Origin of the sequence: Pseudomonas sp. VD-NE ins, assembly GCF_031882575.1 — a bacterium.
In the GTDB taxonomy this organism is placed as follows: domain Bacteria; phylum Pseudomonadota; class Gammaproteobacteria; order Pseudomonadales; family Pseudomonadaceae; genus Aquipseudomonas; species Aquipseudomonas fluorescens_BZ.
On the sequence record NZ_CP134772.1, the window covers coordinates 882,672 to 998,014 of the forward strand.

Consider the following 115,343-nt stretch of genomic DNA (forward strand, 5'->3'; position numbering starts at 1 on the left):
GCCAGCAGGTTGGTCTGTTCGGCCACGGCCTTGATCACGTCCATGACGCTGCCGATCTTGTCGCTTTCCTGTTGCAGCACGCTCATGGCTTCGGTCGAACGCACCACTTCGCTGGCCAGACGCTCGATCTGCGCGATGGCTTCGTTGACCACTTTGTCGCCTTCACGGGCCTCACCGTCAGCGGCGGCAGCAGCTTGCGAGGCTTCTTCGGCGTTGCGCGCGACTTCCTGCACGGTGGCGGTCATCTCGTGCATGGCGGTGGCGACCTGATCGGTCTCGATTTTCTGGCTGTTTACACCGGCGCTGGTCTGCTCGGTAACGGCCGACAGTTCTTCGGCGGCGCTGGCGATCTGGGTGACGCCGTCGCGGATGCCGCTGATCAAGTCACGCAGGGTCACGCCCATGCGCGCAATGCCTTGTTGCAGCACGCCAAGTTCGTCACGGCGGGTGACGGTGACGTTCTGGGTCAGGTCGCCGCTGGCGATGCGCTCGACGACGGCGAGGGTTTCTTGCAGCGGACGGGTGATCTGACGGGTGATGATCACCGCAGCAATCACGCCGACCAACAGTGCCAGCAGCGTGCTGATCAACTGGAAGGTGCGTGCCTGGGCGCTTTCGATGTCGCGACGGTCGAGCTGAATCTGATACAGCTGCTCGCTGGTGTTGACGATCGCGGTGCCTTGATCGGTCATTTCCTTACGGGCCTGCACGGCGTCGGTGTTGGCGTTTTTATAGGCCATCAACGCGCTGCGGTAGTTAACCAGTGCGGTTTCCAGCTGACGCAGGGCGTCTTGCTGAGAATCGGCGAAATGCACGTTCAGTTGCTTGAGGCTGGCGATTGCGACATCCAGTTGGCCGACGGCTTTCTGTTCGGTTTCGGCGTTGGTGGTGGCGGTGTAACCGCGAACTTCGTAGCGCGCGAGGATGAACGCTTCCTTGGCGGCGGTGATCGCCTGGAACTGTTCGAAACGCTGTTCGCTCATGTCCATCTGCTGCACGCGTTTGCTGATCGATTCGATCTGGTTGTACGCGGTCTCGGCACTCACGCTCATGCTGTCGCGGGCGCTGTTGCCGGTGCGATAAGCGTTGCGCATTTTGTTCAGCGAGGTCTGGTATTCAGCGATGGTCGCGGCCTGCTCCTTGAGCAGTTTGACGTTTTCCGGGCTCTTGAAGCTGTTGATCAGCTTCTGTTGCTGCGCAGCAAAACTTTCAAGGGTGGTCTGCACATTCTGTGCGGCGGTTTCATCGCCATTGGTCAGCATGTATTGCAGACGCACCACGCGCAGTTTGGTCAGACCGGCATTGAGCTGGGTGATATCGCTCATCCAGTTGCTGCGGTCGATCAGGCCACCGAGGCTGGTCCAGCCCGTCAGGGCCAGCACGCAGGTCAGGGCCAGTACCAGGCCGAAGCCCAGGCCCAGTTTCATGTTCACGCTGATGTTGCCGAACCAGCTATTCATCAAAAATCCTCCAGAAACGTTGGGTTTCTTGTCGTCGGTTAGGCTGGAAGATTGTTGTTTTTTTGAGCCAGCAAGGGTGTTAGCAGGTTTGTATCGGCCGCATTTCCCAGAGCTGAAAGGATTTTGTCCTACGGAATTTGTAACATCGGATCCCAAGACTTTTTTCACATGGGTTTCACTGGCTGCCCACGCGCGCCTCTGTACCTTCGCCGCATCGAATGAACCCGTGATGCAGAGTGGCGAGGCGGTTTTTGTGGAATTGAGACTGAGTCTGTTCGGCGTCAAACGCTCGATCGATCTGAGCTTTTTGGCGCGTTTTCGCAACACTTGGGTGGTGTTGGCGGCATCGGTATTGGTGATCCCGCTGACCCTGTGGCTGCTGGCACCGGCGGCGGTGCCGGACCTGGCCCACGGCAATGTGGCGGGTGCGCAAGCGCTTGCAGCAGGTTGGGCCAAGGGCGAGATGATCGTGCTGGTGCGTCACGTCGAGCGCTGCGATCACTCCAAAGCTGCCTGCCTGAGTGGCAACGACGGCATCACCGATCGCTCACGCAGTGTCGCGGTGGCGGTCGGTGCAAGGTTTGAACAACTGGGCCTGAACAACGCCGACATCTACAACAGCCCGTCGATGCGCACGGTGCAGACGGCCGGTTACATGTTCAACCATGCCGCCAGCGGTGACGACTGGCTGATCAACTGCCGGGGCCGCATGTTGCAGGACGCCTTGGCCCACAAGGTTCCCGGTCGCAACCTGGTACTGGTGACCCACAGCGAATGCATGGCGCAAATCGAGAAAGACCTCAAAGTTTCGGCCTCGGACATGGGTTACGGCTCGTCATTGTTTGTTTCCGCTGCCAGCCCGGCGGCTCCCAAGATGCTCGGCTTTATTGAAGCCTCCGACTGGCGCACGGTGACCACCCGATGAAATCCCGTTTCTACGCTTACAATTTTGGTATTCCGCTCGCCTGTGCGGCGCTGGTGTTCCTGATGTTCGACATGACCAAAATCGACATCGCTTTCAGCAACCTGCTGTTCGATCCGCTGACCCAGACCTTCCCGCTCGACAAAATCCACTTTTTTGAAAAGCTCACCCACAAATGGGCGCGGATCATTCCCAACTGGACGGCGGAAATCGCCCTGATCGGCGCGCTGCTGTCGGTGATCTGGCCATTGGTCAATCCGCAGAAACGTCCGCGCCTCGGCGCAATGCTGGAGCGCAGCAAAGTCGCGCCAGTGCTGCGATTTGCCGCTGATCATCGTAGGGATTTTCTGTTTGTGGTGGTCGCATTCGCGGTATGCACCGGGGTGATTCACTTCCTCAAGTCCCACACCAGCGTTTACTGCCCGATCGAGACCACGCTGTACGGCGGGAAAATGGCCCACATCGAGTGGTACAGCAATTTTCAACTGTTCCATGAAGCGGGTAGTGGCCGGTGCTGGCCGGGTGGCCATGCGTCGGGCGGCTTCACCATGCTGGCGCTGTATTTCGTGGCGCGGCGCTATCAATGGCGTTTTTCCAGTGCAATCTTGTGGGGCTCGCTGTTGCTGGGGTTCGTTTATGGCACTACTCGCGTCCTGCAAGGCTGGCACTACATGTCCCACACGTTCTGGGCCGGAATCTTCGTCTGGCTGGCGTGTTTGCTGACAGCGTTGGCCTTCTACGGGCGGGCGCGGCTGGATGTGCCGGTGCGGGGCAAGCGTGAGCAGAAAGCTTTCAGTGCTCAGCCAGAGGTTTCTCTCTGAACCCGTTCGGATGAAATGAAAAACCCGCCAACCACCGGCGGGTTTTTTTATGCGGCTGCGCAGGCCTCAATAGCCGACGAAGTAATACGCCTGGCGCCCGACCATCATGGTTTTGAGCACTTTCAGTGGGGCGGCGGGTTCGCTGTCACCAGCCATCACCACGACATGCGAGGGCGAGGCCGTGAGGAAATCTCGCAACTGCGCTTCGGTATCCAGCCCTTTGAGTACTTGCTGGGTATAGAAGACCGTCGCGCCACCGACCCGCTCGTTGGCCTGAAACAGCGCGACTTGATGCCCAGCGGTTTGCAGCGTCTGAATCTCTGCACTCAACGGCAGGAACGAAAGCTTTTTGTCGGCATGAGGCAGCGCCCACTGCGCGGCGGCGAGGTAACTGCCGATCACCAGCGTGAGTAAACCCATTGCCAATGTCTGACGGTGACGGGCGATTCGGCCTACGAATCCATTGCCGGATTCGTACTGCTTCAAGCGATCGAACAGCACGCCCGCATACTCCGCTGCGATCACCGCTGCGGCCGGTGTCATCGACATCAGGTACACCGTGCGTTTGCTCGACGCCAACGTGAGCATGATGAACTGCGCCACGATCCACAGGCTGAAAAACAGCAGGTAACGGTTGGCTTTCAGTTGTTTGCGGAAATGCCAGAGCCCCAGGTACACCAGAATGTTCCACGGCAGAAAGGCTTCCGGCAGTTTGGCGAGGTAGTAATAGAACGGTTCGTAGTGCCCGGCCTCGACGAACGAACCGCTGAAGCGTCCGACGCTGTTGGTCAGCAGCACTTCTTTGACGGCTTGTGCGCCGCCGTGCTGGAAGAGGATGACGAGCCAGATCAGCAGCGGAATCAAACCGACCAGGGTCAATAAGCCCGGCCGCAGCCAATCGGTGATTTTCAGGCGCTTGTCCATCAGGTTGTCAGCCAGCAGATAAGCAAAAATCACCACCCCCGGCATCGCCAGCCCCAGCACACCCTTGCTCAATGTAGCGATGGCGATCCCGACGACAAACAACAGCGAGTTGCCCGCGGTCGACGCCCGTTGCGCCTGGAAAAAGGCCAGCAGCGCCGTGGTCACGCCGAGGGCGAGCAAAGCATCCTCCCCGACCCCGCGCACATTGCTCCAGTAACTGGCCATGGTCGCGAGCAGAATGCCCGCCGTCCAGGCGACCATTTTCGGTCGTTCGAAACGCCGCAACATGCCGTACAGCAGCATCACGCTGAGCAAGCCAGCCACCGCCGACGCCAGCCGCACGGCCCACGGTGAAACACCGAACACGCGCATCGCGCCAGCATCCAGCCACAGGCTCAGTGGTGGTTTTTCCAGAAACGGTTCACCGAACAGGCGTGGCGTCACCCAGTCGTCGTCCAGATGCATCTCCATGGCGATGCCGGCGACGCGGGCCTCGGTGGAGCCTTGCAATTGGTGGTTACCCAGTGCGAAAAAAAACAGCAGGGCGGCAAGCAGAAACAGCGAAGTGACGGCACGCGACATAGGGTTCAGGCAACCGAAAGGGGCGGGAGGCCTGAGCATACGACGGCAATCCTTAACGAATTGTGAAACTCACGCCAAAGGTTTCGACCAGCGCTTTTCCGGTGTCTCGAACCTTGAATTGACCAGCGCCGTCAGCACGTGATCCTGCCAGCGCCCGGCAATGTTCAGATACGCCTTGGCGTAACCCTCACGTTCGAAGCCCAGGCGCTCCAGCAAGCGTGCACTGCGTTCGTTGCCGGGAATGTAGTTGGCCATGATCCGGTGCAGGTTCTGGGTATCGAACATGTAAGCGATGCCAGCCTCCAGCGCTTCCTGCATCAAACCTTGACCCTGTTGGGCCTCGTCGATGTGATAACCCAGATAACACGCCTGAAAGGCACCACGAATGATGCCGCTGAAGTTGCAGGCGCCGATCATCTCCTGGCCGTCCGGGGTCAGCAGCGCGAAATGCATGGCCAGCCCGGCCTCGAATGCGCTGGCCTGTATTTCAAGGCGTCGGCGAATCTGCTCGGTGGAAAAATATTCAGTGGTGCGGATGGGCGACCATGGTGCGAGGTGGCGCTGGTTGCGCCGGTAGAACTCGCTTTCGAGCTCGGCCTGCTCTGGAGCGAGTATTGCGAGCGTCAGGCGTTGGCAGGGCAGGGTCAACAGCGGCATCGGGCGCTCCGGCTTGTGGGATCTGCAGGCAGAGTCGCGCAATCACCGGGGTTACGGCAAGTCGTGGCGAAGAAGGGACTTTGTTTCAGGCAAAAAAAAGCCCGCAGGAGCGCGGGCGAACCGTAGTTTCTTGAATGAGCGAGCGGACTGTACAAGGCTTGGCCGCGCAGCTGCAGTGAAGAAAAATTCATCTCGATGGGCGGCCCCCAATCCAGTCCGATGCGCAACCGAACGCCGGGTTTTCGCCGGTCAATGACGGGTTTCAGGCCCGGAGGTTTGCGGTCCCTGCGGGTCGAGATTGTCCCGCGCCCGACAGACCAGAATCTCGGCCAGTGCGCTCAATTGCTTCATGGCCACCGCCACATGGCGCTTGGAACCGTCGAACTCTTCGGCAAGGTTTGCGCTGATGGCGACGAGGGAGTCGAGGATCTCGCTGGCGTGGGTGAGCAGGGTCAGTGTGTCGACATCGTCGCGCACCCTGATGAGCTGATTGAGCGGGACGCTACGCCGCCGCTTCGAGGTATCGCTGCGTGCGGTGCTATTCGATTGGGGTTGGATGCTGGACGTTGGCGCATCGGACGGTGCCGAGCCAACCAGCGAAAGGCGGGTAATTTTCTTCATGACGTAGCTCCGTGGAGTGAATATTCACTGCAATTGCGGCTGCCAAGTCGTCCATTGGATGGCAGTGGTCGTGGAGGGTAACGCCACGGGGAACGGTTCACCAGTTCATCAAAGTCGACGCGAGTTGCGGGAAATTTCCTAGGACGTTCGGTGTGGGAATGAAGAGCCGGTCCGGCTCAAGGCATGTGGTCAGCCGCAAAATCAGCTTCTGACCGGGCGCGCAAACGGCCCTTGCGACAAGCCATCTGGAAGCGCTCGAAGTCGCGTTCGTTTTGTGCGGTGTAACTTTGCGCGTACTTCAGCAGCGAATCGGCCAGCGCATCGCCTTTGCCAATGTAACCGCTGATTTGCGCCGCGAGACCGGATGCCTTGGCATGTGCCCGGGCGAGGGCTCGGCCGCAAACACGTCCATAGGCGGCGAAGGTTTCGGCGTCGAAGGTCTCAAGCTCGGCGGAGATCTTCATGTCGCGCAGTTGCCGCACATAGAAGTGCCGACCGCTGGGGCCGGTGGTCCAGCCGAGAAACAGATCGCTGGCGGCCTGCATCAACCGCTGCCCCTCGACCACACGTTGGCCTTCGTGGCGCGTGCGCGATTTGACTTTGACGTAATCGGCGAGCACCGAACGTCGCGCTTCCTTGAACTGCAGGAACAACGGAAATTCCTGATCGTCGGTCAGCAGCGCCACCAGACAGCGAGTTCCGACACTGCCGACGCCGACCACTTTAAAGGCCAGGTCCTGGGCGTGAAAGCGTGAGAGCAGCTCGCGACGGTCAGGTTGCAGCGTGTTTCGATAATCACGCATGAACGCGTCGTAGAGCGGGCGCCAGTCCGACAACCGCAGCCAGTCATCGTCGGCGTCCAGCAGCGTCGTGTTTTTGTGCAGGTGGAAAATTTCCGGCAGGTCATCGCGAATAATCAGGCGACCACTGGCATCACGCTCACTGATTTTGGGCAGCAGCTCGGCGTGGGTGCGCCGCTCAGCCTTTTCGATGGCGCGCTCCACATGTTCGAGGGTACTTTTGCGCGCCTGAGCGAGCAGATCGTTGTAGCTGATGGATTCGTACCAGTTTTCCAGCGAACTCTGTTCTGCGCATTCCAGCAGCGTCGTCTGATAGGCGCCAACCATTTCACGGCACACCTGTTCCTCGACCGATTCGCCGTGGCGCAAGTCGCGGGCGGCTACCACGAAACTTGCCGCGAGACGCTTGAGATCCCACTCCCACGGTCCGGGATGCGCTTCGTCGAAATCGTTTACGCTGAACAGCAGATTGCGCTCAGGCGTGGCGAAACCGCCAAAATTCATCAGATGGCAGTCACCACAGATGGGCAAGTTCAGGCCCATGTTCGCCGTGCCCGACAAGTCGTGCGCCTGCAACAAGGCATTGCCGCGAAAGAACGTGAACGGCGACACCAACATGCGCCCGTAACGCAGTTCGACCAGTGACTCGACGCGGCCCTGGCTGGAGGCCTTGATCAACGGAATCGGGTCACGGTTCATCTTGCCGGTGGATGCCTGAGCGCTGCGAGAGCACTGCTTGCGGGCGTCTTTGCCTTGTTGCATGCGATCTTTGAGTGCGGTCATGGGGGCTCGGTCTGACGCTAGGACGCTGTGAGTGTAGAAGCGCTTCCGGGGTTTATCCGCTGGCTTGAGTCCGGTGACAATCCCCATCTCGATGTTCGCAACATAGAGGCTGTGTCGCCCCAGCGCCCTGGATTGCGCAGATCAAATGTTGCTGGAGGGGAGTGTGTGCTTGAAGGGGAGGGGATCCTTCAGGTAACGGTTCACATAATTCTCACCTGAGTTTTGCCATGATCGTTGCCAATATTTCATCGGCCCGAGCGAGTGATCCCTTCATGAATGTGAGCGTGCTCTACGCGTTGGTTGCAGCAGCGTTGTTTGGCGCCAGTACGCCACTCGCCAAGCTGTTGGGCGTACAGATTTCACCGATTCTATTGGCCGGGTTGCTCTATCTGGGCAGCGGGCTGGGTTTGACCGTCCTGCGTTTTGCCCGCGATCGAGGCTGGCAGCGTTCCGGACTCGGAGCCGGCGAATGGCCGTGGCTGGTCGGAGCCATCGGCTTTGGCGGCGTGCTGGCGCCGGTAGCATTGATGTTCGGTTTGACCAGAACGTCCGGCGCGAGCGCCTCACTGATGCTCAATCTGGAATCAGTGCTCACGGCGCTGTTGGCTTGGGTCGTGTTCAAGGAAAATGCCGATCGGCGAATCGTGATCGGCATGCTCGCCATCGTGGCCGGCGGTGTCGTGTTGTCATGGCCGCAAGAGGCCGTGTCGGCGCAGGACTGGACAGGCCCGCTGGCCGTCGCCTTCGCCTGCTTTTGCTGGGCCATCGACAACAACCTGACGCGTAAGGTGTCTGCCTCGGATGCGCTGTTTATCGCGGGCAGCAAAGGTCTTGTGGCGGGAGTGGTCAATTGCGGCCTGGCCTTGTTCATCGGCAAACAACTGCCCGCAGCCGCCTCGCTGGTGCCGATCCTGCTGGTCGGGTTTCTCGGGTACGGCGTCAGCCTGGTGATGTTCGTCCTCGCCCTGCGCGGGCTGGGCAGTGCGCGCACCGGCGCGTACTTTTCCACCGCGCCGTTTCTGGGCGCCGGTATCTCGATTCTGTTGCTGGGCGAGTCGGTATCGCTGATGTTCCTGCTTGCTGCTGCGTTGATGGCTGTGGGGGTGTGGATTCATCTGACGGAAAACCATGTTCATGAGCATCAGCACGAACAGCTCGAGCATGATCATCGCCATACACACGATGAGCATCACCAGCATACGCACGGGTTTGAATGGGATGGAGCGGAGCCGCACAGTCATCCGCATGTGCATACGCCGATGCGTCACCGGCATGCGCATTTTCCGGATGTGCATCATCGGCATGAGCATTGAGGTGTGTGGGGAGGGATTGGTTTTTGGCGGTAGGGGCTGGGAGGGACGGCCAGATGCGACAAAGCCCGCACTTGGCGGGCTTTGTCGTTGAGAGTTGGTGGGCCGGGGTCGTTTGAACCCGTGTTGTAAGTAATTGTATTTAAAGAAGTATTTAAATTGAATTGTTGAGTGGGATACATATTGGGATACACCGCACTCGCTGCTAGGTGGTTTTCGACCGTTTTCCCCTTTCTTTAAAAAGGTGCCCGAAAGTGACCAACGAGTGCGTCGGCCTCCCCGACGAACGGCATTACACCAGTGGCTTTGGACTGAGTTGCGGCCCTTTGCCCAGAAACGGTCTGCGGCTCGGTCTTGATCGGAGTCTATTTGCTTGATTGGTCGTCGATGGTTTGCCCATCTCTACCCAAGCTTGGTAGCCATCCACGTCGACCAGCACCCGCCCGTCAGGCGCCTTTCGCCAGACGTAATCTTTCCTCCAGGTGCCGTCAGCAATCTTTGATCGGATAGCTGCCTCTGTGTATCCCGACTCGCTGGAAAATTTCCTGACGGTTAAGTAGCGCATTTCTTCACCGTGCTTTCGAACAGTCTATCTTCTGGCGAGTTGTTTGGTTCACTGAACTTTTCGGCCTTATTTTTGCTTCAAACCACCACTTTAAGGGATTCTTACCATCCCCATCTGAGCGCTGAGTATTATCGCTTCGACTCAGGGTGAGGAAATCTATTCCCCCTCACCCTCACCCTCATCTTCTTCGGCCAAGCTTAGCCAGTCGCTTGAGTTGTAATGTGTGAAGTCCTCCGCGTCCAGCATCGTGAAATCTTGCAACGGAGTTATTAAACATTCATCAATGTCGAGGCCTTCGATCTCACTAGCGGCTAAATTCGTTACCTCTTGGAGCTTGGCGTTTAGCTCGTTTAGTTGATCGGCATGTTTAGGCTTTATTAGTAGTCTAAAAGAGACGCTGTAGGGTGTGGCGTCGAGTAATTCTTCTTTTGGGTAGAATGATATCCATGCGCCCTTTAGCAGATGGGCGTTCTCGCTAAGAAAGCTGTCTATAGCAACTCCCAGTCCGATATAGATGTTTTCGCCATTCCTAAATTTTAGACGTTCGACAAGTTTATCTGGTATCGCAATTCTGTTGTAGCTGTGGGAGAGCCAGTAGCTTAACGTTTGAATCATTTCGCTATCGAGTTTTTGGTCCTCATTCCTCTTTAAACTCTGCAGCACTGATCTTGGTGTCCAAATTCGTCTCTCGATTTTAGCCTCGAAAATCAATTTTTCGTCGAGTTGTAACTGAAGAATTCTTGGGTTGTTGGAATTTAAATAAGCGCCCAGAGGCTTCTTCTTCATCATTTTCAGAGCTATCCACTCGACCATGGGAGCTTGGTCGTATGCTCGAGCGTGAATAGAACATGAATGGGAGATTAGAACCCAGTGGGAAGGCAGCTTGCCTCCCAGAACACCATCCACGGCCGCTTGGGGGATGTGATCCGCGAGGTCAGCTCCGCTAACTATATCTCCTTGTAACCAGCCCATTCCCCTGATCGTTGTGACAGCAGCTTCTTTTTCATCCTGAGCATTCGCCGTCATTCTTCTAACCTACCTGGGACGGATTGAATTTCTCCAAGCGAGAGATGGTTTTTCTGTCTCGTGACCTAAGTTGTGCAGCTTTTTCTGCCAGTTCCAGAGTTACTCTACGAACATCCTGGGGGCCAAGGTTTTTCCAGTTTGATTCGCTCAAGACGTCCTGCATTAGTAGGCCGTCATTAGTTGGGTAGAATAGCGAGCGTTTCAGGTAGGGCACATCCTCAGCATTAACCTCTGCTAAGACATTCGCCAAAGCTTTGATTCTTTCTGGTGCGTCGGCGACGGTTTTTTTAGTGCGCCAGTTGTAAACCGTCTGACGAGAAACTCCAAAAAGCTCAGAGATTGAGTTGTCAGACAGGCCGAAATTTTTTCGAAAGCTCTCGATGAGTGCAGGCACTACGTCAACTTCTTCAGCTTCTTCTGAGACGGCAACCCACAAAGACCGGGTGGGATTTACGAGGTGCTGGGTTGTCGAGCTGATGGGCAAGACATCTGCTTGTCTCAGCTCTAAAGCGCCGTTTGGGATGATGGCCACTAGAGCGGTCGCAAGATGAGGTAGCCATGTGCTCACACTGGAAGTCGCATTTCTCGAATTGCGCTCAGGCCGCTCCCATTGCCCCATAAATGTGGCGCTCGTTTCCCTCTGCTCTGATGGATAAAGACTTAAAGCTCCAATGCTCATGATTTCATGCTCCATGCCTGAAAAGCATAATCGGTAGCCACACTTCTAAAAGCAGTATTGGCCATAGTGTGCAGACCTTCAAGTCGCTCAACGACGTCACTCGTTTGCAATCGCTCTGTGGGTGCGAATGGTAAATACGCATCTGTGTCCAAGAGCGCGCCGGAAGCGCTTGTTGGCTGAAATACCGAGGTGATTGACTGGCCCATTCTTTGAGAGGTGTGCGTATGTCGAGTCTGTCGAGCTATCTCAAAGACCATTGCAAGTTCCATCACATCTTCTGGCACCCACATGCCCTGCTGGCGCCAGCATCTGATATGGAGAAATTCGGGATCAAAGTGGTAGGTCGTGGTAGAGACTCCCGCTGGTTTGGTGACCTTTCCTGCTTTCATGATCGGTATTTGAGCATTCTCAAGGGGGAGAAGCTCAACGGGCAGATATTGTGATAGGCATTCGCCTTCTAATGGCTCAATTCTGTCGACGTAACGCATGCCTATGCCTAGTACATCGAGATTTCCCGCGAATTCGACTACAGCGTTCAGACACCTCTTAAAAAGCTCGCGGTGTTCGTCGAAATGCAGGTATGAAATGCTCTGCAGTACTAAATGGTCTTGGCTCAAAACACAGGCGTACTTCAGCTCTCGATCAAGAAACGCCCAAGAGTTTGGCTCCATGTTCGGGCTAGGCGAAATTGACCGGGCCATCTGGAAATACTCAGGAAGGCAGTCTCTCAGCTTGTGCTGAATTTCTGGAATCATTTTCGAAAGCAGGAGCAAGGGCGAGAATCTGACAACGCTCAAGGTGTAGATCAGGGGCGCATTAGCTAGCACGCCAGCACGATCAGCCATTAGTCTCTCCTTAGAGGGGTAGGTGAGGACGCGCACTCTATCCCATTTGACAATTCGTTTGACAGGTTCTGTATAGCATAAATTCGGGAAACCGAAGCTTTCTCGACCGTCGGTAAGTAGATATGCCGAAAGATTTCGCCCTTGTATTGGGGCTGAGGGAGACGGGTGCATGGTCTAGGCTCTTCGCACTTCGGAATGGCACCATCGCCAGACTGTGGCATTCCCCCCCCCCCACTCAGCCACTAGGACTTCCGTAGTTATCGAGAGTCAATCACTCTGGCTCAGATCGAACATCCATTTAGCGATTGCTGACTGCCGCCAGGCCACCGAGTTGGGGCCTATCCTGATCTGTTTTGGGAAGGTGCCTTCCTTCATCCGACGATAAACTGTGGCGCAACTGAGCCCGGTAATATGAAGCACCTCATCGAGGCGTAGAAAACGATCGATGCCCTCTGTCATCTTCTGATATCTCTCAGCGTTGGCGGTGTCTGCCGTGGTCTACCGACCCTTGACGCCTTGTTCTCGCCATCACGGCATTTTCGCAGGAACTCCCGCACGTCCTCCTTCAGCCAGCAGTGTCTGGTGCCCATCCTGAAGCTCTTGGGCAGCCAGTCGACCCCACGGCTCATGCCTTGGCGGACCGCAGCCTCTGTGCGGCCGAGCATCTTGCTCAGACCCGCTACGAACACAACTTCGCACTCATCGTTCATATGCGCTCCTGACTCGGGCTCGGTCACTGCGCGCCTTGTGCTTTTAGTCGGGCGAGACCTTGATTGATGTGCCCGGCGTTCTCGCCGATCGTCTCCAGCGTGGTCCGAATGTTGTCACCAACGTCGGCGTGCCCTTGGGTTTCGACAAGTAAGGTCAGCTCCATTAGAGCGGCTTCCAAGGCGAGCTGGTTGTGATACATGCGTTCCAGGATATCTGGGAGAGAGTATTCGGGGGTGGGCATTGCTTCGACTCCATTCGAGAAAAATGAAAGCGTAGCAGCGCTCATTTGATCGAGGCGGGAAACAAACTGCTCACTGCTCACTGCTCACTGCTCACTGCTCACTGCTCACTCGCCGACGAGCGCTCGGAGTCACTGGAAATGCTCGATGCCTGGGGGGTTGTGTATAGCCGGCGCAGAAACCAAAGAGAGCCTGGGTGACTCATTTCATTTGGATGCGAGTGCGGTCCCAATGCCGCAGTGTGGCGCTCCTACCACACCGATTTGGGTGGTAACCAGAATCGAGTTGGCGCTTTAGATGCGCTGTGTTGATTCCTACACAGAGTGTCGTTTTCTACACCAAAACCTGTTCGCTTTGCTGGTGCCCGTGATTGATGTGGCGTTCTCCATCGGCCCTAGCAATCAATTCGGATGTGGCGACGACGCGTAAATTCAGAACCCGAACTACAGTTGCCGCGTGGATAATCACTTTTAGGCAAAGGAAGCGGTATGAGCTCAACTCCCCAAGTGAAATGCAGATGTGGCTCAACAAATTTTGAAAGCACAAAACCTATTCGCTCTCTCGACGATTTCGTCGGAGCTAAATGCGGAAAGTGTGGAAGAGCTATCTCCCGCAGGGAGATCGATGATCAGGCTAGAGCCCTGGCGGAGGCAGTGATTAAACAGTCGCTCAAGAACCTCAAGCTTTGAGCACAAACGTAATCTGCGCTGCTGGTTTTGTTGGAAACTTCTCATTTGGCAACAGGTGGAAAATTGCGGTTTCGGCTGAAACCTTGAGTGTAACCATGCCTTGGTTGCCAGTCTGGAATGGTAACCAACCGTGGCAACCGTAATGGCAACCACCGATCAGGTTCGCGGCGCAGACTGCGAACCATTACTGCGAACCTCGGTGCGAACCGTCTGCGGGTACGCTACGGCGAGTGCGTACCTATGGTGCGTACCAGCCTGCGTGCTTTGCGGTTTTTACGTAGTTCTGGTGCGCGAAATCTGTGCGAGGAGCGTTACGTGAAACAGCGTATTTTGCTGTAACAGGGTGTGTAACAGCCTGCCTAGTTACACGTCGCCGGCATGGGGGTCTGTTCCCTTTTTAGGGCGTCCGAAAACTCTCCACTGGGTCGCTGGCGGGGGCGATTAATCAGGCTGGTCATCGGCGGGAGCTGGCTGCGTAGCGAGTTGTTCTCGAATGAGCTTGGACAACAGTTCATGCAGTGGGCTTAGATCCCGCGCTCCTTGGGTGACAGACTCATCCACGAGGCGCAATGCATCAACGTATTCAGCCCGGTCGCGCCGAATCAGCTCTGGAAGTATCGTGGCGCCAGGTAGCCATCCCCCTGCTTTCACACACAATACGAAATAGCAGGCAGCCCTAGCAGTGCGGCCGTTGCCATTGATGAACGGATGAATGTGGTTCAGTCGCCATAGTACGAGCGCTGCCAGCGCAACTGGGTCGGACTGCTCCCAGTCCCTATTCACCATATTCACAAAATCGTCCATTAGCGCCTCGACACGATAGTGTTCTGGAGGCCTATGGTTGCCTACGACGACTTGGCAAGGGCGATACTCACCGGCATTCGTATGCAGGCAAGTGATAGCCTGAAAGTTCAATGCCTTGATGATGTGGTTTGATAGGAATGCGCGGTCTACAGCCAGTGCAGCGCCGACTATAGACCGCAAAAAATCATATTGCCGGTTGCCATTAGAGACTTCCAGCTCGCGATAGATTGGGTTTTGCTCAGTGTTCCCGCAGAGCTCGAAGAGGATCAACGTGTTTCCCCTTCGACTCCTTCCTGCTCCAGAATCAACTTGCGAACTTGCTCACGCGTGACGCCGTTATTAGAGCTCACCGAGCCGTATACGAACGAAACACGCTGTTCCAGCATCTCGGCAGCAGTCTGCTTGTGCTGGGAGGCCCCTTGGAGCGCACACAACAGACTTGGATCGGTCTTCAAATCCAAAAAATTCTTAGCCATGGTTACCTCCGTAAATTCTGGTTGGCCTATAAATTCGACACCGGCCCATGCCATGTGTCCTTTTTATTTCTCGATCATGCTCACGGAGATCACGAGAAACGATGATTGCGTAAGGCGTTTACGAGGCGAGCGGGTGCCTCGTGCTGGTGATTGTAGCGTGTTCTCAAAATTTCTCACTTCGCGTTCAGTACCGACCGTCGAATCTGTTGATCGGACGGAAACGACTAGTTTTGGGGGCCCGTCGTGTCTGGTCAGAATCTCCAGTATCCAGGTTGAAGTGGCCTGAACCGTGGATACCAGAGCGGATACCGGGTGACGGAAAGTAACCAAGCGAGGTGGTTACCTTTACTGGTTACCGAACGCGACTAACCCGACTAACGGTCAATCTAGTTGACCTTCTTTGCCCTGCGGAGCTACTAGACTCATGGCGACCCGAGTACCGCTCGGATTGCCCGTGACGTTATAGTTTCCTCAGTAAAAAGCCCGCGTCTGCGGGCTTGGAGGTCTTGGTGGATTTCTCGAACTTTACGATGATCGACTTCATGATCTGGAAAGGCATCGCCATCGTCTGCGCTGCGGCGGTGTACGGTTTCTGGCTTGGCCTTACTGGTCGTTGACCAACTGCGGTGCCAAAAGAGGAAACACTCTGTTTGCCTTTTCCGCGCCGTGAGACAGTAGACCGCCTCCTTGGCTTGGCGCTCTCATTAGCAAGCCGCGCAACGCATTACTGTTCAGGGCAGCATTGGCTCCCCGGCCTGCCACCATGGCTCCACCGAACAGCAGCGGCGGGACGAAGCCAGAGCCGGCGCCAGCAGCCCCAAGGCTGCCAAGCATCAAGCGCTGCATAGCACCATGAGGGCTTTCCCGTGACCGTAGGAACTGCGCGCTGATATCAGCCAGATCTTGAAGTTCTGGATTGCCGATGTTCTTCATGTTGGCCAGCCGGGCTATTGAGATGTTCCCCTCTGCGCCGTTCTGCGCCATCTTCTCCAGATCGAGCATCGTGCCGTATTGTTGGCGGACCTTGGCGAAGTCAGCGGCATCTGCCGGCGGCAATGAGCGGTTGAGAGCGCCCATCAGGGACTTCCTCAGATCGCTGGCATAGTAGGCTTCGGGGCTGTTGCGCTGGCCGATCCGGTCTAGCGTCTTCTTGATGTTGTACGCTGCCTGCCCGTCGATCTCGCCATTGTTCGCTTTGCCGAGGATCTCATCAATCTGCTTCTGAATGATGCTCGCCTGCCCGGTTTCTAGCTCTCCAGCGGCGCGCTGCCCTTGCTCGGCCAAATCTTGCAGAAATTGGTCATCAACCTTGACCTTGTTGCTCTGCAGCACTGTTTCGAACTTCGATCCAAGTTCTTTCCTAGCATCGCGAAGCGCCATATTTACATCTGGCGAATCTTGGCCGACCGTTCGGCTAACGGCGCGATTGAGCTGGTTTTGCATGTTCGAGAGCGTCGCAGATCGACCACTGAGCGGCATATATTCCAGCGATGCAGCCAGGGCGTTCAATGGCTTGCTGTTGACGATCCGATCGCTTGGGATGTTGATGCCAAGGTCTTCAGCCCTTTTTGCGAGTGCGCTCACGGCGGGATTAACCTCTCCGCCTCGCAGGGCCCGGCCAAGTCCGCGCGTAGTAGAACCGACAGCCGCCGTTGCACCTGGGATTGCGCCACCAACTAGTGCACCAAGCCCAGCATCTTCCGGATTGACCAATCCTGCCGCCGCGCCACCAGTAATTGCACCGCCTGCGCCGCGCGCCGCCAGTCCAGTCAAGCCTTGCAGGCCACCGTTGCGGAATCCGCCAGAGCCGATGGATTCGATCAGCGGGGCGATCTTTGCCACGCCCGGCAGCATTGCCGCGCCTCTGGCCAGCGCGCCGCCCATTCCCGCAGTCCCAGCGATTTCAGTGCCCAGCTTGCCACTCTTGAACGCCATGGAATCAGGCTGAGCGCCAAGATCCTGAAGTGCCCAATCCATATCCGCCCGGCGCTGACGGTTCGATTCCAGCGACAGTCCTTTGCCCGCGCGCAGATCCTGAACGATGTCATACGGCGCGACGATGGTTGCGCCGATCGAGCCAGCACCGCGCAGAGCGCCGCCGAGGATGTTGCCAGCGTCTTGCATCAGCTGCTTGCCGGCGTTGTCTGGGAGTGCCGGGAGATTGCCGAAGCGGCCCGCCTGACGGGATGGACCGGGCATTTGCGCGGCAGGTTCTGGCACGGTTTGCTCCGGCATTACCTGATCAGGTGCGTCATCCCACGTGATGCCGGCCGGATCAATCTGCGGTTCGTCATCCCACTGAATCGAGCTTGGATCAATTGCCATACTGGATTCCCTCTTCGGGATACTGGAACGGATTTCATTCATGCGACTAAATCCTCCATAGGTAGCAGAGGACGGCGTTCTGCCAAGGCAATCAGTGCGGCATTCGCCTGTACGCTTCCAGAATTCGCTGCGATACGCAGGCGCTCATATGCGGCGGTGATCTCTGCGCGGGTTGGCTTGGTTTGGTGGCCTCGGGTCTTGTTGGTCATAAATCATCCTCCGATGCAAGGTTATAACCTAATATTAGCAGATTTTGCTTTATCTGTATATTTGAACAGTGGTTTTGAAGGCCGGTCGTCCTGTCCTATAGGTCGAATCCTGAGTGTGCAATCGGAGCTGGCGAGCACCCCAGCTCCGGGGTTTTGCTCCTCCTTTTCAGGTCTGGTTAACGAATACCAGTATTGAGTTGCTCATCAGTTGCCCGTCAGAAAGCGCTTTTGAACCCATGTTCCTGGCGTGCCCGAGACGACACAAACCCAACCCTCGATCACGTATTTGGAGCCGGCGGTGCCTAACTCCGACGGCGCCGAGTTCTTCACTGAGTCTCCCTGCATCCAAGGTCCGCTGGTAGGCGCAGCGGTAGGCGCAGCGGTAAGCGCAGAGTAGAAGGCAGTTATGCGACCCTCTGCGAGCTGATTGATCTGGTTGACGTGCTCACGCAGCACGCGCAGTAGCAGTGGGTCGGTGATGCCGAGTGGAATCGAAAGGTGATTGGTCGTTGATGGGATAGTCATATGTGTTTCCTACAGGGCGCCTGCTTGCGGCGGGCTTTGGCTGAGTAGGGGCGGTTTGCCCCGGTGGCATTGCTCGTTGTAGCGCGCACCTAGACGTGCGCCTCCATCGGTGTGTTCTCGTAGTCGGAGCGCAGATGAGCGCCCTCTGTGCAATGGCGCCCGGTAGGCGCGTAGCAAGCTCGACACACCATGATGTGGTTCAGGTATAGATCACGGGCGTGACGCCACTCAGGCGTAGCGGTGGCGGCGTTTGCGTGTGGGCCGGTGATGAACTGAGCAGGGCGTTCGACCCGAGTGGCCAGCACCAGGCGCGGGCGAGGTCGACTATCCATTTTTGGCGAATCAGTGCCGGTAACGGCTGGTGGCATGTGATCGAGCAGGCCGGAGAGGAGGCTCATGTCGTCATCTCGGCCTGATTGCTCCATTGCCCATATGTGTCTCTAGAAAAAAATTGGGGGAACGGGGGAACAGTGGGAACAGCCAATGTTTCTGGGGCTTCCAGAGGGGGATTCTGTTCCCCACGTTTTTTTGGGGGGAACAGTGATAACCAAATGCTCAGAAACGGGGAAACGCTTATATTCAAAAACATGTTTGTGTTCCCCCTGTTCCCCATACATTCAATAAGGGGGAACGGCTACAAGCCACGGTTTTACTGGCTGTTCCCCCGTTCCCCCTGTTCCCCACGTTTGTAGGTTCCTGAGAACTCGGGCATTCGTACTTGTTGGATATGGTGGTCATGCGCCGCCCCCTTCGCTGTCCATTTCTTCGGGATCAATGACGTACAGGCGCGCCGACCCGCCGGCGGGGATGCGGTACTTTTTGGTTTTGCGGCTATCGCGATCGGTGTCGCGCTTGGCCAGGGCTCCGCCAACTTCCAGTGCCTTGATCACGCGGGTGAGGCCGAATCCGTGGGCTGCCTCGACGAGTGCGGACTTGTTGAACAGGTAGAGTCGTTTGCCGGCCACCAGCTCCCAATAGCCGGCGCGGTTGAACACCTTGGTGTCGACTTCCGTGGCGTCGACATCGGAGAACCGGCTGCTGCCGTGTTTGTCGATGAAGTCGAGGATGCCGGCCAGGATCTGGCGATCCTCTGCGTTACCGCCACCTACACGTGAGAGCCATTCCCCATAAAGCAGGCGGCAGTCGGCGAGGGCGGTTCCTTGTTCCCAAGGCAGCAAGCCGAAAGCGATGGCCATCTCTCCCGCAAGCGCGATCACAGCGAATCGGTCAGCCACTCGCCCAGCTTGGGCATTGTCCTCGACGAACTGGGCGCGGATGCCGTCAAAGTCGCTGAGCAAGCCTGGCTTATCGTCGGCGGCGACCAGGCGCTCCACAAAGGCTGGCCCAAGGTGGCCATGGTGTGCGCCGACAGCCACGGTGAGCTGCCGGTGAAAGTCCGCTCCCTCAAGGCCATGCAACTCATCAAAGGCCCGGTGCGTGCGGGTGCCGGCGTTCACGTCGACCATGCGCAATTCAGCGCCAGCATGGGCAGCATTCCCGGAAATGGCGGCGTGCTCAGAGAGCGAGCGCTCTCCACTGGAAAGCGTGAGCAGGCGCCAGCTCAGTTTGCCCCTGGCTTCGCGCTCACGGGTCATGGTTCCCTTACCCTGGCCGTTGGCGAGGGAGTAGGCCATTTCCTGCACCCGCTTTGGATCGGCGCGCTTGATCTCATCCAGCGGCAGGATGGTGTCGTTGCGGCTTGACGCCTCGATCTCAAGGCCGCCCTTGGTCATGTCCCAACTGGCGGCGAACACGCCCGGGTCACCCCACACCGACGAACCGATCAGTTGGGCCAGAGATTTGCCGCTCGAGCTGTCGCCCACCAGGTGAACACCGCCACCCAGCACGCCGACCAAACTCAGCAACGGACCAGCCAGCGAGCAGCCGATCGCCAGAGTAAGTACCGGGTTGCCCGCGCACTTGGCGGCGACGGCCGATTGCCACAGCGCCAGCTCACCACGCTGACTGAACAGCACCTGAGCCTTGTTGCTCGCTTGGTATCGCACGTTTGCGGCGCCGATCGTTCGCCCGGGCAGAACGAACGCGCCCGACTCGTGCCAGCCCGGCCGGCTGGTTGTGGCGAATACTTCGGCGGGGTGCTGGTCGAGCAGGTATTCCATGAACGTGCCGCGCTTCTTCAAAGCGATGATGACCCCCATACCGAACAACGCGCGCCGGGCGTCCTCTCCGCTGCCGCCGAATACTTCCATGGCAATGATCCACTCCTTGATCCCGCCCTCTGTAACCAGACGCAGGAGCCGGCCCTCGCTGCCGTCGTCACTGTTGGTGGTCCGGGCCACGACCGTGACCGGGCTTGAGATCCACTCATCGCTGATCGGCCTGTCGGCGGCGTCGTTCTCGGCGTCGGCCTGATCCGCAGCAGTGCGCTTGAAACTGTGCCAGTAAACTCCCGGACGCAACTTGCGGCCGTTCTCGTTGGTCACCCAGTGCTCGTACACCGCCCAGCAAGGACGAGCCGGCGCGATGGTTGCGGCTTCTGGCCGAAGGTTGATCACGTTGGTATCAGGCTTGGCCATTGGCGAGCTTCCAGTTTGCGAGGTCGTTGAAATCGGTAAGGTCATCGGGCGAACCTTCTGGCCATTCGGGGAAAGCCACTTGAGCGCCCACTGCCGCCGCTGCTGCGTTCGCTGCTGTGCGTCCCGGGTTGCCGTCGGTGAGTCGGTCGTCGTCGCCAGCAATAACAAATGGCTGGTCTGGGTAGCGCGAACGAAGCCCCATCGCCGCCGGTAACAGATTTCCCGCGTTCATGGCAGCGGCAACGGCATAGCCACCGTGTTGGTGAAGGCTGGCGCCCGTCGCCCATCCTTCGCAGATGCAGAGCAAGGCGCCGAGCTCGATGATGCCTAGAGGCGAGTACGTGCCTTTCACGCGCCCACCGGGCAAGAAACGCTTGGCGCCGTCTGGGGCGATTCGTTGCAGATTGACTAGGAGGCCGTCGAGGTACAGCGGTACAAGCAGATCCGCGCCGCGCTGGCGCAGACCGTGGGAGCGAACTCCTTTGGCTGTGAGGTATGGGTGATCAGGCGATGCGCGCCGAGCATTGCGCCACCAGTGATTAGCCTTCTCTGCGGCTTGCTGCTGGCGTCGTTGTTGTTCGGCCTCGCGCTGGCGCCGAGCCTGATCAATTCGCTCGCGGATCTGCGCGGCCTCGCGAGCGTCTACCGGTTCGCGGCTACACCAAGTGCTGGCAGCTCCGGACTTCCAACTGCCAAAAGCACCAGAGGCGATACCATCCAAATACAGGACATACCAACCATTGAGAGTGCCGGACTTGTCGTCAGGAACGCGGAACCGGTGAATGCTGCCATCGGGCACAGGGAGCCAATCAAGCTGTCCATAAGTCGCTTGGAGCGCATCACGGAACAGGATCGCTGCGTCATCCATGACTGACGCTCCCAGCGAATACCCGGCAAACCCGTCCATTGTTCACGGCGTGCCAGTGCGTGATGTCGTCGATTGACTCCACTAGGCAGGCGGTCACTTGAGCGTCGGCGCTGCGCATGACTACGCGCCCGCACTCGGCGTCAGACTTCGTCAGGAACGGGCCAAGCAATGCCTTCAGCGCTTTCGGATGGGTCACGTAGAACAGCTCTGTGGCTTTTTTCAGGCAAGCCGATCCCGTGGGCGCAGGCGCGCCATTTTGAATTTTCATGTGCTTAAGCCTTTATCTAATCAGCAATTCACGGGAGTCAGCGATGCCGCGCGCTGCCGAGAACCGGGCCGTGGCCCCTCAGGCAACCGAAGCTGCGTCGCCAAGTGGCGAACGCGTGATTGTCCAAACAGCATCTGGTTGACCTGTGCCGATTTGTCAGACCACCGCTCATGATCCGGGCCGTTACCAATGCGATTAGTCACAACCCAATCCGGTAGCTGTCTACGTGCACGCATTTCGCTGAGCATCGTCCACCACGTGAGGTAGCGCGTACGCTCCAACTCCATCAGATCAATGAGCCGCTGACATTCGTAGGTGCGGGGTTCTAGGTCGCCTGACGGCTGGATCTCGTCGACGCCAAACAGAGCCTGATTGACGTCGCTTCTCGCGATCAGTGCCTTCTGATATTCGGTATCGCTACCAATGTCCTTGGCGCGAACCCAGTCCGGCAACTGGTTGGAAAGGCGCAACTGATTGAGGACACTCCACCACTGAGATGCGTGTTCTCGTTCGGCGTTGATCGCAGTTGAAAGTAGGCTGCTCATTGGGCACCCCCTTGCGCAGCGATCAAGTCGTCGAGAAGTTCCGCCCAGGCCATAGCGGTGTGCTGAGCGAAAACGGCAGTAACTCGTGCCACGAGTATGTTGATCGAAGGTGAGGCGATCAGGGCAAAGGAAAGCGCTAGCAGCTTCAGAATTTCCTGAACGTCCCGCATGTCCTCGACGCTGATTTCGGTTGAGATATCTGGGTTTTTCATTTGGCACCGCCTTGGCGATTGCCGAACTGGATAGGAGCGGTGGAAGAGTCAACCAAGGCCTTGGCTGCGGCCATCAAAAGCCTGATTCCAAATACCTCATCGACACAAAGGCCGCTATCCATGGATTTCGTCAGCATTGCATCGGCCGCCGCGAGTAAGCAGCTCGCTTCGTGCAGCGCATCGGCGACAGGAATGCCGGCTGAGACGGAAAAGAATGATCGCGTGCCTACGTTGTGAAACTCCGAGAAGTTCGTAAGCATCGAAGTAACCTCCAGCTCTGTAGGAGTGTTCATTGCACACCCCCTTTGGCTTCTAGGGTGCGGGCGATGGCCATATTGGCGTTGTAGCGGGCGAGTCGATTGGACAGGGAGGAGTTTGCGCGGAGAGCGCTCAGGGCTATGCAGCGATGAGCAAAAGCGCGAATTGCGGACGGAGTGATGGCGTGTTTCATTGGTGTAGCTCCTAACGTTGAGGAGCTGCCACTTTTCGCGGCCAAGCGAAGATGGGTGGCAGCTGTACGCGGGTTGGCCGACCGGGACGTTAGGAACCCGGCACACCCGAAGGTGTCCCACGCACAGCCGCCATAACACGATTGTGCGGACGCAAAAAAAGCGCCAGCAATCGGATGGTGGGCGCTTGTGCGCCTAACGATACTCGACCGGCCAAGGTCGGTCACGGGATTTACCGCGACCCTTGAACCATAGCGCTGACGCCCCATCCGAGCAAGCGAAGTTTGCGACCGACTATCGCTTGGCATGAGCATAGCCATCATACGGACACCCCGGCAGGCGGATTGGTGCTCAGGTAGTAAAGAGCTATGCGCGGATGCTTGCGGCCTTGGTCGTCGGTCAAGTCGAGACGATGGGTGAGGATCTTGTGGCCGAGTGCGCGCAGCTCGTTGATGCGGGCACCAGGGCGAACGATGTTCAGCTCGCGAATAGCGGTAAACGTATCGATCGGGCCGGCTCTCAGGCGCTCCAAAAGTCGAGCACGTTGAGCGGTTCCGCTGGTATTCTCTACGCGAGTATTTTCGTGGCTGGCCTTTTGGTCGGCCATTTTTTTATCTGTCATTTATGCGGCCTCCCCACGCAGTGCGATGCGTCCGCGAACCCAGGCCTGTACCTCGGCCAAAATCCAGCCAACAGGCGCACCACGCGATTTGCTATCGCTTAGCGAGACAGGGCGTGGAAATGTTGGGTCGTCTTTGAGGCGCTTGTACACGGTTGGGCGGGCGAGCCCAGTGATGGCTTCCAGATCCGGCATCCGGATTATGGTGATCGATGGATCGAAGTTTTGCGAAACGGCAGACGAGGGTCGCGGTTGAGAGTGTACTGGATGCATAACGATATCCCGTTTGAGGTATTTGACGGGATAAGCATGTATAGGTCTAGACTCTGAATCACCGCAAGTGCGGTGCCGCACACCGCAATTACGGCCGTATAGGCGTTCAGTCTGGATTCTTCATTGTCTTGTTGGCCGCGGAGAAAATATCCTCCAAGGTCCGTTTGCTCAGTCCCCTAGATTCAAATCGCTCAAGGATCGACTCGATAATTGCAGCCTGCTTCAAACCATTTGGCCTTGGATGCTTAACTGGCTCTTTCAGTAGATCCAAGAGAGCTGAAATAGCTAGGAAATGAGAGGGCTTTGATTTCTGTGATGGTTCGTCGAGGGAGGCGCCCGGCTCAGCAAGGAGCTTATCCTCAAGCAGCCTGATCGACTCATTTCTGACTACCAGCCGGCAAGTGTCTGGAAGTCCGCTCGCCGGATAGTAGTTGTCTATAGGCTTATTTTTAGAGGCCTTATCCAGAAACTCTATCCGACTCTCTTTGTGAAAGGCGCGCATTTTTTCAGCCTGCTCGGGGGCTATTTCTTCCGTGAGAATCCTGGTCTCGATGTGCGCCAACTGCGCTTTCGATCCAGGTGAATATCCATTGTCCTCAAAGCTTTCAAGGAGTTGGAAGAACATGCCTTGTTGTCCCTTTACGAACGTGCCTTCGATGTTCATCAGTTCAACAGGTGGGCCATCAGTCAGCTCCTGATACATTTGCTCCACGTCTAGGGCCTCGGCTCCCCACATTGTCAGATCAAATACGCCCCTAAGGGTCGTTGGGGTATCGGTCTCCAGCGGTTGCAGTACTTCATTCTCGTTCAATGAAACACCAGCGATGACTTCCTTGGGGGCGCCTTCATTACCAAAAAAAGCAGGGTCGTATGTGAAGGTCTCCGCGTCTTCCAGCGGCACCCTCACCCATGGCTTTCCTCTCGCGTGATTGACGAAATCGACCGATAAAATGAGCTCGCCATCAAGAGCTAGGCGAAGTACGTCTGCCTCAGAAATACTTTCCTCTGCGGAGCTGGAGAGCCTCCTCGCTGCTTCTTCCAGCGTCAGCCACTTTTTCATCTTGAATATCTTGTTCATATTCGATCCCTGTCACACGAGAAAGAGCGTGGAGTGCTGACTTGCTCCGTTAGCTTACTGTCCATCCGACCAGTAATCGCTTTCAGTCTATGTTCGTCTATGAGAGCAATGGAAGGCCCGCTTCAGGCCCTCTTTCCAAAATCGCCTTGCACTATTACGCCCCGGCCAGTCCGTCGAGGTAGTTCGCATACCATTGCATCATCGTTGTTCGCTGCGGCAGATAGATCGCCTTGTTGTAGACGCCCGCAATTCCGTCCTTCACGTGCGATAGCTGAGCCTCAATGTGGTTTTCGTCGAAGCCGTGTTCGTTAAGGATAGTCGAGGCGATATGGCGGAAACCGTGCCCGGTCTGGCGGCCTTCATACCCGAGCCGACGCAATGCCATCAGGAACACCGTATTGGAGCGGGCCTTGGTTGTATCGCTTCGGCCAGGGAACAGCATCGGGTAAGCGCCAGTAAGCACGTGCAAATTGCGCAACAATTCGACAGCTTGGGTTGGCAGTGGCACCAGATGTTCACGTCGGCGTTTCATGCGCTCGGCTGGAATCGACCATAGAGCTTTGTCTAAGTCGAACTCGGACCAGCGAGCTTCGCGCAACTCTGAAGGACGGCAGGCGAGCATTGAGAGCAGGTGAAGGCCGATGCGAACGTCGTTAGCGCTCGGATAGGCTCGTATCGCCCTTAGCAGAGGTGGCAACTCCTCAGGGGATACGTGGGCGTAGTTCTCCGCAGCTTTGGTCTGAAGGAATTTATGCAGCCCCTCGAGTGGATTGTGTGTTGCGCGGCCGGTGACGCGTGCCAGATCGTAAATCTCACGGCACATACCGCGGACACGACTGGTCTGCTCGATTATTCCTTTCTGCTCCATCCCCCGAAGAAACTCCATCCATTCCATGGGAAGGATTTCGCGGTAGATGCGCTTACCAAAAACCGGGAACACGTGAAGCTCTAGAGCTCCGATAGTCCTTACGGCGGTGCCATCGGTCCAGCTCTTGCGCTTCACCGCGTACCACTCCCGCGCTAGCGACTCAAACGTGTGGCCGGCAGCTTCGTTTTCAGCTGCCTTCCTCGCGCGTTTGGTCGCAAGCGGGTTACTACCCTGAGCGGCATCTGCTCGCAACTCGGCCGCCTTCTTACGCGCCATCGCGCCACTGACCGCGGGATAGCTACCTAGTCCCAGCCATGACCATTTGCCGTCAGCTTTCTTGTAGCGCAGTTGCCATGATTTATTTCCATCTGGACGAACGCGCAGATACAGGCTGTCCCCGTCATGTTCTCTGTATTCCTTTGCCTCCGCCTCAAGGGTGGACAGCACGGTGTCGGCTAGAGGGCGGCGTTTGATTTCGCTGCGCTTCATTCCTTGTACCCCCTAGTTTCAATTTTAACAGAAGATACACGGCAGGATACACGGGAGCTAGATATAGGGGTAGATGAGGAGATATAGCCAGAAACAAGAAAGCCCGCACTAGGCGGGCTTCTTGAGGTGTTTCGTAGACTGTCTGAGACAGGTCTAAACAGCTATTTGGTGGAGCCGGGGGGATTTGAACCCCCGTCCGCCAGTACTCCGCTGTCGGTACTACATGCGTAGCCGTGTCTATTAAGTTAACCCTCAGCGACCCGACGGGCAGGGTGCTTTGGGCGAGTTGTGTAAGTTTTAGCCGCTTCGTCCACAACGTACTGCACGGCGATTCTGTTCTATATGACAATCATTTTGGGTTTACAGACATCCCCTGATGATTGCTGGACCCGAAGGTACCAGGAGCATTGTCAGCTGCAATTAAGCAGCGAGAGCAACACCGTATTGGTCGTCATTGGCAACTATAAGTAGTTGCAACAGTGGATTTACGACTTCTGTTACCAAGTCGGCATGCACCTAGAGTTTCGCAACCGGCGTCGAATCCTAAACGGCCCCGAACTCATTGCTCAGTACATCTGTTTGAGCAACAAGCGTGTGCAGTGTACGCCAATCGGCCCGCAAGGCCAACCCGAAGGTTGGCCGGGACGCTGATCAGTTGTTGGTGCCGGTAGCTTTGCGCAATTCCACGATGGTTTGCGAGGTTTCCGCAACACAGTCATCAATCTTGCCCTCGGCCTTGAGCGACTGAGCTCTGGCTACACTGGTTTCAGCACGTTGACTCAGTTCAGGGTTAGCCGACAGCTGCCCTTTGGAATTGTTAATCGTCTGAATATTGGCATCACACAGGTCAGCAGGCTTGTCCGCAGCGAACGAAGTGGACGCCATCATCGATGCAGTAACGAACAGACCTAACAGTACAGAACGTTTCATGTGTATCTCCTTGAACCGAGTGGGTCCAGACTGCGCTGGCCGTCAGGACGGGCAACCGTATGGAAGAAAAACCCCGATCAGTCGGGGTTAATCTGTGGACTACAGTCGAACCCAAGGGTTCTATTTTTCTTCAGCAGGCCTTCGCCCGGGTCACTCGATCCACCAGATAGACCAGTCCGTGGTAGTCGATTCCGCCATGTTGCGTCAGGCCGATCTCACAAGTCCGGCTGGTGGAAATCCCCTCGCTGCAATGCTGCACCGCATCCTTGAGTGTGCGCAGCGAGTGGCTGTTCAGCTCTGGCGTGGTGAAGCCCTTGTCACCGGCGAATCCACAGCAATGAATGCCTTCCGGGATCACCACGTTGTTGCTGCATCTGCGCGCCAGATCAATCAACGCCTGGCTTTCGCCCAGATGCTGCGTGCTGCAAGTCACGTGCACAGCAATCGGCGCGTCTTGCGGGGTGAAGTCGAGTCGTTCGAGCAGATGCGTACGGATGAAGCGCACCGGGTCGTACAGATCCAGACGAACTTCTCCTACATCCTGCACCAGCCGCAACGTGCACGGACTGGTGTCGCAGTAAATCGGATCGAGACCACCGCGACTGGCGTGGAGCAATGCGCTGATCAGCTCCTGACGCTTGTGTTCTGCCTGCTCGGCGTAGCCTTTCGAGGCGAAGGGCTGGCCGCAGCAGAGGTTGTCCTGGTTGTCCGGGAAGACTACTTGGTAGCCGGCCTTCTCCAGCAAGCCACGGGTTTTGTCGTACAGCGACATTTGCTCTTTATCACCCGCCGCCGGACCCATGACTCGCGAGACACACGCTGCGAGATACACCACGCGCGGACGTTCGTCCGACACGCTGGGGCTGAAGCGAATAGCTTTTTCCGGTTGCGGCATCGCATTCGTCCACAGTGGCACCTGACCTTTGGACAGTCGCGTAATCGTTGCCGAAAGCTTCGCCAGACGCGGAGCACCGAGCAGCATCCGCGCACCGTTGGCCACGTGCAGAGTGAAGCGTGCGCCTTGCAGGGTCTTGGCGAAATTTCCTTCGATCCAATCGGCGGTTTTCTGATGCGTGGCGTGTCGGCCACGGAGCTTTTTCACCAGCTCACCGGTGTTGATACCTACAGGGCAACGCTGTGCGCACAGACCGGTGGCGGCGCAGGTTTCGATGCCCTGGTATTCGTAGGCTTCTTCCAGTTCGCGGGTGTCGATGCCCGCACGTTTTTTCGCCTGAATATCGCGCCAGATGACGATGCGCTGGCGCGGGCTCAGGGTCAGTCCTTTCGACGGACAAACAGGCTCGCAGAAGCCGCACTCGATGCACTTATCGACAATCTCGTCGGCCGCCGGCAGCGGTTTGAGGTGTTTGAGGTGGATCTGCGGATCTTCGCTGAGCACCACGTCCGGGTTGAGAATGCCGTTCGGATCGAGCAGACGTTTGAGCTGCCACATCAACTGATAGGCGTCGCTGCCCCATTCCAGTTCCACGAATGGCGCCATGTTGCGGCCGGTGCCGTGTTCGGCTTTCAGCGAACCACCGAATTCCACCGCGACCAGTTGCGCGACGTCATCCATGAACGCTTGATAGCGTGCGACTTCTTCCGGGTTGTTGAAGCCTTGGGTGAAGACGAAGTGCAGATTGCCTTCCAGCGCGTGTCCGAAAAGGATCGCTTCGTCGTAGGCATGTTTGTCGAACAGCTCGATCAGGCGATTGACGCCGATGGCCAGTTGTTCGACGGGGAAGGTCACGTCTTCGATGATCACCGTGGTGCCGGTTTTGCGCACGGCGCCGACGGCGGGGAAGGTGTCCTTACGGATCGCCCAAAGCTTGGCGTTCTCGGCAGGGTCTTCGGTGAAGTCGACCTGCTTCTCCACCGGGAAACCGCTGAGCGACGCCATGATCTGCGCCAGTTGTTCCTGCAGCAATGTGGAAGACGCGGCGCGGGATTCGATGAGCAAAGCGCAGGCATTGTTCGACAGTTGTTGTACGAAAGCGGGCATGCCCGGTTTGTCCTGCACCGAGCGCAGACTGCGCCGATCCAGCAGTTCTACGGCGGACACCGGTTGGCTTTTCAGTACGGTGACCGCGTTGCAGCAGGTTTCCACATCCGGGAACACGATCAGCGCCGAGGCCTTGTTCGGGTGATCGATCACGGTGTCGTAGGTCACCGCGCTGATGAAACCCAGCGTGCCTTCGGAGCCGACCAGCAAGTGGCTCAAGATATCCACAGGCTCATCGAAATCCACCAAGGCATTGAGAGACAGGCCAGTGGTATTTTTCAGACGATATTTGTGGCGGATTCGTGCAGCCAGTTCGGCGTTGGCGCGGGTCTCGCGGCCCAATGTCGCCAAGCGTTCGAGCAGATCGCCGTGGCTTACGCGGAATGCCGCGACACTTGTAGCGTCTTCGGTATCCAGACGTGTGCCATCGGCCAGCACCAGACGGATGCCGGCCAGCGTGTGGTAGGTGTTTTGTGCCGTGCCGCAGCACATGCCGCTGGCATTGTTGGCAACGATGCCGCCGATTTTGCAGGCGTTGATCGACGCCGGATCCGGGCCGATCTTGCGCCCGAACGGTGCCAGCCATGCGTTGGCCTGTGCGCCGATCACCCCGGGTTGCAGACGGATTTGCGTGCCTTGGCCGCGAATCTCGCGAGCGTTCCAGTTATCCCCAAGCACGATCAAAACGGAATCGCTGATCGCCTGGCCGGAGAGGCTGGTGCCCGCCGCACGGAAGGTCACCGGAACATGGTCGCGCTGAGCCAGTTTTAGCAGCGCCACCACTTCATCTTCAGACTCGACGCGGATTACCAGCTTCGGGATCAGTCGATAAAAACTGGCATCCGTACCAAAGGCCAGAGTCGATAACGGATCATCAAAACGGCGCTCCGCCGGAATCAGTTGTTGCGCATCACGCAGGAAATTCACCGGAAGCGTCATTGGTCCTCCAGGATCAGTACCACTAAGTCTTTCGGTCCGTGGGCGCCATAGGCCAGCACTTGTTCGATGTCGGCGGTTTTCGAGGGGCCGGACACCAGCAACGCGTTGGTCGGCATGCCTTGGGCCCATTCGAATTCCTCTTGCACCTGATAGAAGTTGTCGCGGATTTCGCTGGCCTTGAGCAGGGCGAAATGCACCGGCGGCACCAGGCTCATCAGCCGTGGTTCTTCGCGGGTCGGCCACATGATGAGGCTGCCGGTGGCGGCGATTGCACCGAGGGTGCCGGTGAGGCTGGCCGGGGTGTCGTTGAACAGTTCGGCTTTCCACTCTTCCATTGGCCGATCGTAGGATTTCAGTGCTGGCAGATCAGGATTGTTCGCCCAATGCTGTGTGATTTTCTGCCCGTGCGCTGTCGTCGGTGCGATCAACAGACTCGGCAACTGGCGGTCGCGCAGCAATTGCGCAAGCAGCACTGGCCACTCTTCGCCCGAGGTCAGGTGTATCTCGGTGTGCACTGCTTCCATCAGTTTGCGCAGTTGCGGGATGCGTTGTTCGGCGCTGTAGGTGTAAGGCTGCGTCACCAGATCGACATCGAAATCGTCGGCAATCGGCGTTGTGCCGGTCAGACTTTTCCGCAGCTTGCCGAGGATATTTTGCTTGGCGCTCATCAGCGATCTCCCTGTTTGGCCAGATGCTCGCGGGCCATGTCGTGCAGTGAGCGGGCGGCGGGTTTCGGCGCGCTGTGGTTTTGTGTCCATGGGCCGACGTTGCTCGGGGTCAGGGCACGCAGGCGCGTGGCGAAGAAACCGAACAATCGATACAAAGTCGGAGAGCTATTGAGTCTGGCCCAGGCGTTCCAGATAAAGCGTTCCTTGCGCGAATACTTGCTGCCCTGACCGTACATCACTTGATTCGGGCTGTCAGGGGCTTTGACGTTTTCTTCGCGCAAGCGCCGCAGGATCGCCGGGATGGGGATTTTTACCGGGCAGACTTCACCGCAGGCACCGCATAGCGACGAAGCACTCGGGTGATCCGGAACCTTGGCCAGACCGACCATGTGCGGGGTGATGATTTTGCCGATCGGCCCCGGATACACCTCGCCATAAGTGTGGCCACCGACGCGGGTGTACACCGGGCAATGATTCATGCAAGCGCCGCAGCGAATGCAATGCAGGGTCTGACGCAATTCACTGTCGGCGAAAGCCTGGCTGCGACCGTTGTCGAGCAGCACCAGATGCACTTCCTGCGGGCCGTCGAGTTCATGTTCCTTGCGCGGGCCGGAGATCATGTTGACGTAAGTGGTGATCGGAATGCCCAGCGCCGAGCGCGTCAGCAGTGACAGCAACGGCACCACGTCACGCAGGTTTTCCACAACCTTTTCGATGCCGGTGACGGCGATGTGCACCGGCGGCACGGTGGTGGTCATGCGGCCGTTGCCTTCGTTTTCCACCAGCAGCAGGGTGCCGGTTTCGGCCACGGCGAAGTTGACACCGGAGACGCCGATGTCCGCTTCGAAGAATTTCTGCCGCAGGACTCTGCGACCGATCTGAATGAGTTGGTCAACGTCCTTGGTGTATTCCACGCCAAGTTTGTCGTGGAACAAGGACGCGACCTGACCGGCATTCTTGTGGATCGCCGGCATAATGATGTGTGAAGGCTTCTCGTGGTCGAGCTGGACGATGTATTCCCCCATGTCGGACTCCAGACATTCAATGTCCCGAGCCTCGAGGAAATGGTTCATCTCCATCTCTTCGCTGACCATCGATTTGCCCTTGATCACTTGCCGCGCCTCGTGAGCGCGGATGATCGATAAGACGATGCCATTGGCCTCGTCCACCGTTTCCGCCCAGTGCACTGTCACACCGTTGCGGGTCAGGTTCTGTTCCAGTTGCTCGAGCAGGTCGGGCAACTTGGACAGCGCGCGGGCTTTGATCGAATTGCCCAGCACGCGCAAATGTTCTCTTTCATGGGGATCACTGAACGCGGCTGCCCGCTTGACCATCAGTGAGTCCATGGCAGTGCGGAAGTTGTTCCGTAGCTGCTGATCGCCCAAGGCATTGTGTGCCCGGGTGCGGAAATCTTCTTCTACGGCGACCGTAGGAATAATCGCGGAAGTGCTCATTGCGCACCCCCGGTTCGTTGCCACAAGAAGCTGGCGAGATGTTGCCCGCGCAGCGCTTCTTTTTGTTTCTCCAATGCGCCGTTGATGTTCATCAAACAGCCACAATCGGCACTCAACACCTTGTGCGCGCCGGAATCCTTCAACGCTTTGGTCTTGTCAGCCACCATCGCGCCGGAAATGTCTGGCATACGGACGCTGAATGTTCCGCCGAAGCCACAGCATTCGCTTTCGTGGTCGTGGTTGACCCGTTCCACGTTGCTCAACTGCGCCAACAACTCGCGGCCGTGCAGGTGGGTGTTCATTTCGCGGCGTGCCGAACACGAAGTGTGCAGCGCGACTTTGACCGGTGCGCCGCTGTCCTTGAGCTGCACTTTGCAGACGAACAGCAGAAACTCGGCCAGTTCATAGGTGCGGGCCGCGAGGGCCTGAACCTGTTTCAACGTGTCCGGCTCGTCCTTGAACAAGTCGGCGTAATGCTCGCGCAGCATGCCAGCGCAGGAACCCGACGGCACCACCACCGGATAATCCCCGGCAAACAGCGCCAGTTGCGAGCGCGCTACCGTCCGCGCCTGCTCGGTGTAACCCGAGGTGTAGGCCGGTTGCCCGCAGCAACTCTGCCCTTGCGGATACTCGACCCGAATCCCTTCGCGCTCCAGCAAGTGGATCGCGTCCATCCCGGCTTCGGGGTAGAACAGGTCGACCACGCACGTGCCGAACAGGTAGACCCGCGACGGTTTCTCGCTGGGGTATTGCCGAGGTTCGGGCAGTGGCGGTGCCACACGGGTCGCGTTCGGCACGGCGTTGTAAAAAAGCTCGCTCATCAGGCGTGTCTCCGGGTGGGCCCGGTTATCCGTCTGTTGCGGCTGCTGAATATAAAGAGCGTTGCTTTCAGCAGCCTTACAGACCGGGTTGTGAATTGCTGACGCCGAAATCACGGATCGGCGTCGGTTATTTCTATTTCGCGTGTAGGTTTAGTGCACGAGCATGCCGGTGAACCAGTAGGCCTGAGCCAGCGTGATCAGTCCGACAATCGTTGCAAAGAATAGGCTGTGCTTGAGGGTGAAGCGGAACAGATCCGATTCCTTGCCCACCAGGCCGGTTGCGGCGCAGGCCACAGCGATCGATTGTGGCGAGATCATCTTGCCGGTCACGCCGCCGCTGGTGTTCGCCGCAACGAGCAAGGTGTCGTTGACGCCGATCTGGTGCGCAGTGGTTGCTTGCAACGAACTGAACAGGGCGTTGGACGAAGTATCCGAGCCGGTGAGGAACACACCGAGCCAGCCGAGGAACGGCGAGAAGAACGGGAAAGCCGCGCCAGTACCGGCCAGCACCAGGGCCATGGTCGAAGACATGCCGGAATAGTTGGTGACGAAGGCGAACGCCAGCACCATGCCGATCGACAGGATTGGCCAGCGCAGTTCGTAGAAGGTTTCTTTCAAAGTGGTCAGACCAGTTTTGAAGTTGATCTTCAGGACCAGCATCGAGATTAGCGCGGAAAAGAAAATCGCCGTACCGGTCGCGGAAATCGGGTCGAGTTTGAACACTGCCGGGATGGCGGTCGGAGCGGCCACGATCGGTGCGGTTTTGATCACTAATTGATCAAGGTGGGGGATCGCGAAGTTGAACACCCAGCTGTACATCGAGCCGCCAGCGGCGAACATCGCTTTGAAAGGCTTTAGGGTCCAGATGGTCACCAGCACGGTGAGGATCAGGAACGGCGACCACGCTTTGAAAATTTCCCCGAGGCTGTAAGGCGAAGCCACGGTAGTGCGTTTCTGGCCGAAACCGCCGACGCTGGCGGTAATTGCTGCGCTCGACGTGGCGCCGGCGATTTGCGCGCCTGCGGTGCGTTTTGGCTGCCAGATTTTCAGGAACAGGGTCAGCGATATCAGGCTGGCCAGCGCCGAGGTGATGTCCGGCAATTCTGGCCCAATGAAGTTCGAGGTGAAGTATTGGGTGATGGCGAAGCTCAGGCCTGCAACCAGCGCAGCCGGCCAGGTCTCGCGCACGCCGCGCAGGCCATCCATCATGAACACCAGCCAGAACGGCACGAACAGCGACAGCAGCGGCAGTTGGCGACCGGTCATGGCACCGATCTTGAACGCGTCGATGCCGGTGACTTGGCCGGCGACGATGATCGGGATCCCCAGTGCACCGAACGCAACCGGTGCGGTGTTGGCGATCAGGCACAAGCCAGCGGCGTACAGCGGATTGAAGCCCAGTCCGACAAGAAGTGCGGCAGTAATCGCCACCGGCGCGCCGAAACCGGCAGCACCTTCCAGAAATGCACCGAAGCAGAAACCGATCAGCAGCACTTGCAGGCGCTGGTCGTCAGTAATCGATAAAACCGAACTGCGAATGACCTCGAACTGACCACTTTTGACCGTCAGTTTGTAGAGGAATACCGCCGCGACAATGATCCAGGCAATCGGCCACAGACCGTAGGCGAAGCCATAACCGGCGGCGGCGAAGGCCATGTCTACCGGCATCTGGAACGCGAAGATTGCCACGGCAATCGACAGGGCGAGGGTGATGCTCCCGGCCACATGGCCTTTGAGGCGGAACACCGCCAACGCGAGAAAGAAGAAAACGATGGGGATGACGGCCGCGAGTGCGGACACGCCGAGACTGCCGAGCGGGCTGTAGAGCTGTTGCCAGGTTTGCATATGGGGTGGCCCCTAATTGTTGTTGGTCAGGCACTGTCAGCGTTCTTGGATAATTGGTAAGACCAATTTACAATCGCTGTTGGCTAGGGTAAAAGCCTTGATGTCGGTGTGTCAATTTGCCGCCCTGAAACTTTTGTCGAACAAGCGGTGCAGAGCGCATCTGATCCGGTTTCGGCAAGTGGCGTCTGGTAGGTGTCGACAAGGCGCCGATAGGCCAGAATAGAGAGCCCGGCGAGCGGTCGGGATCGTGGAGAAATGAGTTATGGGGTTTGATCAGATACGTCAGCGCCGTTTGTCTGACGATATTGTCGAGCGACTTGAGGGGATGATCCTTGAGGGCACGCTGAAGTCCGGTGAGCGGCTGCCAGCGGAGCGCACGCTAGCCGAACAATTTGGCGTATCAAGGCCGTCGCTGCGTGAAGCGATTCAGAAACTCGCGGCGAAAGGGTTGTTGGTCAGTCGCCAGGGTGGCGGCAATTATGTGGTGGAAAGCCTCGGGTCGACGTTCAGTGATCCGCTGCTGCAACTGCTCGAAAGCAACCCCGAGGCGCAGCGCGATCTACTGGAGTTTCGGCATACTTTGGAGGCATCGTGCGCCTATTACGCCGCACTGCGCGCCACCGATGTCGATCGTGAGCGGCTGACCGCGGCGTTCGAAGAGTTGCAGGACTGCTATTCGCGCCACGATGAAGTCAGCCGGGCGGAGGAGGGCGCGGCGGATGCAAAATTCCACTTGGCGATTGCCGAGGCCAGCCATAACGCTGTGCTGTTGCACACCATTCGCGGGCTGTTCGATCTGCTCAAGCGCAACGTGGTCACCAATATCGGCGGCATGTACAAACAGCGCACGGAAACCCGCGACATGCTGATTACGCAGCATCGGGAATTGTATCTGGCGATTATCGAAGGTCGCGCGGAGCAGGCGCGTGAAGTCTCCAGCCGACACATTTTGTATGTGCAGGAAGTGCTGGAAGAGGTGCGGCAGGAGGTTCAGCGCATGGCCCGGGCGGAGCGGCGCAAGGGGATGTAATTCTTTAAAGCAAAAGATCGCAGCCTGCGGCAGCTCCTACACAGGAATATGTATTTCCCTGTAGGGGCTGCCGAAGGCTGCGATCTTTGCTTTCAAGGGGGGAAGACTAGTCTTCCTTGCCCTTGTTGCGCACGGCACGCTGCAGTTCGCGACCGGCGTCGCGCTCGCGTTCGGTGTCACGCTTGTCGTATTCCTTCTTGCCCTTGCCCAGAGCGATCTCGCACTTGACCATGTGCTTGCTCCAGTACCAGGACAGGCAGACGCAGGCGTAACCCTTTTGCTGCACCATCGCTGCAAGCTTTTCCAGCTCGCGGCGGTTGAGTAGCAATTTGCGTGTGCGCACCGGGTCAGCGATGACGTGGGTGCTTGCGGTCATCAGAGGCGTGATGTGGCTGCCGAGCAACCACGCTTCGCCATCCTTGAGCAGGACATAGCTGTCGACCAGCTGTAGCTTGCTTGCCCGCAGACTTTTTACTTCCCAGCCGGCCAGGACCAGACCAGCCTCGAACTTATGCTCGATGAAGTAATCGTGTCGCGCCTTTTTGTTCTGCGCGATGGTCCCTGTTGGGTGTTTCTTCTGTTTAGCCATAGGGGCGGCATTATATGGAGATAAACCGCTGTCGGCTACGGTGATGCTGCGTGCTTGAGCAGGTTGAGTGAATCCCGGACAATGCGGCCTCTTTTCTAACGCTTGGGCGTGATAAACGATGTCGACAGACAAGGTTTCTGTCCACGGCAGTTGGGCTAGCCGCTGGGTATTCATACTCGCCGCGACCGGTTCGGCCGTGGGACTGGGTAGTATCTGGAAGTTCCCCTACATGGTCGGGGTCTACGGCGGCGGTGCGTTTGTACTGATGTTTCTGGCGTGCATCGCACTGATCGGCATCCCGGTCATGCTCGCGGAAACCCTGATCGGCCGGCGCGCCCGGCAAAGTCCGGCGAATGCTTTGAAGGTGCTGGCGCTCGAGGCCGGGCACTCGGGCAAGTGGTCGTGGGGCGCATTTGCCGGGATGATCACAGCGTTGTTGATCCTGTCTTTCTATAGTGTGGTCGGCGGCTGGTCGCTGGACTACATCGTCGACATGGGCCGCGGTGATTTCCAGGGCGCCACGGCCGATCAGGTCGGTGCGTATTTCGGCAATGTCATCTCCAATCCATGGCGTCTGACACTTTGGCATACGATTTTTATGCTGCTGTCGGCCTTCGTCATCGCCAAAGGCGTGGTCGCCGGGCTTGAGCGCAGCCTGCGCATCATGATGCCGCTGCTGTTCGTGATGATTCTGGTATTGCTGGGTTACAGCATGACCACCGGGCACTTCATGGAAGGCGTGCATTTCATGTTCGACTTCCACCCGGAAAAAGTCCTCGACGGCTTGTTACCAGCGATGGGGCATGCGTTCTTCTCGCTGAGCGTCGGTGTTGGCTCGATCATGATCTACGGCGCTTATATGCCGAAGAGTTCGTCGTTGTCCGGCACGGTTGTCGGTGTGGCGCTACTCGATACCTTTGTTTCGCTGGTTGCTGGCCTTGCCCTGTTCCCGATCGTGTTCGCTGGAGGCCTGAATCCTAGTGAAGGGCCTGGCCTGATGTTTGTCAGCCTGCCATTTGCTTTTGGTAACGTGGCGTTCGGTCAGTTGATGGGCGTGGTGTTCTTTGTGCTGGTGGCGATCGCTGCCTGGAGTTCGGCGATTTCGCTGCTCGAGCCGATGGTTGCCTATCTGGTTGAGCGCACGAAAGTCAGCCGCGCCTGGGTGACTTTCTGGCTGGCGTTCATCTGCTGGTTCGTCGGTCTGGGCACGGTGTTCTCCTTCAATATCTGGAAGGAAGCCAAATTTTTCGTGAACGAAGGCGGGATGTTCCATCTCTACCAATGGGGGGCGCAGAGCGGTCTGGACTTCTTTGGCGTGATCGATTTCTTCACCTCGCGGATCATGTTGCCGCTTGGTGGCCTGTGTTTCGTGCTGTTTGCCGGATGGGTGATGGGGCGTGAAGCGGTGCGCGACGAGTTGTCGATCCGCAACCCGGCACTGTTCGCCCTGTCTTTGTTCTTGATGCGCTACGTGGCGCCCATCGGCATTCTTGTAGTGTTTGCCGCTCAGCTCTGGAAGTAACGCTCACATGACGACACATATTCAACGATCGGCATTGCTGCCGTACCCGGCGCAATTTCTCTACGACCTGGTCAACGACGTGGCGCGTTACCCGGAATTTCTGCCGTGGTGCTCGTCCGCTGAAGTGCTGGAAAGTTCGCCGGAGCATATGCGCGCCAGTGTTGGCGTGGCCAAGGGCGGGCTCAGTCAACATTTTGTGACGCGCAATACGCTGGTGCCGGGGCAGTCGATCGAGATGAACCTGGAAGAAGGGCCGTTCAATCAGTTGCACGGCGTTTGGGTGTTCAAGGTGTTGAACGAGAAGGCCTGCAAGATCAGCCTGGATCTGTCGTTCGATTACGCCGGGCCGCTGGTGCGCGCCACCTTGGGGCCGCTGTTCAATCAGGCGGCGAATACACTGGTGGATGCGTTCTGCCAGCGCGCCAAGCAGATGCATGGTTGAGTCGGTGATCGAAATAGAGGTGGTGTACGCCGTCGTGGACCGTCAGGTTTTGCGCTCGGTCAGCGTAAAAGAAGGCGCGACGGTGCGGGCTGCGGTGCTTGCATCGGGTATCGGTAGCGAGTTTCACGAGCTTAATCTGGCGGAATGTCCGCTGGGGATTTTCGGCAAAGTGGTTGCCGACCCGAATACGCGGGTTATTCAGGCAGGGGAGCGCATCGAGATTTACCGCCCATTGCTTGCCGATCCGAAAGAGGTTCGACGCTTGCGAGCGGCCAAGGCTGCCGAGGCCAAAGCGCGAAACGCGTAAAAAGCCAAATCGCAGGCAATAAAAAACCCGGAATTTCCGGGTTTTTTATTGCTTCGCCAATTATTGCGGCGAGGTGTCCAGTGGCTCTGGTGTTGGAACCGGAACGGTTTCTACACCATCGACGTCCTTCTGGATCTGATCCAGCAAGGAACCTGGCTTGACCGGTTTTTCCGGTTTTGGCTTCTCGGCGTTTTCAGCAGGAGCGGTCACGGTCGTGCCACTGTCCTTGCCGAGAATGGCTTCGTCACGGCTTACGCCCGGCATAAAGTCACCGGACAGGCTGACAAGCTGGTCGTTTGAGTTGAAAATAACGCTGATGCGTTCCTGTTGGCGTTCACCGCCACCCGGTTGCAGGCTGTACAGATAATCCCAGCGATCGGCATGGAACGTGTCGACAAGCAGAGGGTTACCCATGATAAACCGTACTTGCGGCCGGGTCATTCCCGGGCGTAACTGGTCTATCATGTCCTGCGTGACGACATTGCCCTGCTGGATGTCGATTTTGTAAACCCCGGGGAATGAACAACCGGCGAGTGCGAGCAGTCCCACAAAGGTGAAACTGGTTAGCAAGAGCTTGGTGTTTTGCATCGGTGGGCGACTTCCACTATCTTGGCTGGGACAACGTAAACGCCGATCATACCCGCATTAAGAGAAGCTGCGAAGCAGCATCGCGAGAAAGCTGACCATGGTTGAAAATAGCGAACTACGCAAAGCCGGCCTTAAAGTGACCCTGCCACGGGTCAAGATCCTGCAAATGCTCGACTCCACCGAGCAGCGTCACATGAGCGCCGAGGACGTCTACAAGGCGTTGATGGAAGCTGGCGAGGACGTCGGTCTGGCCACGGTTTACCGTGTTCTGACCCAGTTCGAAGCGGCTGGCCTCGTGGTCCGTCACAACTTCGACGGCGGCCATGCGGTATTCGAATTGGCCGACGGTGGCCACCACGACCATATGGTCAACGTGGAAACCGGTGAAGTCGTCGAATTCGTCAGCCCGGAAATCGAAAAGCTCCAGAAGGCAATTGCCGAGGAGCACGGTGTTGATCTGGTAGATCACAATCTGGTGCTGTACGTGCGCAAGAAAAAGTAAGAATGTCGCGCGAATTTCACATTCGCGAAACGAACGAAGGCGACCCAAGGGTCGCCTTCGTGCTTTCTGTCATTGCTAAACCTTGGCAGTGACCACCATTTTTTTCGCGTGGGCCAGGGATTCCTTGGTCAGATCGATGCCGCCGAGCATCCGTGCCACTTCTTCTATACGGTCATTCTTGCTCAGTTTGGAAACGGCAGTGTGCGTTGCCTCTTCACCGCGCACCTTGTGCACGAACAGATGCTGATGGCCTTGCGCGGCCACTTGCGGCAAGTGCGTGACAGTCAGTACCTGGCCGCGATCGCCGAGACGGCGCAACAGTTGGCCGACAATTTCCGCGGTCGGGCCGCCGATGCCTACGTCCACTTCGTCGAACACCAGTGTTGGAACGCGGGACGTCTGTGCGGTGATCACCTGAATAGCCAGGCTGATTCGCGACAGCTCGCCACCGGAGGCGACTTTCGCCAGTGCCTTCAGCGGTTGGCCCGGGTTGGCGCTGACCAGCAATTCGACCTGCTCCAGCCCGTTGGGCAATAACTCGTCGCTGCTGTTTGCCTTCAATTCGATGGTGAAGCGACCACCCGGCATGCCCAGTCGCTGAATTTCCTGCTCAACAGCATTGGCGAGACTGCCGGCGGCCTGATGCCGCAAATTGCTCAGTTCTCGGGCTTTCTCCTGATAGTGGCGGGCGTAGGAGGCCAGTTCTTCACCCAGGCGCTCGATGGATTCGTCATTGGCGTTCAGCGTTTCAATTTCATCCAGCAGCTTCTGCTGCATTTCACCCACTTCTGTGGGTTGAATCCGGTGTTTGCGCGCCAGGGTATAAATAGCGTCGAGACGTTCTTCCAGATATTGCAGGCGCGCCGGATCGGCATCGAAGTTATCGAGGAAGCGATTGAGTTCGCCGACGGCTTCTTCGACCTGGATCTGTGCGCTGGTGAGCAGGCTGCTGGCCTCGCCCAGTGCACCAACGGAATTGTTCACGCTCGACAGGCGATTGAGGCTGGCGGTCAGTGCGTTCAACACGTTGCCGGAATCGCTCTCGGCGCACTGCTCAACCACTTGCCGGCAAATACCCAGCAAGGTTTCGGCGTTGGTCAGGTTTTTGTGTTCCTGCTCCAGTTGCTCCAGCTCGTTATCACCGAGGCCGAGGTTTTCCAGCTCTTCAAGCTGATAGCTGAGCAATTGGTGGCGCGCGCGTTGTTCGTCGCCGGAGTTGGAGAGGCGCTCCAGCTCCTGACGAGTCTGGCGCCAGCGCTGGGCGGCGAGCTGAACCTGGCGGGCCAGGTCGGTAGCGCCGGCGTACTCGTCCAGCAAACGGCGATGGGTATCGGTTTTCAGCAGGGACTGGTGTTCATGTTGACTGTGGATATCGATCAGCAGCTCGCCCAGCGACTTGAGATCGCCCAGCGGGCAAGGGGTGCCATTGATGTAGCCGCGCGAACGACCTTCGCTGGTAATCACACGACGCAAGATGCACGGCCCATCGGACTCCAGATCGCGCTCGGCCAGCCACGCGCTGGCTTCGGGAATGTCCGCCAGATCGAAGGTCGCGAGGATGTCGGCCTTGTCGGCGCCGGGACGCACCACGCCGCTGTCGGCGCGATCACCGAGGGTCAGGCCCAGCGCGTCGAGCATGATCGACTTGCCGGCGCCGGTTTCACCCGTGATCACGCTCATCCCGCGATCAAGTTCGAGATCGAGATGTTCAACGATGGCGTAGTTATGTACGGACAGGTGCACCAGCATAAAGGCCGCTCCCAAACTAAAGGTCTGGTTATTTATACAGTGTTTTGTTTCGGCCTGACAATGCCCTCCCTTAGCTCGATTTGCTTGAACTGCAAATCTGCTTAGCGCATCGAGGAATGACAATGCGGTACTTTTTTGTAGGGTTAATGATTGAAGGCCCTTGAAGCCTGATTTTGCGGCCCCATATATCGGGGCAGAAGCGCGAGTCAGGCTCGCGGACGAAATTGAAAGGAGAATTCTATGGCTGACGAACAGACAGTAGATACGCAAAACCCAGAAGCCAATCAGGCGCCCGAAGGTTCGGGTGATGACCTGGCGACCCGTGTACAAGTGCTCGAAGAGCAATTGGCCGCCGCGCAGGATCAGTCTCTGCGTGTTGCTGCCGATCTGCAGAACGTCCGTCGCCGTGCCGAGCAGGACGTCGAGAAGGCGCACAAGTTTGCCCTGGAAAAATTTGCCGGCGACCTGTTGCCGATCGTCGACAGCCTGGAGCGCGGCCTCGAGCTGTCGAACCCGGACGACGAAAGCATTCGTCCGATGCGCGAAGGCATCGAGCTGACGCTGAAAATGTTCCACGACACCCTCAAGCGTTATCAGCTGGAAGCGATCGATCCGCACGGCGAACCGTTCAACGCCGTTCAGCATCAGGCGATGGCCATGCAGGAAAGCGCCGACGTAGAACCGAACAGCGTTCTGAAGGTTTTCCAGAAGGGCTACCAGCTCAACGGTCGCCTGCTGCGCCCGGCCATGGTTGTGGTCAGCAAGGCGCCTGCGCCAATTTCGCCTTCGATTGACGAGAAGGCTTGAAATTAGCCGCAAGGCCCCCATTTAGAAGTCAAGCGTTTAAGTATTACCGCAGTCAGCCACCACTGCTGCGGCAAAAAAATCCAAAGTTTCGGGAGAGTTAACATGGGCAAAATTATCGGTATCGACCTGGGGACTACCAACTCCTGCGTCTCCGTGCTGGAAAACGGCAAAGCAAAAGTTATTGAAAACGCTGAAGGCGCGCGTACCACGCCGTCGATCATCGCTTACGCCAACGATGGCGAAATCCTCGTAGGTCAGTCGGCCAAGCGTCAGGCTGTAACCAACCCGCACAACACTCTGTACGCGGTAAAGCGTCTGATCGGTCGTCGTTTCGACGAAGAAGTTGTGCAGAAAGACATCCAGATGGTCCCTTACAAGATCGTCAAGGCTGACAACAACGACGCCTGGGTTGAAGTGAACGGCCAGAAAATGGCACCGCCACAAATCTCGGCTGAAATCCTGAAAAAGATGAAGAAGACCGCCGAAGACTACCTCGGCGAGACCGTGACCGAAGCGGTAATCACCGTTCCGGCCTACTTCAACGACAGCCAGCGTCAGGCGACCAAAGACGCTGGCCGCATCGCGGGTCTGGACGTAAAACGTATCATCAACGAACCGACCGCAGCTGCTCTGGCTTACGGTATGGACAAGGCCAAGGGCGATCACACCGTGATCGTTTATGACCTGGGTGGCGGTACTTTCGACGTTTCCGTGATCGAGATCGCTGAAGTTGATGGCGAGCACCAGTTCGAAGTACTGGCCACCAACGGTGACACGTTCCTCGGCGGTGAAGACTTTGACATTCGTCTGATCGACTACCTCGTTGACGAATTCAAGAAAGAAAGCGGCATGAACCTCAAAGGTGACCCGCTGGCCATGCAGCGCCTGAAAGAAGCCGCTGAGAAAGCCAAGATCGAGCTGTCGTCCGCTCAGTCGACCGACGTCAACCTGCCGTACATCACTGCAGACGCGACCGGTCCTAAGCACCTGAACGTGAAGATCTCGCGTGCCAAGCTCGAAGCACTGGTTGAAGACCTGGTTCAGCGCACCATCGAACCTTGCCGCATCGCCATGAAAGACGCTGGTCTGGACGTTGGCGCGATCAACGACGTGATTCTGGTCGGTGGTCAGACCCGTATGCCGCTGGTGCAGAAGCTGGTGACCGATTTCTTCGGTAAAGAAGCTCGCAAAGACGTTAACCCGGACGAAGCCGTTGCCATGGGTGCTGCGATTCAGGGTGCCGTTCTGGCCGGTGATGTGAAAGACGTTCTGCTGCTCGACGTCAGCCCGCTGACCCTGGGTATCGAAACCATGGGTGGCGTGATGACCGCGCTGATCGAGAAAAACACCACGATTCCTACCAAGAAATCGCAAGTGTTCTCGACTGCCGACGACAACCAGGGCGCAGTGACCATTCACGTGCTGCAGGGCGAGCGTAAGCAAGCCACTCAGAACAAGTCCCTGGGCAAGTTCGACCTGGCCGACATTCCACCTGCTCCACGTGGCGTGCCACAGATCGAAGTGACCTTCGACATCGACGCTAACGGCATCCTGCACGTTGGTGCGAAAGACAAGGCTACCGGCAAGACCCAGTCGATCGTGATCAAGGCCAACTCCGGTCTGTCCGACGAAGAAATCGAGCGCATGGTGCGTGACGCCGAAGCCAACGCTGAGGAAGACCGCAAGTTCGAAGAGCTGGCCGCTGCCCGTAACCAGGGTGACGCACTGGTTCACTCGACGCGCAAAATGATTGCTGACGCGGGCGACAAAGTCACCGCTGAAGAGAAGACTGCGATCGAAGCCGCTGTGGTTGCTCTGGAAGCCGCTGTCAAAGGCGACGACAAGGCTGCTATCGAAGCCAAGGTTGAAGAGCTGTCGAAAGTCTCCGCTCCGGTTGCTCAGAAAATGTACGCCGAACAGGCTCAGCCAGCTGATGGCGCAGCCCCGCAAGGCGAATCGGCTGAGAAGGCTGACGACGTTGTCGATGCAGAGTTCGAAGAAGTCAAAGACCACAAGTAAGTTGTTGGTCGGCCGGTTGACTGCCTTCAGGCAGTGACTGGTAGGATGTCGCCGCGCGGGAGCTAGCTCCCGCGTTGGCGTATCTGGAATACGCGAATTTTTACAGCATGCGACAAGGTTCGGATGTTGGCGGTATGGCCGGGAATGCTCCTGCTTTTCGCGCCGCAAGTACCGCAAGAAACAAAGACCAGGATCGTTGAATTGACGTGAGTTGGGTCCGGGCCTGTATTGGGGCTCAACGAGTTTGGCCATCCTCAGGAGGGGTTTGCCGAACGTCCTCAAGAGTGCAGAAGACTTATGGCAAAGCGTGACTATTACGAAGTGTTGGGTGTTGAGCGCGGCTCAAGCGATGCGGACCTGAAGAAGGCTTACCGTCGTCTGGCGATGAAGCACCACCCGGACCGTAATCCCGATGACAAAGCGTCGGAAGAAATGTTCAAAGAGGCCAACGAGGCCTATGAAGTGCTGTCCGACTCCAGCAAGCGTGCGGCGTACGATCAGTACGGCCATGCCGGTGTCGACCCGAGCATGGGTGGCGGCGGTGCCGGTTTTGGCGGTCAGAATTTCTCGGACATCTTTGGTGATGTCTTCAGTGACTTCTTCGGTGGCGGTCGCGGCGGTTCCCGTGGCGGCGCTCAGCGTGGCAGCGACTTGCGCTACACCCTGGAACTGAATCTGGAAGAAGCGGTGCGCGGCACGACCGTGAATATCCGCGTTCCGACACTGGTCAACTGCAAGCCGTGCGACGGTTCGGGTGCCAAGAAAGGCTCCTCGCCATCGACGTGCCCGACCTGCGGCGGCATCGGTCAGGTGCGTATGCAGCAAGGCTTCTTCTCGGTGCAGCAAACCTGCCCGCGATGCCATGGCCAAGGCAAGATCATTTCCGATCCGTGCGATTCCTGCCACGGTGACGGCCGCGTTGAAGAGTACAAAACCCTGTCGGTCAAAGTGCCGGCCGGCGTCGATACCGGCGACCGCATTCGTCTGTCTGGCGAAGGCGAGGCGGGTACGCAGGGCGGTCCGACGGGCGACCTGTATGTGGTCATCAATGTCCGCGAGCACGACATTTTCCAGCGCGATGGCAAACATCTGTTCTGCGAAGTGCCGATCAGCTTCGTCGATGCGGCACTGGGTGGCGAGCTGGAAATTCCGACCCTTGACGGTCGCGTCAAACTGAAAATCCCTGAGGGTACTCAGACCGGCAAGCAGTTCCGCGTACGCGGTAAAGGCGTGGCGCCGGTACGTGGCGGCGGTGCGGGCGATTTGATGTGCCGCGTCGCGGTCGAGACGCCGGTCAACCTGAATCGTCGTCAGCGCGAACTGCTGGAAGAATTCCGCAGCTCGCTGGCGGACGACAACAGCCATTCGCCAAAAACCACTGGTTGGTTCGACGGTGTGAAGCGCTTCTTCGGCGATCTGTAAGGAGTCGGCATGCGACGTATAGCTGTGATGGGCGCTGCTGGGCGCATGGGTAAGATTCTGGTGGAGGCCGTGCAGCAGCGCGCGCCGCTGACCGGTTTGACCGCCGCTGTGGTTCGTCCTGGCAGCACGCTGATCGGCGTCGATGCGGGTGAGCTGGCATCGCTGGGTCGTATTGGTGTGCCGCTGTCCGGGCATATCGAAGCGGTGGCTGAAGAGTTCGATGTGTTGATCGATTTCACGCTCCCGGAAGTGATGCTGAAAAACCTCGCGTTCTGCCGCAAGACAGGCAAAGCCATGGTCATCGGCACTACCGGGCTGGACGCAGCGCAGAAGCAGTTGCTGGTCGAGGCGGGCAAGGATATTCCGATCGTTTTTGCGGCCAACTTCAGTGTCGGCGTCAATCTGTCGCTGAAACTGCTCGATATGGCGGCGCGCGTGCTGGGTGATGAGGCGGATATCGAAATCATCGAAGCGCATCACCGGCACAAGATCGATGCGCCGTCGGGTACGGCGTTGCGCATGGGTGAAGTGATCGCCAGTGCACTGGATCGTGATTTGCAGAAAGTCGCGGTCTACGGTCGTGAGGGTCACACCGGCGCTCGTGAGCGTGAAACCATCGGCTTCGCCACTGTTCGTGGCGGTGACGTGGTGGGTGATCACACCGTGCTGTTCGCCTGCGAAGGTGAGCGTCTGGAGATCACGCACAAGGCGTCGAGCCGCATGACGTTCGCCAAGGGTGCGGTGCGTGCGGCGTTGTGGCTGGATGGTCGCGAGCCGGGTCTGTATGACATGCAAGACGTGCTCGACCTGCGTTGATACACTGCTGAACCCGGCGCAAACGCCCTGTTTGCGCTGGTTTTTCTCCGCTCGGCGACGACCTGTCGCATTCTCCGGCCTTTTAGGCTCTTTAGCGGTGGACCAAAAAAGCCTTTTTCTGTAAGCTACAGCTTTAGTGTGTCCACTAAAAGCGCGCAGAATAATTCAGTGAAGAAGCGGGGTGACGTGTCCATACGTCACTCCGCTTTTTTACAACCTGCGATCGCCCTTTCATGCGTTATTTACGGGAGGTCTTCTTGACTAAGCCAGCCATACTTGCCCTTGCTGATGGCAGCATTTTTCGCGGCGAAGCCATTGGTGCCGACGGTCAAACCGTTGGTGAGGTGGTGTTCAACACCGCAATGACCGGCTATCAGGAAATCCTTACCGATCCTTCCTACGCCCAACAGATCGTTACCCTGACCTACCCGCACATCGGCAACACCGGCACCACGCCGGAAGATGCCGAGTCCGATCGCGTCTGGTCCGCTGGCCTGGTTATCCGTGACCTGCCGCTGGTAGCGAGCAACTGGCGTAACACGATGTCCCTGTCCGATTACCTGAAAGCCAACAACGTTGTGGCCATCGCCGGTATCGACACCCGCCGCCTGACCCGCATCCTGCGTGAAAAAGGCGCACAAAACGGCTGCATCATGGCCGGCGACAACATTTCCGAAGAAGCGGCAATCGCCGCGGCGCAAGGCTTTCCGGGCCTGAAGGGCATGGATCTGGCGAAAGTCGTCAGCACCAAGACTCAATACGAATGGCGCTCGACTGTCTGGGATCTGAAGACCGACAGCCACGCGACCATCGATGCCTCCGAGCTGCCTTACCATGTGGTTGCCTACGACTACGGCGTCAAGGTCAACATCCTGCGCATGCTGGTCGAGCGCGGTTGCCGCGTCACCGTGGTGCCGGCTCAGACTCCAGCGGCCGACGTACTGGCACTGAAGCCGGACGGCGTGTTCCTGTCCAACGGCCCTGGTGACCCGGAGCCATGCGACTACGCGATCAAGGCGATCAAGGAAGTCCTGGAAACTGAAATTCCGGTATTCGGCATCTGCCTCGGTCACCAACTGCTGGCACTGGCCTCCGGCGCCAAAACCCTGAAAATGGGCCACGGCCACCACGGTGCCAACCACCCGGTGCAGGATCTGGACACTGGCGTTGTGATGATCACCAGCCAGAACCACGGTTTCGCGGTAGACGAAGAAACCCTGCCAGCCAACGTGCGTGCGATCCACAAATCGCTGTTCGACGGCACCCTGCAAGGCATCGAGCGTACCGACAAGAGCGCGTTCAGCTTCCAGGGTCACCCTGAAGCGAGCCCGGGCCCGAACGACGTCGCGCCACTGTTCGACCGCTTCATCAACGAGATGGCCAAGCGACGCTAAGCGTTCGCCTTGAGACTGTAGAGAGAAGCCCTCGAGGGCGGCCCCGACACCGGCGGCCCCTTCGAGACTTCAGAAATCGATCAAGACGGCTTGCCGACTGACCTGCGGATTTGAGTGACAAACCCATGCCAAAACGTACAGACATTAAAAGCATCCTGATTCTCGGCGCTGGCCCGATCGTTATCGGCCAGGCCTGCGAATTCGACTACTCCGGCGCCCAGGCCTGCAAAGCCCTTCGCGAAGAGGGTTACCGCGTCATCCTGGTGAACTCCAACCCGGCCACCATCATGACCGACCCGGATATGGCCGACGCCACCTACATCGAGCCGATCAAGTGGCAGACCGTTGCCAAGATCATCGAAAAAGAGCGTCCGGACGCGGTGCTGCCAACCATGGGCGGCCAGACTGCTCTGAACTGCGCCCTGGACCTGGAGCGCGAAGGCGTTCTGGAGAAGTTCGGCGTAGAAATGATCGGTGCCAACGCCGACACCATCGACAAGGCTGAAGACCGTTCGCGCTTCGACAAGGCGATGAAATCCATCGGCCTGGCGTGCCCGCGTTCCGGTATCGCCCACAGCATGGAAGAGGCCAACGCGGTTCTCGAAACCCTGGGCTTCCCGTGCATCATCCGTCCGTCCTTCACCATGGGCGGCACCGGTGGCGGTATCGCTTACAACCGTGAAGAGTTCGAAGAAATCTGCGCCCGTGGTCTGGACCTGTCGCCGACCAAAGAGCTGCTGATCGACGAATCGCTGATCGGCTGGAAAGAATATGAGATGGAAGTTGTCCGCGACAAAAAGGACAACTGCATCATCGTCTGCTCGATCGAAAACTTCGACCCGATGGGCGTGCACACCGGTGACTCGATCACCGTGGCTCCAGCGCAAACCCTGACCGATAAGGAATACCAGATCCTGCGTAACGCCTCGCTGGCGGTACTGCGTGAGATCGGCGTCGAGACTGGCGGTTCCAACGTGCAATTCGGTATCTGCCCGAACACTGGCCGCATGGTCGTGATCGAAATGAACCCGCGCGTATCGCGTTCCTCGGCCCTGGCTTCGAAAGCCACCGGTTTCCCGATCGCCAAAGTCGCGGCCAAGCTGGCTGTGGGTTACACCCTCGACGAACTGTCGAACGACATCACCGGTGGCAAGACCCCGGCGTCCTTCGAGCCGTCGATCGACTATGTCGTGACCAAGCTGCCACGCTTCGCCTTCGAGAAATTCGCCAAGGCTGACGCGCGTCTGACCACTCAGATGAAGTCGGTCGGTGAAGTCATGGCCATCGGCCGTACCTTCCAGGAATCCCTGCAGAAAGCCCTGCGCGGTCTGGAAGTGGGCGTTTGCGGTCTGGACGAGAAGCTCGACCTGAGCAACCCGGAAAGCATGAGCGTGCTCAAGCGTGAGCTGACCGTACCGGGCGCCGAGCGTATCTGGTACGTGGCGGACGCTTTCCGCGCCGGCCTGTCGGTCGAAGACATCTTCGGCATGAACATGATCGACCCGTGGTTCCTGGTGCAGATCGAAGATCTGATCAAGGAAGAAGAGAAGGTCAAGACCCTCGGTCTGTCCGCTATCGACCGCGACCTGATGTTCAAGCTCAAGCGCAAAGGCTTCTCCGATCAGCGTCTAGCCAAACTGTTGGGCGTAACCGAGAAAAACCTGCGTACGCACCGTCAGAAGCTCGAAGTGTTCCCGGTCTACAAGCGCGTTGACACCTGCGCCGCCGAGTTCGCCACCGACACCGCATACCTGTACTCGACGTACGAAGAAGAGTGTGAAGCCGCGCCGTCGGGCCGCGACAAGATCATGATTCTGGGTGGCGGTCCGAACCGTATCGGCCAGGGCATCGAGTTCGACTACTGCTGCGTTCACGCTGCCCTCGCTCTGCGCGAAGACGGCTACGAAACCATCATGGTCAACTGCAACCCGGAAACCGTTTCCACCGATTACGACACTTCCGACCGTCTGTACTTCGAGCCGGTAACCCTGGAAGACGTGCTGGAAATCTGTCGCGTCGAGAAGCCGAAAGGCGTGATCGTCCAGTACGGCGGCCAGACCCCGCTGAAACTGGCGCGTGCTCTGGAAGCTGCTGGCGTGCCAATCATCGGCACCAGCCCTGACGCGATCGACCGTGCTGAAGACCGTGAGCGCTTCCAGCAAATGGTTGAGCGCCTCAACCTGCGTCAGCCGCCAAACGCCACCGTGCGCAGTGAAGACGAAGCTGTTCGTGCTGCCGCGAAAATCGGTTATCCGCTGGTGGTGCGCCCGTCCTATGTACTGGGCGGCCGTGCGATGGAAATCGTTTACAAGGAAGACGAGCTCAAGCGTTACCTGCGTGATGCGGTGCAAGTGTCCAACGACAGCCCGGTGCTGCTCGACCACTTCCTCAACTGCGCCATCGAAATGGACGTGGATGCGGTCTGCGACGGCAAAGACGTGGTGATCGGCGCGATCATGCAGCACATCGAACAGGCTGGTGTTCACTCCGGTGACTCCGCGTGCTCGCTGCCGCCGTACTCGCTGCCGGCGCACATCCAGGACGAGATGCGCGAGCAGGTCAAGAAAATGGCCCTGGAACTGGGCGTTGTCGGCCTGATGAACGTGCAGTTGGCGCTGCAAGGCGAAGACATCTACGTCATCGAAGTCAATCCGCGTGCTTCGCGTACCGTACCGTTCGTGTCGAAGTGCATCGGTGTTTCCCTGGCGATGATCGCTGCCCGCGTGATGGCCGGTAAGACCCTGAAAGAAATCGGCTTCACCAAAGAAATCATCCCGAACTTCTACAGCGTGAAAGAGGCGGTTTTCCCGTTCGCCAAATTCCCTGGCGTTGACCCGATTCTCGGCCCAGAGATGAAGTCGACCGGAGAAGTGATGGGCGTCGGCGATACCTTCGGTGAAGCATTCGCCAAAGCCCAGATGGGTGCCAGCGAAGTGCTGCCGACCGGCGGTACTGCGTTCATCAGCGTGCGCGACGACGACAAGCCATTGGTTGCCGGCGTGGCCCGTGATCTGATCAACTTGGGCTTCGAAGTGGTTGCCACCGCCGGTACTGCCAAGCTGATCGAAGCCGCAGGCCTGAAAGTGCGCCGTGTGAACAAGGTGACCGAGGGTCGTCCGCACGTGGTCGACATGATCAAGAATGATGAAGTCACCCTGATCATCAACACCACCGAAGGTCGTCAGTCGATCGCTGATTCGTACTCCATTCGTCGTAATGCCTTGCAGCACAAGATTTATTGCACCACCACCATTGCTGCTGGCGAAGCTATCTGTGAAGCGCTGAAGTTCGGTCCGGAAAAGACCGTGCGTCGCTTGCAGGATCTACACGCAGGATTGAAGGCATGATCAAATACCCAATGACCGTCCAGGGCGCTAAAGCCCTGGAAGAGGAACACGCTCACCTGACCAAGGTCGTCCGTCCGAAGCTCAGCCAGGACATCGGTACGGCCCGCGAGTTGGGTGACTTGAAAGAAAACGCTGAATACCATGCCGCCCGCGAACAGCAAGGCATGGTCGAGGCGCGGATTCGTGACATCGAAGGCCGGATCCAGAATCAGGTCATCATCGATGTCACAACCATTGCGCACACCGGCAAAGTGATTTTCGGTACCACCGTCGAAATCGCCAATGTCGAGACTGACGAAAGCGTCACTTATCACATCGTGGGTGAGGATGAGGCTGACTTCAAACTCGGCAAGATTTCCGTCGGCTCGCCTTTGGCCCGTGCCTTGATTGGCAAGGAAGAGGGCGATGTGGTCGCCGTGAAAACGCCAAGCGGCGTGATCGAGTACGAGATTGTCGAAGTCCGTCACATCTGAAAAAGGGCGCCCGCTGCATGCGGGCGCCATGCTTTGGCAACTGACCCAGATGCTTTGGGTCGGCGGTCTATGGCTGATTCATCTCGGTTTGCAGCCGGCGTTGGGCCAAATCGGCTTGGCGCCACTGCTGATCGATGAAGTGGCCAGTGCATTTGAAGTGCTGGTGGTAGGTTTTGCCGCCGCATGCGTTATTTTTCAGGCTTTGGTGCTGGTACAGGCCGAGGGCCTTGCCAGTCTATGGCGAGATTTTCGCGGTCAGGTGCTGCTGATGGCGTTGTATGCGTGTGCGATGTATGTCGCAGTGCGTGTCGGCTGGCCGGATGCGCAGCGCTGGCAGGTGTTCAGTTATCTGGTTCTGGGCTTTTCCGGGCTGGTGCTGGTGATGCAGCCGGTGCCGGGATGGAGTGGCAGGGTGCGCGAAGCACACCCTTGACCCTTTTCATCACTTGAAGCGATGAACGTTCGACAGCTGCTTGTTGGCGCTGAAGTTCTTGCGATAAACCAGTGCCATCTTGCCGATGACCTGTACCAGGTCCGCTTTGCCAACCTTGCACAGTTCGGCGATATGCGCCAGGCGCGACTCGCGATCGAGGATGTTGAGCTTGATTTTGATCAGCTCATGATCCGCCAAGGCGCGTTCAAGTTCGGCTAAAACACCTTCAGTCAAACCGTTGTCAGCCACTGTCAAAACCGGTTTCAGGTGGTGGCCAATGGATTTGTACTGTTTCTTCTGCTCTGGAGTGAGCGGCATAATCTGACCCTTTCGTCTGGATTCTGTAAAATGGCGGCCATTTTACCCGAGGGTTCGTGGATCCGCCCAATTAATCACGACCCTAATCATCGAGGTGCCCAATGGCGCGTTCCAAGACAAGCCTTGGTTGGCTGAAAAGACATGTCAATGATCCCTATGTGAAGCAAGCGCAAAAGGATGGCTATCGCTCGCGTGCGAGTTACAAGCTTCTGGAGGTCCAGGAGAAATACAAGCTGATCCGCCCTGGCATGAGCGTTGTCGACCTGGGTGCAGCCCCCGGTGGCTGGTCGCAGGTCACCAGTCGTCTGATCGGCGGTCAGGGGCGTTTGATCGCCTCGGACATTCTGGAAATGGACAGCATCCCTGACGTCACCTTCATTCAGGGTGACTTCACCGAGGACGCAGTGCTCGCGCAGATCCTTGAGGCCGTGGGTAATTCGCAGGTGGACCTTGTGATTTCCGATATGGCCCCCAATATGAGTGGTACGCCTGAAGTGGATATGCCCAAAGCCATGTTCCTTTGCGAGCTGGCGCTTGATCTGGCGGAGCGAATCCTCAAGCCGGGTGGTAATTTCGTGATCAAGATTTTTCAGGGCGAAGGGTTTGATGTCTACCTGAAGGATGCTCGCAAGAAGTTCGACAAGATCCAGATGATCAAGCCGGACTCCTCTCGTGGCAGCTCCCGCGAGCAATACATGCTGGCTTGGGGTTATCGCGGGCGTAGCGAGTAAAACGAGGTTTTTGTGCGGGGTGATAGGTTTTTAGTATTTCGCCCGGCTAGCATTAACGAATATTGTGTAGAAAGTGTTTCACAAAGGGTTACAGACGGCGCCTGCCAGAGTCGTAGGTAATGTAGTAAGTTAGGCCGGTGAATATCATGCGAAGCGCGCGCCAGTAGCGGAGCTTGCTTCAGAGGGTAGTTAATTGAACGATATGGCAAAGAATCTGATCCTGTGGTTGATCATCGCGGCTGTCCTGGTGACGGTGATGAACAACTTCTCCAGCCCTAACGAGCCGCAGACCCTCAACTATTCCGACTTCATCCAGCAGGTCAAGGATGGCAAGGTCGAGCGCGTAGCCGTTGATGGTTATGTGATTACCGGCAAGCGCAATGATGGCGATAGCTTCAAGACCATTCGTCCGGCAATCCAGGACAATGGCCTGATCGGCGATCTGGTCGACAACCACGTTGTGGTTGAAGGCAAGCAGCCTGAACAGCAAAGCATCTGGACCCAGCTTCTGGTGGCCAGCTTCCCGATCCTGGTGATCATCGCGGTGTTCATGTTCTTCATGCGCCAGATGCAGGGCGGTGCTGGCGGCAAGGGCGGACCGATGAGCTTCGGCAAGAGCAAGGCGCGCCTGCTCTCCGAAGACCAGGTAAAAACCACATTGGCTGACGTCGCCGGTTGCGACGAAGCCAAGGAAGAAGTCGGCGAGCTGGTTGAATTCCTCCGTGATCCGGGCAAGTTCCAGCGCCTGGGCGGCCGTATTCCTCGCGGTGTGCTGATGGTCGGTCCTCCGGGTACCGGTAAAACCTTGCTGGCCAAGGCGATTGCCGGTGAAGCCAAGGTTCCGTTCTTCACCATCTCCGGTTCAGATTTCGTCGAAATGTTCGTCGGTGTCGGTGCCAGCCGTGTACGTGACATGTTCGAGCAGGCGAAGAAACACGCGCCTTGCATCATCTTTATCGATGAAATCGACGCCGTCGGTCGCCATCGTGGCGCTGGCATGGGTGGCGGTCACGACGAGCGTGAGCAGACTCTCAACCAGTTGCTGGTTGAGATGGACGGCTTCGAGATGAATGACGGCATCATTGTTATCGCTGCAACCAACCGTCCTGACGTACTCGACCCTGCGCTGCTGCGTCCGGGCCGTTTCGACCGTCAGGTTGTGGTGGGGCTGCCGGATATCCGTGGTCGCGAGCAGATCCTCAAGGTTCACATGCGTAAAGTGCCAATGGGTGACGACGTTGCTCCGGCCGTTATCGCACGTGGTACTCCGGGTTTCTCGGGGGCTGACCTGGCTAACCTGGTCAACGAAGCTTCGCTGTTCGCTGCACGCAGCGGCAAACGCATCGTTGAAATGAAAGAGTTCGAACTGGCCAAAGACAAGATCATGATGGGCGCCGAGCGCAAATCGATGGTCATGTCCGAGAAAGAGAAGCAGAACACCGCTTATCACGAAGCTGGCCACGCCATCGTTGGTCGCGTCGTACCTGAGCACGATCCGGTGTACAAGGTGTCGATCATCCCGCGCGGTCGTGCGCTGGGTGTGACAATGTTCCTGCCGGAAGAAGATCGTTACAGTCTGTCCAAGCGTGCGCTGATCAGTCAGATCTGCTCGCTGTACGGCGGTCGTATCGCTGAAGAAATGACTTTGGGCTTCGACGGTGTAACCACCGGTGCTTCCAACGACATCATGCGTGCGAGTCAGATTGCGCGGAACATGGTGACCAAGTGGGGGCTGTCGGAAAAACTCGGTCCGTTGATGTACGCCGAAGAAGAGGGTGAAGTGTTCCTCGGTCGCGGCGGTGGTGGTCAGGCTGCCAGCTTCTCCGGTGAGACAGCCAGGCTGATCGACTCCGAAGTGCGCAGCATCATTGATCAGTGCTACGGCACGGCCAAGCAGATTCTCACGGACAACCGTGACAAGCTCGATGCCATGGCTGATGCGCTGATGAAGTACGAAACGATCGATGCTGAACAGATCGACGACATCATGGCGGGTCGTACACCTCGCGAGCCACGTGACTGGTCGGGTGGCACTGGTACGCCGCCACCTCCAGTGGTTCGTGACGAGCGTCCGGAAACACCGATTGGCGGCCCGGCTGCTGACGTTTAAGGTTTGAAATGACTTCTGTACAGTCCCTGACCCGGTTGCCTTGCGGCAACCGGGTTCTTGATTTGGCCCAGACGCATGTCATGGGTATTCTCAATGTCACCCCTGATTCTTTCTCCGACGGCGGCCAATACAGCCAGCTCGATGCGGCTTTGCGCCACGCCGAGGCTATGGTTGCAGCGGGTGCGACGCTGATTGATGTCGGTGGCGAGTCCACTCGCCCAGGCGCGCGCGCAGTGTCACCGCTCGAAGAGCTTGAGCGTGTGGCGCCGATCGTCGAGCTGATCAATCGCGAGTTGGATGTGATCATTTCGGTGGATACTTCTACGCCAGCCGTTATGCGCGAAACCGCACGATTGGGTGCCGGATTGATCAATGATGTGCGCTCGCTGCAACGCGACGGCGCACTGGATGCGGCGGCGGCTACCGGTTTGCCGGTGTGCCTCATGCATATGCTCGGCGAGCCCGGAGATATGCAGGACAATCCGCAGTATCAGGATGTCACGCGTGAGGTGGGCGACTTTCTCGCTGAGCGTATGGCGCAATGTGCGGCAGCAGGTATTCCTGCAGAGCGCATTATTCTCGACCCGGGTTTCGGTTTCGCCAAAACCCTGCAGCACAATCTAAGCTTGTTCAAGCACATGGAGGCCCTGCATGCGTTAGGCAGGCCATTGCTTGTCGGTGTTTCTCGAAAGAGCATGATCGGGCAGGCTTTGAATCGTCCTGTCGGTGAGCGGCTGCATGGTGGTCTGGCACTGGCGGCGCTGGCATCGGTGAAGGGGGCGCGTATATTGCGCGTCCATGATGTAGCGGAAACGGTAGACGTGGTGCGCATGATTGCGGCCGTGGAATCAGCCGAATAAGAATGATGGAGCACTTATGAGCAAGAAATACTTTGGTACTGACGGCATTCGTGGTCGAGTCGGTGAATACCCGATTACTCCTGACTTCATGCTCAAGCTCGGCTGGGCTGCTGGTATGGCTTTTCGCAAGATGGGCGCCTGCAAGGTGCTGGTCGGCAAGGACACGCGAATTTCCGGCTATATGTTCGAGTCGGCGCTTGAAGCCGGCCTGACTTCGGCGGGTGCCGATGTGATGCTGTTGGGCCCTATGCCGACACCGGCCATCGCCTATCTGTCGCGCACGTTCCAGGCTGAGGCCGGTATCGTGATCAGTGCTTCGCACAATCCGCATGATGACAACGGCATCAAATTCTTCTCCGGTAAAGGCACCAAGCTGCCGGATGAACTGGAGCTGATGATCGAAGAGCTGCTCGACACCCCGATGACTGTGGTCGAATCGAGCAAGATCGGCAAAGTCTCGCGAATCAACGATGCGTCGGGTCGCTACATTGAGTTCTGCAAGAGCAGCGTGCCAACTGGCACCAGTTTTTCCGGCCTCAAGATCGTTATCGACTGTGCGCATGGTGCGACCTATAAGGTGGCTCCGAGCGTCTTCCGCGAGTTGGGTGCAGAAGTCGTTGTGCTGTCAGCTCAGCCAAACGGCCTGAATATCAATGAAAACTGCGGCTCGACCCATATGGGGCAGTTGCAGGCTGCGGTACTCGCTGAGCACGCCGACCTGGGTATTGCTTTCGATGGTGATGGCGATAGGGTTTTGATGGTTGACCACACTGGCGCCATCGTTGATGGCGACGAATTGTTGTTCATCATCGCCCGTGACCTGCACGAGCGTGGCAAATTGCAGGGCGGCGTGGTTGGCACCTTGATGAGTAATCTGGGGCTGGAGCTCGCGCTTGCAGAGCTTTCGATTCCATTTATTCGTGCCAATGTCGGCGACCGTTACGTGATTGCCGAGTTGCTTGAGCGCAACTGGCTGGTCGGCGGCGAAAATTCGGGGCATATCGTTTGCTTCAATCACACCACGACCGGTGATGCGATCATCGCGGCCTTGCAGGTATTGATGGCGCTGAAGACCCGTAATGAGGGCTTGGCGCAAACGCGTCAGGCATTGCGCAAGTGCCCTCAGGTATTAATCAATGTGCGTTTCGGTGGTGGCGAAAGTCCGTTGGAACACCCGGCTGTCAAGGAAGCCAGTGCGCGTGTTACCCAGGCAATGGCGGGGCGCGGTCGCGTGCTTTTGCGCAAGTCCGGGACAGAGCCTCTGGTGCGCGTAATGGTCGAAGGCGAGGATGAGACTCAGGTTCGTAACTATGCCGAAGAGCTGGCAAAACTGGTAACTGAAGTTTCTGCCTGATTCGGCTTGCAAGCCATGATTGTGTTGGGTAACATCTGCGCCCACTTTGACCGACGAGGTACAGCATGCGTCGCCCTATGGTAGCTGGTAACTGGAAGATGCACGGTACCCGCGCCAGCGTCGCTGAGCTGATCAACGGCCTTCGTCATCTGGCCTTGCCAAGCGGTGTTGATGTCGCGGTATTCCCGCCTTGCTTGTATATCAATCAAGTGATTGATGGCTTGAAAGGCAAGTCGATTTCGGTCGGCGCGCAGAATTCTGCGGTGGAATCCATGCAAGGTGCATTGACCGGTGAAATTGCTCCGAGTCAGTTAGTGGATGCAGGTTGTTCCCTGGTGCTTGTCGGGCACTCCGAACGCCGCCAGATAATGGGCGAGCGAGACGGGATGCTGAATCGCAAGTTCGCAGCGGCACAGGCATGCGGCTTGATTCCGGTGCTGTGTATAGGGGAAACCCTTGAGCAGCGCGAAGCCGGGAAAACTCTTGAGGTTGTCGGGCGTCAGCTGGGCAGCATCATCGAGGAGCTGGGTGTAGGTGCTTTTGCCAAGGCGGTCATTGCTTACGAGCCTGTCTGGGCCATTGGTACCGGACTGACTGCAACGCCGCAACAGGCTCAGGATGTGCATAAGGCCATTCGCGAGCAGTTGGCGGCAGAGAATTCTGAAGTCGCACGAGGTGTGCGGCTTCTATACGGCGGCAGCGTGAAGGCGGCCAATGCGGTCGAACTGTTCGGCATGCCGGATATCGATGGGGGGCTCATTGGTGGAGCTTCCCTGAATGCAGATGAGTTCGGTGCGATCTGTCGCGCCGCGGGAAACTGAAAAAATGCTGGAAACAGTCGTAGTCGTTTTTCATCTGCTGGGTGCATTGGGCGTAGTTGCTCTGGTTTTGCTGCAGCAGGGTAAGGGTGCGGACGCTGGCGCGTCTTTCGGAGCAGGTGCTTCAAATACTGTGTTCGGAAGCCAAGGTTCCTCTACCTTTCTTAGTAAGTTTACTGCTATACTTGCCGCCGGTTTCTTCATAACCAGCTTGGGGTTAGGTTACTTTGCTAAAGAGAAGGCTCATCAGCTGACTCAGGTAGGTCTCCCAAACCCAGCAGTGTTGGAAGTACCTAAGCAGCAACAACCGGCTTCTGATGATGTCCCGGTGCTTCAAGAGCAAAAGTCGGCTACTCCAGCGACTGACGTACCTCCAGCTCAAGAGCAGAAGTAAGAAGGGTTTCAAATGTAGTTTTGCCGAGGTGGTGGAATTGGTAGACACGCAACCTTGAGGTGGTTGTGCCCATAGGGTGTAGGGGTTCGAGTCCCCTTCTCGGTACCAATTAGTCAGGAGAGCCCGCTGTTGCGGGCTTTCTTGCAGGTGGAAGGTTACATTGACCCTATAAGGGATCGGTCGTATACTTCCGCCCCAGCTTTGTCGCGGGGTGGAGCAGTCTGGTAGCTCGTCGGGCTCATAACCCGAAGGTCGTCGGTTCAAATCCGGCCCCCGCAACCAGTTTAAGGAGCCCCTTTTAAGGGGCTTTTTGTTAGCTGGACACTTTCAACGCCGCTGTTCGACGGCGTTTCAAGGATGGGCGTTATGCCCATTTTTTTATTTTGCAAAGCATGCACATATCATGCACTAGGGGGTTCAGGTGTCGAGCAAGCTAGAAGAGTTGCAGGCCTTGCTGGCCCCGGTGGTCGTGGCCCTGGGCTATGAATGCTGGGGTATCGAGTTTTCGGCTCAGGGTCGCCACTCGATGTTGCGCGTTTATATCGATAAAGAGGGCGGCGTGCTGGTGGACGATTGCGCCATTGTCAGCCGTCAGATCAGCGGTGTACTGGATGTTGAAGATCCAATTTCCGTTGAATACACCCTCGAAGTTTCCTCGCCTGGCATGGAGCGCCCACTGTTCACTCTTGAGCAGTTTGCAAAGTTTGCCGGTGAACAAGTGAAGATCAAGCTGCGCTCGCCTTTCGAAGGGCGACGCAACTTTCAGGGCCTTCTGCGCGGTGTAGAAGAACAGGATGTCGTGGTTCAGGTAGATGACCATGAGTTCCTGTTGCCGATCGATATGATCGACAAGGCCAACATTATTCCCAGTTTTGACTGAGACGCGGATCCCGCGGATCCAATGGCTTGCGAAAGGCGAGGCGTACGATGAGCAAAGAAGTACTGCTGGTTGTTGAGTCGGTATCCAATGAAAAGGGCGTACCGGCAAGCGTAATTTTTGAAGCGCTGGAGCTGGCTTTGGCCACTGCTACCAAAAAGCGTTTTGAAGACGAAGTTGACCTGCGTGTGGAAATTAACCGCCACACCGGGGCATACGAAACTTTCCGTCGCTGGACGGTCGTCGAAGAGAATGATCTCGACGATCCGGCCATCGAAACCTGGCCAACCAAGGTTGCCGAAACGCATCCTGGTGCCAAGGTTGGCGACGTCGTTGAAGAAAAGATCGAATCCATCGAGTTCGGCCGCATTGCTGCACAGACTGCCAAGCAAGTCATCGTGCAGAAAGTCCGCGAAGCCGAGCGCGCTCAAGTGGTTGACGCCTATCGCGAGCGCCTGGGAGAAATCATCTCCGGCACCGTGAAAAAAGTCACCCGCGACAACGTGATCGTCGATCTGGGTAACAACGCAGAAGCGTTGCTGGCCCGTGAAGACATCATTTCTCGCGAAACTTTCCGTGTCGGCGTGCGCCTGCGTGCGCTGCTCAAGGAAATCCGCACCGAGAACCGCGGCCCGCAGCTGATCCTGTCGCGTACCGCGCCGGAAATGCTGATCGAGCTGTTCCGCATCGAAGTGCCGGAAATTGCCGAAGGCCTGATCGAAGTAATGGCAGCGTCCCGTGATCCGGGTTCGCGCGCCAAGATCGCCGTCCGCTCCAAGGACAAACGCATCGACCCACAGGGCGCTTGCATTGGTATGCGCGGTTCGCGCGTCCAGGCAGTGTCGGGCGAGTTGGGCGGTGAGCGTGTTGATATCGTCCTGTGGGATGACAACCCGGCTCAGTTCGTGATCAACGCCATGTCCCCGGCTGAGGTTGCGGCAATTATCGTTGACGAAGATGCCCACGCAATGGACATCGCCGTTGGCGCAGACAATCTGGCTCAGGCCATCGGTCGTGGTGGTCAGAACGTGCGTCTGGCGAGCCAGTTGACTGGCTGGACCCTGAACGTGATGACCGAATCGGACATCCAGGCTAAGCAGCAAGCAGAAACCGGCGACATCCTGCGCAACTTCATCGACGAGCTGGAAGTCGACGAAGAACTGGCGCAGGTGCTGGTAGATGAAGGCTTCACCAGCCTGGAAGAGATTGCCTACGTACCGTTGGAAGAAATGCTCAACATCGACGGCTTTGACGAAGATATCGTCAACGAGCTTCGCGCTCGTGCCAAGGATCGTTTGTTGACCAAAGCCATCGCTACTGAGGAAAAGCTGGCAGACGCCCATCCGGCCGAAGACCTGCTCTCGCTTGAGGGTATGGACAAGGATTTGGCGATGGAACTGGCGGTGCGCGGCGTAATTACCCGCGAAGACCTGGCCGAGCAGTCTATTGACGACCTGCTCGACATCGACGGCATTGACGATGATCGTGCCGGCAAGTTGATCATGGCCGCCCGAGCCCACTGGTTCGAGTAATTAGGCGCGGCCTGAGGAGAGAAGTGCATGACGCAAGTCACGGTGAAACAACTGGCCGATGAGGTCAAAACACCGGTAGAGCGCCTGTTGCAGCAGATGCGTGAGGCAGGTCTGCCGCACACCGCCGCCGAAGAAAATGTGACTGACAGTGAGAAGCAGTCCCTGCTGACTCACTTGAAAAGCAGCCACAAGGCGAAAGTGGAAGAACCACGCAAGATCACGCTGCAGCGTAAAACCACCAGCACCCTGCGTGTGGCTGGTAGCAAGAGCATCAGCGTAGAAGTTCGCAAAAAGAAAGTTTTCGTACAGCGTAGCCCGGAAGAAATCGAAGCCGAACGCAAGCGTGAACTGGATGAGCGTCGCGCAGTAGAAAATGCTGCCCGTCAGAAGGCTGAAGAAGAAGCCAAGCAACGCGCCGAAGTAGAAGCGCGTAATCAGCCTGCTGCTGCGCAGACCGCTACCAGCGACGCCGTTGCGGCGCCGGCTGCAGCTGCCGAACCTGTTCGCGAAAGCGCGCCGGTGGCTGCCGCTGCTCCAGCTCCATCTGCTGACGTTCGCAACAAGCAGAACGAACAGCGCCGTCCGGACAAGCCACGTGCCGACGACAACAATCGTCGCAGCGGTGGTGGTGATGGCGAGCGCAAAAACGCTCCGCATCGCGCATCGGTCAAAGAAAAAGCGCCGGCTCCACGTGTGGCGCCACGCACTACCGACGAAGAAAGCGATGGCTTCCGTCGTGGTGGTCGCGGCAAGGCCAAGCTGAAGAAGCGCAACGCCCACGGTTTCCAGAGCCCAACCGGCCCTGTCGTGCGTGATGTGCAGATCGGCGAGACCATCACTGTTGGCGATCTCGCCAATCAGATGTCGGTCAAGGCTGCTGAAATCATCAAGTTCATGTTCAAACTGGGTACTCCAGCGACCATCAACCAGGTGCTTGATCAGGAAACTGCTCAACTGGTAGCCGAAGAACTGGGCCACAAAGTGACCCTGGTCAGCGACACCGCTCTGGAAGATTCCCTGGCCGAGTCCCTGAAGTTTGAAGGTGAGTCGTTCTCCCGTGCACCAGTCGTGACCGTAATGGGCCACGTTGACCACGGTAAAACGTCCCTGCTCGACTACATCCGTCGTGCCAAGGTAGCTGCTGGCGAAGCCGGCGGTATCACCCAGCACATCGGTGCATACCACGTTGAAACCGAACGCGGCATGGTCACTTTCCTCGATACCCCGGGTCACGCCGCGTTTACTGCAATGCGTGCTCGTGGTGCCAAGGCGACCGACATCGTGATCCTGGTGGTTGCAGCGGACGACGGCGTGATGCCGCAGACCATTGAAGCTGTTCAGCACGCAGTAGCGGCTGGCGTTCCACTGGTTGTAGCGGTGAACAAAATCGACAAGCCGGGCGCCGATCTCGATCGCATCCGTAGCGAACTGTCGGTTCACGGCGTGACTTCCGAAGAGTGGGGCGGTGATACGCCGTTCGTTCCGGTTTCGGCGAAAGTCGGTACTGGCGTGGACGAGTTGCTTGAAGCCGTTCTGCTGCAAGCCGAAGTTCTCGAACTGAAAGCAACTCCATCGGCTCCTGGTCGTGGTGTTGTGGTTGAATCGCGTCTCGACAAAGGTCGTGGCCCGGTGGCAACCGTTCTGGTTCAAGACGGTACCCTGCGCCAAGGCGACATGGTCCTGGTCGGTTCGAACTATGGCCGTGTGCGTGCCATGCTCGACGAGAATGGCAAGCCAATCAAGGAAGCCGGTCCATCCATCCCTGTCGAGATCCTCGGCCTGGACGGTACCCCGGACGCTGGCGACGAGATGAGCGTGGTTGCTGACGAGAAGAAAGCCCGTGAAGTGGCTCTGTTCCGTCAAGGCAAGTTCCGCGAAGTCAAACTGGCTCGCGCTCACGCCGGCAAGCTGGAAAACATCTTCGAAAACATGGGTCAGGCCGAAAAGAAGACGCTCAACATCGTCCTCAAATCCGACGTCCGTGGTTCGCTGGAAGCGTTGAACGGTGCCTTGAATGGCCTGGGCAACGACGAAGTACAAGTGCGCGTAGTGGGCGGCGGCGTTGGTGGTATCACCGAGTCCGACGCTAACCTGGCACTGGCTTCCAACGCTGTACTGTTCGGCTTCAACGTGCGTGCCGATGCTGGCGCACGGAAGATCGTCGAGCAGGAAGGTCTGGATATGCGTTACTACAACGTGATCTACGACATCATCGAAGACGTCAAGAAAGCCCTGACCGGCATGCTCGGCAGCGATGTTCGCGAGAACATCCTGGGTGTGGCCGAAGTGCGTGACGTGTTCCGTTCGCCGAAGTTTGGCGCGATCGCAGGCTGCATGGTGATCGAAGGTGTTGTGCACCGTAACCGTCCGATCCGTGTACTGCGTGAAGACATCGTTATCTTCGAAGGCGAGCTGGAATCCCTGCGCCGCTTCAAGGATGACGCTTCCGAAGTACGTGCCGGCATGGAATGCGGTATCGGCGTGAAGAGCTACAACGACGTCAAAGTCGGCGACAAGATCGAAGTCTTCGAGAAGGTTCAGGTTGCTCGCAGCCTCTAACTCGCGCACTTCAGGAGCCGTGATGGCCGGCCGTACTCAACAGTGCGGCGCATCACCCGGACTCTAAACGCAACGCCCGGTCTGGCTTTTGTCAGGCCGGGCGTTTGCCGCTTTCAGACCTTGCGGGTTTCACCGCTGGGCAGTAACAGGTAACAAATCATGGCAAAAGAATACAGCCGTACCCAACGTATCGGCGATCAGATGCAGCGCGAGCTGGCCCAACTGATCCGTCGCGAAGTCAAAGACCCACGTGTGGGTCTGGTCACCATTACCGCTGTGGAAGTCAGCCGTGACGTCGGTCACGCAAAGATTTTCATCACCGTGATGGGCCAGGACAACGCTGAAGACATCGCACAAAGCATCAAGGTGCTCAACGCCGCCGCAGGTTTCCTGCGTATGCAACTGGCCCGTGAAATGAAGCTGCGCAGCGTGCCGCAACTGCACTTCCACTACGACGAGTCCGTCGTGCGTGGCGCGCACCTGTCGGCGCTGATCGAGCGTGCGGTGGCTGAAGACAATCAGCATCCGGTCGCTGCTGAACCTGAAGACACCAAGGAGTAACTCGGTGGCTCAGGTCAAACGTATCCGTCGTAACGTAAGCGGCATCATCCTGCTCGACAAGCCGTTGGGGTTCACCTCCAACGCCGCGTTGCAGAAGGTTCGCTGGCTGCTGAATGCCGAGAAGGCCGGTCACACTGGCAGTCTTGACCCGCTGGCCACCGGCGTCTTGCCGCTGTGCTTCGGTGAGGCTACCAAGTTCTCGCAATACCTGCTCGATTCCGACAAGGGTTATGAAACCCTGGCGCAACTGGGCAAGACCACCACCACGGCGGATGCCGAGGGTGAGGTTTTGCAGGAACGCCCGGTGACCGTTGGTCGCGCCGATGTCGAAGCGGCATTGCCGAAATTTCGCGGGCAAATCAGTCAGATACCGCCGATGTACTCGGCGCTCAAGCGTGATGGCCAACCGCTGTACAAGCTGGCTCGTGCAGGCGAAGTAGTGGAGCGCGAACCGCGTTCTGTTACTATTGCGCGCTTGGAATTACTGGCCTTCGAAGGCGATACTGCGCGCCTTGCGGTGGATTGCAGCAAAGGCACCTATATCCGCACCCTGGTGGAGGATATTGGTGAGCAACTCGGTTGTGGTGCGTACGTCGCGGAACTGCGCCGTACCCAGGCCGGGCCTTTCACCCTGGCGCAGACGGTTACCCTCGAAGAGCTTGAAGCAGTACATGCCGAAGGCGGCAACGAAGCGGTTGATCGCTTCCTGATGCCATCGGACAGCGGCCTGCTGGATTGGCCGTTGCTGCATTTTTCGGAAGCGAGCGCGTTCTACTGGCTCAACGGCCAGCCGGTACGTGCCCCGGATGCTCCGAAGTTCGGCATGGTACGGGTACAGGATCACAATGGTCGCTTCATCGGTATCGGTGAAGTGAGCGAAGACGGGCGCATCGCGCCACGTCGTTTGATTCGGTCAGAATGACCGGAACCGGCCTGTGTAACAGCAGGTCGGCGAGTGTGGCTGTTAACAGGCACGGTCACGACTCATTTATAGATACAGGGATTTGTCCCTGGCCTGTTGAAGCTGTTTCTCTGAAACAGTTTCCTGATAAAAGGATTGCCTCATGGCTCTCGACGTTCAAGAAAAAGCTCAAATCGTTGCTGACTACCAGCAAGCTGTTGGTGACACCGGTTCGCCAGAAGTGCAAGTTGCACTGCTGACCCACAACATCAACAAACTGCAAGGTCACTTCAAGGCCAACGGTAAAGATCACCACTCCCGTCGTGGTCTGATCCGCATGGTAAACCAGCGTCGCAAGCTGCTGGACTACCTGAAAGGCAAGGACGTGAGCCGTTACAGCGCTCTGATCGCTCGCCTGGGTCTGCGTCGCTAATCAGCGATTGCGCTATGAGGTTGGTTGTCTGCCAGACGTCTGCGGTTTACCGCTGGCGCCTTGCAGGCTCCCAGCCTCAAGTTTTATCTGGATACACGTTTTACCCTGGACAGGCGTTGGGCCGATTCCCGACATTGCCCAAGAATTCGCAAGAAACCAGTTCCCCCAAGAGCCACAAAGAAGGTAGGACACCGTGAACCCGGTAATCAAAAAATTCCAGTTCGGTCAATCGACCGTTACCCTCGAGACTGGCCGTATCGCCCGTCAGGCCTCCGGCGCAGTATTGGTCACCGTTGACGACGACGTCAGCGTATTGGTGACTGTAGTCGGTGCCAAGCAAGCCGATCCAGGCAAGGGCTTCTTCCCTCTGTCCGTTCACTACCAGGAAAAGACTTACGCTGCCGGTAAGATCCCTGGCGGTTTCTTCAAGCGTGAAGGCCGTCCTTCCGAGAAAGAAACCCTGACTTCCCGACTGATCGACCGTCCGATCCGTCCGCTGTTCCCAGAAGGTTTCATGAACGAAGTGCAGGTTGTCTGCACCGTCGTTTCCACCAGCAAGAAGACCGATCCGGACATCGCTGCGATGATCGGTACCTCGGCTGCCCTGGCCATCTCGGGCATCCCGTTCGACGGCCCGATCGGCGCCGCTCGTGTAGCTTTCCACGAAAGCACCGGCTACCTGCTGAACCCGACTTACGAGCAGCAAGCTGCTTCGAGCCTGGACATGGTCGTTGCCGGTACTTCCGACGCCGTTCTGATGGTTGAATCGGAAGCCAAAGAGCTGACCGAAGACCAGATGCTGGGCGCGGTACTGTTTGCTCACGACGAATTCCAGGTTGTGATCAACGCGGTTAAAGAACTGGCCGCTGAAGCTGCAAAACCAACCTGGACCTGGGCTCCGGCTCCAGAAGCCACCGAACTGCTGGGCGCTATCCGTGCCGAGTTCGGCGAAGCGATCTCCCAGGCTTACACCATCACCGTCAAGGCCGACCGTTACGCTCGCCTGGGTGAGCTGAAGGATCAGGTCGTTGCCAAGCTGTCCGGTGAAGAAGGCCAGCCTTCTTCCAGCGAAGTCAAAGCCGCTTTCGGTGAAATCGAATACCGCACCGTTCGCGAAAACATCGTAAACGGCAAGCCACGTATCGACGGTCGCGACACCAAAACCGTACGTCCGCTGAACATCGAAGTCGGCGTTCTGCCGAAGACTCACGGTTCGGCGCTGTTCACCCGTGGTGAAACCCAGGCTCTGGTAGTCGCGACTCTGGGCACCGCCCGTGACGCACAGCTGCTGGACACCCTGGAAGGCGAGAAAAAAGACCCGTTCATGCTGCACTACAACTTCCCTCCGTTCTCGGTAGGCGAGTGTGGTCGCATGGGTGGTGCTGGTCGTCGTGAAATCGGTCACGGCCGTCTGGCCCGTCGTTCGGTTTCGGCCATGCTGCCAGCCGCTGACGTGTTCCCGTACACCATCCGTGTGGTTTCGGAAATCACCGAATCCAACGGTTCGAGCTCGATGGCTTCCGTTTGCGGCGCTTCCCTGGCCCTGATGGACGCTGGTGTGCCGATGAAGGCGCCGGTTGCCGGTATCGCCATGGGTCTGGTTAAAGAAGGCGAGAAGTTCGCCGTCCTGACCGACATCCTCGGTGACGAAGATCACCTGGGCGACATGGACTTCAAAGTGGCCGGTACCGCCAAAGGTGTTACTGCGCTGCAGATGGACATCAAGATCAAGGGCATCACCGAAGAGATCATGGAAATCGCTCTGGGCCAAGCCCTGGAAGCGCGCCTGAACATCCTCGGTCAGATGAACCAGATCATCGGCCAGTCGCGTACCGAACTGTCGGCCAACGCTCCGACCATGATCGCGATGAAGATCGACACCGACAAGATCCGTGACGTTATCGGTAAAGGTGGCGCGACCATCCGTGCGATCTGCGAAGAAACCAAGGCTTCGATCGACATCGAAGACGACGGTTCGATCAAGATCTTCGGCGAAACCAAGGAAGCGGCTGAAGCAGCACGTCAGCGCGTTCTGGGCATCACCGCTGAAGCCGAGATCGGCAAGATCTACGTGGGCAAGGTTGAGCGCATCGTCGACTTCGGCGCATTCGTCAACATCCTGCCGGGCAAGGACGGTCTGGTGCACATCTCGATGCTGAGCGACGCTCGCGTAGAGAAAGTGACCGACATCCTGAAAGAAGGCCAGGAAGTGGAAGTGCTGGTACTGGACGTGGACAACCGCGGCCGTATCAAGCTGTCCATCAAAGACGTGGCAGCGGCCAAGGCTTCGGGCGTTTAATCACCCCCAGGCTTTAGCGCAATGAAAATGCCCCGCCGTGAAAACGGCGGGGCATTTTTTTGTCTGCGAAATATCGAGACATTCTGCGAAGTTGCCGGACTTCAGAACCGGTGCTAGGTTTAGCCCACCGCCCGTGTAGCTCAGCCGGTAGAGCAGCGCACTCGTAACGCGAAGGTCGCAGGTTCGATTCCTGTCTCGGGCACCAAATCTACTTTCGCCACCTCTGCAGCATTCCCGTATCAGCTATCTGGCAGCGATAGCGTGAATGGGCTCTCCATGCAGGGAAGGATCATTTCCGGCGGGTCGAGCGTTCGGATCTTCAAGAACGACAACACAAGTGCTATCGCCAATGGCACGACATACTCCTTCAATGGCTGGTACGAGGCCGCGTGTTCCTGTCTGGCACCTGATCGCCTGGCGGCCAGTGGCAAGATGCAATCGTGATAGTATCCGGAAAAATTCAAACGACAGGGTATGTCACATAATGAGTACAAAGCAGATTGGGGGGCTAACAGCCCTCCGATTTTTTGCGGCATTCGCGATCCTTATTCATCACGCAAAAGGAAATTTCTTTCCCCCGGAATTCTTGAGTGGACTGCCGCTTGATGCAGGGGTAACTTTCTTCTTCGTTTTGTCCGGGTTCATTCTTTCTCACGTTTATTCGGAAAAAGGAATTCGTAGTGGGCTGTCTAGGTTTTACGTTGCCCGATTTGCTCGGCTATGGCCGGCACACGCATTTTGCACATTGATGCTACTGGCGTGCATTCCTTATCAGCGCGAGTTGCTAGATTCTGCAAACAACGTCTATATCCTGATTTTGAACTTGCTGATGCTTCATGCTGCGGTTCCAATCCCTGACGTTTACTTCTCTTTCAATGCCGTCTCCTGGAGTATTTCCACAGAGATATTCTTTTATATGGCGTTCCCGTTGTTACTGCTTTGGTTCTCCAGCAACCCTGCGCTTAAGCTCTGCGCGGCAATTGCGTTTGGCGGCCTGTTTGCCTACTCGCTAGATGCACTCGGCATCGTCTATTACGCGGCAGATAAACTTAATAAAGTTTCATCGCATGGTTTGGTTTACATCAGCCCGATTAGTCGAATTCAAGAGTTCATGCTTGGCATTGTATGTCAGCGACTTTTATCTGGCTTTCAACTTGGCGTAGTTAATAAAAGTACTGCTACCTTTCTTGAAGTTTCGGCAATTCTGGCAATTGTCTTTTTGACGCCGATCTTAAGCTCTTCAGCTTCGGTTTTCGTTGGTGCTTCTTATATTGCGTTCTCTGAATTTGTTCGGCACACATCAATGGCGCTGCTCTTCGCCGCCGTTATCACATGCTTCTATATGGACAGAGGGTTTGTTTCTCGCGCCCTGTCGTGGCGGCCCCTAGTGTTTTTGGGCGAGATCAGTTTTTCCGTTTACCTGATCCACCAGGTCGTGATTCGCCTGACAACGCAGGAACAGTTGCTGGCTGACTACGGGCCTTACACTAGGTTCTGGTTCGTAGCCTTAACCTCGATCGCATTTGCTGCGTTCATTTGGAAATTCGTGGAGAAGCCGTGCCAAAAAGGCATCATGCGGATATACGATTCGACTCGTCTAAAGCTCAAACCTTCCGAGTCATCCAACTGAGTATCTGGCCCTCGCTCGGAGGGCCAGCGCTTCATAAAAAGTACATCGTTTAGTCCATCGGTGTGAGCGCCAGCGCTGTTTGTCCAATAGGTGCTGGCGTTTTCGGCCTGGATTAGGTTCCTGTCTCGGGCACCACTTCTCTTATTTCACCTTGCGGCTCAGATCCTCGACGGTACGTTTGAGCTGATCCATAGCCCGATCCTGATCGTTGATTTTCTGCTTCAGATTCGAAATCTCGCTGCTGTTCGAGTTGGAACTGGAGCCACTGTTGCGTTTGAGGTCTTCGACCTGACGACCGAGCGTGTCCAGTTCACGGTCCTGGTCTTTGACCTTGTTTTTCAGATCATCGATTTCCTTGCCACTGGAGCTTGAACTCGAACCGCTGCTGCGTTTGAGTTCATCGATCTGGCGCGATTGCTCGCTGATGGTATCGCGCATTTTTCTCAGGTCATCGATGCTGACATCGCTTCTGATCACCACGTCTTTGCCGTAGTCGTTGTGGATCAGCGAAACCTTGTCGCCGTAGGAAGCGCTGCTGTTACTCAATTCAACAGCCATTGCACTGGCCGGCACAACCAAAGCGGCGAACAGAGCGGTGGCAGGCACAACAGAAGAGATTTTCGAGAAGCTGCGCATCACTGGGTATCCTTGTGAACAGCGAAGAGGTGTGCCGAAGTGGCACATCGCTATGACTCGGAATCCGCATTTATGTTCCGCAGGTCAGCTTTTTGTGAGAGAGATGTAAAGAGCCGTGTAATTCGTCATGCAAACGTCCTATATTCGGTGCCTGCATGAGCATCGCCCAGCAGTTTTCAGATGATCCCGAATGGTTCCGAAGGCCGGACAAATCCGCGTCAGAGAGATCCTTGATGATCCAGATCCATCCTCCATTCTTACGATCAGCGAGAACGCCATGACCGAATTAACTCAAGAGCAACGTCACGAACAGGCGCTGGAAAAGTACATTCTGGACGTACCGGACCTGAAGGAAGAGATCAAGGACCTCAGTCCTGATGATCAGAAAGATCAGATTCAGTGGGCCTTCGAAGACGAAGCCGAAGCGCAGGGCTTGCAGCCGTGGGAGCTGACACTCAAGTACACGAGCACGCCGGAGGAGTTCGAGGCGCAGCGCCTCGTTCTGCACAAAGAGGCGGCCGAAGTACTGGGTGTCGAGTGGGATGAGTACTGCGAGATGAATAATCTCGTCGTATAAGAGCAGCTACGAGTTTCAAGCGGCAAGCTGCAAGTCAAAGCAAAAGCGTTGTGGCTTGCAGCTTGTAGCTCGCATCTTGTCGCTGCCGTTATAGGCTGAGTCGCATCGACAGATCCACCGCTTTGACATCCTTGGTCATCGCACCGATCGAGATGTAATCCACTCCGGTTTCGGCGATCGGCAGCAGCGTGCTTTCGTTGATGCCGCCGCTGGCTTCCAGTTTTGCCTGGCCACCGTTCAGGCGCACGGCTTCGCGCATGTCGTCCAGACTCAGTTCGTCGAGCATGATGATGTCGGCGCCAGCAGCCAGCGCTTCTTTCAGTTCATCCAGGCTTTCCACCTCGACTTCCACCGGTTTGCCCGGCGCGATCTTGTGCGCGGCGGCAATGGCTTGTGGAATGCCACCGCTGGCGGCGATATGGTTTTCCTTGATCAGGAACGCGTCGTATAGGCCGATGCGATGGTTGTGGCAGCCACCGCAGGTCACCGCGTATTTCTGCGCCAGACGCAAGCCCGGCAGGGTTTTGCGGGTGTCGAGCAATTTGACCTGAGTGGTACCGACGAAATCCGCCAGGTACTGCGCGCGCGTGGCCACACCGGAGAGCAGTTGCAGGAAGTTCAGCGCACTGCGCTCACCGGTCAGCAGCGAACGGGCCGGGCCTTCCAGATGAAACAGCGGCTGATTGGGCTTGACCCGTTCGCCATCGATCACTTGCCAGTGCACCGCTACGCGCGGATCAAGCTGACGAAACACCGCATCGACCCAAGCGGTGCCGCAAACGACAGCCTCGTCGCGGGTAATGATGGTGGCTTTGGCCAGACGTTCGGCGGGGATCAGTTGGGCGGTGATGTCGCCGCTGCCGATGTCTTCGAGCAACGCACGGCGCACGTTGGCTTCGATTTCGGCGGTCAAATCGGCGAGACGTAGATTCGGCATAACGGGCTCCACAAACAAAGTGGTTCGATTATAGGGGCATGGCGCGAGCCAACCCAAGGCGAGAACGCGCGTGCTTGCCTGCATCCGGTCGATTTTCTTTGAGCAAACCGCGCCGGGACATGGTCACTGAAAGGGCATAGGGGAAACCCTGACGGCTATGGCGTCGGGTACAAGTTATGAAAGATAATCCGCCTTGCATTTGACGTCATAGCTTTGACGTCCTGATTGAACGTGTGGGAGCGAGCCTGCTCGCGAATGCATTCTTTCAGTCACATTGCTGCGGCTGATATACCGCCATCGCGAGCAGGCTCGCTCCCACAGGGGGCCGGGTTGGCTTGACCGAACGAATCACCGTTTCAGGAGGCTTGGATGCACAACGACGGGAAAGTGGTGCCTTTGCACAAAGGCACTGCCGAACAGGCGAATCATTCGCCGCTCGCCCGCCTGCCTGTGATTCTGCTTCAGGTTCGCGACAAGGCTGCCCAGCAACTGCGCCACGGCTTGCAGGAGCTGTTCGATAACGCTGACGACACGCTGTTCGAAATGGCCGACCGGGCGCGCAACGATGTCGAGCAGAATATCTTTTTCGAAGCCATGCGCGACTTGCGCCTCAAGCGCAAAAACATCGAGCGTGGCTTCCTTGAGCAATTTTTCGAAGCCTTCGTCGGTCTGACGCAATACGATCCCACGCACAACACGTTGCCCCATGCCTTGATATACGATGAGTTGGCCCCCCGCAGCGACGATATGGAGCGCAGCGTGGCGGTCGAGACCATGGTCGGTCGCGTACTCAAGCGTGACGGCTTCGCGCTCGATCAACTGACCGCGCGCCTCAACGCGCTGCTCGCCAACACCCTTGACGATCAGCACAACCCGCTCGGCCCGACGCTGCTCTGCGAGTTTTTCCTCCAGGCCGGGCGTAACCTGGGCGTGGAAATCAAGGTCAAGCTGATCCTGCTCAAACTGTTCGAGCGCTATGTATTGGCTGACACCGAGCAGCTTTACGCTGAAGCCAATCAATTGCTGCTCGCTACCGGTGTGTTGCCCGAGCTGAAAGCGGCCCCGGCGCGCCGTGCGATTGATCGTGCGATCGCCAATGTGAACAGCGAGGACAGTGACGACACCCCGCCCGTCGACGAAGGCGTGCAGGAGGTCTTCGCCGCCTTGCAACAATTGCTCGCGCAGGTGCGCGGCAGTGTCGCGCCGACGCTGGAACCCAGCGTTGCGGCGCAACCGATTTCCACCCGCGACCTGCTGCGTCTGCTCTCGCACTTGCAACAGTACGTACCGGCATTGGCAGCGCAGGATGACTTCGATCTGCGCAATCAGCTCGAACAACTGCTGACCCGGGTCAGCGTCAGAAGCGGCAAATCGCGGATCGTCGGCGATGCGAACGAAGATGTGATCAACCTGATCGCCATGGTCTTCGACTGCATTCTTGAAGACCGCAATGTGCCGGATTCGCTCAAGGCCTTGATCGCTAGACTGCAGATCCCGATGCTCAAGGTCGCGGTGCTCGACAAGAGTTTCTTCAGCCGCAGCACGCATCCGGCGCGGCGCCTGCTCAATGAAATCGCCGAGGCGGCCATGGGCTGGGGCGATTGTGACGGTGACGCGCGTGACAGCTTGTACCTGCGTATCGAGCAAGTGGTGCAGCGCCTGCTGACTGACTTTGTCGATGATCCGGCGATTTTCTCCGAGTTGCTGGCTGATTTTCTCGCGTTCACCAGCGATCAGCGCCGCCGCAGCGAGCTGCTAGAACAGCGCCTGCGTGACGCCGAAGAGGGGCGAGCGAAGACCGAACTGGCAAGGCGTCGGGTCGAGCGGGCGCTGAATCAAGCACTGCTGGGCAAAACCCTGCCGCCCTCGGTGGTCACCTTCGTCCAGGACGCCTGGAGCAAAGTACTTCTGCTGACCTGCCTCAAGCATGGCGATCAGTCAGCCGAATGGCAGGCCGACGTGCAAACCATGGAGCAATTGATCTGGAGTGTGCAGCGTCATGACGACGCTGAATCCAGCCTGCGCTTGCTGGCACTGGTGCCGGGATTGCTCAAGTCGCTGCGGGATGGCCTGACCAGTTCGGCGTTTGATCCGTTCGCCACCAGCGAGTTTTTCAGTGAGCTTGAAGCCCTGCATGTGCAGGTGCTGGAGCGTTCCGTTGAGGCTGATCAGGCCGCGCCGATGATCGAGGTATCGCAGCAGATCGTGCTGCAAACCGCCGACGACAGCAGCACGGCATTGATGTCGGTACGCTTGCCCCACGACGCCGCCGGTCTGCGTCAGGTCGAGCAACTGCGCCTGGGCAGCTGGGTGGCGTTTCAGGAAGACGATGAGCACAGTTTGCGCTGCAAACTGGCGGCGATCATCGAAACTACCGGCAAGTATGTATTTGTCGATCGCACCGGCATGAAGGTGCTGGAGCGCAGCCGCATCGCGCTGGCCATGGAATTCGAGCGCGGGGCGGTGCGTGCGCTGGACGGCACCTTGCTGTTCGACCGGGCGCTGGAGTCGGTGCTGGGCAATCTGCGGCGACTCAATCGCGCCAAGTGATCGCGCGCCGGGGGCCGATCACGGCATACTGGGCGCCAACACAGTCGGCGTTGAAGGAATCGGTATGCAGTTGGATCCCGCTAGCGGGTGGTGTCACGGGGTGCAGGTCTGCCCATCGCCCAACTTCAATGAGCGCCCTGCGGGCGAAATTTCCCTGTTGGTCATCCACAACATCAGCCTGCCGCCGGCGCAGTTCGCCACAGGCAAGGTGCAGGAATTTTTCCAGAATCGCCTGGATGTCACCGAACATCCCTACTTTGCAGGGATCGTCGACTTGCGCGTCTCGGCGCATTTTCTGATTGAACGTGACGGCAAGGTCACCCAGTTTGTCTCCTGTCTTGAGCGCGCGTGGCATGCCGGCGTGTCAATTTTTGAAGGGCGAGAAACCTGTAACGATTTTTCCGTGGGCATCGAGCTCGAAGGCACCGATGATCTACCGTTCACCGACGCGCAGTATCAGGCGTTGACGGCGTTGACCCGCCAGTTGCAAAGCGCATTTCCGGCCATCACCGGCGCCCGCATTTGTGGGCACAGCGACATAGCACCCGGGCGTAAGACCGATCCTGGCCCGGCATTCGACTGGGCGCGTTACCGCGCAGCCCTGGCACAAGAGGAAGGACAATGAGTTTTCTGGTGTTACTGCTGGCGCTGTGGATCGAGAAGTTTTCGGCCCTGCGTCATCGGGTTCAACGCGATGGCGGATGGATCCGCGAACTGAACAAGCTCGAAAGCAGCGAGCGGCTGGCGAAGCAGCCGTGGCTGGTGCTGACAATTCTGGTGCTGTTTCCGGTGGCCTTGCTGGCGCTGTTGCTGGTGGTGCTGGAACCGGTTGCCTACGGTTTGCTGGCGTTGCCGGTGCATGTGCTGGTGGTCATTTACAGTCTGGGGCGCGGCGACTTGCTCGGCGGTCTCGGGCCGTTTCGCGATGCCTGGCGCCGTGAGGATCTGCAGGCCGCGGCGCATGTGGCCAAGCGCGATCTGGATATTTGCGCCGACAGCGGCGAGCAGTTGCTCGAACGTGTGCAGGGGCATTTGTTGTGGCAGGCCTACCAGAGCTTTTTTGCGGTGATCTTCTGGTATTTCGTGCTCGGCCCGGTAGCGGCATTGGCGTATCGCCTGTTGGCGCTGGCGCAGGAGCACGGCCAGAACCCGGCATTGGTCGAGCGCGCGGCGCAACTGCGGCATGCCTTCGACTGGCTGCCGGTGCGCTTGCTGGCGGCGAGCCTGGCACTGGTCGGCAACTTTGTTGCGGTCAGCCGGGTGATGCTGCATGAATTGCTCAACTGGAACATCAGCGCGGCGCAGCTGATCAACCGGGTCGGTCTGGCGGCGGGCGAAATTCCACCTCCCGTGGTCGGGCCGGAAGGTATCAACACCCTAGATTGCCTGTGGGAACTGCTGCTGCGCGCGGCGGTGCTGTGGTATGCCGGGTTTGCCTTGTGGACAGTTCTGATCCACTGATTTAAAGAAAGATCAAAAGATCGCAGCCTGCGACAGCTCCTGCAGGAGATGTGTGTTTCGCGGGCTGCGATGCCGTTAACCTTAAGTTACAAAACCTCCCTTCGATTTGAGCTATACAGAGATGGCGCCCGATAGTGGCTATCTGCTGTCGCCCCGCGCCTGCCAATAAAAACAAGAAAAACCAAGGGAGACTTCCAGTGAAGAGCTTGCTCTATCCCGCCGTCTCGCTGATGAACCGTCTGAGCTTCGGCATGAAGTTCAGTCTGATCAGCGTGCTGTTCCTGGTGCCAATGCTGGTGACCAATTTCTGTCTGGTGCGCGATTCCTATCGTGAGTTCCAGGGCACCCGCGTCGAGCTGCAAAGCCTTGATCTGCTGGGCAGCAGCCTGGCCCTGCGCCGGGACCTGGAAACCCTCAACAACCTGGTGCAGATCAACGTCACCCTCGGCCAGTCCGGCAAGGCCGGGAATATCGAGTCGCAGATCACCACCCTCGAACAAGCGGTTTTGACGCGCTTGCAAGGGCTGACGGCGATGACCGACGATCCCGAGCAGATCAAAGTATTCGATGGCAAACGCGATGAAATGATCGCCGCGTTCAAGGCCCAGCAAACGGAAAACTCGCTGCAGAGCAAAAGCGCGTTGATCGGCAAACTGCTGGCCAGTGCGCAGATTTTCAGCCAGATCATCACCAGCCAGGCCGGACTCAGCCGCGATAATCAGAGTGACATCCGTCAACTCAGCGAGCTGATTACCCTGATCACCCCAAGCGTCACGCAAACCCTCGGCGAAGGCCGAGCGATGGGCTCGTATTCATTGGGTCAGGGTTTTCTCAACAGCTCTTCAAGCACGCGTTTTGATGAGTTGCTGGTGCAGATCGAAAAACTCCAGGCCGAATACGGCTTGAAACTGCAGGACGCCCTCGGCTCCAGCAAAGCCGCGCGGGAAAACCTCAGCACAGCGGCCGACAGCAGCAAGGCCTCGCTGAAACAGGCCAGTGAACTGTTCGAAGAGCAGGTGGTGATGGCCGATACCCTCGATGCGCCGTGGCAGGCGTTTTACGATCAGGTCACCGGGTTGATCGAGCGGACTTATCAGCTCAACGAAGCCACCCTCAAATTCCTCGACACCCAATTGCAGCAGCGTCTGGCGCAAAACCGCACGCACATGCTCTTGCAGGCCGTGGCGCTGTCGGTGGTGTTCGTGCTGATTTTCTACCTCTACGGTGGTTTCTACGCCTCGACCCGCACCACGCTGAAACGCCTCGGGGCGATGATGGACAAGGTCGCGGCCGGGGACATGACGGTCAACTTCAAGGCCAGCAGTCGCGATGAGTTAGGTGAGTTGGGCGAAGTGTTCAATGGCACGGTGAAGAAGATTCACGACTTGATCGAGCGGGTGGGGCAGACCGTCGGCGAGGTCGAGCGCCAGGCCGGGCAGGTTGAAAACGTCTCGGCGCAAAGCAACCAAGCGGTCGCCGGGCAACGCACGCAGATCGAGCAAGTGGCGACGGCGATGAACCAGATGTCGGCGACCTCACTGGAGGTGGCGCGCAGTGCCGCTGCGGCGGTGAGCAGTGCCCACAGCGTCAATGACGAGACCATCAGTGGTCGCGGTCTGGTCGAGTCGCAGCAGGGCAGCATTGCTGCGTTGGCCAGTGAAATTGATCAGTCGGTGCTGGTGATCAATCAACTGGCGAGCGATAGCCAGGCCATCAGTCGCGTGCTGGAAGTGATCAAGAGCATCGCCGAACAGACCAACTTGCTGGCGCTTAATGCCGCGATCGAAGCGGCGCGTGCCGGCGAGCAGGGACGTGGTTTTGCCGTGGTGGCGGACGAAGTGCGCACCCTGGCCAAGCGGACCCAGCAATCGACCGAAGAAATCGAACAGATGATCGCCAAGCTGCATGGCGGCGTCGGGGCGGCGGTGAAAGCCATGGGCGTCAGCCATCAGATGGCCAATGGCACAGTGGGGCAATCGGAAAAAGTCCAGCAGGCGCTGGAGAATATCCTCGGGGCCGTGGGCATGATCGTCGATCAGAACCAGCAGATTGCCGCTGCAGTTGAACAGCAAACGGCGGTGGCCCATGACATCGACCAGAACATCGTCGAAATCAACCGCGCCGGCGAGCGCACGGCGCAAGGTGCGCACCAGACCGAAGATGCCAGCCGCGCGCTGTCAGCCCAGGTCGTTGAGCTTAAACAACTGATCAGCGCCTTCCGCGTCTGAGGCACGCACGAAAAACTGTGGGAGCGAGCCTGCTCGCGAATGCAATCTGGCAGTGACATCTCTGTTACCTGATACACCGCCTTCGCGAGCAGGCTCGCTCCCACAGGGTTTTGCGTTTTGTCAGAACCTTTTGTAGTACTTTTTCACTTCGGTCCGTAAGCCCAATCCTGTTTCTCTGCAGACTCTGGCATTTCCCCAGCAATGAGCCAGTATCCATACCCAATCGTTTGTGTAGAGGAGGCCGCTCATGTCTGCCGCAACTCTGGGAGTCCAGGGCCGTTGTGCTCATTGCCAGACCACGCTGCTGCTCAAACCGTGGCAACTCAATGCCATCTCGATCAATGAACCGTTCACCTGCGAGCATTGCCAGCAAACGCTGGAATTGCGTTGCCCGCAACAGATCAAACGCTTCAAGTCCCTCGATTCACTGGCGCTGCTGCGTTTCAGCGCTTCGGTGACGGTGTGCACCGCGCTGCTGGTGGCGTTGGTGATGGAATGGGTGGGGCTGCTGAGCGTCACCGAACAACTGAACGCTTCACTGATCACGATCTTCGTATATTTCGTGGTCGTCCGTTACGCGCGCCAGCGTCAGCATCTGACGCTGGTTCTGGAGGCCGCCAAGGCGCACGCCGACTGATTACCAACCGAATACTTCGCAGCTGTTGGCGGTACTGGCCGTGGCCAGTTGTTGCGGGCTGATATTCATCAGTCCAGCCAGCGCCTCGCAAATCGCCGGCAAGTGCGCCGGGCTGTTGCGCTGACCGGCAAACATCGCAGGTGCCATGTCCGGTGAATCGGTTTCCAGCACAATCGAATCCAGCGGCAGTTCCGCCAGCACCCGATGCATGCGCAACGCCTGCGGCCAGGTCGGTGCGCCGCCCAGGCCCAGCTTGAAACCGAGTTTGATGTACTCCCGCGCTTCTTCACGGCTGCCGGCGAAGGCGTGGATGATTCCCGCGCGTTTGAGCTTGAAGCGTTTGAGCGTAGCGATGACCGCCGCATGACTACGGCGAACGTGGATTAATGCCGGTAATTCGAAGTCCGCCGCCAATTGCAGCTGTGCTTCGAACAGCGCCTGTTGCCGCTCGCGATCGAGGGATTCAATGAAGTAATCCAGACCGATTTCGCCCACCGCACACAACTGCCGATGACCACGCAGCCGCGTCAGCCAATCACCCAAAGCCGACAAATCCTCAGGACGATGCTGATCGAGATACACCGGGTGCAGGCCGAACGCGGCGTACAGATCCGCATCGCTCTGCACCAGATCCCAGACCCGTTGCCAATTGCCTTCATAAACGCCCAACACCACCATCCGCCGCACCCCGACGGCACGGCTTTCGGCGAGCAACGCCGAGCGATCGGCGTCGAAATCGGGGAAATCGAGGTGGGTGTGGCTGTCGATCAGCTCCACGGCTCAGTCCCGGTGAATACGCTGTTTGAAGGTCCGCGCAATGGCTTGCACGCCGGGCTTGTATTCCGACTGCTCGACAGCGGCCAGCGCCAGTTCCAGCGCCTTGTCCGCTATCAATTGGTGCTGCTGGGCCATGGCGTTGACCGGCAGCGGCAGGAAATCCAGCAACTGCGTATCGCCGAAGGTGCCGAGGCGCAGCGGGCGCGATTTCAGCGGGAAGTCATGCAATGCATCGAACACGCCTTGCAGCAGCACGTAGGAAGTCGTCACCAGTGCATCCGGCAAATGTCCCAGACGTTGCAGGAGTTCTTCCATCAATTGCTTGCCGCACTCACGACTGAAAGACTCGGCGTGTTCGACCAGCAATTCGCCTTTGAAGTCGACCAGCGCCTCTTTGAAACCGGCGGCACGTTCCTGACTGATGCTCAGTTCCGGACGGGCGCCGAGCAGTACGATCTGCTTCGGTTGCGGATCGAGCAGGCTCTGGGTCAGGTGCAGGCTGGCCTCGCGGTCGTCACTGATCACCGAGCAGAAGTGCTCGGGTTCCATGACCCGGTCGATGGCAATGATCGGCAGACCTTTGGCCTGTAGCTGCCGATAGCTGTCATCGCCGGCCGGCAGGCAACTGGCGACGATCAGCGCATCACAGCGACGCGCGCGGAACAGTTGCAGCAACTGTCGCTCGCTGTCCGGTGCATCGTCGGAACTGGCGATCAGCAACTGATAGCCGCGCGCCCGCGCACCTTGCTCAAGCAGTTTGGCGATCCGCGCGTAACTGGGGTTTTCCAGATCCGGCAGAATAAAGCCCAGCGTGCGCGTATGCCGACTGCGCAGCCCGGCCGCTTGAGGGTTTGGCGTGAAGCCGTGCAGATCGACCACCGCCCGCACCCGCTCGACGGTCGCGGTGCTGATGCGTTGCTGTTCGGCCTTGCCGTTGATGACGTAGCTGGCGGTGGTCACGGACACTCCGGCCAACCGCGCGATATCACTGAGTTTCAACCCGGGATTTCCTTGTTTTTTCGAGCTTGCCGCCACATTTTCGCCAATCCTACCCGATTAGGGCAGGCGACTATTGTCGCAGCGCATCCGACAAGTTGGACTTCAAGGATGGGACATTATCGAGTAACGTGCCGATCAATCTAGATTAAACGTTTCAGCAAGCGTATTTTCTACGTTTTAGACGCCTTTGGCCGGTGCTGCCGTGAAACCGCCAAAACTGCCGCCGAAAAGCAAAGCGGCAGAGCGCCTAAGCTGCAACCATCCAAAACAATACCTGGCACTCATGAAGCGCCAAAAAGGAGATCGCATGCTCGAGCTCACTATAGAGCAGATATCCATGGGCCAATCGGCTGTGGATAAACCCGCTGCCTTGCAACTGCTCGCCAATCACCTGGTGGCTGATGGTCTGGTTGCCGACGGTTACCTCGCCGGATTGCAGGCACGGGAAGCCCAGGGCTCGACCTTTCTCGGTCAAGGTATTGCCATTCCCCACGGAACGCCGCAAACCCGCGATCAGGTATTCGCCACCGGTGTGCGCCTGATGCAGTTCCCGGAAGGCGTGGATTGGGGGGATGGCCAGATCGTTTATCTGGCGATTGGCATTGCCGCCAAATCCGACGAACACCTGCGCCTGCTGCAACTGCTGACGCGCGCCCTCGGTGAGACCGATCTGGGCCAGGCTTTGCGTCGCGCCAGTTCACCTGAGGCGCTGCTGAAACTGCTGCAAGGCGCGCCGCAAGAGCTGGCGCTGGATGCGCAGATGATTGGCCTCGGTGTCTCGGCCGACGATTTTGAAGAGCTGGTCTGGCGTGGCGCGCGTCTGTTGCGTCAGGCCGATTGTGTGAGCAACGGTTTTGCCGGTGTGTTGCAGCAGGTCGAAGCACTGCCGCTGGGCGATGGCCTGTGGTGGCTGCACAGCGAGCAAACCGTGAAGCGCCCGGGCCTGGCGTTTGTCACCCCGGACAAGCCGATGCGCTACCTCGGTCAGCCGCTTAGCGGTCTGTTCTGCCTGGCCAGCCTCGGCGAGGCGCATCAGGCGCTGCTTGAGCGCCTGTGTGCGTTGCTGATCGAAGGTCGCGGCCATGAGCTGGGCCGCGCCACCAGCAGCCGCAAAGTTCTCGAAGTCCTTGGCGGTGAGTTGCCGGCCGATTGGCCGAGCGCGCGTATTGCCTTGGCTAACGCCCATGGCTTGCACGCGCGCCCGGCGAAGATCCTCGCGCAACTGGCGAAGAGTTTTGACGGCGAGATTCGTGTGCGCATCGTCGATGGTCAGGACAGCGCCGTGTCAGTGAAGAGCCTGAGCAAACTGCTCAGCCTCGGCGCCCGTCGCGGTCAGGCGCTGGAGCTGATCGCTGAACCGACCATCGCCGCTGACGCCTTGCCGGCACTCTTGGCCGCTATCGAAGAAGGCCTTGGCGAAGAAGTAGAGCCGCTGCCGGCCGTGAGTCAGCAGCGCGAAGTGATCGCCGACATCGCCGAAGTGCTGATCGCTCCAGCGTCCGGCGCGCAGTTGCAGGCGATCCCGGCAGCCCCCGGCATTGCCATCGGCCCGGCACATATTCAGGTGCAACAAGCCATCGATTACCCGTTGCGAGGCGAGTCCGCCGCCATCGAGCGCGAACGTCTCAAGCAAGCGCTCAGTGACGTGCGCAGTGACATTCAGGGCCTGATCGAACGCAGCAAAGCCAAAGCCATCCGCGAGATCTTTATCACCCACCAGGAAATGCTCGACGACCCGGAACTCACCGATGAAGTCGACACCCGCCTCAAGCAAGGCGAAAGCGCCGAAGCGGCGTGGATGGCGGTGATCGAGGCGGCGGCCAAACAACAGGAATCGCTGCAGGATGCCTTGCTTGCCGAGCGTGCGGCGGACCTGCGTGACGTTGGGCGTCGCGTGCTGGCGCAACTGTGTGGCGTGCAAACCCCGAGTGAGCCTGAGCAACCGTACATTCTGGTGATGGATGAGGTCGGCCCGTCCGACGTCGCGCGGCTGGACCCGGCACGCGTCGCGGGGATTCTCACCGCCCGCGGCGGCGCCACCGCGCACAGTGCGATCGTTGCGCGGGCCCTCGGGATTCCGGCGCTGGTCGGCGCTGGCGCTGCAGTACTGCTGCTGGCGCCGGGCACGCCGTTATTGCTCGACGGTCAACGCGGTCGCCTGCACGTCGACGCCGATGCGGCGACCCTGCAACGCGCCACCGAAGAACGCGACACCCGCGAGCAACGCCTGAAGATTGCCGCCGAACAACGTCATCAACCGGCACACACCACTGACGGTCACGCCGTTGAAGTGTTCGCCAACATCGGTGAAAGCGCGGGCGTGATCAGTGCAGTGGAGCAGGGCGCCGAAGGCATCGGTCTGCTGCGCACCGAACTGATTTTCATGGCCCACCCGCAAGCGCCGGATGAGGCGACGCAAGAAGCCGAATACCGCCGTGTGCTCGATGGTCTCGCCGGTCGTCCGCTGGTGGTGCGCACGCTGGATGTCGGCGGCGACAAACCGCTGCCGTATTGGCCGATCGCCAAGGAAGAAAATCCGTTCCTCGGCGTGCGCGGCATTCGCCTGACCTTGCAGCGCCCGCAGATCATGGAAGCGCAATTGCGCGCCTTGTTGCGCTCTGCGGACAACCGTCCGTTGCGGATCATGTTCCCGATGGTCGGCAGCGTTGAAGAATGGCGTCAGGCCCGCGACATGACCGAACGTCTGCGCCTGGAAATCCCGGTCGCCGATCTGCAACTGGGGATCATGATCGAAGTGCCGTCCGCCGCGCTGCTCGCGCCGGTGCTGGCCAAGGAAGTCGACTTCTTCAGCGTCGGCACCAACGATCTCACGCAGTACACCCTGGCCATCGACCGTGGTCATCCGACCCTGTCAGCGCAGGCTGACGGCTTGCACCCGGCGGTACTGCAACTGATCGACATCACCGTGCGCGCGGCCCATGCCCATGGCAAATGGGTCGGTGTCTGTGGCGAACTGGCGGCGGATCCGCTGGCGGTGCCGGTGCTGGTTGGCCTCGGTGTCGATGAACTCAGCGTCTCCGGGCGCAGCATTGCCGAAGTGAAAGCGCGCATCCGCGAACTCAGCCTGACCCAGGCGCAAACCCTTGCTCAACAGGCCCTGGCCGTGGGCAGCGCCAACGAAGTGCGCGCATTAGTGGAGGCCCTGTAATGGCCAAGATTCTTACCCTGACCCTCAACCCGGCGCTCGACCTTACCGTCGAGTTGCCACGCCTGGAGGCCGGTCAGGTCAATCGCAGCGACGAGATGCACACCCACGCTGCGGGCAAAGGCGTGAACGTCGCGCAGGTGCTGGCCGATCTCGGTCATCAACTGACGGTCAGTGGTTTTCTCGGCGAAGACAATCTGCAAGCGTTCGAAACCCTGTTCGCCAAACGCGGTTTTGTCGACGCGTTTATCCGCGTGCCGGGCGAGACGCGCAGCAACATCAAAGTGGCTGAACAGGATGGACGGATCACCGACATCAACGGCCCGGGGCCGGTGGTCGATGCCGTCGCGCAGCAGGCGTTGCTCGATCGTTTGGTGCAGATCGCACCGGGTCATGACGCGGTTGTTGTCGCCGGCAGTTTGCCGCGCGGCGTCACGGCACAATGGTTGCGTGAACTGATCGAACGGCTCAATCAGCTCGGCTTGAAAGTCGCTCTCGACTCCAGCGGCGAAGCGTTGCGCGAAGCATTGAAAGCCAGTCCATGGCTGATCAAACCGAACACTGAAGAACTCGCTGACGCGCTCGGTTGCGAGGTGGTTTCGCACACGGCGGAAGCGCAAGCAGCGGCGCGCTTGCATGCGCAAGGCATCGAGCACGTGGTGATTTCCCACGGTGCTGACGGCGTGAACTGGTTCAGCGTCGGCTCGGCGCTGCACGCCACGCCACCGAAGGTCAGCGTCGCCAGCACAGTCGGTGCCGGCGATTCGTTGCTGGCCGGCATGCTCCACGGTTTGCTCAGCGCCGACACGCCTGAGCAAACCCTGCGCACCGCCACCGCGATTGCGGCGATGGCGGTGACCCAGATCGGTTTCGGCATCAACGATGCGGCGCAACTGGCGCAGCTCGAACAGGGCGTGCGCGTGCGTCCCCTGACAGAACAATAAGAGGGTTTGTCATGAAATTAGCCATTGTTACGGCTTGCCCGAACGGCATGGTCACCAGTGTGCTGTGCGCGCGTTTGCTCGATGCGGCAGCGCAGCGGCAGGGCTGGAGCACCAGCGTTGAAGTGGTCGATGCGGCGCACCCGGAACGCGAGTTGTCGGCGGCGACCATTGCAGCGGCCGAGTGGGTTTTGCTGGTCGCCACCGGCGCGGTCGACATGACGCGTTTTGTCGGTAAACGTGTTTTCCAGATTGCCCCGGCGCAGGCGCTGCAGGATGTTGAAGCGGTGCTGCGTCGTGGTGCTGAAGAGGCTGAGGTTTACGTCGCCAGCGCGGCTGAACCGGTCGCTGATGCGCCGCGTGCACCGCGCATCGTCGCGATTACCGCGTGCCCGACTGGTGTTGCCCACACCTTCATGGCCGCCGAAGCCTTGCAGCAAACCGCCAAGCGTCTGGGCTATGACTTGCAAGTCGAAACCCAAGGCTCGGTGGGCGCGAAAACCCCGTTGAGCGCAGCGGCGATTGCCGAAGCGGATGTGGTGTTGCTGGCGGCGGATATTGAGGTCGCCACCGAGCGTTTCGCCGGCAAGAAAATCTATCGTTGCGGCACCGGGATTGCCTTGAAGCAGTCCGAAACCACGCTGAAAAAAGCCTTGGCCGAAGGCGCTGTGGAAAGCGCGGCGGGTGACGGCAAGGCACCGACCAAGCAAGAAAAAACCGGCGTCTACAAACATCTGCTGACCGGCGTGTCGTTCATGCTGCCGATGGTGGTGGCGGGCGGTTTGATGATTGCGCTGTCGTTCGTGTTCGGCATCACCGCGTTCAAGGAGGAAGGCACGCTGGCCGCTGCGCTGATGCAGATCGGCGGCGAGACCGCGTTCAAATTGATGGTGCCGCTGCTGGCGGGTTACATCGCTTATTCGATTGCTGACCGTCCGGGCCTGGCGCCGGGGATGATTGGTGGTTTGCTTGCCAGTACGCTGGGTGCCGGGTTTATCGGCGGCATCATCGCCGGGTTCATCGCCGGTTATGCGGCGAAGGCGATCAGTCGATATGTCTCCTTGCCGCAAAGTCTTGAGGCGCTGAAACCGATTCTGATCATCCCGTTGTTCGCCAGCCTGATCACCGGTCTGGTGATGATTTACGTGGTCGGTAAACCGGTCGCTGGCATGCTCGGGGCGCTCACGCATTTCCTCGACAGCATGGGCACCACCAACGCGATTCTGCTCGGTGTGCTGCTCGGTGGCATGATGTGCGTCGACCTCGGCGGGCCAATCAACAAAGCCGCGTACGCGTTCTCGGTGGGGCTGCTGGCGTCGCAGAGTTATGCGCCGATGGCCGCGACCATGGCAGCGGGCATGGTGCCGCCGATTGGTCTGGGCATCGCCACATTCATTGCGCGGCGCAAGTTCGCCCAGACTGAACGCGAGGCCGGCAAGGCTGCCTTCGTGCTGGGGCTGTGCTTTATCTCCGAAGGTGCGATTCCGTTTGCCGCGAAAGATCCGTTGCGGGTGATTCCGGCGAGCATTGCCGGTGGCGCGCTGACTGGTGCGTTGTCGATGTACTTCGGCTGCAAACTGATGGCGCCGCACGGTGGTTTGTTTGTGTTGGCGATTCCGAATGCGATCAATCATGCGTTGCTGTATCTGCTGGCGATTGTCGCGGGGAGCCTCTTGACCGCCGTTGTCTACGCGACGGTCAAACGCCCGGAAGCCGTTGAGCTGGCGCTGGAACCGGCGAAGGCCTGACCGACAACACAAATCCCCTGTGGGAGCGAGCCTGCTCGCGAATGCAATCTGCTAGCGACATGTATGTTGACTGGCACACCGTTTTCGCGAGCAGGCTCGCTCCCACAATGGTTAGTGGTGTCATGGTGAGTTCATACAGGCGTGCTTAAGTTTTCCTTTTTTCAGGGAGAACACCATGAGCGATTTCAACCCCGGTCGCCGGCGTGTCATGCAGGTTGTCGGCGCCGGATTGCTGATGCCAAGCCTGGCGCCGGCGGTGATTGCCTCGGTCAAGGATCGCCCGCAGTTGACCGACGGCGTGCAGTCCGGCGATCTGCAAGGCGACCGCGCGATGATCTGGAGCCGCAGCGATCGCCCCGCGCATATGGTGGTCGAGTGGGACACCCGCAGCCAGTTTCGCCATCCACGCCGATTGGTTTCCGCGCTTGCCGATGCGCGCACAGATTTCACCGCCCGCGTTGAACTCACCGGGCTGCCCGCCGATCAGGCAATTTTCTATCGCGTGTACTTCAAGGACGCCCGCAGCGGCGCCGCCAGCGAACCGTGGTTGGGCCACTTGCGCAGCGCTCCGACGGCGCGGCGCAATATTCGTTTCGTCTGGAGCGGTGACACCGTCGGCCAGGGCTTCGGCATCAACCCGGACATCGGCGGCATGCGCATTTACGAAGCCATGCGTCTGCGCCTGCCGGACTTCTTTATCCACAGCGGCGACACCATCTACGCCGACGGCCCGGTGCCCGCTCAGCTCACCACCGAAAACGGCCGCATCTGGCGCAACCTCACCACCGAAGCCAAGAGCAAGGTCGCACAGACCCTCGACGACTATCGCGGCAACTACCGCTACAACCTGATGGACGAAAACATCCGCCGCTTCAACGCCGAAGTGCCGCAGATCTGGCAGTGGGACGACCATGAAGTGGTCAACAACTGGTCGCCGGGCAAACAACTCGACGAGCGCTATCAGGAGAAAGATATCCACACCCTGGTCGGCCGTGCACGTAAGGCTTGGCTGGAATATTCACCGATGCGCCTACAGGCCGCCGACGGTGGCGGGCGGATTTATCGCAAGCTCAGTTACGGGCCGATGCTCGATGTGTTTGTGCTCGACATGCGCAGCTATCGCGGCGCCAATGACGACAACCTCGGCGCGGCGAAAGCGTTTCTGGGGCGTGAGCAACTGGACTGGCTCAAGCGTGGCTTGAAGAAATCCAAAGCCCAGTGGAAGGTCATTGCCGCCGACATGCCGATTGGTCTTGGCGTGCCGGATGGCGAGGTCAGCCCGGGTGTAGCGCGTTGGGAGGCGGTGGCTAACGGTGATCCCGGGCCGGCGCAGGGGCGCGAGCTGGAAGTTGCCGAATTGCTCGGCTACCTGCGCGCACAGCAGGTGCGCAATTTTGTCTTCCTGACGGCGGACGTGCATTACTGCGCGGCGCATCACTATCACCCGGATCGCGCGGCGTTTCAGGATTTCGAACCGTTCTGGGAGTTTGTTGCGGGGCCGTTGAATGCCGGGAGCTTTGGGCCCAATCCGCTGGATAAAACCTTTGGCCCTGAGGTGGTGTTCGAGAAGGCACCGCCGGCGCAGAACACCTCGCCGTTTGCCGGGTTTCAGTTTTTTGGCGAGGTGAATATTGAAGGGGGGAGTGGGGAGATGAGTGTGGTGTTGCGGGATTTGAATGGGGTGGCGGTTTTTGAGCAGAGGTTGCAGCCGGTTTGAAGATCAAGAGCTAACCCTCATCGGAACGCCGCCCGCCCAGCCCTCTCCCGGAGGGAGAGGGGGCCGATCGAGGTGTCTGAAGAGGTACGTCGACCTGAAAGACCGAGTTGATTATGAGATCAGCACAAAGCCTCTCTCGATTATGGATTCGGTGAGGGACGTTCAGGTCGGCGTATTGCGTGAATCTCCCCCAATCAGTCCCCTCTCCCTCCGGGAGAGGGCTAGGGTGAGGGGCTTTTAATAGACATCACGCCGATATCGACCCTGCTCAATCAACCGCTCCACTTCGGCTGCCCCGAGAATGTCGTTAAGCACTTGATCAACCCCCGAAGCCATCCCCTGAAGGCTGCCGCAGATATAAATAACTGCCCCGTCCGCCAGCCATTTCTTCAACTCATCAGCCGACTCACGCAAACGATCCTGCACATAAACCTTCTCAGCCTGATCCCGCGAGAACGCCAGGTCCAGCCGTTCCAGATCCCCATTCACCCACCACTCTTCCAGCTCCGCGCGGCAGAGGAAATCGTGCTCACGATTGCGCTCGCCAAACAGCAACCACTGGCGCTGTTGACCATCGGCAATCCGCGCCTTGAGCAAACTGCGCAGCCCGGCCAGACCCGTACCGTTGCCCAGCAGAATCATCGGCAGCGGTTCGTTCGGCAGATGGAAACCACTGTTGCGCCGCACCCGCAGGCTGATGCTGCCGCCAACCGGCGCGTGCTCAGTCAGCCAGCCGGAACCAATGCCGAGGCTGCCATCCGAATGCTGCTCCTGACGCACGATCAACTCCAGCACGCCGTCGGCGGCAATCGAGGCGATCGAGTATTCGCGCATGGCCAGCGGCACCATCGCATCCACCAGTGATTGCGCGTGCAGGCCGACCAGATGTGCGCGGTGCTCAGGCAACTGACGCGAAGCCAGCGCGACTTCCAGCGGCTCGTCGAGGCCGTTGATTTTTACCGTGGTCTCGCCGCGAATACCCAGGCCGTCGAGGAAGTGTTCAATGGCCCACGGGCAGTTGCGTGGCAACACTTCGACCAGGTCGCCGGCCAGCCAACTGCTGGTATTCGGCGCACTCAAACCCAACAGGTAAACCGGCGCACCGCTGCTGTCCGGGTTCATCAGTTCACGGCGGGTCAGCGTCCAGTTGTCGTAGCTCGGTGCTTGCCAGGTATCGACGGGCGCTTGGCCGGTGAGCAGGCCGAGTTGGGTTTGCCAGTGACGCAGGGCATACGGATCGCCGCTGTCGACGTCCACTGGCGCGAACAGGGTCTTGCCGCCGTGCTCCGCCAACCATTGGTGCAGGCGTTTGGCAAAGCCGCAGAAGTGCTGATATTGACGATCGCCGAGACCGAGGACCGAGTAATTCAGGCTGTCGAGCGTTGCCGCCTTGGACAACACTTTGCGCTCGAACCCGCGTGCGCTGTCCGGTGCTTCGCCGTCGCCGAAGGTACTGACCACGAACAGCGCGTTGTTCGATTCACGCAGATCCTGCTCACTGACATTCGCCAGAGGCTGCACTTTCACCGGCAATCCGGCGGCCTGCAATTGCCCGGCGGTCTGCCACGCCAGTTGCTCGGCAAAACCGCTCTGGCTGGCGAAACCGATCAGCCATGCCGAGGCATCGCCGGCCGGTTGAGCGAGGCCTTTACGTGCATCCTTGATTTGCTTTTTCTTGCGGCGACGATCGAGGTACAGCAGCCAGCCGGTGATGAAGAACAGCGGCATGCACACCGCCGCGAGAGTGATGATGATCCGCCCGACCAGACCGAAATAACTGCCGACGTGCAGCGCATAAATACTGGTGAGCAATTGCGCCTTGAAGCTCTTGTCGGCATAACGATCGACGCGTTTGACGATGCCGGTGGCCGGGTCGAGGGTGATCTGGTTCAGCGCGCGATCATGCGGCGAGCTGTCGAGCAGGTAGAACACGGTCGCCGGTTGGCCAGCCACCGCCGGCATGCGGATGTTATAGGCGGCCAGACCCGGGCCGGCAGCGCTGTAGATGCTGCTCCACATCGCCGCGTAATCGGCGGTCGGTGCCGGGCCTTCCGGTGCCGGGCCGCGATTGCGCACGCGCTCGTTCTGCGGTGCGTCGGAAAGCAGCTTGGTCAAGCCTTTGTTGTACCACTCGTAAGACCAGGACAACCCGGTCAGCGCCAGCAGCAGATAGACCAGCAGGCACCACGTGCCGGCCACCGAGTGAAGGTCCCAGTTGAAGGCGCGACCCTTTTTCTTCCAGTCGAGGGTCAGCCACACGCGCCAGCTGTTCCACTGACGCGGCCAGCGCAGGTACAGGCCGGAGAGGCAGAAGAACAACAGAATCAGCGTGCAGGCGCCGGTGATGCTGCGCCCGGTGTCGCCCATGGCGAGAAAGCGGTGCAGTTGCAGCATCAGGCCGAAGAAGTCCTGGCCGAGGGCATCGCCCATGAACTCGGCGGTGTACGGATCGAAGTAGCGCATCTCACCGCGACGCTCACCTTTGGGCGGCGTGAAGTAGACGCGAGCCGCGTTGCCGCTGTCGGTTTCGACCCAGAGCATCGAAACCTTTTTGCCCGACGTGGCTTCTATGCGCTCCACCAACTCGACGGGCGGCAGCACGCCGGCGACTTGTTTTTCCACCTGCAGAACGGAGGGATTCAGCGCCCGCAGGATTTCGTCCTGAAACGAATAGGCCGCGCCGGTGATGCCCATCAACGCCAGCACCAGTCCTGCGGTGATGCCAAAAAACCAGTGCAACTGGAACAGGGTTTTCTTCAACACGTCACTCGCCGTCCATTCGGAAATTGTCTTCACGGCGCGCATTATGCCGTGGGTTATCGAGAAGCGTTCTTTCTTACGCACAAAAGCCCCGTTCAATTGAATGAACGGGGCCAAGCCTTGCGGCGCATACCTTGTGGGAGCGAGCCTGCTCGCGAAGGCGTCGTGTCAGTCAGCCTCGACTTAACTGACCCAGCGCTTTCGCGAGCAGGCTCGCTCCCACAGGTTTCCACATCAATCAGAAGTGGAAATTGGTGCTCAACAGTGCCGTACGGCCCGCCGCCTGGTTGGCGAAGTGGGTCGAGAAGGCTTTGTCGTAATAGGTTTCGTTGGTCAGGTTCTGCACGTTGAGTTGCAGGTCGACGTTCTTGGTCAGCTTGTACGCGGCCATCGCGTCGTAGCGAACATACGAGTCGACCATGGTGGTGTTGGCCACGCTGCCGTAAACGTCGTCGACGTAGAACGCACCGCCACCGATGGTCAGCTTCGGCGTGACCTGGTAAGTGGTCCACAGGCTGGCGCTGTTTTTCGGCGTGTTAGGCAGTTCGTTGCCATCGTTGGCCTTGCCCATCGGGCCGCCGTCGACTTGTTCGCTGTCCATGAAGGCGTAACCGGCGAACACTTGCCACTTGTCGGTGATCTTGCCGCTGGCCGACAGTTCGACACCTTGCACGCGGGTCTTGCCGGCGTTTTCGTACGAGGTGGTGTCGACTTGCACACGAGCGTTTTCTTTCTCGGTGCGGAAGATATCAGCGGTCAGCGACAGGCGATCGTTGAGCAGATCCCACTTGGTGCCGATTTCGTAGTTCTTGGTGGTTTCCGGCTCCAGGTCGCTGCTCAGCAGGTTGCCGCTGCGATCCGGGGTGCCGCCCAACGGGTTGCCTTCCTGACCTTCGCCCAAGGTGTTGCCCGGTGGCGTGGCCGAGGTGGCGTAGGAGGCGTAGATGCTGCCGTTTTCCGCAGGCTTGTAGACGACGCCGAACTGACCGGTGACGAACTCGCTGGTGTCATCGCCCTTGGCGGTAGTGGCGCCGGCAGCGGTGTAAGTTTTGTAGTCGGTGTCGAAGTGGTCGTAACGCAGACCCATGTTCACCAGCCACTGCTCGGACAGCTCCAGGGTATCGAACACATACAGCGCGTAGGTGTTGGCCTGGGTGTCGGTGCCGGCGTAGTTGCGCGAGATCGCGCCGTTCCACGGATCGTTCGGGTTCGGGTTCGACAGCGAGGTGCAGTTGTAGCCACTGGTGGCGCCGATCAGGCCCGGGTTGCAGTTAGTGGTCACTGCGCTGGTGCGCGGCGTGGTGTCGGTGTTGACGTTATACGAAGACTTCTGGCTTTCCTCACGGGTGTACTCGACACCGGTGGAGAAGCTGTTCTTGAAGCCAGCAACATAGAAGTTGCCGAACAGGTCAGTCTGGTTGGTGGTGGTCTCGGTATTGCTCACCCGCGTATTCGCCCGACGCCAGACCGTGCCGTTGTTGACGTTGCCCTTGCTGTCGTCCGGCTGGGTCAGGATGTAATCCTGCATGCTGGTGCCGTGGCGCAGGGTGTTCTTGATCGTCAGCGAGTCGCTCAGGTCGTGCTCGATGGCGAAGGTCGCGGTGTCGGTGCGGCCTTTGCGGAAGTCGCGATCCAGGCCGTAGAAATTGCTGTGGTCACCGCCGGCGTAAGGCTTGTCCGGATTGGATTTGGTGCGTGCAGCGGAGCCACCGGCCGGAATGGTGTACGGCACGCCCGAATCCGGGGTGTCGTTGCTTTCGAGATGGTAGTAGTCGAGGTTGACGCGGGTGTCGGTGCCCAGGCCAAACGCCAGGGACGGCGCGATACCCCAACGGTCGTAATCGACCTTGTCGCGACCGGCGACGTTGCTCTCGTGGCTCATCAGGTTCAGACGGCCCGCGGCGGTGTCGCTGAACTGGTAGTTGCCGTCGAGGGTGTAACGCTGGGTCTGGTCGGAGCCCCAGGTGAAACCACCGTCGAACGAGTTGCCCAGGTGCGCTTTCTTGCTCACCAGGTTGATGCTGCCGCCTGCCGCGCCGCGACCGCCAATGGCAGAGTTCGGGCCCTTGCTGACTTCAATGTTTTCCACGGCGAAGATCTCGCGGCTCTGCGAACCGGTGTCGCGCACGCCGTCGAGGTAGGTGTCGCCCTGGGCGTCGAAACCACGAATGAACGGACGGTCGCCCTGCGGGTTGCCGCCTTCACCGGCGCCGAAGGTGATGCCCGGCACGGTGCGCAGCGCGTCCTGCATATTCAGGGCGCCGGTGTCTTTGAGGACTTGTTGCGGAATAACGGTGACCGAGCGCGGCGTGTCGACCAACGGCGCGGTGTACTTGGGCGAGGAGGCTTTTTCTACTTGGTAGGACGTCGAGTCCTGGGCTTCGCCGGTGATGGCGGTGGCGTCCAGGGCGATGGCATTGCCGGCGGCTTTGCTGTCGGTTTTTTCCGCGGCGAAGACCATCTGGCCAGCGGAGCCGGCGGTGATTGCCACACCGATTGCAGAGGCGAGCAGACGTGGTGAACTGACCGGTAATTGTGCGTGTTGACGTGCCATTTTTATTCCCCTCCCCAAGGATTTGAGGCGGCGGAATATAGGGTAAACAGGTATTCGTATCAATTGCGAAACATTGTTATTCGCACTGAATTTACATTCTTTACAATTTAACCTTACGGTTTTTGCCAGTTCATTCGTCTCTCGGGTTTTACACAGTCAATAAGAATCAATACCATTGCCGCCTCTTTGCCATCAGGTGACATCGCCATGCTGCTGCACATTCCCGGATTGTTCGCGAAAGACGAAGTGCAGCGCATTCGTCAGGCGCTGGAGCAGGCTGACTGGGCCGATGGCAAGATCACCGCGGGCTTTCAATCAGCCAAGGCCAAGCACAATCTGCAATTGCCCGAAGGCCATTCGCTGGCGAAGGAAATCGGTGCAGCGATGCTTGAACGGCTGTGGAAAAATCCGCTGTTCATGTCTGCCGCGCTGCCGCACAAAGTCTTTCCGCCGTTAGTGAACTGTTACACGGCCGGTGGCAGTTTCGATTTCCACATCGACAACGCCGTGCGCCAGCCCAAGGGCAGCATCGAACGGGTGCGCACCGATCTGTCGGCGACGCTGTTCTTCAGCGAGCCTGAGGATTACGACGGCGGCGAGCTGGAAATCCAGGACACCTACGGCACTCAGCAGGTGAAGTTGCCCGCTGGCGACATGGTGTTGTACCCCGGCACCAGCCTGCACAAAGTCAACGCGGTTACGCGGGGGGCGCGCTATGCGTCGTTCTTCTGGACGCAAAGCCTGGTGCGCGAAGACAGCCAGCGCGCATTGCTGTTCGAGATGGATGGCGCGATCCAGCAACTGACTCAAGACCTGCCTGATCACCCTTCGCTGATCCGACTCACTGGTACGTATCACAACCTGCTGCGGCGCTGGGTCGAGGTATGAGTTTCCAATTGCGTCGCGAGGAAGTCCTCAGCGGCGAACAACTCAGCGCCATGCTCGGCGAAAGCCCGGCGCGTGCCGCGCAAGCGATTTTGCTGGCGGCGGGTGAGGGTGAAGTTGAAGCGCAGGCGTTGCTTGGGCAGATCCTGCTCGACGGCCAAGGCATCGCCCAGGATCAAGCGCTGGCGCTGCGCTGGTTCGGCATCGCCGCCGGGCGCGGGCATCTAATGGCGCGCAACATGCTCGGGCGTTGTCATGAGCATGGTTGGGGCATTGCGGCGGATGCGTTGGTTGCTGCGCGGCATTATCAGATTGCAGCGAATGCCGGGCTGGATTGGGCGATGTACAACCTCGCCAATATGCTCGCGACCGGGCGCGGTGTGGCGGTGGATCATCTGCAGGCGCTGGCGTGGTATCGGTGCGCGGCTGAATTGGGTCATGCGAAATCGATGAATCTGTTGGGGCGGTATCTGGAAGAAGGGCAGGTGTGCCCGGCGGATCCGACGGCGGCGCGTGAGTGGTATCGGCGCTCGGCGGAGGGTGGGGATTTTCGTGGGCAGTTCAGTTTTGCCGCGGTGTTGGCGGGTGAAGGGCGGATTGATGAGGCAGTGGATTGGCTTGAGAAAGCTTTGGCCGGCGGCAATCTGAATTTTCTGCGGGTGGCGAGTCAGGCGTTGGCGAGTGCTGTAGATCCGAGGATTCAGGCGTTGGCTGGGCGGTATGCGCTTCGGTGCCAAGAGCCCTCACCCTAACCCTCTCCCGGAGGGAGAGGGGACCGATTGGGGGATGCTTGAGAGGTACGCCGACCTGAGAGTGCTATACCGAATCCATAATCGACGCGGTATTTCCGGTCGGCGAATGACGCTTTACACCTCGGTCGGCGCCCTCTCCCTTGGGAGAGGGCTGGGGTGAGGGGCCTCGGTCTCAAGTACCCCGCAAAACTTCAAGCCGAACGCAAAGACACAAAAAAGCCCATGACACGTCATGGGCTTTTTGCATTACGGCTTCAGCGCTTACACGTAAAACGATTTCAACGGCGGAAAGCCATTGAACTCTACCGCGCTGTAACTGGTGGTGTACGCACCGGTCGACAGCCAGTACAACCGATCACCGATCGCCAGGTTCAGCGGCAGACCGTACTTGTAGTTCTCGTACATGATGTCGGCGCTGTCGCAGGTCGGGCCGGCGATCACGACTTCTTCCATCTCGCCTTTCTTCTCGGTCCAGATCGGGAACTTGATGGCTTCGTCCATGGTTTCGATCAGGCCGGAGAACTTGCCCACATCGGTATACACCCAACGCTCGACCGCCGTGCGCGACTTGCGCGCAACCAGCACCACTTCGCTGACCAGAATGCCGGCGTTGGCGATCAACGAACGGCCCGGCTCGAGAATGATTTCCGGCAGATCATCACCGAAGTCTTCTTTCAGGAAGCGGATGATTTCTTCGGCGTAGGTTTCCAGGCTGTTGGTGCGGGTGATGTAGTTGGCCGGGAAGCCACCGCCCATGTTGATCAGCTTCAGGTGGATGCCGTCTTCTTCTTTCAAGCGCTCGAAGATCACTTTGACCTTGGCGATCGCTGCGTCCCAGACGCTGATGTCGCGTTGCTGCGAGCCGACGTGGAACGAGATGCCATAAGGCACCAGGCCGAGGTCGCGAGCGAGAATCAGCAGGTCCATGGCCATGTCGGTCTGGCAACCGAATTTGCGCGACAAAGGCCAGTCAGCCGTGGTCGAGCCTTCGGTGAGAATACGTACATAGACTTTCGAACCCGGGGCAGCCTTGGCGATGTTGCGCAGGTCGGCTTCGGAGTCGGTGGAGAACAGGCGCACGCCCTTCTCGTAGAAGTAACGGATGTCCTTGGATTTCTTGATGGTGTTGCCGTAGCTGATACGGTCGGCGCTGACGCCGCGATCCATCACTTTATCCAGCTCGTAGATCGAGGCGATGTCGAAGCTCGAACCTTTCTCTTTGAGCAGGTCGATGATCTCGACGGCCGGGTTGGCTTTGACCGCGTAGTAGACCTTGGCGAATTCGAAACCGGCGCGCAGGTCATCGTAGGCCTGGGCGATCATCGCGGTGTCGATCACCACGAACGGGGTTTCCTGTTTGTCGGCGAACGCCTTCATTTTGTCGAATGTAGCGCGCGCGAAATAGTCTTCGACCTGGATCGACATACTTGGGACTCCTAGTGGCAAACGTCGTTAATCAATGGGTGCAAATGAACGTCCTCCGTATCCCCACTTTGGTTCGCCTACTTCCCAAGGCATGTCGCCGAAAGCAAAAAGGCCATGGGGCGTTGCCCTTGGCCTTGCTGTCTCGTCGTCAGTACTTGAGCCGGATGGATCGTTTCCAGCATGGACGTTCGGCGCGAACTTTAGGGCGTGAGGGGCGTGAGATCAACTAAAAATGTCGCGTTTTTGCACGCTTCTGACGTGCGTCGCGTTCATCACTCTTTGTAGCCGACCGAGATGACGGGCAGATGTTCCCCGAGAATTTTTGAGTGTTAAAAATACCTGCACGTTCGTGGATTATGTCGGCGAAGTCGTGGGTAAGTGTGATGGCGGCAATATCGGCGACGTTGGCCGCGAGGGGGACGGGTGAGGGGGATTTTGGCCGTTTCGCGGGTTGTCTCATACATGCTTTCCGATCCGCAGGTGTTGAGATTCTTTTCCGCTAGGCGAATGAAGAAAAAATCACGCAGATCCTGTGGGAGCGAGCCTGCTCGCGAAGGCATTTTCACAGCCAACATCATTGTTGACTGATATTGCGCTTTCGCGAGCAGGCTCGCTCCCACAGGTTTCGTGTTTTATGCGACTACGGCCTCAGCCGGCGAGACTATGCTGGTCTTCATCCCGCGCGAACGACCCGAACTCAGATAAGCCGCAATCGACTCCTGCGTCACCTCGCCAAGGAACACCCGCTCGGCATCCATCACCGGCAACCACGAGCGATTGAATTCGTACATGCGCGACAGCAGGATGCGCAGATGCTCGTCGTACGCCGCCGTCGCGTTGAACTCACGCAGGAACTGCGCGCAGGTGCCGGTCTGGCGATGCAGATCACGACGACGCACGTAACCCAGCGCCTTGTTCTCGGCACAGGTGACTACCACGTAACGACGGTCATGCTCGTCCATCAACTCTAGCGCATCAGCCACCGGCGTCTCCGGGCTGACCGACGGCGCGTTGTCCGCCGCATCTTCGGCCTTCACCAACAGCAGGCGTTTGAGCGTGCTGTCCTGGCCGACGAAGTTGCTGACAAAGTCGTCCGCCGGGTGCGCGAGCAGCGTGTCCGGATGATCGATCTGCAGCAGTTTGCCGGCGCGGAAGATCGCAATCTTGTCGCCGAGTTTGATCGCTTCGTCGATGTCGTGGCTGACCATGATCACGGTCTTGTTCAGTGCGCGTTGCATCTCGAAGAATTCGTTCTGGATCATCTCGCGGTTGATCGGGTCGACCGCACCGAACGGCTCGTCCATCAGCAGCAGCGGTGCATCCGCGGCCAGTGCGCGGATCACGCCGATGCGCTGTTGCTGGCCACCGGACAATTCGCGCGGGTAGCGATGCAGATACTGCTTGGGCTCGAGCTTGATCATGCTCATCAATTCGCGGGCGCGGTCGTGGCATTTCTGTTTGTCCCAGCCGAGCAGTTTCGGCACGACGACGATGTTTTCTTCGATGGTCATGTTGGGGAACAGACCGATCTGCTGGATCACGTAGCCGATGTTGCGACGCAGGGTCACTTCGTCGAGGTCGGTGGTGTCTTCGCCGTTGATGAGGATCTTGCCCGAAGTCGGTTTGATCAGGCGGTTGATCATCTTCAGCGTGGTGCTTTTGCCACAACCCGATGGCCCGAGGAACACACAGATTTCGCCTTCATTGACGGTCAGGCTTACCGAGTCCACGGCTTTGACGTCTTTGCCGTTGCTTTGGAAAGTTTTGCTGAGGTTTTGAAGTTCGATCATTTCAGGAGTCCTTTTGGAGTCAACGAGCGTTGCAGCCATTGGAGAAACAGGTCAGCGAAAATGGCCAGAAGACTGACCAGCAGCGCGCCGACGATCAGCATCGACATGTCACTGCGGCTGATGGACGCGAGGATCAACACACCGAGGCCGCCGGCGCCGATGGTCGCGGCGATAGTCATCACGCCGATGTTCATCACCACGGCGGTGCGCACGCCAGCGAGGATCACCGGCACGGCGATCGGCAGCTCGACCATGCGCAGGCGCTGGCCGAAGGTCATGCCGATGCCGCGTGCGGCTTCACGGATGCCCGGTTCTACGCCGGTGAGGGCGAGGTAGGTGTTGCGCATGATCGGCAGCAGCGAATAAAGGAACACCGCAGTGATCGCCGGCATCGGGCCGAGGCCCTGGCCGAACTTTGAGTAAAACGGCAGCAGCAGACCGAACAGCGCAATCGACGGCACGGTCAGCAGCACCGTGGCGCTGGCTTGCAAGGGACCTGCGAGGGTCGGAAAGCGTGTCATCAGAATGCCCAGCGGCACGCCAACGACAATCGCCAGGGTCACGGCAATGCCGACGAGGGTGATGTGCTGCCAGGTCAGGTGCATCACCTGCTGCCAGTCGAGGTGGGAAAAGGCGTTCAGAAATTCCATGACTTTTCCTCCTTAATCAAGTGGGTGCTGGCGCAGGAAATCGGCGGCCACTTTCGATGGGCTTTCGTGATCGACGTCGACCCGCGCATTGAGCTGGCGCATGGTTTCGTCATCGAACAGTTCGGCCAACGGTTTGAGTTGCTCGGCCAATTGCGGATGGGCGTCGAGGTAGGCCTGACGCACCACCGGCGCAGCTGTGTAGTCGGGGAAGTAGTGCTTGTCGTCTTCCAGCAGCTTCAGGCCGAAGGCGTTGAGGCGACCGTCGGTGGTGTAGACCAGACCGGCAAACACCTGGCCGTTGCGCAACGCGGTGTAGACCAGACCCGCGTCCATCTGGCGGATGTTCTTGCGGGTCAGGTTCATGCCGTAGAGATCGACCATGCCGATCAGGCCATCGGAGCGATTGGCGAACTCGGTGTCCAAAGCCACCAGATGATTGGTCTTGGCCTCAGCACGCAGCACTTCGTTCAACTGACTGATGTTGTTGATCTGCGGATATTCCTCAGCGACTTTCTTTGGCAGCGCGAGGGCGTAGGTGTTGCTGAATTTCGACGGGGTCAACCAGACCAGGCCTTTTTTCGCGTCGAGTTCTTTCACCCGGGCGTAGGACTGTGCGCTGTCGAGTTTTTCAGTGACATGGTTGTAGGCCACCAGCGACACGCCGGTGTATTCCCAAAGCATGTCCAGTTGTCCGCTTTCGTGGGCGCTGCGGGCGAGGTTGCTGCCCAGACCGCCGGTAATCTGCGCGTCGTAACCTTTGCTGCGCAGGTATTGCGCGGTGATTTCGGCGAGCAGGGTTTGCTCAGTGAAGACTCGGGCGCCGAGGCGGATAACCGGTTTTTCAGCGGCTTGGGCGACACCTGCGAACAGCAGGATGCAGCCCAGAATCAAGCTCAATCGTTTCATAGGTATTCCTTCACATAGCCTTAAGACGGGCGCAAACCGCGTTCCAGCCAGAGGCGGCTGGCGAGGGTGACGACGCCATCGAGCAGCAAGGCCAGCAGCGCGGTGCATGCGGCGCCGAGCAGCAGTTGCGGCTGATTGTTCAGGGCGATGCCAGGGAAGATCAGGCTGCCGAGGCTGTTGGCACCGATCAGAAAGGCCAGTGGCGCGGTGCCGACGTTGATTGCCAACGCCACGCGCACACCACCGACAATGATCGGCACGGCATTGGGCAATTCGACTTTCCACAGCACCTGGCGCGGGGTCATGCCGATGCCGACGGCCGCTTCTTTCAGCGAGCCCTGCACGTTTTTCAGGCCTTCGTAGGTGTTGCGCACAATCGGCAACAGGGAGGCGAGGAACAAAGCGAAGATTGCCGGGCCACTGCCAATGCCGAGGACGCCCAGGGCGATCGCAAGCACGGCCAGCGGAGGCACGGTGTTACCGATATTGAAGATCTGCATGAAGCGTTCAGCGCGGCCGACCATGGTCGGGCGACTGAGGAAGATGCCGGCGGGGATGCCCACGACAAGGGCGGCCAGCATTGAAGCGAGGACGAGAATCAGATGAGCTTGCAGGTAAAACAACAAATCGTCGCTGTAGTGTTCGATCGTGTTGATGCCGATCCAGTGGACCAGCAGGGCCAGGAGCGCGATCACCACCGCACCTCCCATCAGCCCTTTGCCATAGCGGATAGCCACAGGCGGACTCCTTTTTTTGTAGTCGGCGAGCGCAGTCCCGTGTGGCATGCCATACATGGCTGCCGGGATAGTCGTTCGCGAAAAGTAGCCGTTTTTCAAAGCCGATAAAGCGGTCTGAAAGCGAGCCATGAGCGCAGCCTCGTCAGGCTAACTTGCTGATTTTTCAGCCCCTGACGAAAATTCGTAACAGGGGATGGACGTCTCCGGGCTTTAAAAGGTTCCCATCTGCGGCAGCATTTGGCCACCCTTAATGTGCTCAACGGTTCGGTTATTGCATCGAGTTGGGCTATAATCGCGGCCCTTTTTTGAATCACCGCCAGGCGATTTCCCATGACCAACCAGGCCGCCGAAGTCGCGAAACGCCGCACTTTCGCCATTATTTCCCACCCCGATGCCGGTAAAACCACGATCACCGAAAAGCTCCTGTTGATGGGCAAGGCGATTGCAGTGGCCGGTACGGTGAAATCCCGTAAATCCGATCGCCATGCGACATCCGACTGGATGGAGATGGAGAAGCAACGGGGTATTTCCATTACCACGTCGGTCATGCAGTTCCCGTATCGCGAACACATGATCAACCTGCTCGACACCCCGGGCCACGAAGACTTCTCCGAAGATACTTACCGCACCCTGACCGCGGTGGACTCGGCATTGATGGTTCTCGACGGCGGTAAAGGTGTCGAGCCACGGACCATTGCGCTGATGGATGTCTGCCGTCTGCGTGACACGCCGATCGTCAGCTTCATCAACAAACTCGACCGTGACATCCGCGACCCGATCGAACTGCTCGACGAAATCGAAGCCGTTCTGAAGATCAAGGCCGCGCCGATCACCTGGCCGATCGGTTGCTACCGCGACTTCAAGGGCGTGTACCACCTGGCGGATGACTACATCATTGTCTACACCGCCGGTCACGGTCACGAACGCACCGAAACCAAGATCATCGAGAAGCTCGATTCCGACGAAGCCCGCGCGCATCTGGGCGACGAGTACGAGCGTTTCATCGAGCAGCTGGAACTGGTTCAGGGCGCCTGCCACGAATTCAACCAGCAGGAATTCCTCGACGGTCAGTTGACTCCGGTGTTCTTCGGTACTGCACTGGGCAACTTCGGTGTTGACCACGTTTTGGACGCCGTCGTTGATTGGGCGCCGCGTCCGCTGGCCCGTGTGGCCAACGAGCGTACCGTTGAGCCGGTGGAAGAGAAGTTCTCGGGCTTCATCTTCAAGATCCAGGCGAACATGGACCCGAAACACCGCGACCGTATCGCTTTCATGCGTATCTGCTCCGGCAAGTACGAAAAAGGCATGAAGATGCGCCACGTGCGCACCGGCAAGGACGTGCGCATCGGCGACGCCTTGACGTTCTTCTCCTCCGAGCGTGAGCAACTGGAAGAAGCCTTTGCTGGCGACATCATCGGTTTGCACAACCACGGCACCATCCAGATCGGCGACACCTTCAGTGAAGGTGAAACCCTCGGGTTTACCGGTATTCCGCACTTTGCGCCGGAGCTGTTCCGTCGTGTGCGTCTGCGCGATCCGTTGAAGTCCAAGCAGTTGCGTCAGGGTCTGCAGCAACTGGCTGAAGAGGGCGCGACGCAGGTGTTTTTCCCGGAGCGCAGCAACGACATCATTCTGGGCGCCGTGGGTGTGCTGCAGTTCGATGTGGTCGCTAGCCGTTTGAAAGAGGAATACAAGGTTGAGTGCTCGTATGAGCCGATTACTGTGTATTCCGCGCGCTGGATTGAGTGCAGTGACAAGAAGAAGCTTGAGGAGTTTTCCAACAAGGCTGTGGAGAACCTGGCGGTCGATGGCGGGGGGCACCTGACTTACCTTGCGCCGACGCGGGTTAATCTGGCGTTGATGGAGGAGCGTTGGCCGGATGTGAAATTCCGGGCGACGCGTGAGCATCACTAAGCTTTTAGTTGGTTTGTTCGAAGCCTCCTAGGTGTATGCCTAGGGGGCTTTTTTTGTTTGGTTGGTTTTGGGGGGATATCCGTTTCTGCGGGTGTTGCTGATTACGGTTTCGCCCTTACGGCGACTCACTTTTTTTACAAGCCCCTCCGTGTCAGGCTACCTGTCGCCCTTGTTGATTGACTCAACTACTCAAGAGGGCGAAGGTGCATAACCATGTCCAAAATGGGCAAACGCTACGACAACGACTTCAAAGATTGGGTCGTTCTGCAAATGATGCCGCCACTCAATCGATCAGTGGCGGAACTTGCCTCTGCACTCAATCTCACGCCACAGTCACTGCGAAACTGGAGACAAATGGCTAGAGACAAAGGCTTAATTGTTCCGGGAAACGGCAAGACCAGTGACCAATGGTCTAGCGCCGATAAATTCAATGCCGTCATGGAAACCGCGCCGTTGAGCGAGGTCGAGATCTCTCAATATTGCCGAATCAAAGGCATTTACCCTGAGCAAATCCAACAGTGGCGAGTGGCATGCCAAAACGCTAATCCCGTTGTTGATCTCTCCTCTCGAACTTCAAAAACGGCCGAGCAACGGCGCATCAAAATACTTGAGCGCCAACTGATTCAGTCTGATGCCAGTCGTGCAGAGGCGGTGGCGTTGCTGGAGCTCAGAAAAAAAGCCAATGCGATCTGGGGCAAGGACAAGGAAGACTGATCAACGCCTCTGATCGTACGCAAGCCATGAAGTTGATTGCCGACGCAGTGCTGAATGGCGCTCGTCGATACCGCGCTTGCAATGAACTGGGTCTGAGCCTGCGCACAGTTCAACGCTGGCAACACTCGTCGTGTGACGGACGACAGTTGGCTCAACGTGCAGCTCCGGCTAACAAGCTCAGTGATACGGAGCGTCAAGCGGTGCTGGATGCTGCCAATCAGGCTGGCTACGCCAGCCTGACCCCACACCAAATCGTGCCTAAGCTGGCCGATGAAGGCATTTATCTGGCTTCGGAGTCGACGTTTTATCGTGTGTTGAAAGCCGTCAATCAAAACGTCCGTCGCGGCCGGGCCAAAGCCCCAAAACGCAGAGTACTGACGACGCATCGCGCTGATGGCCCCAATCAGGTGTGGTGCTGGGACATCACCTGGTTGCCGAGCACAGTGAAGGGCCGTTTTTTCTACTGGTACATGGTCAAGGACGTCTACAGCCGCAAACTGGTCGCCAATGAAGTCCACGAGGTGGAGAGCGCCGAACACGCCTGTGAACTGCTCACAAAGGGATGTTTACGGGAACATACTGCAGGTCGTCCGCTGGTGTTGCACTCAGATAATGGACACGTGATGAGAGGTTCTTTGTTGCGTGAAAGCATGGTCGCGCTGGGTGTAGAACCTTCTTTTAGCCGGCCAAGAGTGAGCAATGACAACGCTTACGCCGAAGCACTTTTTCGCACTGCAAAGTACTGCCCGCTTTGGCCCGATCAACCATTTGATACGGTCACTGATGCAAGGCTTTGGGTGCAGACGTTCATCGAGTGGTACAACGAAGATCACCGCCACAGCGCCTTGAAATACGTCACGCCAAACCAACGGCACGAGGGCAAAGCAACCGCCCTATTACAAGCTAGAACAGAGCTTTATGAGGATGCCAGGGAAGCTAATCCAAGCCGCTGGAGTACTCGAACACGAAACTGGAAACTGGCAGACGCAGTTTATTTAAACCCAGAACGCCCTGAAATTAAGGGCGTAATGGGCTAGCAGTTGTAGGACCAAGGCGACAGGTACCTTGACACGTACCGAAGCGCCTAAAAAAAGTAAGCAAAAAAACGCTTGCTCCTGCGTGCGGCCCGCTCGCTGGGGCTCGGGGTTCCTTCGCTCCGGGATCGATCCGGGCGCAGCGTCTCCGGTTTGCTTCGCTGCACCTACTCCCGCTGTGTTTGGCTTCGCCAAACGGTCGCTGCGCTCCCACGCCCGGATCAATCCCTCCACTCAGCCTTCCGAAGTCGCCCGTGGATCAAGATCAAGAGCAGGCGAGCTGACACTCGGCCTATTGAGTGGTGAAGAGCGGGTGTTCGGCGTTATTTTTGTGGTGGATTCGCCCCTCATCGGAACGCCGCCCGCCCAGCCCTCTCCCGAGGGAGAGGGGGCCGATTTGTGGTCTTTTCAAGATTTTCGTTGAACTCGGTATCCCAAGTCGGCGTATTACTTCCAGTCCACGCGGTCAGTCCCCTCTCCCTCCGGGAGAGGGCTAGGGTGAGGGGCTTTTGATCTGCTTCAGAATCTGAGTTCAACTCGGTATTGCACCTCGGCGTATCTCTCGCAATCACCTCGGTCAGTCCCCTCTCCCTACGGGCGGTCCGACGTTTCGGGAGGGCTAGGGTGAGGGGCTTTTGATCTTCGGCACGGTTTTATCGCGCGCAATGGCTGTAGGACGACTCGGTTTTTTGTGGTTTCGATATTCTCGAACGCGACAACCCGCGTGCTGGCCGTTAGTGTTCCAGCTCCACGCAAGTCGCTTTGAGAGGTCAATGGAATGACGAGTCGCCTGACTCACTTGCTACGACTGAACGGCTATTTCAGCGTAATGGCCTGGGTGCTTGCGGCGCTGTTGTTCATCAATCGCCTGAGCAGCATGGTCAAGCTGTTCATGGCGTTGTACCTGCGTCAGGAACTAGGGCTGGCGATCGAGACGGTTGGCTGGTTGCTCTCGGCGTATGGCGCGGGGTTGCTGGTCGGTTCGATGCTCGGTGGCTGGCTCAGTGATCATGTGCGCACGGCGCGGCTGACGGCGGCGTTGTTCTTTATTTCGGTGTGGGTGCTGATACTGCTGGGGCTGGTGACGCAGGTGCCGTTGCTCGCTGCATTGCTGTTGCTCAGCGGAACCATCGATGGCGCTATTCGCACGCTGCATCAGCGGTTGATCATGGAGTATTGCGAGGTGACGCAGCGCTCGCGTGCGCAGGCGTTGAGTCGGGTTGCGCGCAACCTTGGGATGGCCGCCGCCGGTGTGGCGGGCGGGGTGTTGGCGCAGACCGATTTTCGCTGGGTATTTTTCGGCAGTGCGGCGATGACGTTGCTGGCGTTACTGTGGTTTGTCCGCACTACGTGGCGTCGACCGGTGCTGATCAATGACGAAAAGTCCACGGATGATGCAGGTTCCAGGGTGCCGTATCGCGATAAACCCTTCCTGTGGTTGCTCGCGGCGACGGCCGTGCTCGGCATCGCGTTCGATACGGTCTACAGCACGCTGGGCAACTATCTGCGTGATTATTACCAGTTGAGCACGGAAGCGATCGGCTGGCAGTTCGGGCTCAATGCGTTGCTGGTGATCGCCCTGCAGATTCCGCTGTCGCACTGGGGCGAGCGTTGGGGCACGCGGCGGCAAATGCTGGCCGGCAGTTTACTGCTGGCGTGCGGGCTGGGCATGTTGCCATTCGGTTCCGGGCTGGCGTTTGTCTGCCTGTCGACGCTGATCTGGACCTTGGGTGAGGCGTTGTTCATGCCGCCACTGAATGTGCTGGCGATGCAATTTGCCCAGAGTGGCAAAAGCGGTCAGTACTTTGGCCTGTTCTTTATGAGCTGGAGCGCCAGTGCGTTGTTGTCGCCGGTGCTCAGCGGTCAGTTGTATGGCAACTTCGGTGGCCACAGCGTGTGGTTGGCCAGCACCGTGCTGGTGCTGATGTCGATTCCCTTGACGTGGCAAGCGACCCGCCCGCTTAGCTGATCCAGCGATAGAAATTATTCGAAACCCGTCTGTCGGCGAAGGGCATTTCTGCCTGCCCGTTGGCGTCCTATCTGGTGAACCCGATGGATCGGAACTAGATTTCACACAGCGCCAGTCAGGCACGAATGTCTCACCTGAAAATGGATGGAGTCGGCTATGAAAAGCAGGTTGCTACGGGTTTTATTGCTATTGAAAGTGATGGTCATGCTGTCCCTTGGCACCGCGACGGCCTGGGCCGAGTGCGAGGATCACGATTCTCAGGCGTTCAACGGGCAGGTGGGGCATGGCGGTTTGATGCTCGCCAAGTCCGAGTCCGAGCCGGGCGATCAGGGGCAGGGTGGCAGCGCCGATGATGACGACTCGACCACCGATGAGCCGGACACTGATGATCCGGACGACGAAGGCGATAGCCAGACGTAAATCGCAGGCAAAAGAAAACCCCTTCTGCCTCGACTGATGCGCAATCGAGGTGGAAGGGGTTTGCTCAACACTTTATCCCTGAATAAACACGATCCCTGTAGGAGCTGCGGCACGCTGCGATCTTTTGATTTTGATTCTGACAATCAAAAGATCGCAGCCTCGTTTCACTCGACAGCTCCTACAGGTTTTGTATCGCTCTCCAGATTTGCTTATGCCGCGCCATCAAGGAACTGCTCGGCGTAGTGGCAAGCCACCTGCCGGCTGTCGAGCTGGCGCAACACCGGCTCTTCGCTGCTGCACCGCTCGGTCGCATACGGGCAGCGCTTGTGGAAAGCGCAGCCCGGTGGCGGGTTCAGCGGGTTGGGCAGTTCGCCGACGATCTTGATTTTCGGCTTGTTCGGGTCCGGGTGAATGGTCGGGGTCGCCGACAGCAGCGCCTGGGTGTACGGGTGCAGCGGACGCTCGTAGATGTCGTTCTTCGGGCCCAGTTCCACCGGGCGACCGAGGTACATCACCATCACGTCATCGGCCACGTGTTGCACCACCGCAAGGTTGTGCGAGATGAACACGTAAGCGGTGTTGAACTCCTGCTGCAGATCCATGAACAGGTTGAGTACCTGCGCCTGAATCGACACGTCCAGTGCCGAGGTCGGTTCATCCGCCACCAGCACTTTCGGTTGCAGCATCATGGCGCGAGCCAGGGCGATACGCTGACGCTGACCGCCGGAGAACATGTGCGGGTAACGCTGATAATGCTCAGGACGCAAGCCGACCTGCTTCATCATCGCCTGGACTTTCTCGCGACGTTCGGCAGCGCTCAGGTTGGTGTTGATCAGCAGCGGCTCGCCGAGCTGGTCACCGACTTTCTGCCGTGGATTCAACGACGCGTACGGGCTCTGAAAGACCATCTGCACGTCTTTGCGCAGTTGCTTGCGTTGCGCCTTGTCGGCGCCGGCGACTTCCTGGCCGGCAATTTTCAGCGAGCCGGACGACGGGTCTTCAATCAGCGTCAATGCGCGAGCGAGGGTGGATTTGCCGCAGCCCGACTCGCCTACTACGGCGAGGGTCTTGCCGGCTTCCAGTTCGAACGACACACCGTTGAGTGCGCGTACAGTCGCGTGGCCCTTGAACAGGCCACGGGACACTTCGTAGTGACGGGTCAGGTCGCGGGCGGTAAGTACGACGGCCATTACGCCACCTCCTGGTTCAGCGGGAAGAAGCAGCGGGCGAGGCTGTGGGCTTTTGGATCAAGGCCTGGACGCTGCGCGCGGCAGCTGTCCTGCACGTACGGGCAGCGCGGCGACAGCAGGCAACCCTGCGGACGGTCGTAGCGGCCCGGGACGATGCCCGGCAGGGTCGACAGACGTGCGGCGCCGAGGCTGTGCTCGGGAATCGCCTTGAGCAGTGCTTCGCTGTACGGGTGCGCCGGGATGTCGAACAGTTGCGGCACCTGACCGACTTCAACGGCTTGCCCTGCGTACATCACACAGACGCGCTGGGCAGTTTCAGCCACGACCGCGAGGTCGTGAGTGATCAGCACCAGGCCCATGTTCTGTTCTTTCTGCAACGCCAGCAGCAGATCCATGATCTGTGCCTGAATCGTCACGTCCAGTGCAGTGGTCGGTTCGTCGGCGATCAGCAGTTTCGGCTCGCCGGCAATCGCCATGGCGATCGCAACACGCTGGCTCATACCGCCGGAGAGTTGGTGCGGGTAGGCGTCCATACGGCTCGCGGCGCCCGGGATTTCTACTTTTTCCAGCAGTTCGATCGCACGTTTGCGCGCTTGCTTGCCGGACATTTTCAGGTGCAGACGCAGCACTTCTTCGATCTGGAAACCGACGGTGTAGCTCGGGTTCAGTGCGGTCATCGGGTCCTGAAAGACCATCGACAGGTCTTTGCCGACGATCTGCCGACGCTGACGGTTGCTCAGCTTGAGCATGTCTTTGCCGTCAAAGCTGAGCGAGTCGGCGGTGACGATGCCGGGGTGCTCGATCAGGCCCATCAGCGCCATCATGGTCACGGATTTGCCCGAACCCGACTCGCCAACGATGGCCAGTACTTCGCCTTTGTCGACTTTCAGGTCGAGGCCGTCGACCACCGGGGTCGCGGTCTTGTCGCCGAAGCGAACGTTGAGATTCTTGATTTCTAGCAGTGACATGGGAATCTCCTCAGGCGGCGTTCTTGAGTTTCGGGTCCAGCGCATCGCGCAGACCGTCGCCCATCAAGTTGATTGCCAGCACGCTGAGCAAAATGGTCAAACCAGGCAGGCTCACTACCCACCAGGCGCGTTCGATGTAGTCGCGGGCCGAGGCCAGCATGGTGCCCCACTCAGGGGTTGGCGGTTGTACGCCAAGGCCGAGGAAGCCCAGTGCGGCGGCATCGAGAATTGCCGAGGAGAAGCTCAGAGTCGCCTGAACGATCAGCGGCGCCATGCAGTTCGGCAGCACGGTGATGAACATCAGACGTGGCAGACCGGCACCGGCCAGGCGCGCGGCGGTCACGTAGTCGCGGTTCAGTTCGCCCATCACTGCAGCGCGGGTCAGACGCACGTAGGACGGCAGCGAGACCACAGCAATGGCGATCACGGTGTTGATCAGGCCAGGGCCGAGGATGGCGACAATCGCCACTGCCAGCAGCAGCGACGGCAGGGCCAGCATGATGTCCATCAGACGCATTATGGTCGGGCCGATCATCTTCGGAAAGAAACCGGCGAACAGACCGAGCAGGATCCCCGGAATCAGCGACATGACGACCGACGACAAACCGATCAGCAGCGACAGGCGCGAACCCTGGATCAGACGCGACAGCAGGTCGCGACCGAGTTCATCGGTGCCGAGCAGGAACTGCATCTGCCCGCCTTCCAGCCACGCCGGTGGCGTCAGCAGGAAGTCGCGGTATTGCTCGCTCGGGTTATGCGGCGCGACCCACGGCGCGAACAGCGCGCAGAAAATCACCAGCAACATGAAGAGCAGGCCGGCAACCGCGCCTTTGTTCTTGGAGAAGGCTTGCCAGAATTCTTTGTACGGTGACGGGTACAGCAGGCTTTGATCCGCGTTGGCGGCGGTGGCTACTGAGGATGTTGGAGTGCTCATGGTTATTGACCTCAGCGCTGATGACGGATGCGTGGGTTGGCAAAGCCGTAGAGGATGTCCACTACGAAGTTGACCAGAATCACCAGGCAGGCGATTAACAGGATGCCGTTTTGCACAACCGGATAGTCCCGGGCGCCGATGGCTTCGATCAGCCATTTACCGATGCCGGGCCAGGAGAAGATGGTTTCGGTCAGGACTGCACCGGCCAGCAGGGTGCCGACTTGCAGGCCGACCACGGTGAGTACCGGAATCAGCGCGTTACGCAGACCGTGCACGAACACCACGCGCGACGGCGACAGGCCTTTGGCCTTGGCGGTGCGGATGTAGTCTTCACGCAGCACTTCGAGCATCGACGAGCGGGTCATCCGCGCGATCACCGCCAGCGGAATGGTGCCGAGCACGATGGCCGGCAGGATCAGGTGATGCAGTGCATCGAAGAACGCCCCGACGTCATCGGCCAGCAGCGTGTCGATCAGCATGAAACCGGTGCGCGGCTCGATGTCGTAGAGCAGGTCGATCCGTCCGGAAACCGGGGTCCAGCCCAGGCTCACCGAGAAGAACATGATCAGGATCAGGCCCCACCAGAAGATCGGCATCGAATACCCCGCGAGGGAAATGCCCATCACCCCGTGGTCGAACAGGGATCCTCGCTTGAGTGCCGCGATCACCCCGGCCAGAAGGCCCAGGATGCCGGCGAACAGCAGGGCGGCCATGGACAGTTCCAGGGTCGCCGGGAAGAGGGAGGTGAACTCGGTCCATACGCTCTCACGCGTACGCAGGGATTCGCCGAGATCGCCGTGGGCCAGTTTGCCGATGTAGTCCAGATACTGGGCATACAGTGGCTTGTTCAGACCTAGGCGTTCCATTGCCTGAGCGTGCATTTCGGGGTCGACCCGACGTTCGCCCATCATCACTTCCACGGGGTCGCCCGGAATCATGCGAATCAACGCGAAAGTCAGCAAGGTGATGCCGAAAAACGTGGGGATCAACAACCCCAGTCGGCGGGCAATAAAACTAAACATCTTGTGTGGTACCTCATCAGCCGGTTAGGCGTGCCCGGTGTCCCTGGGTTCAGGAACACCGGGAGTTTCTTATCTACTTCACCTGGGTGGTGGCGAAGTTATTAGTGGTGAGAGGGCTGATGTGATAGCCCTCTACGTTGTTGCGCATTGCAGTAAACATCCGGGTGTGGGCCATGCTGATCCACGGTTGATCCTGATTAAACAGGACCTGAGCCTGCTCATAGAGTTTCGCGCGTTCGGCCGGATCTACTTTAGCCCGTGCTTCGTCGAGCAGTGCCTGGAATTTCTCGTTGCACCAACGCGCGTAGTTTTCGCCGTTCTTGGCAGCTTCGCAACTGAGCATAGGCGTCAGGAAGTTATCCGGGTCGCCGTTGTCGCCCGCCCATCCGGCCGAGACCATATCGTGTTCGCCGGCCTTGGCGCGTTTGAGCATTTCGCCCCATTCCATCACGCGGATGTCGATCTTGATCCCGACTTTCGCCAGGTCAGCCTGCATCATTTGTGCGCCGAGCATCGGGTTGGGGTTGGTCGGGCCGCCGCCGTTACGGGTAAACAGGGTAAACACGGTGCCTTCCGGAACCCCGGCTTCCTTAAGCAGGGCGCGGGCCTTGTCGAGGTCGCGTGGCGGGTTCTTCAGGTCGTGGTTGTAGCCCAGCAGCGTGTCCGGGTACGGGTTGACCGCAACGGTTGCATTGCCCGGGCCAAACAGCGCGTTGACGTAAGCGGCTTTGTCGAAGGCGATATCGATCGCCTTACGCACGCGCACGTCGCTCATGTATTTGTGCTGGGTGTTCATGGCGATGTACGAAACGGTCATCGCATTCAGTTCATCAACCTTGAGCTTGGCGTCTTTCTTGATGCTCGGGATGTCATCCGGTTTCGGATACAGCGCGATCTGGCACTCGTTGGCCTTGAGCTTCTGCAGGCGCACGTTGTTGTCGGTGGCGATCGCCAGGATCAACGCATCGGCCGGTGGCTTGCCACGGAAGTACTCCGGATTCGCCTTGAAGCGCACCTGCGCATCCTTGGCGTAGCGCTGGAAGATGAACGGGCCGGTGCCGACCGGCTTGTTGTTCAGGTCGCCGGTCTTGTTGGCCTTGAGCAATTGATCGGCGTACTCGGCGGAGTAGATGGCGGTGAATGGCATCGCGACGTCAGCCAGGAACGGCGCTTCGCGGCGGGTCAGGGTGAACTTGACCGTGTAGTCGTCGACTTTTTCTACGTTTTTCAGCAGTTCTTTGAAGCCCATGCTTTCAAAGTAGGGGAAGCCCACGCTCGACAGTTTGTGCCACGGGTGATTCGGGTCCAGCTGACGCTGGAAGCTCCAAAGCACGTCGTCGGCGTTCATGTCGCGGGTCGGCTTGAAGTATTCGGTGGTATGAAACTTGACGCCTTGGCGCAGGTGGAACGTGTACGTCAGGCCGTCTTCACTGATTTCCCAGGTGTCTGCCAGGGCCGGAACGATTTCCGTCGTGCCAGGCTTGAAGTCCACCAGGCGGTTGAAGATGGTTTCGGCCACAGCGTCCGCCGTGACTGCAGTTGTGTACTGGACCATGTCGAAGCCTTCCGGGCTGGCTTCGGTGCAGACCACCAAGGGTTTGGCCGAGACGCCAACAGCGACACTCAGCAACGCAGCCGCGATGGCTGCACGTAGGGGAAGCATTTTCATCGATAACCCTCTGCAATCGGTTGAAGACAAAAACCGAACGGCCAACTCATCATGAGTCAGCCGTCGGTTGGCGTTTTTTACAGGATGTTGAATGGAATCGTGGTCACGAGACGGAACTCGTTGATGCTGCCGTCAGCCTGGTTTTCGCTGGCACGGTGAGCGGTGTAAGTACCGCGAATCGTGGTGGCTTTGAGTGGCCCGCTCTGTACGGCATAGGTTGCACCGATGCCGTATTCATAGTGGTGCTCGCCGTCCATCGATTGCACACCGTCGTAGCCGCCACCTTTGTAGTGGGTGCCGTCGATGCCCCAGCCGCGCGCCTGGTAGATGTTGAACTTCAGGCCCGGTACACCGTATTCGGCCATGTTGATGCCGTAGGAAACCTGGAAGGACTTCTCGTTCGGGCCGTTGAAGTCCGAGAGCAGGGAGTTGGCCAGGTAGATACCGTTGGTTTCGTGCAGGTAGTCGAAGTACTCGTTACCGTTCACTTCCTGATACGAGAAGGTCAGGGTGTGTGCCAGGTGAGTCAGGCCGAACGACAGCGAGTAGGTGTCATTGTCGATGTCGCCCAGCAGTTTTTTGCCTTCGTCGACAGTCTTGTAGTAGTTCAGGCCGGTGGTCAGGCTGAGGATCGAGCTGTCACCCAGTACGTGGGTGGCGCCGAAGTAGTACTGGTTCCACAGGTCTTCAGCCTGGGTGCCCCACAGGCTGGTGGTCAGGCTGGCAAACGGCTGGTACGAGATACCGGCAGTGTTCACGTGGTCAGCTTCGGCGTCGATGTTGCCGTATTCGGAGCGGAACTTGCTGAGGCTTTCTTCGGTACGAGGCGAGACGCGGTCGAACGTTGCCAGGTCGAAAGAGAGGTTGTTCAGCTCTTCGCTGTGGATCGCGATACCTTCGAAGCTCGACGGCAGCGGACGGTTGCCGATCACGTCGACCTGCGGGCTGCTGAAGTTCATGCGGCCGGCAGTCAGGGTGGTATTGGAGATACGTGCCTTGATGTTGGCCAGGCCCACTTTGCTCCATTGACCTTGAGCGTCACCGCCTTCTTTGGTCAGCGTACGGTTGTTGCCTGCGCCTGGACGGGTGCCCGGTGCACCGCCGTTGTTGGAGGCGAGGTTCTCGCGGTCACGCTCAAGAGCGATGGCGTTGTAAGCCGCCACTTCGGTGCTGAAACCGACAGTACCTTCGGTGAAACCCGAGTTGTACTTGATGATCGTGCCTTGCACCCAGTTGATGCGGCGGTCGGTTGGTGTCGATACGCCATCCTTGCGGTAAGCGAACTTGCCGCCGCGCTTGAGTTGCTCGTTGGCGTACCAGTTGCGGGTCGAACCGCTGATCGATTGACCTTCGAGGAAACCGGTGGCCTCGGCCTGGGCGCTCTTCTCGTTGACGGTCACCGGGGTGAATGCCTGACTTTGGGTTTCGGCGTACGCCGTGGCGGTGACGCTGCTGATGGCCAGGGCCAGTATCGCGGTGCTGCTCAGTTTCATGGGTGAAGCTCCTTTACTTTCTTTTTATGCCGGCTTTTTTTGGTATGCCGGTTATTGGTTTAGAACTCATTCACACATCGCAAACGTTTGCAAAAGGCCGGATTGGCGAATTTCGGCAAAGCGCTTGCGTGAGGGGCTAGACAGCGCCCCCCAGCGTTGCGGCTAATCGTCTGGTTTAATCGATACCGACACCCGAGAACACGTTGCGACCGAAAGGGCTGACTTTGAACCCTTCGATCCTCGCGCTTAACGGTTGGTTGACCGTCGAGTGGGCGACAGGCGTGATCGGCACTTGTTGTTTAAGCAATTGCTGAGCCTGTTTGTAGAGCATGGTGCGCTGGTCGCGGTCAGTGACGACCTTGGCCTGTTTGATCAGCTTGTCGTAAGCCGGGTCGCACCACATGGAATAGTTGTTGCCGCCGATGGCATCGCAGCTGTACAGCGTGCCGAGCCAGTTGTCCGGATCCCCGTTGTCACCGGTCCAGCCGATCAGGCTGATGTCGTGCTCGCCATTTTTGGTGCGCTTGATGTACTCGCCCCATTCGTAGCTGACGATTTTTACTTTCAGACCGATCTTGGCCCAGTCAGCCTGGAGCATTTCGGCCATCAGTTTGGCGTTCGGGTTGTACGGACGCTGCACCGGCATCGCCCACAGGGTGATTTCGGTGCCTTCCTTGACGCCGGCAGCCTTGAGCAGCTCTTTGGCTTTTTCCGGGTTGTAGGCGGCGTCTTTGATGGTGTTGTCGTAGGACCACTGGGTCGGTGGCATGGCGTTGACGGCCAGTTGACCGGCGCCTTGATAAACAGCGTTGAGAATCCCCTGTTTATTCACCGCCATGTCCAGCGCCTGACGCACTTCGAGCTGGTCGAAGGGTTTGTGGCGGACGTTGTAGGCGATGTAGCCGAGGTTGAAACCCGGTTTGGAGATCAGTTGCAGTTTCGGGTCGGCCTTCAGCGCTTCAACATCGGCAGGGCGCGGATGCAGGGTAATCTGGCATTCGCCGGCCTTGAGCTTCTGCACGCGTACCGAGGCGTCGGTGTTGATCGCGAAAATCAGATTGTCGAGTTTGACCCGGCTCGGATCCCAATAATGTTTATTACCGGTGTAACGAATGTTCGAGTCTTTCTGATAACTCTTGAACACGAACGGCCCGGTGCCGATCGGTTTCTGGTTGATGTCGCTCGGCTTGCCGTCGGCCAGCAATTTGTCGGCGTATTCGGCGGACAGAATGGAGGCGAAGCTCATGGCAATGTTCTGAATGAACGCGGCGTCGACGCTGTTGAGCGTGAACTCCACGGTCAGCGGCCCGGTCTTCTCGACCTTGGCGATGTTCTTGTTCAGGCTCATCCCGTTGAAATACGGGAATTCGGTGGGATAGGCCTTACGGAAAGGCTGTTGTGCATCCAGCATGCGATTAAACGTGAACAGCACGTCATCGGCGTTGAAATCGCGGGTCGGCTTGAAGTACGGCGTTGTATGAAACTTCACACCTTCACGCAGGTGAAAGGTGTACTTGAGACCATCCTC

General features: G+C 58.3%; 100 protein-coding genes, 3 tRNA genes, 1 other RNA gene and 1 pseudogene (2 of these 105 cut by a window edge). 49 read left to right on the forward strand and 56 right to left on the reverse strand.

Features of this window, described 5'->3' with window-relative positions; translation table 11 throughout:
* Positions 1-404, reverse strand: partial view of a methyl-accepting chemotaxis protein gene (locus RMV17_RS30080; RefSeq protein WP_371924523.1) — the start only. It extends 460 nt beyond the left edge of the window; 404 of the gene's 864 nt are visible here — the first part of the coding sequence; it begins with the start codon at positions 402-404; the stop codon falls past the left edge of the window.
* Between the two features lie 42 nt (positions 405-446).
* Positions 447-1,460: pseudogene (locus tag RMV17_RS30085) on the reverse strand (methyl-accepting chemotaxis protein); the annotation flags it as partial.
* A gap of 253 nt (positions 1,461-1,713) precedes the next feature.
* On the opposite strand from RMV17_RS30085, the gene RMV17_RS03670 reads away from it, so the two are divergent.
* Together RMV17_RS03670 and RMV17_RS03675 are read left to right on the forward strand one after the other, a co-directional pair.
* Positions 1,714-2,385 (forward strand): histidine phosphatase family protein, encoded by a 672-nt coding sequence (locus RMV17_RS03670; RefSeq protein ID WP_034154590.1) that lies wholly within the window; start codon positions 1,714-1,716, stop codon positions 2,383-2,385.
* Positions 2,382-3,203 carry a phosphatase PAP2 family protein gene (locus RMV17_RS03675; protein ID WP_311885711.1) on the forward strand — a complete coding sequence of 274 codons (822 nt, stop codon included), beginning with the start codon at positions 2,382-2,384 and terminating at the stop codon, positions 3,201-3,203. The genes RMV17_RS03670 and RMV17_RS03675 overlap by 4 nt, the downstream gene beginning before the upstream one ends.
* 66 nt (positions 3,204-3,269) lie before the next feature.
* Here the strand turns inward: RMV17_RS03675 and RMV17_RS03680 are convergent, their stop codons facing one another.
* The 4 genes from RMV17_RS03680 to RMV17_RS03695 form a co-directional block, all read right to left on the reverse strand.
* A complete protein-coding gene (locus tag RMV17_RS03680) occupies positions 3,270-4,748 on the reverse strand; it encodes a glycosyltransferase family 39 protein (RefSeq protein ID WP_311885713.1) in 1,479 nt (492 codons plus the stop codon).
* Positions 4,749-4,778: 30 nt separating this feature from the next.
* Positions 4,779-5,366 carry a ribosomal protein S5-alanine N-acetyltransferase gene (rimJ, locus tag RMV17_RS03685; RefSeq protein WP_311885715.1) on the reverse strand — a complete coding sequence of 196 codons (588 nt, stop codon included), beginning with the start codon at positions 5,364-5,366 and terminating at the stop codon, positions 4,779-4,781.
* 249 nt (positions 5,367-5,615) lie between these two features.
* Complete coding sequence (locus tag RMV17_RS03690; RefSeq protein WP_311885717.1) at positions 5,616-5,987, reverse strand: DUF6124 family protein; 372 nt, start codon at positions 5,985-5,987, stop codon at positions 5,616-5,618.
* Positions 5,988-6,163: 176 nt separating this feature from the next.
* Positions 6,164-7,570, reverse strand: coding sequence for a DUF2252 domain-containing protein (locus RMV17_RS03695; protein ID WP_311885719.1), 1,407 nt, complete (start codon positions 7,568-7,570; stop codon positions 6,164-6,166).
* Positions 7,571-7,842: 272 nt separating this feature from the next.
* Between RMV17_RS03695 and RMV17_RS03700 the strand changes: the two genes are divergently transcribed.
* Entirely contained in the window at positions 7,843-8,883 is a 1,041-nt protein-coding gene (locus RMV17_RS03700) for an EamA family transporter (protein ID WP_311885721.1), read from the forward strand.
* 718 nt (positions 8,884-9,601) lie between these two features.
* Here RMV17_RS03700 and RMV17_RS03705 read toward each other — a convergent pair.
* From RMV17_RS03705 to RMV17_RS03840, 28 genes are all read right to left on the reverse strand, one after another.
* The gene (locus tag RMV17_RS03705) at positions 9,602-10,471 is read right to left on the reverse strand and encodes a hypothetical protein (protein ID WP_311885723.1); all 870 of its coding nucleotides are present in this window, start codon (positions 10,469-10,471) and stop codon (positions 9,602-9,604) included.
* A gap of 4 nt (positions 10,472-10,475) precedes the next feature.
* Positions 10,476-11,150, reverse strand: a complete 675-nt coding sequence (locus tag RMV17_RS03710; protein ID WP_311885725.1) for a helix-turn-helix transcriptional regulator — start codon at positions 11,148-11,150, stop codon at positions 10,476-10,478.
* The gene (locus RMV17_RS03715) at positions 11,147-11,995 is read right to left on the reverse strand and encodes a TIGR04255 family protein (RefSeq protein ID WP_311885727.1); all 849 of its coding nucleotides are present in this window, start codon (positions 11,993-11,995) and stop codon (positions 11,147-11,149) included. Before RMV17_RS03715 ends, RMV17_RS03710 begins: the two co-directional genes overlap by 4 nt.
* 267 nt (positions 11,996-12,262) lie before the next feature.
* Positions 12,263-12,454 (reverse strand): AlpA family transcriptional regulator, encoded by a 192-nt coding sequence (locus RMV17_RS03720; RefSeq protein WP_311885728.1) that lies wholly within the window; start codon positions 12,452-12,454, stop codon positions 12,263-12,265.
* A gap of 274 nt (positions 12,455-12,728) precedes the next feature.
* Entirely contained in the window at positions 12,729-12,947 is a 219-nt protein-coding gene (locus tag RMV17_RS03725; protein WP_311885730.1) for a hypothetical protein, read from the reverse strand.
* Between the two features lie 1,128 nt (positions 12,948-14,075).
* The gene (locus RMV17_RS03730; protein ID WP_096822698.1) at positions 14,076-14,708 is read right to left on the reverse strand and encodes a Fic family protein; all 633 of its coding nucleotides are present in this window, start codon (positions 14,706-14,708) and stop codon (positions 14,076-14,078) included.
* The gene (locus tag RMV17_RS03735) at positions 14,705-14,914 is read right to left on the reverse strand and encodes a hypothetical protein (protein ID WP_311885741.1); all 210 of its coding nucleotides are present in this window, start codon (positions 14,912-14,914) and stop codon (positions 14,705-14,707) included. Before RMV17_RS03735 ends, RMV17_RS03730 begins: the two co-directional genes overlap by 4 nt.
* Positions 14,915-15,517: 603 nt before the next feature.
* Positions 15,518-17,281: a hypothetical protein gene (locus RMV17_RS03740; protein WP_311885743.1), complete on the reverse strand. Its 1,764-nt coding sequence runs from the start codon at positions 17,279-17,281 to the stop codon at positions 15,518-15,520.
* On the reverse strand, positions 17,278-17,448 hold the full coding sequence (locus RMV17_RS03745; RefSeq protein WP_311885745.1) for a hypothetical protein: 171 nt from the start codon (positions 17,446-17,448) through the stop codon (positions 17,278-17,280). Before RMV17_RS03745 ends, RMV17_RS03740 begins: the two co-directional genes overlap by 4 nt.
* Before the next feature lie 204 nt (positions 17,449-17,652).
* A complete protein-coding gene (locus RMV17_RS03750; RefSeq protein WP_311885747.1) occupies positions 17,653-17,973 on the reverse strand; it encodes a hypothetical protein in 321 nt (106 codons plus the stop codon).
* Positions 17,974-18,062: 89 nt separating this feature from the next.
* Entirely contained in the window at positions 18,063-18,371 is a 309-nt protein-coding gene (locus tag RMV17_RS03755) for a hypothetical protein (RefSeq protein ID WP_311885749.1), read from the reverse strand.
* A gap of 336 nt (positions 18,372-18,707) precedes the next feature.
* On the reverse strand, positions 18,708-20,510 hold the full coding sequence (locus tag RMV17_RS03760) for a DUF927 domain-containing protein (RefSeq protein ID WP_311885751.1): 1,803 nt from the start codon (positions 20,508-20,510) through the stop codon (positions 18,708-18,710).
* On the reverse strand, positions 20,497-21,378 hold the full coding sequence (locus RMV17_RS03765; RefSeq protein WP_311885753.1) for a toprim domain-containing protein: 882 nt from the start codon (positions 21,376-21,378) through the stop codon (positions 20,497-20,499). Before RMV17_RS03765 ends, RMV17_RS03760 begins: the two co-directional genes overlap by 14 nt.
* A complete protein-coding gene (locus tag RMV17_RS03770) occupies positions 21,371-21,646 on the reverse strand; it encodes a hypothetical protein (RefSeq protein WP_311885755.1) in 276 nt (91 codons plus the stop codon). The genes RMV17_RS03765 and RMV17_RS03770 overlap by 8 nt, the downstream gene beginning before the upstream one ends.
* Positions 21,647-21,666: 20 nt before the next feature.
* Positions 21,667-22,191 carry a hypothetical protein gene (locus tag RMV17_RS03775; protein WP_311885757.1) on the reverse strand — a complete coding sequence of 175 codons (525 nt, stop codon included), beginning with the start codon at positions 22,189-22,191 and terminating at the stop codon, positions 21,667-21,669.
* A complete protein-coding gene (locus tag RMV17_RS03780; protein ID WP_311885760.1) occupies positions 22,188-22,403 on the reverse strand; it encodes a hypothetical protein in 216 nt (71 codons plus the stop codon). Before RMV17_RS03780 ends, RMV17_RS03775 begins: the two co-directional genes overlap by 4 nt.
* A complete protein-coding gene (locus RMV17_RS03785) occupies positions 22,400-22,696 on the reverse strand; it encodes a DUF3077 domain-containing protein (RefSeq protein ID WP_311885762.1) in 297 nt (98 codons plus the stop codon). Before RMV17_RS03785 ends, RMV17_RS03780 begins: the two co-directional genes overlap by 4 nt.
* Positions 22,697-23,171: 475 nt before the next feature.
* The gene (locus tag RMV17_RS03790) at positions 23,172-23,474 is read right to left on the reverse strand and encodes a helix-turn-helix domain-containing protein (protein WP_311885764.1); all 303 of its coding nucleotides are present in this window, start codon (positions 23,472-23,474) and stop codon (positions 23,172-23,174) included.
* Positions 23,475-23,744 carry an AlpA family phage regulatory protein gene (locus tag RMV17_RS03795; protein WP_311885766.1) on the reverse strand — a complete coding sequence of 90 codons (270 nt, stop codon included), beginning with the start codon at positions 23,742-23,744 and terminating at the stop codon, positions 23,475-23,477. It lies immediately after the preceding gene.
* Between the two features lie 106 nt (positions 23,745-23,850).
* Entirely contained in the window at positions 23,851-24,822 is a 972-nt protein-coding gene (locus tag RMV17_RS03800; protein WP_311885768.1) for a hypothetical protein, read from the reverse strand.
* A 154-nt stretch (positions 24,823-24,976) separates the two neighbouring features.
* Complete coding sequence (locus tag RMV17_RS03805) at positions 24,977-26,179, reverse strand: phage integrase central domain-containing protein (RefSeq protein ID WP_311885770.1); 1,203 nt, start codon at positions 26,177-26,179, stop codon at positions 24,977-24,979.
* Positions 26,180-26,345: 166 nt separating this feature from the next.
* Positions 26,346-26,734: a transfer-messenger RNA gene (gene ssrA, locus RMV17_RS03810) on the reverse strand.
* A gap of 96 nt (positions 26,735-26,830) precedes the next feature.
* The gene (locus RMV17_RS03815) at positions 26,831-27,109 is read right to left on the reverse strand and encodes a hypothetical protein (RefSeq protein ID WP_160055761.1); all 279 of its coding nucleotides are present in this window, start codon (positions 27,107-27,109) and stop codon (positions 26,831-26,833) included.
* Between the two features lie 130 nt (positions 27,110-27,239).
* Positions 27,240-30,050 carry an FAD-binding and (Fe-S)-binding domain-containing protein gene (locus tag RMV17_RS03820; protein WP_311885774.1) on the reverse strand — a complete coding sequence of 937 codons (2,811 nt, stop codon included), beginning with the start codon at positions 30,048-30,050 and terminating at the stop codon, positions 27,240-27,242.
* Complete coding sequence (locus RMV17_RS03825; RefSeq protein WP_311885777.1) at positions 30,047-30,718, reverse strand: lactate utilization protein; 672 nt, start codon at positions 30,716-30,718, stop codon at positions 30,047-30,049. The genes RMV17_RS03820 and RMV17_RS03825 overlap by 4 nt, the downstream gene beginning before the upstream one ends.
* Positions 30,718-32,172: a LutB/LldF family L-lactate oxidation iron-sulfur protein gene (locus tag RMV17_RS03830; RefSeq protein WP_311885778.1), complete on the reverse strand. Its 1,455-nt coding sequence runs from the start codon at positions 32,170-32,172 to the stop codon at positions 30,718-30,720. Before RMV17_RS03830 ends, RMV17_RS03825 begins: the two co-directional genes overlap by 1 nt.
* Entirely contained in the window at positions 32,169-32,993 is an 825-nt protein-coding gene (locus RMV17_RS03835; protein ID WP_311885780.1) for a (Fe-S)-binding protein, read from the reverse strand. The genes RMV17_RS03830 and RMV17_RS03835 overlap by 4 nt, the downstream gene beginning before the upstream one ends.
* Before the next feature lie 150 nt (positions 32,994-33,143).
* Complete coding sequence (locus RMV17_RS03840) at positions 33,144-34,838, reverse strand: lactate permease LctP family transporter (protein WP_095119538.1); 1,695 nt, start codon at positions 34,836-34,838, stop codon at positions 33,144-33,146.
* Positions 34,839-35,100: 262 nt separating this feature from the next.
* Here RMV17_RS03840 and RMV17_RS03845 point away from each other — a divergent pair, with 262 nt between their 5' ends.
* Entirely contained in the window at positions 35,101-35,868 is a 768-nt protein-coding gene (locus RMV17_RS03845) for an FCD domain-containing protein (RefSeq protein ID WP_007915207.1), read from the forward strand.
* A gap of 106 nt (positions 35,869-35,974) precedes the next feature.
* On the opposite strand, the gene smpB is transcribed toward RMV17_RS03845, so the two are convergent.
* Positions 35,975-36,457: an SsrA-binding protein SmpB gene (gene smpB / locus RMV17_RS03850; protein WP_008088297.1), complete on the reverse strand. Its 483-nt coding sequence runs from the start codon at positions 36,455-36,457 to the stop codon at positions 35,975-35,977.
* Between the two features lie 118 nt (positions 36,458-36,575).
* On the opposite strand from smpB, the gene RMV17_RS03855 reads away from it, so the two are divergent.
* From RMV17_RS03855 to RMV17_RS03865, 3 genes are read left to right on the forward strand one after another with little or no spacing between them, the layout of a single operon-like run.
* Complete coding sequence (locus RMV17_RS03855) at positions 36,576-37,979, forward strand: sodium-dependent transporter (protein ID WP_007915211.1); 1,404 nt, start codon at positions 36,576-36,578, stop codon at positions 37,977-37,979.
* 7 nt (positions 37,980-37,986) lie between these two features.
* Positions 37,987-38,421 carry a type II toxin-antitoxin system RatA family toxin gene (locus RMV17_RS03860; RefSeq protein ID WP_016986510.1) on the forward strand — a complete coding sequence of 145 codons (435 nt, stop codon included), beginning with the start codon at positions 37,987-37,989 and terminating at the stop codon, positions 38,419-38,421.
* Positions 38,414-38,728: an RnfH family protein gene (locus RMV17_RS03865; RefSeq protein ID WP_311885789.1), complete on the forward strand. Its 315-nt coding sequence runs from the start codon at positions 38,414-38,416 to the stop codon at positions 38,726-38,728. The genes RMV17_RS03860 and RMV17_RS03865 overlap by 8 nt, the downstream gene beginning before the upstream one ends.
* A gap of 60 nt (positions 38,729-38,788) precedes the next feature.
* Here RMV17_RS03865 and RMV17_RS03870 read toward each other — a convergent pair whose 3' ends face one another.
* Positions 38,789-39,316, reverse strand: a complete 528-nt coding sequence (locus RMV17_RS03870) for an outer membrane protein assembly factor BamE (RefSeq protein WP_038357476.1) — start codon at positions 39,314-39,316, stop codon at positions 38,789-38,791.
* A 97-nt stretch (positions 39,317-39,413) separates the two neighbouring features.
* Here RMV17_RS03870 and fur point away from each other — a divergent pair, with 97 nt between their 5' ends.
* On the forward strand, positions 39,414-39,818 hold the full coding sequence (fur, locus tag RMV17_RS03875; protein WP_003221515.1) for a ferric iron uptake transcriptional regulator: 405 nt from the start codon (positions 39,414-39,416) through the stop codon (positions 39,816-39,818).
* Between the two features lie 75 nt (positions 39,819-39,893).
* On the opposite strand, the gene recN is transcribed toward fur, so the two are convergent.
* On the reverse strand, positions 39,894-41,567 hold the full coding sequence (gene recN / locus RMV17_RS03880; protein ID WP_311885794.1) for a DNA repair protein RecN: 1,674 nt from the start codon (positions 41,565-41,567) through the stop codon (positions 39,894-39,896).
* Between the two features lie 240 nt (positions 41,568-41,807).
* Here recN and grpE point away from each other — a divergent pair, with 240 nt between their 5' ends.
* The 8 genes from grpE to RMV17_RS03920 all read left to right on the forward strand — a co-directional run bounded on the left by grpE (position 41,808) and on the right by RMV17_RS03920 (position 52,278).
* Positions 41,808-42,374, forward strand: a complete 567-nt coding sequence (gene grpE / locus RMV17_RS03885; RefSeq protein ID WP_007915219.1) for a nucleotide exchange factor GrpE — start codon at positions 41,808-41,810, stop codon at positions 42,372-42,374.
* A 102-nt stretch (positions 42,375-42,476) separates the two neighbouring features.
* Complete coding sequence (dnaK, locus tag RMV17_RS03890) at positions 42,477-44,393, forward strand: molecular chaperone DnaK (protein ID WP_007915221.1); 1,917 nt, start codon at positions 42,477-42,479, stop codon at positions 44,391-44,393.
* Positions 44,394-44,690: 297 nt separating this feature from the next.
* Positions 44,691-45,815: a molecular chaperone DnaJ gene (dnaJ, locus tag RMV17_RS03895; protein WP_007915222.1), complete on the forward strand. Its 1,125-nt coding sequence runs from the start codon at positions 44,691-44,693 to the stop codon at positions 45,813-45,815.
* A gap of 9 nt (positions 45,816-45,824) precedes the next feature.
* A complete protein-coding gene (gene dapB / locus RMV17_RS03900; protein ID WP_034154415.1) occupies positions 45,825-46,631 on the forward strand; it encodes a 4-hydroxy-tetrahydrodipicolinate reductase in 807 nt (268 codons plus the stop codon).
* Positions 46,632-46,888: 257 nt separating this feature from the next.
* Positions 46,889-48,025 carry a glutamine-hydrolyzing carbamoyl-phosphate synthase small subunit gene (carA, locus tag RMV17_RS03905; protein ID WP_007915228.1) on the forward strand — a complete coding sequence of 379 codons (1,137 nt, stop codon included), beginning with the start codon at positions 46,889-46,891 and terminating at the stop codon, positions 48,023-48,025.
* Between the two features lie 125 nt (positions 48,026-48,150).
* Positions 48,151-51,372: a carbamoyl-phosphate synthase large subunit gene (gene carB, locus RMV17_RS03910; protein ID WP_007915231.1), complete on the forward strand. Its 3,222-nt coding sequence runs from the start codon at positions 48,151-48,153 to the stop codon at positions 51,370-51,372.
* Positions 51,369-51,845: a transcription elongation factor GreA gene (gene greA, locus RMV17_RS03915; protein ID WP_034154417.1), complete on the forward strand. Its 477-nt coding sequence runs from the start codon at positions 51,369-51,371 to the stop codon at positions 51,843-51,845. Before carB ends, greA begins: the two co-directional genes overlap by 4 nt.
* A gap of 28 nt (positions 51,846-51,873) precedes the next feature.
* A complete protein-coding gene (locus RMV17_RS03920; protein WP_034154418.1) occupies positions 51,874-52,278 on the forward strand; it encodes a hypothetical protein in 405 nt (134 codons plus the stop codon).
* Between the two features lie 9 nt (positions 52,279-52,287).
* On the opposite strand, the gene RMV17_RS03925 is transcribed toward RMV17_RS03920, so the two are convergent.
* Complete coding sequence (locus RMV17_RS03925; protein ID WP_016771761.1) at positions 52,288-52,596, reverse strand: YhbY family RNA-binding protein; 309 nt, start codon at positions 52,594-52,596, stop codon at positions 52,288-52,290.
* A gap of 101 nt (positions 52,597-52,697) precedes the next feature.
* On the opposite strand from RMV17_RS03925, the gene rlmE reads away from it, so the two are divergent.
* From rlmE to RMV17_RS04010, 17 genes are all read left to right on the forward strand, one after another.
* Positions 52,698-53,327, forward strand: a complete 630-nt coding sequence (gene rlmE / locus RMV17_RS03930) for a 23S rRNA (uridine(2552)-2'-O)-methyltransferase RlmE (protein WP_008088328.1) — start codon at positions 52,698-52,700, stop codon at positions 53,325-53,327.
* Between the two features lie 202 nt (positions 53,328-53,529).
* Positions 53,530-55,437, forward strand: coding sequence for an ATP-dependent zinc metalloprotease FtsH (gene ftsH, locus RMV17_RS03935; protein ID WP_311885805.1), 1,908 nt, complete (start codon positions 53,530-53,532; stop codon positions 55,435-55,437).
* 8 nt (positions 55,438-55,445) lie between these two features.
* Complete coding sequence (gene folP / locus RMV17_RS03940) at positions 55,446-56,297, forward strand: dihydropteroate synthase (RefSeq protein ID WP_108226512.1); 852 nt, start codon at positions 55,446-55,448, stop codon at positions 56,295-56,297.
* Positions 56,298-56,313: 16 nt separating this feature from the next.
* A complete protein-coding gene (glmM, locus tag RMV17_RS03945) occupies positions 56,314-57,651 on the forward strand; it encodes a phosphoglucosamine mutase (RefSeq protein ID WP_122598522.1) in 1,338 nt (445 codons plus the stop codon).
* A gap of 65 nt (positions 57,652-57,716) precedes the next feature.
* Positions 57,717-58,472: a triose-phosphate isomerase gene (gene tpiA / locus RMV17_RS03950; protein WP_016986498.1), complete on the forward strand. Its 756-nt coding sequence runs from the start codon at positions 57,717-57,719 to the stop codon at positions 58,470-58,472.
* A gap of 4 nt (positions 58,473-58,476) precedes the next feature.
* Positions 58,477-58,863 (forward strand): preprotein translocase subunit SecG, encoded by a 387-nt coding sequence (gene secG / locus RMV17_RS03955; protein WP_090175639.1) that lies wholly within the window; start codon positions 58,477-58,479, stop codon positions 58,861-58,863.
* A gap of 22 nt (positions 58,864-58,885) precedes the next feature.
* Positions 58,886-58,971, forward strand: a tRNA-Leu gene (locus RMV17_RS03960).
* 97 nt (positions 58,972-59,068) lie between these two features.
* Positions 59,069-59,145: transfer RNA gene (locus RMV17_RS03965), tRNA-Met, on the forward strand.
* Between the two features lie 139 nt (positions 59,146-59,284).
* Positions 59,285-59,743 carry a ribosome maturation factor RimP gene (gene rimP, locus RMV17_RS03970; protein WP_007915250.1) on the forward strand — a complete coding sequence of 153 codons (459 nt, stop codon included), beginning with the start codon at positions 59,285-59,287 and terminating at the stop codon, positions 59,741-59,743.
* 47 nt (positions 59,744-59,790) lie between these two features.
* Entirely contained in the window at positions 59,791-61,272 is a 1,482-nt protein-coding gene (nusA, locus tag RMV17_RS03975; protein ID WP_034154421.1) for a transcription termination factor NusA, read from the forward strand.
* A 27-nt stretch (positions 61,273-61,299) separates the two neighbouring features.
* A complete protein-coding gene (infB, locus tag RMV17_RS03980; RefSeq protein ID WP_034154422.1) occupies positions 61,300-63,831 on the forward strand; it encodes a translation initiation factor IF-2 in 2,532 nt (843 codons plus the stop codon).
* Positions 63,832-63,990: 159 nt separating this feature from the next.
* Positions 63,991-64,392 carry a 30S ribosome-binding factor RbfA gene (gene rbfA / locus RMV17_RS03985; protein WP_007915259.1) on the forward strand — a complete coding sequence of 134 codons (402 nt, stop codon included), beginning with the start codon at positions 63,991-63,993 and terminating at the stop codon, positions 64,390-64,392.
* 4 nt (positions 64,393-64,396) lie between these two features.
* Positions 64,397-65,314 (forward strand): tRNA pseudouridine(55) synthase TruB, encoded by a 918-nt coding sequence (gene truB, locus RMV17_RS03990; RefSeq protein ID WP_034154423.1) that lies wholly within the window; start codon positions 64,397-64,399, stop codon positions 65,312-65,314.
* Between the two features lie 142 nt (positions 65,315-65,456).
* The gene (gene rpsO, locus RMV17_RS03995; RefSeq protein WP_003197723.1) at positions 65,457-65,726 is read left to right on the forward strand and encodes a 30S ribosomal protein S15; all 270 of its coding nucleotides are present in this window, start codon (positions 65,457-65,459) and stop codon (positions 65,724-65,726) included.
* 193 nt (positions 65,727-65,919) lie between these two features.
* Entirely contained in the window at positions 65,920-68,025 is a 2,106-nt protein-coding gene (gene pnp, locus RMV17_RS04000) for a polyribonucleotide nucleotidyltransferase (RefSeq protein ID WP_007915263.1), read from the forward strand.
* Positions 68,026-68,154: 129 nt separating this feature from the next.
* A tRNA-Thr gene (locus RMV17_RS04005) sits at positions 68,155-68,230 on the forward strand.
* A 279-nt stretch (positions 68,231-68,509) separates the two neighbouring features.
* Complete coding sequence (locus RMV17_RS04010; RefSeq protein ID WP_311885820.1) at positions 68,510-69,655, forward strand: acyltransferase; 1,146 nt, start codon at positions 68,510-68,512, stop codon at positions 69,653-69,655.
* A 141-nt stretch (positions 69,656-69,796) separates the two neighbouring features.
* Here the strand turns inward: RMV17_RS04010 and RMV17_RS04015 are convergent, their stop codons facing one another.
* Entirely contained in the window at positions 69,797-70,291 is a 495-nt protein-coding gene (locus RMV17_RS04015) for a hypothetical protein (protein ID WP_311885823.1), read from the reverse strand.
* Between the two features lie 277 nt (positions 70,292-70,568).
* Here RMV17_RS04015 and RMV17_RS04020 point away from each other — a divergent pair, with 277 nt between their 5' ends.
* The gene (locus tag RMV17_RS04020) at positions 70,569-70,868 is read left to right on the forward strand and encodes a DUF6388 family protein (RefSeq protein ID WP_034154593.1); all 300 of its coding nucleotides are present in this window, start codon (positions 70,569-70,571) and stop codon (positions 70,866-70,868) included.
* Positions 70,869-70,956: 88 nt separating this feature from the next.
* Here RMV17_RS04020 and nadC read toward each other — a convergent pair whose 3' ends face one another.
* A complete protein-coding gene (gene nadC, locus RMV17_RS04025) occupies positions 70,957-71,805 on the reverse strand; it encodes a carboxylating nicotinate-nucleotide diphosphorylase (RefSeq protein ID WP_311885826.1) in 849 nt (282 codons plus the stop codon).
* A 369-nt stretch (positions 71,806-72,174) separates the two neighbouring features.
* Here nadC and RMV17_RS04030 point away from each other — a divergent pair, with 369 nt between their 5' ends.
* The 5 genes from RMV17_RS04030 (at position 72,175) to RMV17_RS04050 (ending at position 78,681) form a co-directional block, all read left to right on the forward strand.
* Positions 72,175-74,355, forward strand: a complete 2,181-nt coding sequence (locus RMV17_RS04030; RefSeq protein WP_311885828.1) for a DUF1631 domain-containing protein — start codon at positions 72,175-72,177, stop codon at positions 74,353-74,355.
* A 64-nt stretch (positions 74,356-74,419) separates the two neighbouring features.
* The gene (ampD, locus tag RMV17_RS04035) at positions 74,420-74,980 is read left to right on the forward strand and encodes a 1,6-anhydro-N-acetylmuramyl-L-alanine amidase AmpD (protein ID WP_311885830.1); all 561 of its coding nucleotides are present in this window, start codon (positions 74,420-74,422) and stop codon (positions 74,978-74,980) included.
* Positions 74,977-75,816 (forward strand): regulatory signaling modulator protein AmpE, encoded by an 840-nt coding sequence (gene ampE / locus RMV17_RS04040; RefSeq protein WP_311885832.1) that lies wholly within the window; start codon positions 74,977-74,979, stop codon positions 75,814-75,816. The genes ampD and ampE overlap by 4 nt, the downstream gene beginning before the upstream one ends.
* Before the next feature lie 197 nt (positions 75,817-76,013).
* Positions 76,014-78,044: a methyl-accepting chemotaxis protein gene (locus RMV17_RS04045; RefSeq protein WP_311885834.1), complete on the forward strand. Its 2,031-nt coding sequence runs from the start codon at positions 76,014-76,016 to the stop codon at positions 78,042-78,044.
* A gap of 247 nt (positions 78,045-78,291) precedes the next feature.
* On the forward strand, positions 78,292-78,681 hold the full coding sequence (locus RMV17_RS04050) for a hypothetical protein (RefSeq protein ID WP_311885836.1): 390 nt from the start codon (positions 78,292-78,294) through the stop codon (positions 78,679-78,681).
* Here the strand turns inward: RMV17_RS04050 and RMV17_RS04055 are convergent, their stop codons facing one another.
* Positions 78,682-79,458: a TatD family hydrolase gene (locus RMV17_RS04055; protein ID WP_034154431.1), complete on the reverse strand. Its 777-nt coding sequence runs from the start codon at positions 79,456-79,458 to the stop codon at positions 78,682-78,684. It abuts the gene before it with no gap.
* A 3-nt stretch (positions 79,459-79,461) separates the two neighbouring features.
* Complete coding sequence (gene cra / locus RMV17_RS04060; protein ID WP_311885839.1) at positions 79,462-80,457, reverse strand: catabolite repressor/activator; 996 nt, start codon at positions 80,455-80,457, stop codon at positions 79,462-79,464.
* 307 nt (positions 80,458-80,764) lie between these two features.
* Here cra and ptsP point away from each other — a divergent pair, with 307 nt between their 5' ends.
* From ptsP to RMV17_RS04080, 4 genes are all read left to right on the forward strand, one after another.
* The gene (gene ptsP / locus RMV17_RS04065) at positions 80,765-83,626 is read left to right on the forward strand and encodes a phosphoenolpyruvate--protein phosphotransferase (RefSeq protein ID WP_311885841.1); all 2,862 of its coding nucleotides are present in this window, start codon (positions 80,765-80,767) and stop codon (positions 83,624-83,626) included.
* On the forward strand, positions 83,626-84,567 hold the full coding sequence (gene pfkB / locus RMV17_RS04070; RefSeq protein WP_311885842.1) for a 1-phosphofructokinase: 942 nt from the start codon (positions 83,626-83,628) through the stop codon (positions 84,565-84,567). Before ptsP ends, pfkB begins: the two co-directional genes overlap by 1 nt.
* Before the next feature lie 11 nt (positions 84,568-84,578).
* Entirely contained in the window at positions 84,579-86,312 is a 1,734-nt protein-coding gene (locus tag RMV17_RS04075) for a PTS fructose-like transporter subunit IIB (protein ID WP_311885844.1), read from the forward strand.
* A 175-nt stretch (positions 86,313-86,487) separates the two neighbouring features.
* The gene (locus tag RMV17_RS04080; RefSeq protein ID WP_311885845.1) at positions 86,488-88,029 is read left to right on the forward strand and encodes an alkaline phosphatase D family protein; all 1,542 of its coding nucleotides are present in this window, start codon (positions 86,488-86,490) and stop codon (positions 88,027-88,029) included.
* Positions 88,030-88,266: 237 nt separating this feature from the next.
* Here RMV17_RS04080 and RMV17_RS04085 read toward each other — a convergent pair whose 3' ends face one another.
* Positions 88,267-90,792 (reverse strand): sulfite reductase flavoprotein subunit alpha, encoded by a 2,526-nt coding sequence (locus RMV17_RS04085; RefSeq protein WP_311887013.1) that lies wholly within the window; start codon positions 90,790-90,792, stop codon positions 88,267-88,269.
* Between the two features lie 235 nt (positions 90,793-91,027).
* Complete coding sequence (locus tag RMV17_RS04090) at positions 91,028-93,343, reverse strand: TonB-dependent siderophore receptor (protein ID WP_311885846.1); 2,316 nt, start codon at positions 93,341-93,343, stop codon at positions 91,028-91,030.
* 207 nt (positions 93,344-93,550) lie between these two features.
* Between RMV17_RS04090 and RMV17_RS04095 the strand changes: the two genes are divergently transcribed.
* Positions 93,551-94,231, forward strand: coding sequence for a Fe2+-dependent dioxygenase (locus RMV17_RS04095; RefSeq protein WP_108226525.1), 681 nt, complete (start codon positions 93,551-93,553; stop codon positions 94,229-94,231).
* Entirely contained in the window at positions 94,228-94,980 is a 753-nt protein-coding gene (locus RMV17_RS04100) for a tetratricopeptide repeat protein (protein ID WP_311885847.1), read from the forward strand. Before RMV17_RS04095 ends, RMV17_RS04100 begins: the two co-directional genes overlap by 4 nt.
* Positions 94,981-95,241: 261 nt before the next feature.
* Here RMV17_RS04100 and RMV17_RS04105 read toward each other — a convergent pair whose 3' ends face one another.
* The 5 genes from RMV17_RS04105 to RMV17_RS04125 form a co-directional block, all read right to left on the reverse strand.
* A complete protein-coding gene (locus tag RMV17_RS04105; protein WP_034154440.1) occupies positions 95,242-96,405 on the reverse strand; it encodes a type III PLP-dependent enzyme in 1,164 nt (387 codons plus the stop codon).
* A gap of 632 nt (positions 96,406-97,037) precedes the next feature.
* Positions 97,038-98,195 carry a betaine/proline/choline family ABC transporter ATP-binding protein gene (locus RMV17_RS04110; RefSeq protein ID WP_034154441.1) on the reverse strand — a complete coding sequence of 386 codons (1,158 nt, stop codon included), beginning with the start codon at positions 98,193-98,195 and terminating at the stop codon, positions 97,038-97,040.
* A complete protein-coding gene (locus tag RMV17_RS04115) occupies positions 98,192-98,845 on the reverse strand; it encodes an ABC transporter permease (RefSeq protein ID WP_007915307.1) in 654 nt (217 codons plus the stop codon). Before RMV17_RS04115 ends, RMV17_RS04110 begins: the two co-directional genes overlap by 4 nt.
* Before the next feature lie 12 nt (positions 98,846-98,857).
* A complete protein-coding gene (locus RMV17_RS04120) occupies positions 98,858-99,751 on the reverse strand; it encodes a glycine betaine ABC transporter substrate-binding protein (RefSeq protein WP_311885848.1) in 894 nt (297 codons plus the stop codon).
* Positions 99,752-99,771: 20 nt separating this feature from the next.
* Positions 99,772-100,461, reverse strand: a complete 690-nt coding sequence (locus RMV17_RS04125) for an ABC transporter permease (RefSeq protein WP_311887014.1) — start codon at positions 100,459-100,461, stop codon at positions 99,772-99,774.
* A 357-nt stretch (positions 100,462-100,818) separates the two neighbouring features.
* Between RMV17_RS04125 and RMV17_RS04130 the strand changes: the two genes are divergently transcribed.
* The 4 genes from RMV17_RS04130 to RMV17_RS04145 all read left to right on the forward strand — a co-directional run bounded on the left by RMV17_RS04130 (position 100,819) and on the right by RMV17_RS04145 (position 106,539).
* Positions 100,819-102,402: a peptide chain release factor 3 gene (locus tag RMV17_RS04130; RefSeq protein ID WP_007915312.1), complete on the forward strand. Its 1,584-nt coding sequence runs from the start codon at positions 100,819-100,821 to the stop codon at positions 102,400-102,402.
* A 222-nt stretch (positions 102,403-102,624) separates the two neighbouring features.
* A protein-coding gene (locus RMV17_RS04135; protein ID WP_311887015.1) for an IS3 family transposase occupies positions 102,625-104,153 on the forward strand; the annotation gives its coding sequence in 2 pieces (ribosomal slippage) (positions 102,625-103,066 and positions 103,066-104,153; 1,530 coding nt in all).
* 775 nt (positions 104,154-104,928) lie between these two features.
* The gene (locus RMV17_RS04140; RefSeq protein ID WP_311885849.1) at positions 104,929-106,119 is read left to right on the forward strand and encodes an MFS transporter; all 1,191 of its coding nucleotides are present in this window, start codon (positions 104,929-104,931) and stop codon (positions 106,117-106,119) included.
* 156 nt (positions 106,120-106,275) lie between these two features.
* Positions 106,276-106,539: a hypothetical protein gene (locus RMV17_RS04145; protein ID WP_311885850.1), complete on the forward strand. Its 264-nt coding sequence runs from the start codon at positions 106,276-106,278 to the stop codon at positions 106,537-106,539.
* 209 nt (positions 106,540-106,748) lie between these two features.
* Here the strand turns inward: RMV17_RS04145 and RMV17_RS04150 are convergent, their stop codons facing one another.
* From RMV17_RS04150 to RMV17_RS04180, 7 genes are all read right to left on the reverse strand, one after another.
* Positions 106,749-107,729, reverse strand: coding sequence for a peptide ABC transporter ATP-binding protein (locus tag RMV17_RS04150; protein WP_311885851.1), 981 nt, complete (start codon positions 107,727-107,729; stop codon positions 106,749-106,751).
* Positions 107,729-108,697, reverse strand: a complete 969-nt coding sequence (locus tag RMV17_RS04155; RefSeq protein WP_008085268.1) for an ABC transporter ATP-binding protein — start codon at positions 108,695-108,697, stop codon at positions 107,729-107,731. Before RMV17_RS04155 ends, RMV17_RS04150 begins: the two co-directional genes overlap by 1 nt.
* A 10-nt stretch (positions 108,698-108,707) precedes the next feature.
* Positions 108,708-109,631 carry an ABC transporter permease subunit gene (locus RMV17_RS04160; protein ID WP_034154447.1) on the reverse strand — a complete coding sequence of 308 codons (924 nt, stop codon included), beginning with the start codon at positions 109,629-109,631 and terminating at the stop codon, positions 108,708-108,710.
* Between the two features lie 11 nt (positions 109,632-109,642).
* Positions 109,643-110,653 carry an ABC transporter permease subunit gene (locus RMV17_RS04165; RefSeq protein WP_008085273.1) on the reverse strand — a complete coding sequence of 337 codons (1,011 nt, stop codon included), beginning with the start codon at positions 110,651-110,653 and terminating at the stop codon, positions 109,643-109,645.
* Between the two features lie 73 nt (positions 110,654-110,726).
* The gene (locus RMV17_RS04170) at positions 110,727-112,322 is read right to left on the reverse strand and encodes an ABC transporter substrate-binding protein (RefSeq protein ID WP_034154448.1); all 1,596 of its coding nucleotides are present in this window, start codon (positions 112,320-112,322) and stop codon (positions 110,727-110,729) included.
* Between the two features lie 77 nt (positions 112,323-112,399).
* On the reverse strand, positions 112,400-113,815 hold the full coding sequence (locus tag RMV17_RS04175) for an OprD family porin (RefSeq protein ID WP_034154449.1): 1,416 nt from the start codon (positions 113,813-113,815) through the stop codon (positions 112,400-112,402).
* Positions 113,816-113,990: 175 nt separating this feature from the next.
* Positions 113,991-115,343 carry the 3' portion of an ABC transporter substrate-binding protein gene (locus tag RMV17_RS04180; protein ID WP_311885852.1) on the reverse strand. 246 nt of this gene lie beyond the right edge of the window, so only the last 1,353 of its 1,599 coding nucleotides appear in the window; its start codon lies off the right edge, out of view — the gene reads right to left on this strand; its stop codon occupies positions 113,991-113,993.

Bases quoted from the DNA above. Each gene is read 5' to 3' on its own strand.
- RMV17_RS03675 (WP_311885711.1), top strand. From the start codon at position 2,382: ATGAAATCCCGTTTCTACGCTTACAATTTTGGTATTCCGCTCGCCTGT.
- RMV17_RS03680 (WP_311885713.1), bottom strand. From the start codon at position 4,748: ATGCTCAGGCCTCCCGCCCCTTTCGGTTGCCTGAACCCTATGTCGCGT.
- rimJ (WP_311885715.1), bottom strand. From the start codon at position 5,366: ATGCCGCTGTTGACCCTGCCCTGCCAACGCCTGACGCTCGCAATACTC.
- RMV17_RS03690 (WP_311885717.1), bottom strand. From the start codon at position 5,987: ATGAAGAAAATTACCCGCCTTTCGCTGGTTGGCTCGGCACCGTCCGAT.
- RMV17_RS03695 (WP_311885719.1), bottom strand. From the start codon at position 7,570: ATGACCGCACTCAAAGATCGCATGCAACAAGGCAAAGACGCCCGCAAG.
- RMV17_RS03700 (WP_311885721.1), top strand. From the start codon at position 7,843: ATGAATGTGAGCGTGCTCTACGCGTTGGTTGCAGCAGCGTTGTTTGGC.
- RMV17_RS03705 (WP_311885723.1), bottom strand. From the start codon at position 10,471: ATGACGGCGAATGCTCAGGATGAAAAAGAAGCTGCTGTCACAACGATC.
- RMV17_RS03710 (WP_311885725.1), bottom strand. From the start codon at position 11,150: ATGAGCATTGGAGCTTTAAGTCTTTATCCATCAGAGCAGAGGGAAACG.
- RMV17_RS03715 (WP_311885727.1), bottom strand. From the start codon at position 11,995: ATGGCTGATCGTGCTGGCGTGCTAGCTAATGCGCCCCTGATCTACACC.
- RMV17_RS03720 (WP_311885728.1), bottom strand. From the start codon at position 12,454: ATGACAGAGGGCATCGATCGTTTTCTACGCCTCGATGAGGTGCTTCAT.
- RMV17_RS03725 (WP_311885730.1), bottom strand. From the start codon at position 12,947: ATGCCCACCCCCGAATACTCTCTCCCAGATATCCTGGAACGCATGTAT.
- RMV17_RS03735 (WP_311885741.1), bottom strand. From the start codon at position 14,914: ATGGCTAAGAATTTTTTGGATTTGAAGACCGATCCAAGTCTGTTGTGT.
- RMV17_RS03740 (WP_311885743.1), bottom strand. From the start codon at position 17,281: ATGAATGAAATCCGTTCCAGTATCCCGAAGAGGGAATCCAGTATGGCA.
- RMV17_RS03745 (WP_311885745.1), bottom strand. From the start codon at position 17,448: ATGACCAACAAGACCCGAGGCCACCAAACCAAGCCAACCCGCGCAGAG.
- RMV17_RS03750 (WP_311885747.1), bottom strand. From the start codon at position 17,973: ATGACTATCCCATCAACGACCAATCACCTTTCGATTCCACTCGGCATC.
- RMV17_RS03755 (WP_311885749.1), bottom strand. From the start codon at position 18,371: ATGAGCCTCCTCTCCGGCCTGCTCGATCACATGCCACCAGCCGTTACC.
- RMV17_RS03760 (WP_311885751.1), bottom strand. From the start codon at position 20,510: ATGGCCAAGCCTGATACCAACGTGATCAACCTTCGGCCAGAAGCCGCA.
- RMV17_RS03765 (WP_311885753.1), bottom strand. From the start codon at position 21,378: ATGGATGACGCAGCGATCCTGTTCCGTGATGCGCTCCAAGCGACTTAT.
- RMV17_RS03770 (WP_311885755.1), bottom strand. From the start codon at position 21,646: ATGAAAATTCAAAATGGCGCGCCTGCGCCCACGGGATCGGCTTGCCTG.
- RMV17_RS03775 (WP_311885757.1), bottom strand. From the start codon at position 22,191: ATGAGCAGCCTACTTTCAACTGCGATCAACGCCGAACGAGAACACGCA.
- RMV17_RS03780 (WP_311885760.1), bottom strand. From the start codon at position 22,403: ATGAAAAACCCAGATATCTCAACCGAAATCAGCGTCGAGGACATGCGG.
- RMV17_RS03785 (WP_311885762.1), bottom strand. From the start codon at position 22,696: ATGAACACTCCTACAGAGCTGGAGGTTACTTCGATGCTTACGAACTTC.
- RMV17_RS03790 (WP_311885764.1), bottom strand. From the start codon at position 23,474: ATGACAGATAAAAAAATGGCCGACCAAAAGGCCAGCCACGAAAATACT.
- RMV17_RS03795 (WP_311885766.1), bottom strand. From the start codon at position 23,744: ATGCATCCAGTACACTCTCAACCGCGACCCTCGTCTGCCGTTTCGCAA.
- RMV17_RS03800 (WP_311885768.1), bottom strand. From the start codon at position 24,822: ATGAACAAGATATTCAAGATGAAAAAGTGGCTGACGCTGGAAGAAGCA.
- RMV17_RS03805 (WP_311885770.1), bottom strand. From the start codon at position 26,179: ATGAAGCGCAGCGAAATCAAACGCCGCCCTCTAGCCGACACCGTGCTG.
- RMV17_RS03815 (WP_160055761.1), bottom strand. From the start codon at position 27,109: ATGAAACGTTCTGTACTGTTAGGTCTGTTCGTTACTGCATCGATGATG.
- RMV17_RS03820 (WP_311885774.1), bottom strand. From the start codon at position 30,050: ATGACGCTTCCGGTGAATTTCCTGCGTGATGCGCAACAACTGATTCCG.
- RMV17_RS03825 (WP_311885777.1), bottom strand. From the start codon at position 30,718: ATGAGCGCCAAGCAAAATATCCTCGGCAAGCTGCGGAAAAGTCTGACC.
- RMV17_RS03830 (WP_311885778.1), bottom strand. From the start codon at position 32,172: ATGAGCACTTCCGCGATTATTCCTACGGTCGCCGTAGAAGAAGATTTC.
- RMV17_RS03835 (WP_311885780.1), bottom strand. From the start codon at position 32,993: ATGAGCGAGCTTTTTTACAACGCCGTGCCGAACGCGACCCGTGTGGCA.
- RMV17_RS03840 (WP_095119538.1), bottom strand. From the start codon at position 34,838: ATGCAAACCTGGCAACAGCTCTACAGCCCGCTCGGCAGTCTCGGCGTG.
- RMV17_RS03845 (WP_007915207.1), top strand. From the start codon at position 35,101: ATGGGGTTTGATCAGATACGTCAGCGCCGTTTGTCTGACGATATTGTC.
- smpB (WP_008088297.1), bottom strand. From the start codon at position 36,457: ATGGCTAAACAGAAGAAACACCCAACAGGGACCATCGCGCAGAACAAA.
- RMV17_RS03855 (WP_007915211.1), top strand. From the start codon at position 36,576: ATGTCGACAGACAAGGTTTCTGTCCACGGCAGTTGGGCTAGCCGCTGG.
- RMV17_RS03860 (WP_016986510.1), top strand. From the start codon at position 37,987: ATGACGACACATATTCAACGATCGGCATTGCTGCCGTACCCGGCGCAA.
- RMV17_RS03865 (WP_311885789.1), top strand. From the start codon at position 38,414: ATGGTTGAGTCGGTGATCGAAATAGAGGTGGTGTACGCCGTCGTGGAC.
- RMV17_RS03870 (WP_038357476.1), bottom strand. From the start codon at position 39,316: ATGCAAAACACCAAGCTCTTGCTAACCAGTTTCACCTTTGTGGGACTG.
- fur (WP_003221515.1), top strand. From the start codon at position 39,414: ATGGTTGAAAATAGCGAACTACGCAAAGCCGGCCTTAAAGTGACCCTG.
- recN (WP_311885794.1), bottom strand. From the start codon at position 41,567: ATGCTGGTGCACCTGTCCGTACATAACTACGCCATCGTTGAACATCTC.
- grpE (WP_007915219.1), top strand. From the start codon at position 41,808: ATGGCTGACGAACAGACAGTAGATACGCAAAACCCAGAAGCCAATCAG.
- dnaK (WP_007915221.1), top strand. From the start codon at position 42,477: ATGGGCAAAATTATCGGTATCGACCTGGGGACTACCAACTCCTGCGTC.
- dnaJ (WP_007915222.1), top strand. From the start codon at position 44,691: ATGGCAAAGCGTGACTATTACGAAGTGTTGGGTGTTGAGCGCGGCTCA.
- dapB (WP_034154415.1), top strand. From the start codon at position 45,825: ATGCGACGTATAGCTGTGATGGGCGCTGCTGGGCGCATGGGTAAGATT.
- carB (WP_007915231.1), top strand. From the start codon at position 48,151: ATGCCAAAACGTACAGACATTAAAAGCATCCTGATTCTCGGCGCTGGC.
- greA (WP_034154417.1), top strand. From the start codon at position 51,369: ATGATCAAATACCCAATGACCGTCCAGGGCGCTAAAGCCCTGGAAGAG.
- RMV17_RS03920 (WP_034154418.1), top strand. From the start codon at position 51,874: ATGCTTTGGCAACTGACCCAGATGCTTTGGGTCGGCGGTCTATGGCTG.
- RMV17_RS03925 (WP_016771761.1), bottom strand. From the start codon at position 52,596: ATGCCGCTCACTCCAGAGCAGAAGAAACAGTACAAATCCATTGGCCAC.
- rlmE (WP_008088328.1), top strand. From the start codon at position 52,698: ATGGCGCGTTCCAAGACAAGCCTTGGTTGGCTGAAAAGACATGTCAAT.
- ftsH (WP_311885805.1), top strand. From the start codon at position 53,530: ATGGCAAAGAATCTGATCCTGTGGTTGATCATCGCGGCTGTCCTGGTG.
- folP (WP_108226512.1), top strand. From the start codon at position 55,446: ATGACTTCTGTACAGTCCCTGACCCGGTTGCCTTGCGGCAACCGGGTT.
- glmM (WP_122598522.1), top strand. From the start codon at position 56,314: ATGAGCAAGAAATACTTTGGTACTGACGGCATTCGTGGTCGAGTCGGT.
- tpiA (WP_016986498.1), top strand. From the start codon at position 57,717: ATGCGTCGCCCTATGGTAGCTGGTAACTGGAAGATGCACGGTACCCGC.
- secG (WP_090175639.1), top strand. From the start codon at position 58,477: ATGCTGGAAACAGTCGTAGTCGTTTTTCATCTGCTGGGTGCATTGGGC.
- nusA (WP_034154421.1), top strand. From the start codon at position 59,791: ATGAGCAAAGAAGTACTGCTGGTTGTTGAGTCGGTATCCAATGAAAAG.
- infB (WP_034154422.1), top strand. From the start codon at position 61,300: ATGACGCAAGTCACGGTGAAACAACTGGCCGATGAGGTCAAAACACCG.
- rbfA (WP_007915259.1), top strand. From the start codon at position 63,991: ATGGCAAAAGAATACAGCCGTACCCAACGTATCGGCGATCAGATGCAG.
- rpsO (WP_003197723.1), top strand. From the start codon at position 65,457: ATGGCTCTCGACGTTCAAGAAAAAGCTCAAATCGTTGCTGACTACCAG.
- RMV17_RS04010 (WP_311885820.1), top strand. From the start codon at position 68,510: ATGAGTACAAAGCAGATTGGGGGGCTAACAGCCCTCCGATTTTTTGCG.
- RMV17_RS04015 (WP_311885823.1), bottom strand. From the start codon at position 70,291: ATGCGCAGCTTCTCGAAAATCTCTTCTGTTGTGCCTGCCACCGCTCTG.
- RMV17_RS04020 (WP_034154593.1), top strand. From the start codon at position 70,569: ATGACCGAATTAACTCAAGAGCAACGTCACGAACAGGCGCTGGAAAAG.
- nadC (WP_311885826.1), bottom strand. From the start codon at position 71,805: ATGCCGAATCTACGTCTCGCCGATTTGACCGCCGAAATCGAAGCCAAC.
- RMV17_RS04030 (WP_311885828.1), top strand. From the start codon at position 72,175: ATGCACAACGACGGGAAAGTGGTGCCTTTGCACAAAGGCACTGCCGAA.
- ampD (WP_311885830.1), top strand. From the start codon at position 74,420: ATGCAGTTGGATCCCGCTAGCGGGTGGTGTCACGGGGTGCAGGTCTGC.
- ampE (WP_311885832.1), top strand. From the start codon at position 74,977: ATGAGTTTTCTGGTGTTACTGCTGGCGCTGTGGATCGAGAAGTTTTCG.
- RMV17_RS04050 (WP_311885836.1), top strand. From the start codon at position 78,292: ATGTCTGCCGCAACTCTGGGAGTCCAGGGCCGTTGTGCTCATTGCCAG.
- ptsP (WP_311885841.1), top strand. From the start codon at position 80,765: ATGCTCGAGCTCACTATAGAGCAGATATCCATGGGCCAATCGGCTGTG.
- pfkB (WP_311885842.1), top strand. From the start codon at position 83,626: ATGGCCAAGATTCTTACCCTGACCCTCAACCCGGCGCTCGACCTTACC.
- RMV17_RS04075 (WP_311885844.1), top strand. From the start codon at position 84,579: ATGAAATTAGCCATTGTTACGGCTTGCCCGAACGGCATGGTCACCAGT.
- RMV17_RS04080 (WP_311885845.1), top strand. From the start codon at position 86,488: ATGAGCGATTTCAACCCCGGTCGCCGGCGTGTCATGCAGGTTGTCGGC.
- RMV17_RS04090 (WP_311885846.1), bottom strand. From the start codon at position 93,343: ATGGCACGTCAACACGCACAATTACCGGTCAGTTCACCACGTCTGCTC.
- RMV17_RS04095 (WP_108226525.1), top strand. From the start codon at position 93,551: ATGCTGCTGCACATTCCCGGATTGTTCGCGAAAGACGAAGTGCAGCGC.
- RMV17_RS04100 (WP_311885847.1), top strand. From the start codon at position 94,228: ATGAGTTTCCAATTGCGTCGCGAGGAAGTCCTCAGCGGCGAACAACTC.
- RMV17_RS04105 (WP_034154440.1), bottom strand. From the start codon at position 96,405: ATGTCGATCCAGGTCGAAGACTATTTCGCGCGCGCTACATTCGACAAA.
- RMV17_RS04110 (WP_034154441.1), bottom strand. From the start codon at position 98,195: ATGATCGAACTTCAAAACCTCAGCAAAACTTTCCAAAGCAACGGCAAA.
- RMV17_RS04115 (WP_007915307.1), bottom strand. From the start codon at position 98,845: ATGGAATTTCTGAACGCCTTTTCCCACCTCGACTGGCAGCAGGTGATG.
- RMV17_RS04120 (WP_311885848.1), bottom strand. From the start codon at position 99,751: ATGAAACGATTGAGCTTGATTCTGGGCTGCATCCTGCTGTTCGCAGGT.
- RMV17_RS04125 (WP_311887014.1), bottom strand. From the start codon at position 100,461: ATGGGAGGTGCGGTGGTGATCGCGCTCCTGGCCCTGCTGGTCCACTGG.
- RMV17_RS04130 (WP_007915312.1), top strand. From the start codon at position 100,819: ATGACCAACCAGGCCGCCGAAGTCGCGAAACGCCGCACTTTCGCCATT.
- RMV17_RS04140 (WP_311885849.1), top strand. From the start codon at position 104,929: ATGACGAGTCGCCTGACTCACTTGCTACGACTGAACGGCTATTTCAGC.
- RMV17_RS04145 (WP_311885850.1), top strand. From the start codon at position 106,276: ATGAAAAGCAGGTTGCTACGGGTTTTATTGCTATTGAAAGTGATGGTC.
- RMV17_RS04150 (WP_311885851.1), bottom strand. From the start codon at position 107,729: ATGGCCGTCGTACTTACCGCCCGCGACCTGACCCGTCACTACGAAGTG.
- RMV17_RS04155 (WP_008085268.1), bottom strand. From the start codon at position 108,697: ATGTCACTGCTAGAAATCAAGAATCTCAACGTTCGCTTCGGCGACAAG.
- RMV17_RS04160 (WP_034154447.1), bottom strand. From the start codon at position 109,631: ATGAGCACTCCAACATCCTCAGTAGCCACCGCCGCCAACGCGGATCAA.
- RMV17_RS04165 (WP_008085273.1), bottom strand. From the start codon at position 110,653: ATGTTTAGTTTTATTGCCCGCCGACTGGGGTTGTTGATCCCCACGTTT.
- RMV17_RS04170 (WP_034154448.1), bottom strand. From the start codon at position 112,322: ATGAAAATGCTTCCCCTACGTGCAGCCATCGCGGCTGCGTTGCTGAGT.
- RMV17_RS04175 (WP_034154449.1), bottom strand. From the start codon at position 113,815: ATGAAACTGAGCAGCACCGCGATACTGGCCCTGGCCATCAGCAGCGTC.